The 114,191-nt window shown below is 68.3% G+C and carries 107 protein-coding genes and 1 pseudogene (2 of these 108 cut by a window edge); 64 read left to right on the top strand and 44 right to left on the bottom strand.

What is annotated here, in order from left to right; genetic code table 11:
- Both rffA and AB0B64_RS19160 read right to left on the bottom strand, forming a co-directional pair.
- Positions 1-600, bottom strand: the 5' portion of a protein-coding gene (rffA, locus tag AB0B64_RS19165; protein ID WP_358178690.1) for a dTDP-4-amino-4,6-dideoxygalactose transaminase. It extends 555 nt beyond the left edge of the window; the window shows 600 of its 1,155 coding nt (coding positions 1-600); its start codon is at positions 598-600; its stop codon lies beyond the left edge, outside the window.
- Between the two features lie 87 nt (positions 601-687).
- A complete protein-coding gene (locus AB0B64_RS19160) occupies positions 688-3,018 on the bottom strand; it encodes a hypothetical protein (protein WP_358178688.1) in 2,331 nt (776 codons plus the stop codon).
- Between the two features lie 114 nt (positions 3,019-3,132).
- Here AB0B64_RS19160 and AB0B64_RS19155 point away from each other — a divergent pair, with 114 nt between their 5' ends.
- Positions 3,133-6,411, top strand: a complete 3,279-nt coding sequence (locus AB0B64_RS19155; protein ID WP_358178686.1) for a N,N-dimethylformamidase beta subunit family domain-containing protein — start codon at positions 3,133-3,135, stop codon at positions 6,409-6,411.
- 150 nt (positions 6,412-6,561) lie between these two features.
- Entirely contained in the window at positions 6,562-9,051 is a 2,490-nt protein-coding gene (locus tag AB0B64_RS19150) for a hypothetical protein (protein WP_358178684.1), read from the top strand.
- A gap of 315 nt (positions 9,052-9,366) precedes the next feature.
- Here the strand turns inward: AB0B64_RS19150 and AB0B64_RS19145 are convergent, their stop codons facing one another.
- Positions 9,367-10,197: a class I SAM-dependent methyltransferase gene (locus AB0B64_RS19145; protein WP_357949729.1), complete on the bottom strand. Its 831-nt coding sequence runs from the start codon at positions 10,195-10,197 to the stop codon at positions 9,367-9,369.
- 542 nt (positions 10,198-10,739) lie between these two features.
- Between AB0B64_RS19145 and AB0B64_RS19140 the strand changes: the two genes are divergently transcribed.
- Positions 10,740-12,065, top strand: a complete 1,326-nt coding sequence (locus AB0B64_RS19140) for a UDP-glucose/GDP-mannose dehydrogenase family protein (RefSeq protein WP_357949732.1) — start codon at positions 10,740-10,742, stop codon at positions 12,063-12,065.
- A gap of 252 nt (positions 12,066-12,317) precedes the next feature.
- Positions 12,318-13,457 carry a glycosyltransferase gene (locus AB0B64_RS19135; protein WP_358178682.1) on the top strand — a complete coding sequence of 380 codons (1,140 nt, stop codon included), beginning with the start codon at positions 12,318-12,320 and terminating at the stop codon, positions 13,455-13,457.
- Between the two features lie 73 nt (positions 13,458-13,530).
- Here AB0B64_RS19135 and AB0B64_RS19130 read toward each other — a convergent pair whose 3' ends face one another.
- Complete coding sequence (locus AB0B64_RS19130; protein ID WP_358178680.1) at positions 13,531-15,126, bottom strand: NAD-dependent epimerase/dehydratase family protein; 1,596 nt, start codon at positions 15,124-15,126, stop codon at positions 13,531-13,533.
- Between AB0B64_RS19130 and asnB the strand changes: the two genes are divergently transcribed.
- Genes asnB through AB0B64_RS19115 form a run of 3 tightly spaced genes read left to right on the top strand, consistent with a single transcriptional unit; the run spans position 15,125 to position 19,526 of the window.
- Entirely contained in the window at positions 15,125-16,978 is a 1,854-nt protein-coding gene (gene asnB, locus AB0B64_RS19125) for an asparagine synthase (glutamine-hydrolyzing) (RefSeq protein ID WP_357949741.1), read from the top strand. The two genes, AB0B64_RS19130 and asnB, sit on opposite strands and share 2 nt — an antisense overlap.
- Before the next feature lie 39 nt (positions 16,979-17,017).
- The gene (locus tag AB0B64_RS19120; RefSeq protein WP_358178678.1) at positions 17,018-18,376 is read left to right on the top strand and encodes a polysaccharide biosynthesis C-terminal domain-containing protein; all 1,359 of its coding nucleotides are present in this window, start codon (positions 17,018-17,020) and stop codon (positions 18,374-18,376) included.
- Positions 18,377-18,383: 7 nt separating this feature from the next.
- Positions 18,384-19,526, top strand: a complete 1,143-nt coding sequence (locus AB0B64_RS19115) for a glycosyltransferase (protein ID WP_357949746.1) — start codon at positions 18,384-18,386, stop codon at positions 19,524-19,526.
- Here AB0B64_RS19115 and AB0B64_RS19110 read toward each other — a convergent pair.
- The gene (locus AB0B64_RS19110) at positions 19,483-20,754 is read right to left on the bottom strand and encodes a hypothetical protein (protein WP_358178676.1); all 1,272 of its coding nucleotides are present in this window, start codon (positions 20,752-20,754) and stop codon (positions 19,483-19,485) included. The genes AB0B64_RS19115 and AB0B64_RS19110 overlap by 44 nt on opposite strands.
- Positions 20,755-21,066: 312 nt before the next feature.
- Between AB0B64_RS19110 and AB0B64_RS19105 the strand changes: the two genes are divergently transcribed.
- Genes AB0B64_RS19105 through AB0B64_RS19090 form a run of 4 tightly spaced genes read left to right on the top strand, consistent with a single transcriptional unit; the run spans position 21,067 to position 25,642 of the window.
- The gene (locus tag AB0B64_RS19105; protein ID WP_357949752.1) at positions 21,067-22,218 is read left to right on the top strand and encodes a glycosyltransferase; all 1,152 of its coding nucleotides are present in this window, start codon (positions 21,067-21,069) and stop codon (positions 22,216-22,218) included.
- A gap of 4 nt (positions 22,219-22,222) precedes the next feature.
- Complete coding sequence (locus AB0B64_RS19100) at positions 22,223-23,203, top strand: GDP-mannose 4,6-dehydratase (RefSeq protein WP_357949754.1); 981 nt, start codon at positions 22,223-22,225, stop codon at positions 23,201-23,203.
- Entirely contained in the window at positions 23,200-24,243 is a 1,044-nt protein-coding gene (locus AB0B64_RS19095) for an MraY family glycosyltransferase (RefSeq protein WP_357949757.1), read from the top strand. Before AB0B64_RS19100 ends, AB0B64_RS19095 begins: the two co-directional genes overlap by 4 nt.
- Before the next feature lie 4 nt (positions 24,244-24,247).
- Positions 24,248-25,642 carry a polysaccharide biosynthesis tyrosine autokinase gene (locus AB0B64_RS19090; RefSeq protein WP_357949759.1) on the top strand — a complete coding sequence of 465 codons (1,395 nt, stop codon included), beginning with the start codon at positions 24,248-24,250 and terminating at the stop codon, positions 25,640-25,642.
- Here the strand turns inward: AB0B64_RS19090 and AB0B64_RS19085 are convergent.
- The 3 genes from AB0B64_RS19085 to AB0B64_RS19075 all read right to left on the bottom strand — a co-directional run bounded on the left by AB0B64_RS19085 (position 25,620) and on the right by AB0B64_RS19075 (position 28,185).
- The gene (locus AB0B64_RS19085; RefSeq protein ID WP_358178674.1) at positions 25,620-26,201 is read right to left on the bottom strand and encodes a hypothetical protein; all 582 of its coding nucleotides are present in this window, start codon (positions 26,199-26,201) and stop codon (positions 25,620-25,622) included. The two genes, AB0B64_RS19090 and AB0B64_RS19085, sit on opposite strands and share 23 nt — an antisense overlap.
- A 76-nt stretch (positions 26,202-26,277) precedes the next feature.
- The gene (locus AB0B64_RS19080) at positions 26,278-28,056 is read right to left on the bottom strand and encodes a DUF4012 domain-containing protein (protein WP_358178672.1); all 1,779 of its coding nucleotides are present in this window, start codon (positions 28,054-28,056) and stop codon (positions 26,278-26,280) included.
- A gap of 15 nt (positions 28,057-28,071) precedes the next feature.
- Positions 28,072-28,185 carry an LPXTG cell wall anchor domain-containing protein gene (locus AB0B64_RS19075; RefSeq protein ID WP_358178670.1) on the bottom strand — a complete coding sequence of 38 codons (114 nt, stop codon included), beginning with the start codon at positions 28,183-28,185 and terminating at the stop codon, positions 28,072-28,074.
- Between the two features lie 797 nt (positions 28,186-28,982).
- Here AB0B64_RS19075 and AB0B64_RS19070 point away from each other — a divergent pair.
- Genes AB0B64_RS19070 through AB0B64_RS19045 form a run of 6 tightly spaced genes read left to right on the top strand, consistent with a single transcriptional unit; the run spans position 28,983 to position 35,831 of the window.
- Positions 28,983-30,140, top strand: a complete 1,158-nt coding sequence (locus AB0B64_RS19070; protein WP_358178668.1) for an ROK family transcriptional regulator — start codon at positions 28,983-28,985, stop codon at positions 30,138-30,140.
- 10 nt (positions 30,141-30,150) lie between these two features.
- Entirely contained in the window at positions 30,151-31,638 is a 1,488-nt protein-coding gene (locus AB0B64_RS19065; RefSeq protein ID WP_357949772.1) for a sugar ABC transporter ATP-binding protein, read from the top strand.
- Positions 31,638-32,645, top strand: coding sequence for an ABC transporter permease (locus AB0B64_RS19060; RefSeq protein ID WP_225292217.1), 1,008 nt, complete (start codon positions 31,638-31,640; stop codon positions 32,643-32,645). The genes AB0B64_RS19065 and AB0B64_RS19060 overlap by 1 nt, the downstream gene beginning before the upstream one ends.
- Positions 32,642-33,688, top strand: coding sequence for a substrate-binding domain-containing protein (locus tag AB0B64_RS19055; protein WP_357949776.1), 1,047 nt, complete (start codon positions 32,642-32,644; stop codon positions 33,686-33,688). Before AB0B64_RS19060 ends, AB0B64_RS19055 begins: the two co-directional genes overlap by 4 nt.
- 11 nt (positions 33,689-33,699) lie before the next feature.
- Positions 33,700-34,830: a Gfo/Idh/MocA family oxidoreductase gene (locus AB0B64_RS19050; protein ID WP_358178666.1), complete on the top strand. Its 1,131-nt coding sequence runs from the start codon at positions 33,700-33,702 to the stop codon at positions 34,828-34,830.
- Positions 34,827-35,831, top strand: a complete 1,005-nt coding sequence (locus tag AB0B64_RS19045; RefSeq protein WP_357949783.1) for a sugar phosphate isomerase/epimerase family protein — start codon at positions 34,827-34,829, stop codon at positions 35,829-35,831. The genes AB0B64_RS19050 and AB0B64_RS19045 overlap by 4 nt, the downstream gene beginning before the upstream one ends.
- Positions 35,832-36,069: 238 nt before the next feature.
- Here the strand turns inward: AB0B64_RS19045 and AB0B64_RS19040 are convergent, their stop codons facing one another.
- Positions 36,070-36,561: a DinB family protein gene (locus tag AB0B64_RS19040; RefSeq protein WP_357949786.1), complete on the bottom strand. Its 492-nt coding sequence runs from the start codon at positions 36,559-36,561 to the stop codon at positions 36,070-36,072.
- 440 nt (positions 36,562-37,001) lie between these two features.
- Here AB0B64_RS19040 and AB0B64_RS19035 point away from each other — a divergent pair, with 440 nt between their 5' ends.
- Positions 37,002-37,892, top strand: a complete 891-nt coding sequence (locus AB0B64_RS19035) for an NAD(P)H-binding protein (RefSeq protein ID WP_357949788.1) — start codon at positions 37,002-37,004, stop codon at positions 37,890-37,892.
- A 74-nt stretch (positions 37,893-37,966) separates the two neighbouring features.
- Here the strand turns inward: AB0B64_RS19035 and AB0B64_RS19030 are convergent, their stop codons facing one another.
- Positions 37,967-38,548, bottom strand: coding sequence for an ATP-binding protein (locus tag AB0B64_RS19030; protein ID WP_358178664.1), 582 nt, complete (start codon positions 38,546-38,548; stop codon positions 37,967-37,969).
- Positions 38,549-38,657: 109 nt separating this feature from the next.
- Between AB0B64_RS19030 and AB0B64_RS19025 the strand changes: the two genes are divergently transcribed.
- The 4 genes from AB0B64_RS19025 (at position 38,658) to AB0B64_RS19010 (ending at position 42,171) form a co-directional block, all read left to right on the top strand.
- Positions 38,658-39,491 (top strand): helix-turn-helix transcriptional regulator, encoded by an 834-nt coding sequence (locus AB0B64_RS19025; protein WP_358178662.1) that lies wholly within the window; start codon positions 38,658-38,660, stop codon positions 39,489-39,491.
- Positions 39,476-39,691: a DUF397 domain-containing protein gene (locus AB0B64_RS19020; RefSeq protein WP_358178660.1), complete on the top strand. Its 216-nt coding sequence runs from the start codon at positions 39,476-39,478 to the stop codon at positions 39,689-39,691. Before AB0B64_RS19025 ends, AB0B64_RS19020 begins: the two co-directional genes overlap by 16 nt.
- A gap of 185 nt (positions 39,692-39,876) precedes the next feature.
- Positions 39,877-41,517, top strand: coding sequence for a cytochrome bc complex cytochrome b subunit (locus AB0B64_RS19015; RefSeq protein ID WP_358178659.1), 1,641 nt, complete (start codon positions 39,877-39,879; stop codon positions 41,515-41,517).
- A 99-nt stretch (positions 41,518-41,616) separates the two neighbouring features.
- The gene (locus AB0B64_RS19010) at positions 41,617-42,171 is read left to right on the top strand and encodes a dihydrofolate reductase family protein (RefSeq protein WP_358178657.1); all 555 of its coding nucleotides are present in this window, start codon (positions 41,617-41,619) and stop codon (positions 42,169-42,171) included.
- Between the two features lie 15 nt (positions 42,172-42,186).
- Here AB0B64_RS19010 and AB0B64_RS19005 read toward each other — a convergent pair whose 3' ends face one another.
- From AB0B64_RS19005 to AB0B64_RS18995, 3 genes are all read right to left on the bottom strand, one after another.
- Positions 42,187-42,702 carry a hypothetical protein gene (locus AB0B64_RS19005; RefSeq protein WP_358178655.1) on the bottom strand — a complete coding sequence of 172 codons (516 nt, stop codon included), beginning with the start codon at positions 42,700-42,702 and terminating at the stop codon, positions 42,187-42,189.
- 125 nt (positions 42,703-42,827) lie between these two features.
- The gene (locus AB0B64_RS19000; RefSeq protein WP_358178653.1) at positions 42,828-43,730 is read right to left on the bottom strand and encodes a hypothetical protein; all 903 of its coding nucleotides are present in this window, start codon (positions 43,728-43,730) and stop codon (positions 42,828-42,830) included.
- A complete protein-coding gene (locus tag AB0B64_RS18995) occupies positions 43,727-44,359 on the bottom strand; it encodes a sigma-70 family RNA polymerase sigma factor (RefSeq protein ID WP_357949812.1) in 633 nt (210 codons plus the stop codon). The genes AB0B64_RS19000 and AB0B64_RS18995 overlap by 4 nt, the downstream gene beginning before the upstream one ends.
- Positions 44,360-44,462: 103 nt before the next feature.
- Here AB0B64_RS18995 and AB0B64_RS18990 point away from each other — a divergent pair, with 103 nt between their 5' ends.
- From AB0B64_RS18990 to AB0B64_RS18970, 5 genes are all read left to right on the top strand, one after another.
- Entirely contained in the window at positions 44,463-45,647 is a 1,185-nt protein-coding gene (locus tag AB0B64_RS18990; protein ID WP_357949814.1) for a cytochrome P450, read from the top strand.
- Between the two features lie 78 nt (positions 45,648-45,725).
- Positions 45,726-46,481 (top strand): dolichyl-phosphate beta-glucosyltransferase, encoded by a 756-nt coding sequence (locus AB0B64_RS18985; RefSeq protein ID WP_357949816.1) that lies wholly within the window; start codon positions 45,726-45,728, stop codon positions 46,479-46,481.
- On the top strand, positions 46,454-48,175 hold the full coding sequence (locus AB0B64_RS18980; RefSeq protein WP_358178651.1) for a glycosyl transferase: 1,722 nt from the start codon (positions 46,454-46,456) through the stop codon (positions 48,173-48,175). The genes AB0B64_RS18985 and AB0B64_RS18980 overlap by 28 nt, the downstream gene beginning before the upstream one ends.
- Positions 48,176-48,237: 62 nt before the next feature.
- Positions 48,238-48,774 carry a SigE family RNA polymerase sigma factor gene (locus AB0B64_RS18975; protein ID WP_357949822.1) on the top strand — a complete coding sequence of 179 codons (537 nt, stop codon included), beginning with the start codon at positions 48,238-48,240 and terminating at the stop codon, positions 48,772-48,774.
- Positions 48,761-49,720: a hypothetical protein gene (locus AB0B64_RS18970; RefSeq protein ID WP_357949826.1), complete on the top strand. Its 960-nt coding sequence runs from the start codon at positions 48,761-48,763 to the stop codon at positions 49,718-49,720. The genes AB0B64_RS18975 and AB0B64_RS18970 overlap by 14 nt, the downstream gene beginning before the upstream one ends.
- Here AB0B64_RS18970 and AB0B64_RS18965 read toward each other — a convergent pair.
- From AB0B64_RS18965 to AB0B64_RS18955, 3 genes are read right to left on the bottom strand one after another with little or no spacing between them, the layout of a single operon-like run.
- Entirely contained in the window at positions 49,710-50,795 is a 1,086-nt protein-coding gene (locus AB0B64_RS18965) for a Zn-dependent alcohol dehydrogenase (protein ID WP_357949829.1), read from the bottom strand. The two genes, AB0B64_RS18970 and AB0B64_RS18965, sit on opposite strands and share 11 nt — an antisense overlap.
- Positions 50,796-50,813: 18 nt before the next feature.
- Positions 50,814-51,005 carry a ferredoxin gene (locus AB0B64_RS18960; RefSeq protein WP_357949832.1) on the bottom strand — a complete coding sequence of 64 codons (192 nt, stop codon included), beginning with the start codon at positions 51,003-51,005 and terminating at the stop codon, positions 50,814-50,816.
- A complete protein-coding gene (locus tag AB0B64_RS18955) occupies positions 51,002-51,454 on the bottom strand; it encodes a pyridoxamine 5'-phosphate oxidase family protein (protein ID WP_357949834.1) in 453 nt (150 codons plus the stop codon). Before AB0B64_RS18955 ends, AB0B64_RS18960 begins: the two co-directional genes overlap by 4 nt.
- A gap of 85 nt (positions 51,455-51,539) precedes the next feature.
- Here AB0B64_RS18955 and AB0B64_RS18950 point away from each other — a divergent pair, with 85 nt between their 5' ends.
- Positions 51,540-52,169, top strand: coding sequence for a class I SAM-dependent methyltransferase (locus AB0B64_RS18950; protein WP_357950747.1), 630 nt, complete (start codon positions 51,540-51,542; stop codon positions 52,167-52,169).
- On the opposite strand, the gene AB0B64_RS18945 is transcribed toward AB0B64_RS18950, so the two are convergent.
- The 4 genes from AB0B64_RS18945 to AB0B64_RS18930 all read right to left on the bottom strand — a co-directional run bounded on the left by AB0B64_RS18945 (position 52,166) and on the right by AB0B64_RS18930 (position 56,370).
- Positions 52,166-53,170 (bottom strand): DUF1702 family protein, encoded by a 1,005-nt coding sequence (locus AB0B64_RS18945; protein ID WP_358178649.1) that lies wholly within the window; start codon positions 53,168-53,170, stop codon positions 52,166-52,168. The genes AB0B64_RS18950 and AB0B64_RS18945 overlap by 4 nt on opposite strands.
- A 151-nt stretch (positions 53,171-53,321) precedes the next feature.
- The gene (locus tag AB0B64_RS18940) at positions 53,322-54,362 is read right to left on the bottom strand and encodes a prenyltransferase (protein ID WP_358178647.1); all 1,041 of its coding nucleotides are present in this window, start codon (positions 54,360-54,362) and stop codon (positions 53,322-53,324) included.
- The gene (locus AB0B64_RS18935; protein ID WP_357949841.1) at positions 54,359-55,075 is read right to left on the bottom strand and encodes a methyltransferase domain-containing protein; all 717 of its coding nucleotides are present in this window, start codon (positions 55,073-55,075) and stop codon (positions 54,359-54,361) included. Before AB0B64_RS18935 ends, AB0B64_RS18940 begins: the two co-directional genes overlap by 4 nt.
- A gap of 41 nt (positions 55,076-55,116) precedes the next feature.
- The gene (locus AB0B64_RS18930) at positions 55,117-56,370 is read right to left on the bottom strand and encodes a glycosyltransferase family 4 protein (RefSeq protein WP_357949843.1); all 1,254 of its coding nucleotides are present in this window, start codon (positions 56,368-56,370) and stop codon (positions 55,117-55,119) included.
- Between the two features lie 250 nt (positions 56,371-56,620).
- Here AB0B64_RS18930 and AB0B64_RS18925 point away from each other — a divergent pair, with 250 nt between their 5' ends.
- The 3 genes from AB0B64_RS18925 to AB0B64_RS18915 all read left to right on the top strand — a co-directional run bounded on the left by AB0B64_RS18925 (position 56,621) and on the right by AB0B64_RS18915 (position 59,101).
- Positions 56,621-57,643: a GDP-mannose 4,6-dehydratase gene (locus tag AB0B64_RS18925; RefSeq protein WP_357949844.1), complete on the top strand. Its 1,023-nt coding sequence runs from the start codon at positions 56,621-56,623 to the stop codon at positions 57,641-57,643.
- A 77-nt stretch (positions 57,644-57,720) separates the two neighbouring features.
- On the top strand, positions 57,721-58,278 hold the full coding sequence (locus AB0B64_RS18920; protein ID WP_357949846.1) for a helix-turn-helix domain-containing protein: 558 nt from the start codon (positions 57,721-57,723) through the stop codon (positions 58,276-58,278).
- On the top strand, positions 58,271-59,101 hold the full coding sequence (locus AB0B64_RS18915; protein ID WP_357949849.1) for an SRPBCC family protein: 831 nt from the start codon (positions 58,271-58,273) through the stop codon (positions 59,099-59,101). The genes AB0B64_RS18920 and AB0B64_RS18915 overlap by 8 nt, the downstream gene beginning before the upstream one ends.
- On the opposite strand, the gene AB0B64_RS18910 is transcribed toward AB0B64_RS18915, so the two are convergent.
- Complete coding sequence (locus AB0B64_RS18910) at positions 59,098-59,562, bottom strand: MarR family transcriptional regulator (protein WP_357949852.1); 465 nt, start codon at positions 59,560-59,562, stop codon at positions 59,098-59,100. The genes AB0B64_RS18915 and AB0B64_RS18910 overlap by 4 nt on opposite strands.
- A gap of 76 nt (positions 59,563-59,638) precedes the next feature.
- Between AB0B64_RS18910 and AB0B64_RS18905 the strand changes: the two genes are divergently transcribed.
- The 4 genes from AB0B64_RS18905 to AB0B64_RS18890 all read left to right on the top strand — a co-directional run bounded on the left by AB0B64_RS18905 (position 59,639) and on the right by AB0B64_RS18890 (position 63,089).
- On the top strand, positions 59,639-60,505 hold the full coding sequence (locus AB0B64_RS18905) for an LLM class flavin-dependent oxidoreductase (protein WP_358178645.1): 867 nt from the start codon (positions 59,639-59,641) through the stop codon (positions 60,503-60,505).
- Positions 60,506-60,631: 126 nt separating this feature from the next.
- On the top strand, positions 60,632-61,195 hold the full coding sequence (locus AB0B64_RS18900; protein ID WP_358178643.1) for a hypothetical protein: 564 nt from the start codon (positions 60,632-60,634) through the stop codon (positions 61,193-61,195).
- Positions 61,196-61,563: 368 nt separating this feature from the next.
- Positions 61,564-62,394 (top strand): hypothetical protein, encoded by an 831-nt coding sequence (locus AB0B64_RS18895; RefSeq protein ID WP_358178641.1) that lies wholly within the window; start codon positions 61,564-61,566, stop codon positions 62,392-62,394.
- A gap of 89 nt (positions 62,395-62,483) precedes the next feature.
- The gene (locus AB0B64_RS18890; RefSeq protein ID WP_357949864.1) at positions 62,484-63,089 is read left to right on the top strand and encodes an SMI1/KNR4 family protein; all 606 of its coding nucleotides are present in this window, start codon (positions 62,484-62,486) and stop codon (positions 63,087-63,089) included.
- Positions 63,090-63,174: 85 nt separating this feature from the next.
- Here AB0B64_RS18890 and AB0B64_RS18885 read toward each other — a convergent pair whose 3' ends face one another.
- The 3 genes from AB0B64_RS18885 to AB0B64_RS18875 all read right to left on the bottom strand — a co-directional run bounded on the left by AB0B64_RS18885 (position 63,175) and on the right by AB0B64_RS18875 (position 64,905).
- Entirely contained in the window at positions 63,175-63,468 is a 294-nt protein-coding gene (locus AB0B64_RS18885) for a hypothetical protein (RefSeq protein ID WP_357949867.1), read from the bottom strand.
- Positions 63,461-64,021, bottom strand: coding sequence for an RNA polymerase sigma factor (locus AB0B64_RS18880; protein ID WP_358178639.1), 561 nt, complete (start codon positions 64,019-64,021; stop codon positions 63,461-63,463). Before AB0B64_RS18880 ends, AB0B64_RS18885 begins: the two co-directional genes overlap by 8 nt.
- 221 nt (positions 64,022-64,242) lie before the next feature.
- Complete coding sequence (locus AB0B64_RS18875) at positions 64,243-64,905, bottom strand: NAD(P)-binding domain-containing protein (protein WP_357949873.1); 663 nt, start codon at positions 64,903-64,905, stop codon at positions 64,243-64,245.
- 101 nt (positions 64,906-65,006) lie between these two features.
- Here AB0B64_RS18875 and AB0B64_RS18870 point away from each other — a divergent pair, with 101 nt between their 5' ends.
- The gene (locus AB0B64_RS18870; RefSeq protein ID WP_358178637.1) at positions 65,007-65,393 is read left to right on the top strand and encodes a helix-turn-helix domain-containing protein; all 387 of its coding nucleotides are present in this window, start codon (positions 65,007-65,009) and stop codon (positions 65,391-65,393) included.
- Positions 65,394-65,698: 305 nt separating this feature from the next.
- On the opposite strand, the gene AB0B64_RS18865 is transcribed toward AB0B64_RS18870, so the two are convergent.
- Complete coding sequence (locus tag AB0B64_RS18865; protein WP_357949878.1) at positions 65,699-66,094, bottom strand: hypothetical protein; 396 nt, start codon at positions 66,092-66,094, stop codon at positions 65,699-65,701.
- 366 nt (positions 66,095-66,460) lie between these two features.
- On the opposite strand from AB0B64_RS18865, the gene AB0B64_RS18860 reads away from it, so the two are divergent.
- From AB0B64_RS18860 to AB0B64_RS18850, 3 genes are all read left to right on the top strand, one after another.
- On the top strand, positions 66,461-68,047 hold the full coding sequence (locus AB0B64_RS18860) for an alpha/beta fold hydrolase (RefSeq protein WP_358178635.1): 1,587 nt from the start codon (positions 66,461-66,463) through the stop codon (positions 68,045-68,047).
- Between the two features lie 174 nt (positions 68,048-68,221).
- Complete coding sequence (locus AB0B64_RS18855) at positions 68,222-69,037, top strand: class I SAM-dependent methyltransferase (protein WP_358178633.1); 816 nt, start codon at positions 68,222-68,224, stop codon at positions 69,035-69,037.
- A gap of 162 nt (positions 69,038-69,199) precedes the next feature.
- Positions 69,200-69,352 (top strand): hypothetical protein, encoded by a 153-nt coding sequence (locus AB0B64_RS18850; RefSeq protein ID WP_358178631.1) that lies wholly within the window; start codon positions 69,200-69,202, stop codon positions 69,350-69,352.
- A gap of 243 nt (positions 69,353-69,595) precedes the next feature.
- Here AB0B64_RS18850 and AB0B64_RS18845 read toward each other — a convergent pair whose 3' ends face one another.
- Positions 69,596-70,783 (bottom strand): cytochrome P450, encoded by a 1,188-nt coding sequence (locus AB0B64_RS18845; protein WP_357949889.1) that lies wholly within the window; start codon positions 70,781-70,783, stop codon positions 69,596-69,598.
- Positions 70,784-71,044: 261 nt separating this feature from the next.
- Positions 71,045-71,818 (bottom strand): SDR family oxidoreductase, encoded by a 774-nt coding sequence (locus AB0B64_RS18840; RefSeq protein ID WP_357949892.1) that lies wholly within the window; start codon positions 71,816-71,818, stop codon positions 71,045-71,047.
- Positions 71,819-71,922: 104 nt separating this feature from the next.
- Here AB0B64_RS18840 and AB0B64_RS18835 point away from each other — a divergent pair, with 104 nt between their 5' ends.
- The 9 genes from AB0B64_RS18835 (at position 71,923) to AB0B64_RS18795 (ending at position 80,836) form a co-directional block, all read left to right on the top strand.
- Positions 71,923-72,525, top strand: coding sequence for a TetR/AcrR family transcriptional regulator (locus AB0B64_RS18835; protein WP_357949895.1), 603 nt, complete (start codon positions 71,923-71,925; stop codon positions 72,523-72,525).
- A 599-nt stretch (positions 72,526-73,124) separates the two neighbouring features.
- The gene (locus tag AB0B64_RS18830; RefSeq protein WP_357949897.1) at positions 73,125-73,970 is read left to right on the top strand and encodes a fumarylacetoacetate hydrolase family protein; all 846 of its coding nucleotides are present in this window, start codon (positions 73,125-73,127) and stop codon (positions 73,968-73,970) included.
- Positions 73,967-75,277 carry an L-fuconate dehydratase gene (locus AB0B64_RS18825; RefSeq protein WP_357949899.1) on the top strand — a complete coding sequence of 437 codons (1,311 nt, stop codon included), beginning with the start codon at positions 73,967-73,969 and terminating at the stop codon, positions 75,275-75,277. Before AB0B64_RS18830 ends, AB0B64_RS18825 begins: the two co-directional genes overlap by 4 nt.
- Complete coding sequence (locus AB0B64_RS18820; protein ID WP_357949902.1) at positions 75,274-76,008, top strand: SDR family oxidoreductase; 735 nt, start codon at positions 75,274-75,276, stop codon at positions 76,006-76,008. Before AB0B64_RS18825 ends, AB0B64_RS18820 begins: the two co-directional genes overlap by 4 nt.
- A 74-nt stretch (positions 76,009-76,082) precedes the next feature.
- A complete protein-coding gene (locus AB0B64_RS18815; RefSeq protein WP_357949905.1) occupies positions 76,083-77,108 on the top strand; it encodes a sugar ABC transporter substrate-binding protein in 1,026 nt (341 codons plus the stop codon).
- Between the two features lie 29 nt (positions 77,109-77,137).
- Positions 77,138-78,589 (top strand): sugar ABC transporter ATP-binding protein, encoded by a 1,452-nt coding sequence (locus tag AB0B64_RS18810; protein ID WP_357949908.1) that lies wholly within the window; start codon positions 77,138-77,140, stop codon positions 78,587-78,589.
- The gene (locus AB0B64_RS18805; RefSeq protein WP_357949910.1) at positions 78,586-79,578 is read left to right on the top strand and encodes an ABC transporter permease; all 993 of its coding nucleotides are present in this window, start codon (positions 78,586-78,588) and stop codon (positions 79,576-79,578) included. Before AB0B64_RS18810 ends, AB0B64_RS18805 begins: the two co-directional genes overlap by 4 nt.
- Positions 79,578-79,883 (top strand): L-rhamnose mutarotase, encoded by a 306-nt coding sequence (locus tag AB0B64_RS18800; protein ID WP_357949913.1) that lies wholly within the window; start codon positions 79,578-79,580, stop codon positions 79,881-79,883. Before AB0B64_RS18805 ends, AB0B64_RS18800 begins: the two co-directional genes overlap by 1 nt.
- Positions 79,880-80,836 (top strand): aldo/keto reductase, encoded by a 957-nt coding sequence (locus tag AB0B64_RS18795; RefSeq protein ID WP_357949916.1) that lies wholly within the window; start codon positions 79,880-79,882, stop codon positions 80,834-80,836. The genes AB0B64_RS18800 and AB0B64_RS18795 overlap by 4 nt, the downstream gene beginning before the upstream one ends.
- A gap of 143 nt (positions 80,837-80,979) precedes the next feature.
- Here AB0B64_RS18795 and AB0B64_RS18790 read toward each other — a convergent pair whose 3' ends face one another.
- The 4 genes from AB0B64_RS18790 to AB0B64_RS18775 all read right to left on the bottom strand — a co-directional run bounded on the left by AB0B64_RS18790 (position 80,980) and on the right by AB0B64_RS18775 (position 84,174).
- Entirely contained in the window at positions 80,980-81,399 is a 420-nt protein-coding gene (locus tag AB0B64_RS18790; RefSeq protein ID WP_357949918.1) for a GNAT family N-acetyltransferase, read from the bottom strand.
- A 539-nt stretch (positions 81,400-81,938) separates the two neighbouring features.
- Positions 81,939-82,583, bottom strand: coding sequence for a hypothetical protein (locus AB0B64_RS18785; protein ID WP_358178629.1), 645 nt, complete (start codon positions 82,581-82,583; stop codon positions 81,939-81,941).
- Between the two features lie 237 nt (positions 82,584-82,820).
- The gene (locus AB0B64_RS18780; protein WP_358178627.1) at positions 82,821-83,567 is read right to left on the bottom strand and encodes a hypothetical protein; all 747 of its coding nucleotides are present in this window, start codon (positions 83,565-83,567) and stop codon (positions 82,821-82,823) included.
- Between the two features lie 10 nt (positions 83,568-83,577).
- Positions 83,578-84,174, bottom strand: coding sequence for a hypothetical protein (locus AB0B64_RS18775; RefSeq protein WP_358178625.1), 597 nt, complete (start codon positions 84,172-84,174; stop codon positions 83,578-83,580).
- A 739-nt stretch (positions 84,175-84,913) separates the two neighbouring features.
- Between AB0B64_RS18775 and AB0B64_RS18770 the strand changes: the two genes are divergently transcribed.
- A complete protein-coding gene (locus tag AB0B64_RS18770) occupies positions 84,914-86,089 on the top strand; it encodes a C45 family peptidase (protein WP_358178623.1) in 1,176 nt (391 codons plus the stop codon).
- Here AB0B64_RS18770 and AB0B64_RS18765 read toward each other — a convergent pair.
- The 6 genes from AB0B64_RS18765 to AB0B64_RS18740 all read right to left on the bottom strand — a co-directional run bounded on the left by AB0B64_RS18765 (position 86,076) and on the right by AB0B64_RS18740 (position 92,039).
- Positions 86,076-87,023 (bottom strand): DNA polymerase ligase N-terminal domain-containing protein, encoded by a 948-nt coding sequence (locus AB0B64_RS18765; protein ID WP_357949934.1) that lies wholly within the window; start codon positions 87,021-87,023, stop codon positions 86,076-86,078. The two genes, AB0B64_RS18770 and AB0B64_RS18765, sit on opposite strands and share 14 nt — an antisense overlap.
- A 16-nt stretch (positions 87,024-87,039) precedes the next feature.
- Complete coding sequence (locus AB0B64_RS18760; RefSeq protein ID WP_357949938.1) at positions 87,040-87,714, bottom strand: FadR/GntR family transcriptional regulator; 675 nt, start codon at positions 87,712-87,714, stop codon at positions 87,040-87,042.
- A 25-nt stretch (positions 87,715-87,739) separates the two neighbouring features.
- Positions 87,740-88,765, bottom strand: a complete 1,026-nt coding sequence (locus AB0B64_RS18755; RefSeq protein WP_357949940.1) for an MBL fold metallo-hydrolase — start codon at positions 88,763-88,765, stop codon at positions 87,740-87,742.
- A gap of 139 nt (positions 88,766-88,904) precedes the next feature.
- Complete coding sequence (locus AB0B64_RS18750; protein WP_358178622.1) at positions 88,905-90,023, bottom strand: steroid 3-ketoacyl-CoA thiolase; 1,119 nt, start codon at positions 90,021-90,023, stop codon at positions 88,905-88,907.
- A gap of 43 nt (positions 90,024-90,066) precedes the next feature.
- Positions 90,067-91,059 carry a sigma-70 family RNA polymerase sigma factor gene (locus AB0B64_RS18745; RefSeq protein ID WP_357949946.1) on the bottom strand — a complete coding sequence of 331 codons (993 nt, stop codon included), beginning with the start codon at positions 91,057-91,059 and terminating at the stop codon, positions 90,067-90,069.
- Positions 91,060-91,100: 41 nt separating this feature from the next.
- Entirely contained in the window at positions 91,101-92,039 is a 939-nt protein-coding gene (locus tag AB0B64_RS18740) for an NADP-dependent oxidoreductase (protein WP_357950750.1), read from the bottom strand.
- A gap of 77 nt (positions 92,040-92,116) precedes the next feature.
- On the opposite strand from AB0B64_RS18740, the gene AB0B64_RS18735 reads away from it, so the two are divergent.
- On the top strand, positions 92,117-93,079 hold the full coding sequence (locus AB0B64_RS18735) for a helix-turn-helix domain-containing protein (protein ID WP_357949948.1): 963 nt from the start codon (positions 92,117-92,119) through the stop codon (positions 93,077-93,079).
- A 6-nt stretch (positions 93,080-93,085) separates the two neighbouring features.
- On the opposite strand, the gene AB0B64_RS18730 is transcribed toward AB0B64_RS18735, so the two are convergent.
- Positions 93,086-93,679, bottom strand: a complete 594-nt coding sequence (locus AB0B64_RS18730; RefSeq protein WP_357644750.1) for a TetR family transcriptional regulator — start codon at positions 93,677-93,679, stop codon at positions 93,086-93,088.
- 242 nt (positions 93,680-93,921) lie between these two features.
- Here AB0B64_RS18730 and AB0B64_RS18725 point away from each other — a divergent pair, with 242 nt between their 5' ends.
- The 7 genes and pseudogenes from AB0B64_RS18725 to AB0B64_RS18695 all read left to right on the top strand — a co-directional run.
- Positions 93,922-95,550, top strand: a complete 1,629-nt coding sequence (locus tag AB0B64_RS18725; RefSeq protein WP_358178620.1) for an AMP-binding protein — start codon at positions 93,922-93,924, stop codon at positions 95,548-95,550.
- Positions 95,550-96,590: an acyl-CoA dehydrogenase family protein gene (locus AB0B64_RS18720; protein ID WP_358178618.1), complete on the top strand. Its 1,041-nt coding sequence runs from the start codon at positions 95,550-95,552 to the stop codon at positions 96,588-96,590. Before AB0B64_RS18725 ends, AB0B64_RS18720 begins: the two co-directional genes overlap by 1 nt.
- A complete protein-coding gene (locus AB0B64_RS18715; protein ID WP_358178616.1) occupies positions 96,590-97,744 on the top strand; it encodes an acyl-CoA dehydrogenase family protein in 1,155 nt (384 codons plus the stop codon). The genes AB0B64_RS18720 and AB0B64_RS18715 overlap by 1 nt, the downstream gene beginning before the upstream one ends.
- The gene (locus AB0B64_RS18710; RefSeq protein WP_358178614.1) at positions 97,741-98,796 is read left to right on the top strand and encodes a bifunctional MaoC family dehydratase N-terminal/OB-fold nucleic acid binding domain-containing protein; all 1,056 of its coding nucleotides are present in this window, start codon (positions 97,741-97,743) and stop codon (positions 98,794-98,796) included. The genes AB0B64_RS18715 and AB0B64_RS18710 overlap by 4 nt, the downstream gene beginning before the upstream one ends.
- Positions 98,796-99,209: a MaoC/PaaZ C-terminal domain-containing protein gene (locus tag AB0B64_RS18705; protein ID WP_358178612.1), complete on the top strand. Its 414-nt coding sequence runs from the start codon at positions 98,796-98,798 to the stop codon at positions 99,207-99,209. Before AB0B64_RS18710 ends, AB0B64_RS18705 begins: the two co-directional genes overlap by 1 nt.
- Positions 99,210-99,229: 20 nt before the next feature.
- The gene (locus AB0B64_RS18700; RefSeq protein ID WP_357949964.1) at positions 99,230-100,396 is read left to right on the top strand and encodes a lipid-transfer protein; all 1,167 of its coding nucleotides are present in this window, start codon (positions 99,230-99,232) and stop codon (positions 100,394-100,396) included.
- Between the two features lie 509 nt (positions 100,397-100,905).
- Positions 100,906-101,205: pseudogene (locus AB0B64_RS18695) on the top strand (ISKra4 family transposase); the annotation flags it as partial.
- Between the two features lie 42 nt (positions 101,206-101,247).
- Here the strand turns inward: AB0B64_RS18695 and AB0B64_RS18690 are convergent.
- The 5 genes from AB0B64_RS18690 to AB0B64_RS18670 form a co-directional block, all read right to left on the bottom strand.
- A complete protein-coding gene (locus tag AB0B64_RS18690) occupies positions 101,248-101,634 on the bottom strand; it encodes a VOC family protein (protein ID WP_357949967.1) in 387 nt (128 codons plus the stop codon).
- A gap of 18 nt (positions 101,635-101,652) precedes the next feature.
- Positions 101,653-103,251, bottom strand: a complete 1,599-nt coding sequence (locus AB0B64_RS18685) for an FAD-dependent monooxygenase (protein WP_358178610.1) — start codon at positions 103,249-103,251, stop codon at positions 101,653-101,655.
- A 59-nt stretch (positions 103,252-103,310) separates the two neighbouring features.
- Positions 103,311-104,123: an SDR family NAD(P)-dependent oxidoreductase gene (locus AB0B64_RS18680; protein ID WP_358178608.1), complete on the bottom strand. Its 813-nt coding sequence runs from the start codon at positions 104,121-104,123 to the stop codon at positions 103,311-103,313.
- Between the two features lie 17 nt (positions 104,124-104,140).
- A complete protein-coding gene (locus AB0B64_RS18675) occupies positions 104,141-105,370 on the bottom strand; it encodes a serine hydrolase domain-containing protein (RefSeq protein ID WP_358178606.1) in 1,230 nt (409 codons plus the stop codon).
- 135 nt (positions 105,371-105,505) lie between these two features.
- Entirely contained in the window at positions 105,506-106,654 is a 1,149-nt protein-coding gene (locus AB0B64_RS18670; RefSeq protein ID WP_358178604.1) for an FAD-dependent monooxygenase, read from the bottom strand.
- A 119-nt stretch (positions 106,655-106,773) separates the two neighbouring features.
- Between AB0B64_RS18670 and AB0B64_RS18665 the strand changes: the two genes are divergently transcribed.
- Together AB0B64_RS18665 and AB0B64_RS18660 are read left to right on the top strand one after the other, a co-directional pair.
- On the top strand, positions 106,774-107,673 hold the full coding sequence (locus tag AB0B64_RS18665) for a LysR family transcriptional regulator (RefSeq protein ID WP_358178602.1): 900 nt from the start codon (positions 106,774-106,776) through the stop codon (positions 107,671-107,673).
- 18 nt (positions 107,674-107,691) lie between these two features.
- Positions 107,692-108,465 carry a hypothetical protein gene (locus AB0B64_RS18660; RefSeq protein WP_358178600.1) on the top strand — a complete coding sequence of 258 codons (774 nt, stop codon included), beginning with the start codon at positions 107,692-107,694 and terminating at the stop codon, positions 108,463-108,465.
- Positions 108,466-108,654: 189 nt separating this feature from the next.
- Here AB0B64_RS18660 and AB0B64_RS18655 read toward each other — a convergent pair whose 3' ends face one another.
- Positions 108,655-110,223, bottom strand: a complete 1,569-nt coding sequence (locus AB0B64_RS18655) for a hypothetical protein (protein WP_358178599.1) — start codon at positions 110,221-110,223, stop codon at positions 108,655-108,657.
- A gap of 265 nt (positions 110,224-110,488) precedes the next feature.
- On the opposite strand from AB0B64_RS18655, the gene AB0B64_RS18650 reads away from it, so the two are divergent.
- The 5 genes in view from AB0B64_RS18650 to AB0B64_RS18630 are tightly spaced (at most 40 nt apart) and all read left to right on the top strand, a layout consistent with a single transcriptional unit that may run on beyond the window.
- Positions 110,489-111,547 carry an ATP-binding cassette domain-containing protein gene (locus AB0B64_RS18650; RefSeq protein ID WP_358178597.1) on the top strand — a complete coding sequence of 353 codons (1,059 nt, stop codon included), beginning with the start codon at positions 110,489-110,491 and terminating at the stop codon, positions 111,545-111,547.
- Positions 111,540-112,244 (top strand): ABC transporter permease, encoded by a 705-nt coding sequence (locus AB0B64_RS18645; RefSeq protein ID WP_357949996.1) that lies wholly within the window; start codon positions 111,540-111,542, stop codon positions 112,242-112,244. The genes AB0B64_RS18650 and AB0B64_RS18645 overlap by 8 nt, the downstream gene beginning before the upstream one ends.
- The gene (locus AB0B64_RS18640) at positions 112,241-112,912 is read left to right on the top strand and encodes an ABC transporter permease subunit (RefSeq protein WP_357949999.1); all 672 of its coding nucleotides are present in this window, start codon (positions 112,241-112,243) and stop codon (positions 112,910-112,912) included. Before AB0B64_RS18645 ends, AB0B64_RS18640 begins: the two co-directional genes overlap by 4 nt.
- Before the next feature lie 36 nt (positions 112,913-112,948).
- On the top strand, positions 112,949-113,875 hold the full coding sequence (locus AB0B64_RS18635; protein WP_358178595.1) for an ABC transporter substrate-binding protein: 927 nt from the start codon (positions 112,949-112,951) through the stop codon (positions 113,873-113,875).
- Positions 113,876-113,915: 40 nt separating this feature from the next.
- Positions 113,916-114,191: the 5' portion of a flavin reductase family protein gene (locus AB0B64_RS18630; RefSeq protein WP_357950005.1), read on the top strand. 210 nt of this gene lie beyond the right edge of the window; the window shows 276 of its 486 coding nt (coding positions 1-276); it begins with the start codon at positions 113,916-113,918; the stop codon falls past the right edge of the window.

Genomic DNA, 114,191 nt, shown 5'->3' with positions numbered 1-114,191 from the left:
CAGGAGCAACGCGCCGGCCTCTCCGCACTGCACGTTCTTCGTCTCATGGAAGCTCTGGGTGGCCATGCGGCCGAACGACCCGAGCGGACGGTCCTGGTAGAACCCGCCCAGTCCATGGGCGTTGTCCTCGATGACCGCGAGCCCGTGCCGTTCCGCGAGCTCGCCGATCTCCTTCATCGCGCACCCGACACCCGCGTAGTGGACGACCACGATGGCCCGGGTGCGGTCGGTGATGGCGGCTTCGAGCTGTCGTTCGTCCAGGTTCAGCGTGTCCGGCCGGCAGTCGGCGAACACCGGGACGGCGCCGCGCAGCGCGTAGGCGTTGGCCGTCGACATGAAGGTGAACGACGGCATGATCACCTCGTCGCCGGGCCGCAGATCGAGCAGGAGCGCCGACATCTCCAGCGCGTGCGTGCACGAGGTGGTCAGCAGCACCTGGCGGGCCCCGGTGATCTCCGCGAGGAGACCGGTGGCCCGTTGGGTGAAGGGCCCGTCTCCGCGGGTGAACCGCTGGAGTACGGCCTCCGCCAGATAGTCGAGCTCGTTCTCCGAGATATGCGGCACGTTGAAAGGGATCGCCATCAGGCCGGATGCGTTCACGAACGCAGTGAACAACGGGCCGGACCGGCCGACACGCGTGGCGCCTGGTGGCTGGATGAGGCATTACACAAGCCTTACCTGCCCACCTCACAATGAGTCGTCCGGCAGCTGGTAGACGGCGTAATCGCCGGACCGGAACCGGAACTCCGCGAACTCGCCGATCCGCGGGCTGGGATTCCCCCGAAGCTCGTCGACGAAGAGCCAGCGCACCCCGTAGCGCTCTCGCAGGCCCCGCATGGCGGTCTGGCTCGGCGACTGGAAGGCCGTGTCGTTCAGCTTGATCAGTTCGGTGTCCCAGAACGGCAGACCCTCCGGCAGCAGCCCCGGACGCCAGTGGCTCAGGTTCGTGGCCGTGTAGGCCCAGCCTTCGACCAGCACATGCCGTTCCGACAGCGCGGCCACCCACGGGTAGCGGGTGTCGCACGGGTTCTCGTACCCCAGGCGGCAGTGCGTGTTCGTGGCCACCAGGTCGTCCGGCCCGGAATGGTCGCGCAGCCATCGTCCGGCGGCCAGGGCCCCCTCGGGGATCACCCGGTTCTCCACCGGTCTGACCACCGGGTTGGGATCGTCCCCTGTGACGTTGTCGACGGCGGAAAGGACGCGCGCGTGCCAGTACGCGGGCAGTCCGATGGTCGTGAACGCGACGATCACGAGGGCCAGGGCGCGAGCGCGTCCCCTCAGGATCGCCACGAGCAGGCCCGCCAGCACGGCCAGGGCCACCAGGGTGAGATAGGGCCGGTACAGGATCCCGTCGCCCTGGCCGGCGCGCAACGGAATCGTGACGCCACAGAGGATGGGGATCAGGTAGACGGCGAGGAGTCCCGCGCCTATCGAGCACATGACCGCCTTGGGCGACACCCGTGCCCGCCGCAGGAGGATGAGGATCCCATAGGCCGCGACGGCCGCCAGATAGGGGTAGGCCCCCCAGAAGAAGAAGAGCTGGCTCTGGCCAGGATGCCCGAGGAGCAGCACCGCGCCGAGCCCGGCCGCGCCCATGCCGAGCATGAGGCTCACCCGTGGTCGCAGGAGCAGCCGCGGCCTGCTCAACAGCCCGAGGATGCCGGACCAGGTCATGGCCCAGCAGAGCAGGTACACCAAGGTGAGGCCGAGCAGCGAGCCCGCCGAGGGCGTGGTCAGGCCGGTGAGTTTGCTCCAGGTCATGCGCATGAAGGACAGAGGGTCCGCGACCAGCCCTTGCCGCTCCCGGCCGAACAGGACGAACTGCGCGAACAGGATGCATGCCGTGGTCATGCCCAGCATGATCAGTACGTTCGTGGACGGTCGGCGTCGCCTCAACACCTCGACCGCCGCCACCAGCACCAGCCCGGCGCCGAGCAGGGGTAGATAGGTGGCTTTGGCGCCGGTCAGCACCACCAGGAAGAGCCCGGCCAGCAGCCATTTGCCGGTGTCGGGCCGTCGGCGCTCGAGAAGGTCCAGGAGAACGAGGACGAGGGGAGCGAACAACAGGGCGCCCAGCGTCTGCGTGGGGCTGATCCACGCGGTGTCCGGAACCCCTCCCCAGGTGAACACCCCGTTCGTACCCAGGTACAGGGTCGGGGCGCCCACGAAGACCGTACCCACGACAGTGACGGCCCCGCCGATCCATGAGCCCGTGACGCGGCGCCCGGTCATGCCGGCCAGGACGACGAGCCCGGCCAGCATGGGCAGCATGGCCAGGCGGTACAGCAGGACAAGGGGTTCCACTCCGGACAGCCAGCTCGCCGCCGCCAGATGCGCGTAGACGAACCAGTGGTACGCGAGAGGCTCGCCCACGACCATCGGCACCGAAGGCGGCACATGGTGCTTCAACTCGCCGATCAGCGCCAGATGGAACGGCATGTCGGGATACGACGCTCCGAGACCGGGCCAGGTGATGGCGTGGGTGCCGAAGAACTTCAGTGCGCTCCCGGCGACCAGGACGGCGATGACGAGGGCGAGGCACCACGACCACCACAGGGGAGTCGCCGGGCGGGATCCCGCCCGCCAATGCCCGCGCAGGGACGGGACCACGAGGAAGAGCGCGTAAGTGGTCAACGGCCACACCGCGACGAGCAGCGGCATTCCGATCGCGCGAGCGCCTATGTAGACCAGGATCTCCACGGCGTAACCGAACGCCAGGCCCAGCGCGATCTCCTCTGCCGCCGTGCGCGGGCCGTGGTACAGGGCCCTGATCACCAGGACTCCGGGCAGTACCACTCCCAAGGCGACGTAGACGGCGAACAACGCCATGTCCGTGACGGATACTCCGTAGCGGATCAGTACGGCAGCGGTGAAAGCCGTCACGGAGGCGGCCGCGAGCCGTCCCGACAGTGCGGGCCTCCAACGCGCTGGGCGCCGGGTGGCCCGTGCGGGCCGAGCCGGATGCGCTGTCTCCACAGTGCTCGGCGCCGAACCGTTGACAGGCAAGATCTTGTCCATGGCCGCAAGCTTGATGCGGAGAGCGCTTCGATCGGGCTTGTCCCCCTGCTCACGGTTGTTTCTTGCCGCTTCCTTGTCCGGGCCAAAGGGTGATGGCTCGCGTTCTCCGGAGATATGCCGATCTCTGCGGCGATTGAGTTCTTAGCGGAGAATCAACATCGGCGTCCGTCCTGCTGGGAAATCGCCCTTCCCTCATCCGGTTCACGAGAGAACCGGGCATCGTTGTATTTAGTTGCTCATGACCCCCCACGACCGGCTGAAATCAGAGCGATCGAGGGATGCATCATGGCAGAAAGTGGGAAAAGGACCGGTTTGCGATGGCGGGCCTTTCGCAGCCCGCCCCTTGTTCTGAGCGCAGGAATTGCGGCCGTGCTCGCCATCCTCGGCGCCGCCCAGGCGCCGGCGCGCGAGGACGGCGCGGTCGGCATCACCGCGAACCTCGCAGCCACCCCGGGCCAGGGCGCGACGGTGAGTCTCAAGGGAGGGACGCCGCAGTCCGCACCCGCGGGTGCTCGGACCAGCAAGGCCACGCGCAAGGATTTGAAAGCGATCAAGGCTGCTGCCAACGGCCGTCCGCCGGGCCCGCTCAGGAAGAAGGGCGCTCGGCCGGCGACCTGCCCGCCGACCTCGGTCATCTGCCTGGAGAATTCCCTTCCCGGCAATCCGCCGAGCGAGTGGGACATCGTGGGGGCGGGCAGTCCCAGCATTCAGGGATATGCGGCGGATATGAGCGTCAATAAAGGGACGACCGTCGACTTCAAGATCGATACAGACGCCACCGACTACCGGTTGGACGTCTATCGCATCGGCTACTACAGCGGCATGGGCGCGCGGCTGATCACCACGCTGCAGCCGTCCGCCACGCTGCCTCAGGTTCAGCCCACGTGCGTGAGCGATGATGCCACCGGACTGGTCGACTGCGGGAACTGGGACGTCTCCGCGTCCTGGGCGGTGCCGGACACCGTCGTTTCCGGCGTCTATCTCGCCAAGCTGGTACGCGAAGACGGCACCCCCGGCGAGAGCCAGATCACCTTCGTGATCCGAGATGACACGCGTGGCGCGGACGTCCTGGTCCAGACCTCTGACTCGACGTGGCAGGCGTACAACGACTACGGCGGAAACAGCCTGTATACCGGAAGCCCGGCGGGGCGTGCCTTCAAGGTCAGTTATAACCGGCCGTTCCTCAACCGGAGCGCCGACATCAGCGGTTCGGCGGAGTCTTTCTTCTTCAACTCCGAATACCCCATGGTCAGATGGCTTGAGGCCAATGCCTATGACGTGAGCTATGCCACCAGCGTCGACACCGCCAGGATGGGGGCGGAGCTGCTCGAGCATCGCGCGTTCCTGTCGGTCGGCCACGACGAGTACTGGTCCCTGGAAATGCGGAACAATGTCGAGGCCGCCCGCGCCAGCGCGGTCAACCTCGCCTTCTTCTCGGGAAACGAGATGTTCTGGAAGACCAGGTGGGAGAGCAGCATCGCCGGACCCGTCCTCGCTTTCCGGACCCTCGTCTGTTACAAGGAAACGCTGGCGAACGCCAAGATCGACCCGAGTACACAATGGACCGGTACCTGGCGTGACCCGCGTTTCTCGCCGCCGTCGAACGGCGGGCGACCGGAGAATGCCGTGACGGGCACCATGTTCCAGGTCAACGGGACCGTCTCAGATTCGGTGGCCGTTCCCGCGGCCTACCGGAGCATGCGGCTGTGGCGCAACACATCCGTGGCGAATCTCCTGCCCGGCCAGACGGCGATCTTTCCGGCCGGAACGCTGGGCTATGAATGGGACGCGGCGCCCGACAACCTGACGACTCCCGCCGGCTCGGTGAAATTCTCCAGCGCGACGATAGGCAGGCTGGACAAGATCCTGCTCAACTTCGGTGGCACGTACGGCCCCGGGGTCGCGACCCACAATCTGATCCTGTACCGGCACTCCAGCGGCGCGCGCGTCTTCGGCGCGGGCACCGTGCAGTGGTCGTGGGGGCTCGACGCCGTTCACTACCGCCCTGGGACGCCTACGGACATCCGGATGCAGCAGGCGACCGTCAATCTCTTCGCCGACATGAACCTGCAGCCGGCGAGCCTGCAGGCGGGCCTGGTTCCGGGAGTCCCGTCACCGGACACGGCCCCTCCGACGACGACGATCACGAGTCCGTCCGCCGGCGCCACCGTGCCGAGCGGCACCACGGTCTCCATCCGAGGGACGGCGGTCGACGTCGGGGGCGGTCAGGTGGGAGGTGTCGAAGTCTCTCCGGACGGCGGCACCAGGTGGTTCCAGGCGAAGGGGCTCACGGACTGGCAGTACAGCTGGACGACCGGCTCGGCGGGGCCGGTGACGATATTGGCGCGAGCGGTCGACGACAGCGGGAATCTTCAGACGTCGCCGACCCAGAGGCCCGTCACCATCTCCACACCATGCCCCTGCACCACATGGCCGCCGTCCGCGACTCCCGCCACCGCTTCGCAAGCGGATCCCGCCGCGGCGGAGCTGGGCGTGAAATTCCAGCCCACCAGTCCGGGCCACATATCCGGCATCAGATTTTACAAGGGGACCCTCAACACCGGAACGCACACGGGTGATCTCTGGAGCTCCACAGGTCAGCTTCTGGCCAGAGCGACGTTCACCAATGAATCGGCGAGCGGCTGGCAGCAGGTGAACTTCTCGACGCCCGTCGCGGTGAGCGCCAACACCACCTACGTCGCCGCCTACCACACGACATCCGGGAGGTATTCGGTAACCCGGCCGTATTTCACCCAGCAGTATTCGTCCGGGCTGCTCATCGGGCTGGCGAACAGCGCCGTCACCCCAGGTAACGGCGTTTATTCGTACACCGCGACACCCGCCTTTCCCACCAGTACCTACCAGGCCACGAACTACTGGGTGGACGTGGTGTTCTCCCCGTCGAGCACGCTGTGGGACGAGACCGCGCAGCCGGCGATCGATTCCACCGGCGACAGCAAGGCGGTCGTCGTCGGGGCGAAGTTCCGTCCCACCTCGAACGGGGTCGCCACTGGAGTCCGGTTCTACAAGTCGCCGCAGAACACGGGAACCCACGTCGGGTCTCTGTGGGCGGCCGACGGCACGCTGCTCGCCAGCGCTACCTTCACCGGCGAGACTCCATCCGGATGGCAACAGGTGAATTTCGCGACACCGGTCCCGCTCACCGCGAACACCACGTACGTGACCGCCTATTCCATGAATCCGGGGAACTACTCGATAACCAGGCCGTTCTTCACGACGGGATATGGCCGCGGTCCGCTCTATGCGCCGGCCGGTGAGGAGGTGGCGGGAAGCAACGGGGTGTACAAGTACGGGCCGCCGCTCACGTTCCCGAACAATACCTACCAGCTCACCAATTACTGGGTCGACGTGCTGTTCGACGCCACGAGTTAGCACTGTCGTAGGGAAATCCTCCGGCCCGAGGCCGAAACTCGGGCCGGAACACCCCGCGATCCTTAAGAACCCACCAAGGGTCGGCAAGAACATCGCCGCACTCGGGCGTTCGCCCCTGTCCGAGGCGCCGGTGTGGTCAAGCTTGCGTTCATGGCCGACGCTCCACCCTTTCCGCGCTCCGCGCCGCCTTCCTACGCACCCACGCCGGAGCCGGGCGCGGCCCGGCCACCGTCCGGGAGGAAACGCGCATCGCTGCTGAAGCGCTGTTCGACCTGGCTTCCGGCGACGGCCGTGGTCGCCTGCGTCGGGGTCGCGCTGGGGTTCTATGGCGTCTCCGCCACGGACCTGGCTCTCTTCAGCCTCTACATCGCCCTGGGCGTCGCGCTGCCGGGCCTGTTGTGGGTCCGGGCGCTGTACCGGGGTACGCCCACGCTGATGGAGGGGCTCGCGCTCGGCCTGATACTCGGGTACGCGCTGGAGGTCCTCACGTACATCCCGGCTCGCGCGCTCGGCATGCCGCTGCTGGTGATGGCCTGGCCGATCGGCACCTACGTGCTCTTCCTCGCCGTCCCCCGGCTGCGCGGACACTGGAAGGGCGCCCCCGACGCCGGGAGAACGCCGCTCTGGTGGTCGTGGTGCACCGCGCTGATCATGATCTATCTGATCGTGTGGTCGGCCGTCAACGTCTTCAGAACCCAAGCCCTCACCTGGCCGGCGATGGGCACGTCGTTCATCGACATGCCCTTCCACCTGGCCCTGGTCGGCGAGTTGAAGCACCACATGCCGCCCATGGTGCCGACGGTCACCGGCGAACCCCTCGTCTACCACTGGTTCGTCTACGCGCATCTCGCGGCCGCCAGCTGGGTCACCGGGGTGGAACCACTGGTTCTGCTCTTCCGCCTCGCCATCCTGCCCATGCTCGCCGCCCTCATCGTCGTCCTCGGGATGGTCGGCCGCCGCATAACGCGCTCGTACGGGGGAGCGCTGGCCGGCCTCGTGAGCATCATCTTCATCACGGCGCCGAGCCTGTATCTCGGCGAGACCACCGGGGTGTTCACCTGGAAGACCGTGCAGTCATGGTCGAGCCCGACCCAGACCTTCGGCGCCCTGTTCTTCGCCCCGATCGTCCTGCTCCTCATCGACCTTCTCGGCCAGAAGCCACAGCCTCGGGGCAGGTGGGTCCTCCTGGGGATCCTGCTCGCGGCGGTCATGGGGGCGAAGGCCACCTATCTGCCGCTGCTCGTGGTGGGCCTCGTGGCGGTCGCGCTGGTCGAAACGGTCAAGTTGTTCAGCCTGCCCCGGCGCCCGCTCGCCGCGCTCGGCCTCACCACGGCGTGCCTGCTGTTCGCCCAGTGGGTGCTGTTCGGCGGCGCACGGCAGGGGATCGTGCTCGATCCGTTGTCGATCATGCGCCTGACCCTGCGGGGTATGACCGGCCTGGCGGCCGGGGCCGAGCCACCGGCGGCCGTCACGATCGGCGCCGCCCTGCTGTGCGTGCTCTGCGGGGTCATCACGTGGTGCGGGATCATCGGGCTCGTGGGCCGGCCGAACCTGCTCGCGCGGCCCGTGGTGGTGCTGGTGCTCAGCATGAGCGCGGCCGGTCTCGCGGCGGCGTTGGTGCTCGGCCATCCGCATCAGTCGGAGGGGTACTTCCTCCAGGCGTCCTATCCCTACCTGGCGATGCTCGCGGTCTACGGGCTCATGCTCATCGTACGGAAGGCGCGCGTGCGGCTCAGGGCGATGGTGTGCGCGGCCGGTGTGGGGGTGGTGGCCGTCTACGCCATCCGGACGCTCTGCGGCGTCAGGCTCCCGCTGGCTCCGGGCGCCGACTACACGGTCCTGTTCCTGCCGTACCTCGTTCTGCTGGGCGTGGTCCTGGTGGCCGTTGCCGTGCTGCGTGCCGCACGCCAGAGCAGGCTCCGTACCTGTGCCCTGGTGATCTGCATGGTCACGGCCGCCGGCACGCCCGCCGCCTGGTTCGCCCGCGTCATGCCCGGCACCTTCAGAACCCCCGTAACCACCGCTCAGAACCCGGCCGGGGCGAACTCGCCTGGAGTGGCCGCTGTACCGGCCCCGCCTGGGGCGGCCCCCGTTCAGGTCCCGAACGGGACCGTGCCGCTGCAGGCGATTCCCAAGGGGGCCTTCACCGCTGGGCGGTGGCTGCGCGCCCACTCGGCTGTCGACGATCTCCTCGCGACGAACGTGCACTGCCGTATGGGCTACGAAAACCCCTGTGACAGCCGCGCGTTCTGGGCGACGGCGCTGAGCGAGCGGCGGGTGCTGGTCGAGGGATGGGCCTACACGGTGACCAACATGGACAGCTGGCGCCCGGGCGAGGTAGTGGAGACCCGCCCATTCTGGGATGGCGAACGGCTCCAGGCCAACGAAGCGGTGTTCCAGGCACCCTCAGCGGAGGCGATCCGGCGGCTGCGGGACGACTATGGGGTCCGATGGCTCTTCGTGGACGAGCACCGGCTGAGTCCCGGCACCAACCTCGCCGCCTTCGCCGACCTCCGGTTCCGTGACGGCGACTACGCCGTCTACCGGCTACCCACGGCGGACCAGTCGCCAGGAGCGCTCTCTGACGACGCGAAGCCGACGCCCCCAAGTCCCTCCTCGGGAGCACGCCAGTCGGGGTAGCACGGCGCCCACAAACGTTCGCCGGGCATCGGTTCCTCCGCTCCCCCCGGATCCCCCGCCCGCAGGGACGCCGGCCACGACGGACCGGCCCTTTCTGCTCCCCCCGGGGGGATCCCACCAGGGGACCTCAGCCACGACGGACCGTCACAGGGTTTGAGGCGGTCGTGTGACGAACCCCTCGGGGAACCCTTGGGCCTGATCGCCTCGACATGGCAGAGCGCGGCGACCGTCGCCGGCACCCACCGGCGCAACCCCCGCGCTCAACCCAAGACCACCTTCGCCACCAGTCAGCGGCGGCAGCAGCCGTCCGACCGATCAGCCAACCGGGCCGTCGAGCCCAGCCGCAGTTCGCGCGAACACATACTCATTGCAGCCATGACCCGCGCAAGTCTTCAGGTAACGCAGCTCAAAGCCACGCTTACGCAAGACGTCGAAAATCTCCCCGGGCGAGGCCACTTCAAAGGGGAAACCGCCGATCCAATCGATCAGATCGTGGCGCGTGGACATTCCGCGAGGTCGGACAGCAGCGGGGAGTCCGACGGCACACGCCCGTTTCACCGGCCTGGCCAAGGCCGAACGAAGGCCGAAATATGCTCGGAAGATGAGAATGAGCAGGGCCCGCGAGATTCGACCGCTGTGCACATAGCGCCGTTTAACATACCACCACAGGCGACTTGCCAACCCTTGGTCATTGTAGATCGAGATGTACAGCAGCCCGTTCGGCGCGACAAGCCGGGAAGCCGCCTCGATCGCCCGCCACATGGCACCTGTATGGTGCAGCACGCCCCAGGAATATACGACATCGTGCTGGCCTAGAGACTGTGTGTAAGCTTCGTCGAGAATGGATCCCTGCGCCACACTCCAAGTGCTTTCCGGGGCGAATATGCTGCGCAGTTTCGCCGATGCGGCGACGGAATTCACGTCGTAGTCGAAAGAGTGGACCTTCGCCCCCAGACGGTGCGCGGCCAGCGAGAACAGGCCGCTGCCGCAGCCGATGTCCAGGAAGGTGCGCCCGCTGAGGTCGGCGACCCCGAGGGCGTCCCTCAACGACGTCACGGCCATGGCGATCCGGTGTTCGTCGACCAGTTCGAGGAAGCTCAACCAGTTGTCGCCGAAGGCGAAGCGGTCCTGGGTGGTCTTGTCCACTGAATTTACCGTCATGACTTCACTCCGCTCTGAGAGATGCTCCAAAGAGCGCGTCGCGGGCATCCGCGCAACGCTGGATCCGCACCAAAACGTGGAAATCGCCCGCGGCTGACAAAGGTGCGATCGCTGGCCGGGCAACGCCGTCAACAATACGATCGCCGATCGCGGATATCCACCCGTGGCACACATACCGGCGTGTCTACGTCCCCAGGGGGCGATGCCGGTCGAGGGCCGATCTCCAAAGCTTGTCGCCCGTCGACCGGATACGTCCGTATAGGCCTTCCCGAAGCTCACATGGGGCCTGGCACATTCCACGCTCGGTGCCGACCACATTTGGCGGGATTTTAAGGAAGCTCTGCCATGTCTTTCAGCCGTTGGCCGCCGCGTTATCAGGCGTCTCCGAGTAAGAAAGTAAGGTGATCTGGTTGGTCTCGGGCGACGTGGACGAGGACGACATCGCGGGACCAGCACCTTAATTACCGAGCGAGGGAGAAACTTTGCAGGATCATACGCTGATACGCCAAGATTCGACCCAAGTGAAGATGTCGCAGTCTCTCGAGTCGCCCGACCGCCTCCGAGTAAGCGTGATCGGCGCCGGATATCTGGGCACCGCCCACGCGGTGGGGATGGCGCAGCTCGGCCACGATGTCATCGCCATGGACATCGAGAAGGAGAAGATCGCGAAGCTGTCGGCGTGCGAACTGCCCTTCTTCGAGCCCGGCCTCGGCGAGTTGCTCCGCAAAAGCGTGGAGGCGGGCCGGCTTCGCTTCACCGCCTCGTACGACGATGTCGCCGAAGCGGACGTCCATTTCGTCTGCGTGGGAACACCGCAGCTTCCCGGCTCCTTCAACGCGGATCTGCGATGGGTCGAGACGGCCTTCGCCGAGCTGGCGCGGCGGGTGGCCGGACCGGCGATCATCGTGGGCAAATCCACGGTGCCCGTGGGAACCGCGCGGCGCATGGCCGATGTCGTCCGCCACCAGACCGCCGGCGGCCGAGTGGAGGTGGCGTGGAATCCGGAATTCCTTCGTGAAGGGCACGCGGTTCAGGACACGCTCCAACCTGATCGGCTCATTTTCGGGGTGGAGTCGCAGTGGGCGGAGCAGTTGCTCCGGGCCGTCTACCAGCCGATCATCGAGGACGGCTGCCCCCTCGTGGTGACCGACTACGCCACTGCCGAGCTCGTCAAGGTCTCGGCCAACGCCTTTCTCGCGATGAAGATCTCGTTCATCAACGCCGTGGCGCAGATATGTGAGGCCACCGGCGGTGCCGTGCTGCCGCTCGCCGAGGCACTCGGCTACGACGACAGGATCGGCCGGCGTTTCCTGGGCCCTGGGCTCGGCTTCGGTGGCGGCTGCCTCCCCAAAGACGTACGTGCCCTGTATGCCTGCGCGACGGACCTTGGCCTGGACGAGGTCGCCACGTTCATCAGGCAGATCGACGCCATCAATCTGAGTCGCAGGGACCGCGCCCTCGCGCTCGGCCGGGAACTCCTCGGAGGCACGTACGAGGGAAGGCGGGTCTGCGTCCTCGGTGCCGCGTTCAAACCGAACACCGATGACGTACGGGACTCGCCCGCGCTGGCGGTAGCGGTCGCCGCCCATCGCGAGGGCGCGCGGGTCACCATGCACGATCCCGTCGCGATGAACAGCGCACGGCTTGTCCACCCTGAGATCGAGTACGCCGACACGATCGTCGGGGCCGCGCTGGAGGCCGACCTCGTCATGCTGTTGACCGACTGGACCGAGTTCCAAGACATGGATCCCGCGCTGCTCAGCAACGTCGTGCGCAGCCGGAATGTGCTGGACGGGCGCAACGCGCTGACGCCGGAGCGCTGGCGCGCGGCCGGCTGGACCTACCGCGCTTGAAGCAGAAGGCCGTACGGCCCCGAGGCCGTGCGGTCCCAAGGCGGTGAAGGCCGTACGGTCCCTGAGCCGTGCGGCTCTCATGCTGTCGAGGCTGTGCGGTCGCGAGGCCGTGCGGCTCTCATGCTGTCAAGGCTGTGCGGTCGCGAGGCCGTGCGGTCCCAAAGGGGTGATCACGGTGCGTTCTGGCGGACCTGATCAGTCCGGCAACACCCCGGACACAAGGATCATGCCAAGGGCATCGGAGGTCGCGTCATGAGGAGTCTGCACGTCTGCGAGGTCATCAAGGACCTGGGGGTCGGCGGCGCGGAGATGCTGCTCGTCGAGCGATTGCTGGCAGCGCCCGCCACGGGCGTGCGCTACACCGTCATATGCCAGGGCGCGAAGACCGACGAGCTCATCCAGCGGCTGCGCGCGGCGGGGACAGAGGTGATCAGCCTTGCCGCCTGGCCGCGGCGGCTCCGCCTCGCCCGGCTGGCGGTGGAGGTCAGGCGCTTGCGCCCGGACGTTCTCAATCTCCATTCACCCCTGCCCGCGTCGCTGCTCCGGGTGACGTCGCGGTTGTCCAGGCCGAGGCCCGCGCTGATCTCGACCGTGCACAACGTCCGCTACCGCCTGCCGACGATGCTGCTCGACCGGGCGACAGGATGGCTGGACGCCCGTACCGTGGCCGTCTCGCCGCAGGTCGCACGGGCCGTCGTCAGCCGGGGCGCGCGCAACCTGGTGACCAGGATCCACGGCATCAACGTGACGGAGATGCGCCGCCGGGCGGCGGAGGCCGCGCGGACGAGGCAGGGGTGGAACGTGCCCGAGTCCGCCTTCCTCATCGCGCACGTCGGCAACTTCCGCCCGCAGAAGCAGCACGGCGTGCTCATCGAGGCGGCGGCCAAGGTGGTCGACCGCGATCCGCGCGCCGTCTTTCTGCTGGCCGGCACCGGTCCCCTGTATGAGGAGACGGCTCGCCGGGTGGCCGACCTGGGGTCAGACAACGTGCGGCTCCTCGGACATGTGCCGGACGCCGCCCGCCTGATCGCTTCGGCCGATCTGCTCGTGCTCAGCTCCGCGCACGAAGGGCTGCCTGTCGTCGTCATGGAGGCCCTGGCGGCCGGCGTGCCGGTCGTGTCCACAGCAGTGGGAGGAGTGCCGGACCTGATCGACAACGGTCGCAACGGCCTGCTCACCAGGCCTGGAGACCCCGACGCGCTCGCCGAGGCCATCCTTCGGGCCATGCGGCCGGACACGCACGCCCAGCTTCGCGAAGGGATCCGGAACACCGCTGATCCTGTGGACATCACGCAGACAGCGGAGTGGTTCGAGCGGCTCTACGACGAAGTCGTCACCGATGGAGAGCGGAACGGCCGTGGTCGCGCGCCGCGCCGACGACACGGCTATTGAGGTGAGGGGGGACGGCCGAGCTGCCGGAATAGCCGGATCCCGCTGTTCGTACGCGAAACCCGGCGATCTTCCACTATTCCGGCGCGGGAATGACTTCGTTCTTGAGAGTCCACTCCACCTGCGTCGTCAGCCCGGTTCGCAGATCGATCGTGGGCCGATAGCCGATCACGTCTTTCGCCAGAGAGACGTCGGCATGCGTGTCCCGCACATCACCGGCCTGTCCGCTCCCGAACTCCAGCACGACCGGCCGCCCGACGATGTCGCCGACGAGGTCGGCCACGTCGAGCACCGAGGTGGTGACACCGGTGCCGATGTTCAGCGCCTCCGCTTCGACCTCCGCGTGCATGGCCATCAGATTGGCCTGTACGGCGTCCGCGACGAAAGTGAAGTCCCTTCGCTGCTTGCCGTCGCCCAGAATCGTGACGGTCTTCCCGGACAGCGCTGATTCGATCAACTTGCTGATCAGCATGTCGCGACGTTGCCGCGGACCGTAGACGGTGAAGTAGCGCAGCGCCACGACCGTTGGCCCGGATGGTCCGCGCCGCGCGTGAGCCAGGGCCAACTGCTCCGCGGCGAGCTTCGTCACCCCGTAGGGCGAGAGCGGGGCGGGGAGGTCCGCTTCGGTTACCGGTCCGTTCGGCGCACCGCCGTACACACTCGACGAGGACGACACCACGACACGACGGACCGAGGTACGGGCGGCCGCCTCCATCAGCAGATGAGTGGCGACGATGTTGCTCCTCGCATAGCTGGGGAACTCGGCTCCCCACGAAGGGCGGACGCCGGGCCGGGCCGCGATGTGAAAGACCGTGTCGGCCCCGTCGAACTGGGGTTCGAGGGGGATCTCCGCAAGATCGCCGCGAATCAGCGTGAAGCGGTCGCCGGTCTCGTTGAGCCGAAGGTTTCGCTCGGTGATCTCCGGCGGATGGCCCAGGCAATGGTCGATTCCGATGACCTCGTGACCGTCGTCGAGCAGTGACCTCGCGATGTGGGAGCCGATGAACCCGGCGACTCCCGTCACGACGATACGTTTCCCGGCCGGCCTGTCCACGGTATCCATGGGTTTCATCGATCGGTTCTCCTCACCTGAGTACAGAGAAATTGGCCGGCCCAGCGAGAACTGCTGTGAACCGGAATAGAAGCCCTTTACATCCTGTTGCCTCTTGGTGTCTCGCCGACGGCATCGAGGCATGCGGGTGGGAAATCCGGGATGGTCTCGACCGTCCCGCCGATATGTTCCGCTGGCCATGATACCGAGAATGATCGGGCGGGCACTTGTGGCGGGAAGGCGTGTTGCGTAAACGCGAGCAACCGGCGAATAGTCGTCTTCGATGTGCTTTGCTCCAGTCGCAAAGTCCGCAGACGATGTAAGGCGGGAGAAGCGGACGAAACGGTTGACGGCCTGGAGCCACGCCCACCTCGGTGGGGATGTCGCGGTGCATGGTCCACGGTGATCTAGGATCCGTTTCCAGCGAATCATGTGGGTTTTCAGGTCGTCGCGTTGCTCAATGCCTGGCGGCGCCGTTCCGCGGAATGCGGGAAATCCTGCCGCGCGGTCAATCGCCTGGTCCGGGAATACGGTTTTTGCGTTCACTGATGGAGGACCGATGTGCGGGATAGCCGGGATCGTATCGACGACACGGCCCGACCCGGCGCTGGTGCGCCGCATGTGCGAGGTGATCGTGCACCGTGGCCCTGACGGCGACGGATTCCACAGCGACGAGCACGCGGCGCTCGGCATGCGCCGACTGGCGATCATCGACCTGGCCTCGGGTGACCAGCCCGTTTACAGCGAGGACGGTCAGGTCGTCGCCGTCTTCAACGGTGAGATCTACAACTTCGCCGAGCTGCGACAAGACCTGGCCGCACGAGGGCACCGGCTGCGCGGGACAGGTGATTCCGAGTGCCTGGTCCACCTCTACGAGGAGCATGGCACCGAGATGGTCCACCGGCTCAGGGGGATGTTCGCCTTCGCCATCTGGGATCGCGCGCGAGAACGATTGGTCCTCGCGCGTGACCGCGTAGGGAAGAAGCCCCTTTACTGGCGTTCGGACGGCACCTCGCTGATGTTCGGATCGGAGCTGAAGTCCTTGGCGCAGGATCCGCGCCTGCGCCGTGAGGTCGATCCGGTGGCGTTGGACCACTATTTGACGTACAAGTACGTCCCGGCGCCGTGGTCCATTTACCAGGACGTACACAAACTTCCGCCCGGCCATCTGCTGGTCTGGGAACGCGGAAACGCCTCCGTGGACCGCTACTGGGCGCTGGACAGTTCGCCGCGACCGGTGCTGGATGAGAAAGGGGAAGAGGAGCGGCTACGTGAGCTGCTCTTGGAGGCCACCCGCATCCGAATGGTGAGTGAGCGTCCCATCGGCGCGTTCCTGTCCGGCGGGATCGACTCGTCCGCGGTCGTCGCGGCCATGGCCATGCAGAGCCAGGAACAGGTACGCACATTCTGCATCGGCTTCGAGGACAGTGATTATGACGAGCGGCACAAGGCCCGGATGGTGGCGGAGCGATATGGCACCGACCATCATGAGCTCGTCGTCACCTCCGACTTGCTGGACGTTCTGCCGCGCATTGCCTGGCACTTCGACGAGCCGTTCGCCGACGCCTCGGCCATCCCCAGTTTCTACGTCGCGCAGCTGAGCCGGAAGCACGTCACCGTGGTGCTCAACGGTGACGGCGGCGACGAGAGCTTCGGGGGATATCAGCGTTACGTTCGGATGGGGCAGGCCGAGCGGATACCGGTCATGCCCCGCGCACTGGCGATGGCGACCGGCCGCATCGGCGACATGATCGCGGACCGGACCACCGGCGGATCTCTGCCCCGGCGGCTCGCCCGGCTGATGCAGTTCGCCGCGGAGCGCCCCGCACGCCGCTACGCCCGCCTCATGTCCCAGTACACACACCGGCAGAAGTTCGCCGTCTACAGTGACGAACTTCGCGATCTTCTGGTGGGGGCGGACAGCTACCGGCTGCTCGACGAGGCGTTCGAGCGGTCATCGGCGGCCACCGACCTCGGCCGCATCCTGGACGTGGACGTGGCGAGCTACCTACCGGACGATCTCCTGGTCAAGGTGGATATCTCCGCCATGGCCAACTCTCTGGAGGCCCGCTCTCCGCTCCTGGACCACCACCTCATGGAATGGGCGGCCGGCCTGCCCATCGCACTGAAGGTGCGCAACGGCGAGACGAAGATCCTGCTCAAGCGGGCCGTCGCTCCTTGGCTGCCCAAGGAGATCCTGGGCTTCCCCAAGCAGGGATTCGACGTGCCGCTGGCGACCTGGCTCCGGGGTGAGCTGCGTGAACCGGCCTTCGACCTGCTCACCGACGCAACCGCCCGCGCTCGGGGCCTGTTCCGGCCACAGGTCGTCCGGAACCTCCTCCAGCGGCACGTCGAAGGGGCCGACCACAGTGTCCAGCTGTGGGCTCTCCTGCAGTTCGAACTCTGGTACCGAGCTCACGTGACCTCAGACGACCTGGTGATACCGGAAACCGGCTGTGCCCCTTTGACGTAGTCCCGGTGGCCGCGTGCTCACCACGACAAGGAAGATGTGATGCGTAGCCAGCGTGAGGTAAGAAGGCGGAGCCCCTCACAACCGAGCACCGACGTCGGTAACAGGCTCTCCTCGGGCGTGCTGCGCCTTCGCGCCTGGATCTTCTCGGAAACCTCGAGTACCGCCAGGATGGTGCAGGCGGGGACGAGCCAGTCACTCCGCCTCCTGCTGTCGACAGTCACCAGCATCTTGATCGCCCGCTACCTCCAGCCTGATGGCAGGGGTCAGTACGCGCTGATCGTCAGCCTGGTCTCCGGAGCGGCCATCCTTGGACATTTCACCGTCGTCAACACCCAGATCGCGCTCTGGAAGGACGGCGCTCTCAGCCGCGTGCTGACCGCCAACGGCCTCCTGCTCGGGATAGGGCTGGGCGCGGTGGCCGGCCTGGCCGTCTTCGTCGCGTCACCGTTGGTGTTCCCGAACCGGCCGGCCCTGCTCATGGCGGTGGCTCTGGCGGGGGTGCCCGCCATGGCCGCGATCGTCAACCTGCGGGGCATGCTGACGCTCCAAGCCAGGATGGCCCTCATCAACCGCAGCATCCTCGTTTCCGGCTTGATCAACTGCCTGCCCCTGGTGCTGCTGGCGGTGCTGGGCCACTTCACGATCTCTGCGGTCGTCATCATGTGGACCGTGTCCGCCGTCGTACCGCTCCCGTTGTACCTGCGGACGCTGCGCCCGAATCTCAGCCACGCCAGCTGGGACCTCGCCGTGCGCCAACTCGGCCTGGCCGGGCGCTACCACATCGGCCACATCGCCCAGTATTTCCTGCTGTGGTCGGCGGCGGACATCCTGCTGCTCAACGCGCTGGTGTCCGCGTCCGAGGCCGGTCTCTACAGCGTGGCGGTAGTCGTGATCACGATCGCCCGGGTGCCCGCGGACGCCGTCATTCAGGTCGTCCTGCCACAGCAGGCCAGCGGTGACATGACCACATCCGCCGCGGCTACCGCGCGCGCGCTCCGGCTCGCGTTGCTCTGTTCATCGGGCTGCGCGCTCTTCCTCGCCGCCGCCTCCCCGCTGCTGGTCCCCTTCGTGTTCGGTGCCTCCTATGAGAGAAGCGTCCTGCCGCTGGTCATCCTGGCCCCGGGGATCGCCGCGTACGCCATCGTGCGCCTGACGGGGCAGTACCTTATCCGGCTCGACCGCCCCCTCGGCATCTCCGGGATCACCGTCGTAGCGCTCGCTGTGAACATCGCGCTCGATCTGGTCCTGATCCCCTACATGGGTGCGGCAGGAGCCGCGCTGTCATCCTCGATCGCTTACGGCCTGCTGGCGGTCATCGAGGTGATGTGGTTCTTCCGGGCCCGCGCGGCTCCGGCGGAGCTTGAAGAAAGCGAACTTCAAGGAAGCGGGAAGGAGTAAAGGAGCCATGCGGAAAAGAGACCGATCCACTCTACGCCGTGTCGCATTCCTCATCGGGCACCTGGGGCGCGGGGGAGCCGAGGCTCAGATATCCCTGCTCGCGCAAGGTCTGTCCGGCAGAGGCATCGAGGTGCACATGTTCCTCATCTCGAAAAGCGGACCGCACGAAGCGGTCCTCCGTGACGCCGGAATAGAAGTGCATCACCTCGGCTTCGGCCGCACATCGTCAGGATCAGCTGATCTGCTGCGGTGTCTGCGGGGTTTCGCGCGTCTCATTCGATCGCTGCGGCATATTCGGCCCGAGGTGCTGCACGCCTATCTCTTCGAGGGCCGAATGCTGGGACCACCTGCCGCCTGGCTGGCGGGCGTGCCCGTCATGGTGGCCGGTCGGCGCAACGCGGGCGAGCCGGAACAACGCCACCGGCGGGTGCTCGTTCTCGAACGAACGATGACCCGGCTCACCGATCACGTCGTGACGAACGCGGTCGCCGTGGCTGAGGAAGCCCGCGCGATCACAAAGATCCCGGCACGCAAACTGAGCGTGATCTACAACGGTCTTCGGGCCTCCGCCTTCGAGCGGGCCGAGCCGGCGAGCATCGAAGACACCGAACTCCCTGTTGTGCTGTGCGTGGCCCGCCTGGCGCCGCAGAAGGGGCACGACATCCTGATCGAGGCCGCCTCCCGGCTGCTCCGGCGAGGCCGGCCGTGCACCTTCCTGCTCGCCGGCGAAGGCAGGGAACGGCACCGCCTGGAGGAGCTGGTCCGCGGGTCGCGGGTGGATGTCCGTTTCCTCGGTGACCGCACTGACGTGAAGGCGCTCCTGGCCAGAGCCGATGTGGTGGTCCTTCCCTCCCTTTGGGAGGGCCTGAGCAACGCGGTCATGGAGGCGATGGCCGCAGGACGGCCGATCGTCGCCACCGCGGTAGGCGGCACACCCGAATTGCTGGACGGCCGGGGCGTCCTGATCCCCGCGTCCGACGCGGAGGCTCTGGCCGACGGCATCGTCCGCGTCCTCGACGACCCGGACCTCGCGGCCTGTCTAGGACGCGAGGCGCGCGCCTGGGCGCGCGAGCATCTTGATGTGGACGTGCTGGTCGATCAGCACATCAATCTCTACCAGCGGCTCGCCCTGATCCGGAAGGACTGCTGAGCGCGGTCAGCGGCGGACGTGCGGCTTCTTCGATGTCCGCCGCCGGCCGCCTCCTGCTCCATGCCACCGCGGACAGCAGGCTCGTGAGCATGACGATGGGAATGCGCTGCCGGAAGATCAGGCCGACATTGGCCACTGTCGTCGCGTAGGCGATCGTGCTCGGCACGATGAAGAACAGCAGAATCATGAGCGATCGACGGTCATAACGCCAGAGCAGCCGCGCCCCGCGGATCGCGCTGTAGAGCATGAAGTACCAGACCAGCGTCTCGATCTTCGCCAGCTGCAGCGTCGCGCTGCCATCAGCCCAGGGGAAAGGAGCCAGCAGCGTGTAGAGCAACTTCGGGAGCAGCGAACCCCACGCGCTGCCGCTGTCCTCGAACAGCACGCCTGAACCCTGGCTGGCATATGAGCGGCGAGCCTCTTCTGACTGGCCGAACTCCAACTGTCCCAGTGCCGAATCCACGAACCCGTCGTCGTCGACATAGCCGGCGAAGAACAGGCCCGACACCACCAATCCGGCGGAGACGACCAGAACGCGAGTGAACGCCGCGCCCCGCGAACCCATGAGCCCGAGCAGCCACGGAACCCCACACATGAACACCATGTAGGCACGTACGTTGAGGAGCCCCCACAGCAATGCCAGCGTGGTGAGTGGCTTGCGGATGTCAAACCGTCGAGCGTTCGAAACGGCGAGGTAGAGACAGCTCACGACGAGGAACGCGTTGAATCCATCCTTGAACGTATCCGACGTGCACAGGAGGAACATCGGGGAAAAGGCGGTGATGGCCAGCAGGACGAATGCCGCCCGTTCGTCGGCGCCCACCAACCGCGCGAATCTGTACATGACGATGCACAGCGCGCACGCTATCAACGCCACGACCGCCACGCAGGCGAGCGGAGCCGGGCCGCCGCACAGATACATGAGGATGGCGAAGACATAACACGGTAGCGCTACGGAGTCGAAGCGCTCGGCCGGCACCGAGGTGGCGAACTGAAAGCCTTCGCGCTGCCAGAACGTGGCGGTCTCCAGGGACATGGCTTCGTACCCCAGATAGTCGCCGCCGTATCCGACGGCATCTGGCCGTACTACCGCGAAGTGAATGACGATCCGGGCGGCGAAGGCGGCAAGCAGCACCGGCAACACGTGCCACGCCGCCTGTTTGTCAAAACTTATCGAAACAAGGAAGACCAGTGTGATCACCGCGGCGGCCACGATAAGGTTTTCCACCCAAACTCCTCAACGCTCGTATTGGCGCCATATCGACCTCTATGTCGATGTGATCGGGACGGCACGACGAACAATACGACGAGCGGCTGCCGAGATCGGCATGGCACACCGAACCGCTGTAAGTCAGTAGGAAAGACGTCGGCCGGTCAGCTCATCCGAGCTGATTCCATAACCTGCGGGGACAAGATATGCAAATATTCCGTCGGCACCGCGACTCGGACCATTGAACGAGTCAAGGCCCAAGCTAGCTTCTGCGGCATGAAGACCCATTCCGCAGGAGCTTGTGCGAAGCCGGACGGCCGCATAAGAGTCATGGATGTCATCGCCCGGATGAACATCGGCGGCCCGGCTACTCAGCTGACGGGGTTGTGCGCGCAGCTGAACAACGACACCTTCGATCACCGCCTCTACACGGGTGACGTCAGTGGCGACGAAGGCGACCATTTCCTGCTCCGGGATTCGGCGATGCCGGTTCACCGGGTTCCTGGGCTCGGTCGCTCGATCAAGCCCGCTGATGACGTCCGGGCCGTCGCCCACCTGATCAAGGCGATACGCACGTTCCGGCCGCATATCGTGCACACGCGGACGACGAAGGCCGGATTGCTGGGTCGCGTGGCCGCTCGCCTGTCCGGCATCAACCCGGCCATGGCCCACGTGTTTCACGGGCATCTCCTTTACGGCCATTTCTCGCCGCCCAAGCGATTTGTCTACGTACGGACGGAGCGCCTTCTCGCGTCGATGTCCGATCGTCTGGTGACCGTGGGAGCCCGCGTCCGCGACGAGTTGCTGGAGGCCGGGATCGGCCGTCGCGAGCAGTACATCGTCACCCCGCCGGGCGTCGGGCTCGGCCCGGTCCCCAGCCGCGAGGACGCCCGCCGGTCGCTGGGACTTCCGCCGGACGCGCCCGTGGTCGCCTTCGTGGGCCGGCTCACCCAGGTGAAGCGTCCCGACAGATTCGTCGCCACGGCGAGGGCGGTGCTCCGGCAGGTGCCCGACTGCCACTTCGTCGTCTGCGGAGACGGTGAGCTCCGCGAGCAGATGGAGCAGGCGGTCACTCCCATGCGTGCCTCCTTCCATCTGCTCGGCTGGCGGAACGACGTGGCCACCATCTGCTCGGCCGCCGACATGGTCCTGCTGACCTCCGACAACGAGGGGATGCCCGTCGCGCTCATCGAGGCCGGCATGGTGGGCAGGCCCTGCGTCTCCACCAGGGTGGGCAGCGTCGCCGAGGTCATCAAGCACGAACAGACCGGTCTGGTGAGCAGCGCCGACGTCGGTGAGCTGGCCAAGCACACCGTACGACTGCTGACCGACCCAGACCTCAGGCACCGGATGGGCGAGGCCGCCCGCGACTGGACCACCTCCTCGTTCGGGGTGGAGCGCCTGGTGGCAGACACCGAGGCCATGTATCGATCGCTGTACGAAGAGCGCCGGGCACGCGCTTCAGCCAGAAGGGCGAGGTGACAACATGCGATATCTGCTGACAGGCGGGGCCGGTTTCATCGGATCCCATCTCACCGACGCGCTGCTGGCGCGCGGTGACTCCGTCGTGGTGGTCGACAATCTGTCGACGGGACGGACCGCGAACCTCGCGCTCGCCGCCGGCCACCCCCACCTTCAGTTCGTCCAGGGCTCCGTGCTGGACGAGCTCATGGTGGACGAACTGGTCCACGAGTGCGACGTCGTCGTCCATCTCGCGGCCGCGGTCGGCGTCAAGCTGATCGTCGAGCAGCCGCTCCGGTGCCTGACGACCAACATCCGTGGCTCCGAGGTCGTCATCGAGGCCGCGCATCGCTACCGGAAAAAGATCCTGATCACCAGTACGAGCGAGATCTACGGCAAGAACTCGTCCGGACCGCTGCGGGAGGACGCCGACCGCATCCTCGGCAGCCCGTCCGTGGTGCGCTGGGCCTACAGCACGGCCAAGGCCGTCGACGAGATCCTGGCCAACGCCTATCACCAGGAGCGCGGCCTGCCGACGATCGTCGTGCGGCTGTTCAACACCGTGGGCCCACGGCAGAGCCCGGCGTACGGAATGGTCATCCCCCGTCTGGTCCATCAGGCGGTCAGCGGCGCGCCGCTCACGGTCTTCGGCGACGGAAGCCAGACCCGCTGCTTCGCGCACGTCGCGGATGTCGTCGACGCGTTGCTGCGGCTCCTCGACCTTGAGGCGGCGGTCGGTCAGACCTTCAACATCGGCTCCGCGAACGAGGTGAGCATTCTGGACCTGGCGAAGCTGGTCATCGAGCACACCGGGTCCACCTCCGGGATCGACCTCATCCCGTATCACGAGGCCTACCGGCAGGGCTTCGAGGACATGACCCGCAGGGTCCCCGACACCACCCGGATCCGCGAGCTCACCGGCTGGGCTCCCCGGCACACTCTCGACGAGATCCTGACCGAGGTCGTCAAGCAGGTTCGCGAAGAGCTCACGGCGTCCAACCGGTGAACGCGACGATCGCCCTTGCCACCGGCGTGGCCGCCTTCGTGATCAGCTGTGCGGCGATCGTGCCGTTGAGGCGCCTGGCGCTGCAATGGGAACTGACCGATCGCCCCAGCGAGAAGAAGGCGCACGTCCGCCCGACTCCTTACCTGGGTGGCATCGCGATCACGCTCGGCGCGGTCGTGCCGGTGATCGCGGTGCTCGGCTTCGCCGAACTCCGGATCATGGCGATTCTCCTGGCGGGTACCGCGGTGTCGCTGGTCGGTCTGATCGACGACGTCGGCCCGCTGCGCCCGGTCACCAGGCTGGTCGTGGAGGCCGCGGCGGCCAGTGGGGTCGCGCTCGCCGGTGTCCACATAAGCACGCCGGCCAATGGATGGGTGGACGGCGGCCTCACGGTCGTGTGGATCGTCGTGATGCTCAACTCCTTCAACCTGCTGGACAACATGGACGGCGCGCTGGGAGCCGTCAGCACCGTCACGGCCGCCCTCCTGGGTGGAACGGCCTTCGTGACCGGCCACCCGGCGCTGGGGCTGCTGCTGATCGCGCTCGCGGGCACCAGCCTCGGCTTCCTGCCGCACAACTGGGCGCCCGCGAGGATATTCATGGGTGACTCCGGATCCCTGTTCATCGGATTCGTGGTCACCTGCTCGGCGGTCTTCCTGGTGAGGGGGCAGGGTCCGGGCGAGATGATCGCCGGATTGCTCCTGCCGACCTTCGTCGCCACCGTCGACACCGGCGTCGTGTTCCTCTCGCGGGTGCGGGCGGGCCGCTCGCCGCTGATAGGCGGTACCGACCATGTGACACACCGGCTCCGCCGGCTGGGGCTCAGCACCCGGACGGCCGCCGCGACGCTCGGCGCGCTGGCGGCCGTGGCGGGCGGCTGCTGCCTGCTGATGGCCATGCGCTGGATATCGCCCCTGGTCACGACGATGGTCGCGGGCGGAACCGCCATCGTTCTCATCGCCTTGCTGCAGGGTGTGCACGTCTACGTGCCGATCGAAGACCTCAAGGCTCCTCCAAGAATCCGCGAAAGGCGGCGTTGATCCAGTGGATTTGCTCTACTACATGCGGCTCCTGCGCCGAAACTGGCTGCTTCTCCTCATCTCGCTGGTGATCGGGATCAGCACGGCGGTGGTGGTCACCGCGAACACTCCGCCGCAGTACGTCGCGACGATCTCCATGCTGGTTTCCGGCCAGGACAGGGAAGGCAGCCTCTCCACCGCCTATCAGGCGGGCATGCTGTCGGCGCAGAGGGTGCAGTCCTATGCCACTCTGCTGTCCAGCCGCCGGGTGGTCAGCCAGATCACCACGCCCGAGGACATCCGCCGGATGCAGGCGAACATCTCCGCCGAGGTCGTCCCCGGCACCGTCCTGCTCCGTGCGACCGTCACCGACACCGACCCGGCCCGCGCCGCACAGCTGGCCAACGCCCTGGGCACGCGGTTCACGCAGCTGATCGAGCAGCTCGAGCGGGTCAATTCGGCCACCCGGCCCACGGTCAAGGTCACCGTGGTGGACCAGGCGGAGATCCCTCAGGCGCCGGTCAGCCCCAGGCCGGTGGTCAACCTGGTGGTCGCCGTACTGATCGCGCTGGTCATCGCCATCGGCTCGCTGACGCTCCGTGATCGTCTGGACACCACCATCAAGACCTCCGACGCGCTGCAGCGGGTCTCGAAGAGCTCGACTCTCGGGATCATCGGGTACGAGCGGGACGCGCGGCGTCACCCGCTGATCGTCCGTAGCGGGGGCCGATCGTCCAGGTCGGAGGCGTTCCGCTCACTCCGTACGAACCTGCAGTTCATCGGTGTGGACCGGCAGCCCAAGTCCCTGGTGATCACCAGTTGCCTGCCGAACGAGGGCAAGTCCTCGACCTCCTCCAACCTCGCGATCACCCTGGCCCAGGCGGGCTGGCGGGTGCTCCTGGTCGACGGCGACCTCCGCCGTCCGCGCATCCCGACCTACCTCGGCATCGAGGGCGCGGTCGGCCTGACGGACGTACTGATCGGCAAGGCAAAGCTGGACGAGGTGATCCAGCCCTGGGGCGAGCCGCGCCTGTTCGTGCTGCCGAGCGGCCAGATCCCGCCGAACCCGAGCGAGCTGCTCGGCTCACGAGGGATGCGCCAGGTGATCGACCAGGTCATGGACGACTACGACATCGTGATCGTCGACGCGCCGCCGCTGCTGCCGGTGACCGACGCCGCGACGCTCTCGGCGATCTGCGACGGAGTGCTGCTCGTCGCCCGGTACGGCAAGACCCGGCAGGAGCACATCGTCCGGGGCACGGAGTTGCTGGCGTCGATCAACGCGCGCATCGTGGGCACGGTCATGAACTTCGTCCCTGCCAAGGCCAGCCGATACGACGGCTACGGTTACGGCTACGGGTATGAGACCGACACCGGCGCCGAGGCCAGGGCCGCGGTCAAGGCGCCGACGGCTGTGTGAGGAGCCGGAGCGGGACGTCGAGCGATCTGGCGATCCTCCGTCCCGCCATCCGGTGGTGCCACCGGGTGCCACCGATGGGGTCGAGGATGTCGGGCCGGTCCACCGGCACCAGGCCGCGCAGCCCGCGCACCTCGTCGACCAGCGCGTGCGCCCGCCGTACGGGATCGCGATGACGCGTGACCGCCGCGGGCTCGACCGCGCTGCTCAAGGCGCCGAACTCGGCGATGGTGAAGGTACGCCCGGCGGCCTGGAGCTGCCTGGTCACCACTTCGGCGCGATGCGCGGCGGCGGCCGTCAGCACGAGGTCCGCGGCGGCCACCACCTCGGTGGTCAGCGGGCTGGAGACGAAGCCGCTGGGATCACCACCGAGGCGCAGCAGCGTCTGCCGCGTGTGCTCGGCCATCTCCATGCCCGGCTCGGCGTGGGTGCCCGCGCTGGTCACCCGGAACGCCGGCCCGAGGGCCGACCGGGTCAGCCGCTCCGCCAAGGGAGAGCGGCAGATGTTGCCCGTGCAGACGAACAGGATGTGGAAACCAGACGCGTCCCGCGTACCTTCCATGAGCGCGACGCTAGAACGCCCTGGTCAGACGGCCGTCGGCGGCGCGCCGGTCTTTACCCTTCGCTTCAGGTATCGATTATTTGGTGGGAGTCTCGAAGGTACAGCCCCGATGGTCCTGGGTGATGCTGGTCTGCTGGGGATGGACCAGTGGCTGCACGGGCACCAGCGGCGCCGCGTCCGAGGCGGGTTCGAGCAGGAGGAACTCCAGCGTCTTCGACTGCCGGGGCGCGAGCTCCAGCATGGTGGAGTAGACGGGGTGGGATCGTTCGACCTCTTTGATGATCTTCACCGGCTTGCCGTCGATCCGCACGCCGCCGTTCTTCGCGCCGACCCCCGTGTACAGCGACACCCACAGCAGGTTGGATCCGACGGCATGAGCGCGCTCCGGGGAGTCAAGGCGGCTGGTGACATACCTGGGCAGCTTCCTGTGCGGCACGTCATTGGTGAGACTGACCCGCACCTTCGTGACGCGTTGCCCGTCGGGACGGCAGGGTCCCAGCTCATAGTCGACCGAGCGCTTGAGGTAGTAGTCGAGCTTGTTGCCGCCGGAATTGTTGACCACCAGTCCGGCGAACGGTCCCGGCTCCTGCGGCAGCACACCGCCCAGCGGCGTCGTGGCCAGGCGGCGCTGCTCGACGCCCCTGCGGCTCCACACCTGGATCCGCCGCTCATCCACCATCTGCGCCAAGGTGGACATCAAGGTGCGGGGATCCGGATGGGACCGGGTCATCGCCTCGCTGACGGCGCCGGCGATCGTGATGAGGTACTTCTTACGCTCGTCCGGATCCTGGTAGCGGACATAGGCCACCCGCTCGGTCAGGTCGGTGACGTTCTCGGCGGTCACCGTCTCACCGCCCGGCAGAGTGACCGGGCCGATCAGCCGCAGCAGGTAGGAGAGCCCGACCGGGTCGGTCGCGATGGCGCCATCCAGCCGCCGGCCCGTCTGCCGCTCCCAGAGCGCGGTCCAGGTGGTCGCGGCGTACGGGAAATGCGGGGAAAGATTGGAATTGGAGAGCAGGGAAAGCGCGCTCGGCCCGTAACGCGCGCTGAATGCCGGCCCATTGTCGGCGACCGGCGCCGAACTCGGCGCGAGGCGGGTGTTGGCGGAGAGCCGCTGAATGCCGAGTTTTCCTTGCCCGGCTTTCAGAATGCCGAAGGCGCCCACCAGGCCGCCGGTTCCGCGCGCCTCGGCATTCGTCTGGAATGCCAGGAAATAGCGGCGTGGACCGTCATGGCCCAGCATCGGCGGTAGCAGGGCGGCGGCGTCGGCCGCGGCGCCGAGCCAGCCGTGCAGCCGATCGATCTGCTCCAGGGCCGTGACGCGGGCCTGGTCCAGCTCGCTCACGCCTGTGTCCGCCGGGGTTACGGACAGGCGTGAGCGCGCCAGAGCGACCCGGTCGGCGGCGGCGTCCAGGGCCGGTGCCGCCGACTCCAAATCGGCCAGCAGTTCGCCCATGTCGGTCATGGAAGCGCCCTTGGCGGACCCACCGGCCGTGATCAGCCGCGCGGCGGCCCGGTGCACGTCGGTCAGGGCACCGGTCAGCTTCGCGGCGGCCTCCGCCAGACCGCGGATGGTCGTCGCGCTCTCTCCGACCAGGGGAGTGTGAGCGAGCAACGACCAGTCCGGGCCGGAGGTGAGCCGGCGGGCCTCGGTCGCGTGCCACTGCGCGTCCGCGAGCGTCCCGGCCAGCCGGCCGGGGTCGCTCGCGCGCAGCAGGACCAGCGCGTTCCTGGTCGCCTGCAGGTGGTCCCGCACGCTCAAAGTGAGGTGCGCGGCCCAACCCCCGGCCAGCGTGAGACCCGCGGCGGGAGCCAGCAGGCCGGCGATGACAACTCGGCGTCTCTTACTTCGCACTGTGAGATCGGTGGCTTACTTCGCGCTGTACGAACGGCGACGCCGCATGGCGATCAGCGTGCCGGCGGTGCCCGTCAGGAGCATGCCGGCACCGGCCGCGGCCAGGGCCTTCACGGGCGCTCCCGTCATCGGCAGCTCCCTGTGGTGGCCATGGCACCTATGGCCACAGCACCCATGGCCACAGCCCCGATGGCGACGATGCCACCCACGGAACTCCTCGGGGTCGATGTCGACGTCGATGTTGACGTGCGACGACGACGTCGAGGTGGCCCTCGGCGTGGCGGCGGCACTGGCACTGGCAGTGGGCCTCGGCGGATAGGGTCGCGGGCTCTCGGTGCTCATGGGTGCCATCTGGCTGTCCGTGGAGGCGGACGCCAGTCCTGCGGTCCCGAAGGCGATCCCACCTCCCACGGCCATCGCCACGAAAATAGGTATCGTGATTTTTTCTCTCATTTCGGACTCCCCGTATGGATGGCAGTTCGGGTCGTGGGACATTTCGCCCGGAATTCCAGCGAAGTGTTCGCCACGGAACCCGTTATATGCGCCCTCTTAATGGGTGCTCCGGTCGCCGCACAGTTCTTACCGAATGACCACTAATGGTTCTCCAGATGTTGACGGTCTGTCGGGCGCCGATGCTCCGCGGGGCCGTCCCGGGGCTGTGTCGCTCTCGCGGGGAGGTCGCTCCGAGGCGCTGGGGCGTGTGAAGGCGGGCTGCCAGCGCGGGCGGCGGGGGGTCGTCGAAGCGTGGGGCGGCCGGAGCGTGCGGCAACGGGCCGCCGCAGGGTGGCGCGCGTCGCGACCTCACTGGGGCCGAACTGCCCTTATGTCCGAATTCGGGGATCTTTGTTTGATTATCGGCGGAAGTAGGGATGGTTTGGGCGGCTAACACTCTTGATTTGCCGCTTGTGTGATCTTATTGTCGCCGCATGACCTCCGCTCCGGGCTCGCCCGGTGACGTTCTGACGCTCATCAGCGCCGGTTCCGCTACCACCCGCTCGGACCTCGCCCGGCTGACCGGCCTGGCCAGGTCCACGATCAGCCAGCGCGTCGACGCGCTGATCGAGCGCGGCCTGGTCTCCGAGACCGGAAGCGGCGAGTCCACCGGCGGCCGGCCGCCGCGGCAGTTACGCCTGCACACCGCGGACCACGCCTTCGCGGGCGTCGACCTGGGCGCCACGCACTGCAGGATCGCGCTGATGGACATCTCGGGCGACGCGCTGGCCGAGTGCGAGGACCCGCTGCTGATCGCCGAGGGTCCGGAGACGGTCCTGGCCCACGTCGACGAGCGGCTGGACCGGTTGCTCGCCGAGGCGGGACGGCCCCGCGCCGCGCTCAAGGCGATCGGGATGGGGGTGCCGGGGCCGGTGGAGTTCGCCACGGGCCGGCCCAACAACCCGCCGATCATGCCCGGCTGGAACGACTACCCGATTCCCGAGCACTTCGCGGGCTGCGCCGTACTCGTCGACAACGACGTGAACGTCATGGCGCTCGGCGAGCACCGCAACGCCTACCCCGACGCCGAACACCTGCTGTTCGTCAAGATCGGCACCGGCATCGGCTGCGGCATCGTGGCCGAGGGCAAGCTGCACCGCGGCGCCCAGGGCTCGGCCGGCGACATCGGCCACATCCGGGTCTCCGGCCACGAGGACGCCGGCTGCCGCTGCGGCAACAGCGCCTGCTTGGAGGCCGTCGCCGGCGGCGCGGCCGTCGCCAGGAGGCTGACCGAGCTCGGCACGCCCGCCGAGACGGGGGCCGACGTCGTGGCGCTGGTACAGGCGGGCAACACCCAAGCGCTCCGGCTGGTCAGAGAGGCGGGCCGGTTGATCGGCGAGGTGCTCGCCAGCCTGGTCAACTTCTTCAACCCCGAGGTGATCGTCATCGGCGGCGCCCTGTCCCGGGTCCACGAACACCTGCTCGCCGGCATCAAGGAGACCGTCTACCGCAGATCGCTGCCGCTGGCCACGCATCACCTCTCGATCGTGCCCAGTCGTACCGGGATCAACGCCGCCGCGCTGGGCGCCGGGATCCTGGCGATCGAGAACTACCTGTCACCCGAGAACATCAACCGGATCGTCAACGCCTGAAGGGACCCCAATGCTGGTCATGAGGGGGATCGTCAAGCAGTTCCCCGGCGTGCGCGCGCTCGACGGGGTGGACCTCGACGTGAGCGCCGGCGAAGTGCACTGTCTGCTCGGCCAGAACGGCGCGGGCAAGTCGACGCTCATCAAGGTGCTGGCCGGGGTCCACCAGCCAGACCAGGGCACGATCGAGTTCAACGGAGCGCAGGTCAGGGCGGGCAGCCCGATCGACGCCATCAGGCTCGGCTTCGCCACCATCTACCAGGAACTCGACCTCGTCGACGGGCTCAGCGTCGCGGAGAACATCTTCCTGGGCCACGAGCACGCCCGCGCCGGCTTCGTGAACAGGGGAGCGGCCAACCGGGCCGCCGCCGCGGTGCTGGCCAGGCTCGGCCACCCGGAGATCCGGCCGAAGGCCGAGGTCGGGCGGCTGGCACCGGCCGCCAAGCAGGTCGTCTCGATGGCCCGCGCGCTCTCCCACGAGGCCCGTCTGATCATCATGGACGAGCCGTCGGCCGCGCTGGCCCACGACGAGGTGGCCAACCTGTTCCGCATCATCCGCGAGCTCACCGCCCAGGGCGTCGCCGTCGTCTACATCTCCCACCGCCTGGAGGAGATCCGCGAGATCGGCGACCGGGTCACCGTGCTCAAGGACGGGCGCACGGTCGCCGTCGGCCTGCCCGCCCGCGACACGCCGACCTCCGAGATCGTCTCGCTGATGACCGGCCGCAACGTCGAGTACGTCTTCCCGCCCCGCGCCGCCGAGTCTCCGGGTGAGGAGGTGCTGCGTGTCGAAGGACTCAGCTCGCCGGGCGCGTTCGCCGACGTGTCGTTCTCGGTGCGCGCCGGTGAGATCGTCGGGCTGGCCGGGCTGGTCGGCTCCGGCCGTTCGGAGATCCTGGAGGCGGTCTACGGCGCCCGTCGCGCCTCCGGGCGCGTCCTGCTGTCGGGCAAGGCCGTGCGGCGGGGCGACGTCGTCGGCACCGTACGGCAAGGCATGGGCCTGGCCCCGGAAGAACGCAAGGCCCAGGCGCTCCTGCTCGACCAGAGCGTGACCGCCAACATCACTCTGGGCAGCCTGCCGGAGTTCGCCACGTTCGGCTGGATGAACCGGGTGCGCGAGAAGGCCGAGGCGCGGCGCCTGGTCGAGATGCTCGACATCCGCCCGCCCGACCCCGAACGGCCGATCAAGACGCTGTCCGGCGGCAACCAGCAGAAGGCCGTACTGGCTCGCTGGCTGCTCGGCGGGCGCAAGTTACTCCTGCTCGACGAGCCGACCAGGGGCGTGGACGTCGGGGCCAGGGCCGAACTGTACGCGGTGATCCGCGGGCTGGCCGACCAGGGCATCGGCGTGCTGCTGGTGTCCAGCGAGGTGCCCGAGGTGCTCGGCCTGTCCGACCGCGTGCTGGTGCTGCGCGAGGGGACGGTCATCCACCAGGGCGACGCCCAAGAGCTCGACGAGCATCGCGTGCTCGACATGATCATGGATGGGAGAGCCGCCTGATGAGCAACCCCGCAGAAGCGGGCCCGCAGAACCGCCTGGCCGTGCGGGCGCCCGGTCCGCTGGCCTGGCTCGGAGAGGCACGGCACCTGGGTTTGGTGGTCGCGCTGGTACTGCTCGCGATCGTCGGCCTGGTCACCAAGCCCGAGAACTTCGCCACCACCTCCAACCTGGTCAGCATCCTGTCGCTGGCCGCCACGATCGGCGTCATCACGGTCGGCGCCACGTTCGTCATCATCGGCGGCGGCATCGACCTGTCGGTGGGCGCCACCATGGCCCTGGCCTCCGTCTGGGCCACCACACTGGCCACGCAGGCGTACGGACCGGCCGTCATGGCCGTCTGCGCGATCCTCGTCGGCACCGGCACGGGCCTGGTCAACGGGCTGCTCATCGCGTACGGGCGGCTGGTGCCCTTCATCGCCACCCTGGCGATGCTGGTCGCGGCGCGCGGGCTGGCCCAGCGCATGTCCGACCGCAAGACGCAGATCATCCAGTCCGACAACGGCGCGATCGTGGACCTGTCGACCACGCGGCTGCTCGGCGTGCCGCTGCTGGTCTACATCTTCGCGTTGGTCGTGGTGCTGGGCTGGATCCTGCTCAACCGCACCACGTTCGGCCGCCGCACGTACGCGGTCGGCGGCAACCCCGAAGCGGCCCGGCTGGCCGGCATCAACGTCCGCCGGCACACGATGCTCCTGTACGCCCTGTCCGGGCTGTGCTGCGGCATCGCCGCCATCCTCATCATGGCCCGCACCACCACGGGCTCCTCCACACACGGCGACCTGTACGAGCTCGACGCCATCGCCGCCGTCATCATCGGCGGCACCCTGCTCACGGGCGGCCGCGGCACGATCATCGGCTCGATCCTGGGCCTGCTGATCTTCACCCTCATCACGAACCTGTTCATCCTCAACGGGCTCAACACCAGCGACCAGCTGATCGCCAAGGGCCTGATCATCGTCGTCGCCGTCCTTCTCCAGCGACGGAACCTGAAGGAGAGAGCACCATGAGCAACAACGTCGCGCGCAGGGGTTTCCTGGTCGGTGGAGCCGTGATGTTAGCGGCCGGCTGCACCAGCAACGAGCCCGCCGCCGCGCCCTCGTCGGCGGCGCCCGCTCCCGCGCCCGCGGCCAGCGGCAACGACCAGCCCGGCACCAAAGTGGTCATCGGCTTCTCCGCGCCCGCCGCCGACCACGGCTGGATCGCGGCCATCGCCAAGAACGCCGAGTCCGCGGCCAAGCAGTATTCGGACGTCGACTTCAAGCCCGTCGAGCCCACGAACGACATCAACCAGCAGATCTCCGCCGTCGAGTCGCTGATCGCGGCCAAGGTCAGCGCCCTGGTGATCCTGCCGAACGACGGCCAGCAGCTCAACCAGGTCGCGCTCCAGGCCACCCAGGCCGGCATCCCGGTCGTCAACCTCGACCGGATCTTCCCCGACAAGCTGGCGTACCGCACCTGGATCGGCGGCGACAACTACGGCATGGGCGTCGCGGCCGGCCAGTACATCGGCAAGCAGCTCAAGGACAAGGGCGTCTCGAATCCGGTGATCGTGGAGATCCAGGGCATCGCGACGCTCCCGCTGACCCAGGACCGCAGCAAGGGGTTCGCCGACGCGCTGAAGACGTTCGGCTTCAGCGTCACCGCGAAGCAGGACGCCAAGTTCACCGTGGAGACGGGCAACTCGGTGGCCGCCAGCCTGCTGCAGGCGCACAAGAAGATCGACGCCCTGTGGAACCACGACGACGACCAGGGTGTGGGCGTGCTCGCCGCCATCAAGGAGGCGAACAGGAACGAGTTCTTCATGGTCGGCGGCGCCGGCTCCCTGAACGCCATGAAGGAGATCCAGTCAGGCACCTCCGTGCTGAAGGCCACGGTCACCTACAGTCCTACGATGGCCTCGTCGGCCATCAAGCTGGCCAGGTTGATCGCGCAGCAGAAGGGCATGAGCGACCTGGTGGAGAACCAGGTGCCACAGTCGATCACGCTCGCGTCGGAGACCATTACCAAGGAGAACGTCGAGAAATACCTGCCACTCGGCTTCGAATCCTGATCGGGGGTTGCATGTCAGACCAAACCACCGTCGGCGTGGGCATGATCGGCTACGCGTTCATGGGCCGCGTCCACTCCCAGGCATGGCGCAGCGTCGGCGCCTTCTTCGACCTGCCGCTGGCACCGCGCATGGCGGTGCTGGCCGGTAGGTCCGAGGAGCACACCGCCGCCGCGGCCGCCCGGCTCGGCTGGGCCGACACCGAGACCGACTGGAGGGAACTGGTCAAACGCGACGACGTGCAGATCGTCGACATCTGCACGCCGGGCGACTCCCACGCCGAGATCGCCATCGCCGCCCTGGAGGCCGGCAAACACGTGCTCTGCGAGAAGCCGCTGGCCAACAGCGTGGCCGAGGCGGAGGCCATGGTGCGGGCGGCGGCCTCGTCGACCGGCAAGAGCATGGTGGCCTTCAACTACCGGCGGGTGCCCGCGGTGGCGCTGGCCCGGCGCTACGTCGAGGAGGGCAAGCTCGGCGAGATCAGGCACGTACGAGCCCAATACCTCCAGGACTGGATCGTCGACCCCGCATCTCCGCTGGTGTGGCGGCTGCAGAAGGACAAGGCGGGATCGGGCGCCCTGGGCGACATCGGGGCGCACATCATCGACACCGCCCAGTTCATCACCGGCCAGAACATCGTGGGCGTCTCGGCGCTCACCGAGACGTTCGTCAAGGAACGTCCCGTGTCGGCGGGCTCATCGGAGACCGGGCCCGTCACCGTCGACGACGCCGCGCTCTTCATCGGGCGGCTCACCGGCGGTGCCGTGGCCTCCTTCGAGGCCACCCGGTTCGCCACCGGCCGCAAGAACGCGCTGCGCATCGAGCTCAACGGCTCGAACGGCAGCCTCGCCTTCGACTTCGAGGCCATGAACGAGCTGTGGGTCAGCGAGGGCGACAGCGGCTTCAAACGTATCCTCGTCACCGAGGCCGACCACCCCTACGCCGGGGCGTGGTGGCCACCCGGACACGGACTCGGGTACGAACACACATTCACCCATGAGGTCAAAGACTTCCTGGAGGCGATCGCCCAGGGCAGCGACCCGGCACCGTCGTTCGCGGACGGGCTCCGGGTGCAACGCGTGCTCGCGGCGGTCGAGCGTAGTGCGGCTGACTCCAGCCGTTTCACAGTTGTGGAGGACATATGAGACCGGTCACCTTGTTCACCGGCCAGTGGGCCGACCTGCCGTTCGAGGAGGTGTGCCGGCTCGCCGCCGAATGGGGCTACGACGGCCTCGAGATCGCCTGCTCCGGCGACCACTTCGACGTGGCGCAGGCGATCAGCGACCCGTCGTACGTGTCCGCCAAGCGGGCCCAGCTCGACAAGCACGGCCTCAAGGTCTGGACGATCTCCAATCACCTTGTCGGCCAGGCGGTCTGCGACCATCCGATTGACGAACGCCACAAGGCCATCCTGCCCGCCCGCATCTGGGGCTCGGGCGACCCGGAGTCCGTACGCCAGGCGGCCGCCGAGGACATGAAGAACACGGCGCGAGCCGCGGCCCTGCTGGGCGTCGACACGGTGGTCGGCTTCACCGGCTCGTCGATCTGGCACACGGTGGCCATGTTCCCGCCGGTGCCGGCCTCGATGGTGGAGGCGGGCTACCAGGACTTCGCCGACCGCTGGAACCCCATCCTCGACGTCTTCGACCAGGAGGGCGTCCGCTTCGCCCACGAGATTCACCCCAGCGAGATCGCCTACGACTACGTGACGACCCAGCGCACCCTGGAGGCCATCGGCCACCGCCCCGCGTTCGGCCTCAACTGGGACCCGTCCCATATGGTCTGGCAGGACCTCGACCCGGTGGCGTTCATCCTGGACTTCGCCGACCGCATCTACCACGTGGACTGCAAGGACACCCGCGTCCGCGTGGGCGACGGCCGCCGCGGCCGCCTGTCCTCCCATCTGCCGTGGGCGGACATGAGGCGCGGCTGGGACTTCGTCTCCACCGGCCGCGGCGACGTTGCCTGGGAGGACTGCTTCCGGGCGCTCAACTCGATCGGGTACGCGGGCCCGATCTCGATCGAGTGGGAGGACGCGGGGATGGACCGGCTGGACGGGGCCCGGGAGGCACTGGGCTACATCCGCGGCCTCAACGCCATCACCCCACCGACCACCGCCTTCGACGCGGCCTTCTCCACCACCTGACCTGACTGCCCTGGCGCGCCCGACACGCATGGTCATCGCGTGTCGGGCGCGCTTCGCGCGAGTGGCGCTCAAGCGTGCTTCCCAGGGGGCTCCCGCCCCCTTCGACCCCCGACAAGCGCGGGCTTCGCCGTGGCGCGCTTCGCGCGGACGGCGCTCAGGCGTGTTTCCTTGGGGCTCCGCCCCGGCGAGGGGCTCCCGCCCCTCGCGAACCCCATGCCTTGCCTGGTTGGCGGACCAGCTATCGAGGCCCGAGTCCCGTCTTGCCGTCGAGTAGCTCGCGTGCGGCGTCGAGGTGGCCCGCATGGCGTGCGGTCTCCTCGATCATGTGCAGGACGATTCGCCGCAGGTCGGTGACCTCGTCCCCGAGCGGACCGGGGTGACGTCCTCGCGGGGGAGCCGAGAGCGGAGTCGCGGCGAGGACCGCGTTGGACCGCTCGCACTGGTCCCGGTAGAACGCGAAGACCACGGACGGTGGTCGCGGTGTGGTCAGCGGCATGTGGTCGTCGGGCCAGGCCAGCGGCTCGGCGTGCCCGGTGGCGATCTCCTGGAACCAGTGCCGCTCGGCGTGGCCAAGGTGCTCCACGAGCCCCAGAACCGTCCATCCCGAGGGCAGGACCGCGGTTGACAAGGCTTCGACCTCGAGGCCGTCAACGATCGCCAGCACGCTGGCCCGTTGCGCCTCCAGGAACATCAACAGCGCGTTCTTCTCGCCGTCATCCACCGGGTCCACGCCCTCTCTGATCAGGCAACGAAGAGCTGCCGGAAGAGCTCCTGCAGGATCGTCACCGGCGAATGCCGCAGGTTAGCAAGCGGAACCGACATTTATTGGACACCGCCACGTCAGGCCCGTCGGGCTTCCTCCCGGCTCGGCCTGCCCCAGCCGGTTGGTCTTGCGCACGGAGGATACGCGGGTATGTGGGAGCCATTACCGCAACCGGATCCGCGTGACGATCATGGATATGGCGCGTTGGCATGACGGCGTGCTGATGCGTTGACAGCTGAGCAGGTGGAGTCGTGGTAGCTCGGTTCGGCCACCGTTTTGGCAGGTCGGAGCCTTGTGGGCGGCGCTGGACATGCTTGTGTCGTGCCTTCGCCTGTGATCCACTTCCAGGTACGTAGTCGGCAGCAGGGGCTCCGCGATCCACAGCGACCCCGGATAGAGGGAAACCCATGTCTGAAGCGAACCACGCCACGGTGGCGGTCACCGGGGTGACCGGGGCGCTGGGCAGCCGGATCGCGGCCCGGCTCGCCGAGCATGGCGTCCCCCAACTCCTCGTCGGACGCAGCCCCGACCGCATACCCGAACTGCCAGGCGCCCAGCGACGCGGTCCGGCCGCCTACGCCGACGCCTCGGACATGCGCGAGGCGCTCGAGGGCGCGTCGACCCTCGTCCTGGTCTCCGGACATCGCACGGGACGTCGGTTGGAGGAACACGCCACCGTGGTCGAGGCCGCGATCGCGGTCGGCGTGAACCGGGTCCTGTATGTGTCCCTCGTCGGCGCGTCGCCCATCGCCACCTATGTCAACGCCCGCGACCAGTGGCTGACCGAACAGTTCCTGGCAGGGGCCGGGATCCGCCACACGGTGCTCCGGGCGGGCATCTACGCGTCGACGCCGGCCGCCCTCGCCGACGAGGAATTCGTCGTGAGCGGCCCCGCGAGCACCGGCCGGGCCGCCTTCGTCACCCACGAGGACATCGCCGACGTGATCACGGCCGTCGCGCTCGATGAGGGTCCCCGCTCCGCGTACGACGGCGCGATCCTTGAGATCACCGGGCCCGAGGCCCTGACTCTCGACGAAGCGGTCACCCGGATCGCCGCGGCCACCGGTCGGCCTTACCGCTTCGAATCCGAGACTCTTGAGGAAGCCTTCGCACGGCGATGGCGACTGGGCATCAGCGGAGAGCAGATCGAGACCTGGATCTCGTGGTTCCAGGCGATCGAGAAGGGCGAGGTCTCCGTGGTCACCGACGTCGTCTCCCGGCTCACCGGCTCACCGGCGACCCCGATCGCAGACGCGGCCTGGTGGCCAGCGCCGAAGACGGCGCGTGGTATCCGCTGAGGGCCCTTCTCGGTCGCGCGCTCTTCGGACGGTTCGCCCGGGATCCTGTTCGTCACCTGGACGCGGCGCCGCACTCAGGTCGTGGCTGAATGGTGGGCTTCCAGACATGTGGATTCGGCATTCGGCCTTACCGTCCGAAACTTCACGTTGGCCCACACGATGCGGTGATCAACTGCGGTGACAAAAGTCCCCCAGCATCCGTTGGACAGATCAGCGACAATGCGAATACCGCGCCCCGATTCGGCCTCGGGAGCGGGCTCGGCCATGTGCGGCTCAGCGCCAAATGCGCCGGGATCGGTCACCTCGACGCGAAAGAAGCCGTTCCCGCGTCCCACGCTCACCGTGACCCACTCGCGGTCCGGGCCTCCTTCTACGTGCTCGCAGGCGTTCGTGACCAGCTCAGAGACCACCTGCTGCACATCGGGCACCGTCGGATGGTCGTCCGCGAGCCACCAGGCGACAGCCGCGCGCGCCTGTTTCGGCGCCATACGGCCGCGCCGCAGCCGGGTTGCTCCGATGAGAATTACATCTTCTGCTCGCATTGGCATGGAAATCACCTGACTCGCCCGAATTTCTGTGCCGTTATAACACGCGATCTCGAGAATTCGTGTGTCGCACGGGGAATTGTTGGCCTGAAACACTGGTAAGCGTGCCATCCGGCAGGTAATTTTTGGGATGACCGTAAGGGCTCGTGCCACACGGATATGAGTCCTCCGGTGGGAAATGTTGTGTGATCCTGTGGGATCAGACCAGGAGTAACCCCCGATGCGTCCTGCCAAAGAGTTGAATCCAGACGCCAGTGCGGAGGCCCGTTTCGGGTACGAACTACGTCAGCTTCGTCTCGAAGCGGGACTGACCCAAGGGCAACTCGGCCACAAGATCGGTTTCTCCGCCAACCAGGTCGGTTCCGTCGAACGAGCCGTACGCACACCGACCGAGGTGCTCGCCAAGCGCTGCGAGGAAAGACTGGGGCTGGAGCCGGGCCGCCTGGTCGACTTCCTGCCGGTCGGCAAGCGGGAGTCCGTCTTCAAGACGCTCGCCCCCTGGCTCGGCATCGAGGCGACTGCTCGCGAACTTTGGACCTGGGAGCCAACCATCGTCCCTGGCCTCCTGCAGACGCCCGAATACGCCCGAGCCATCGTGGCGGGAAAACCGGGGGTCACGGGTGACCAGGTGGAGGAGGCGGTCAAGTCCCGGATGGCGCGCAAGGAGATCTTCCAAAGAGACAGCCCACCCACACTCTGGGCGGTCCTCGATGAGTCGATCCTTTACCGTCCGATCGGGGGCGAAAGTATCACCCGCCACCAGCTGTCGCACCTCATCGAGGTGGCTCATAGTCCGTGTATCACGATCCAGATCCTCCCGCTCAGCGCCCGTCTCACGGCTGGACTGCTCGGAGGCTTTGTGATCGCGCATATGACAGGTGGGCCGAGCGCGGCCTTCGTGGACAGCCCTGTATCGGGAAAGGTGTGGGACAAACCGGCTGAGATCGAGACCCTCGGCCTCCGCTATCAGATGTGCCGCGCGGAAGCCCTTCCCCAGAGCCTGTCCATCAAGAAGATCGAGGAGAGGTTGGAGCAGGGATGGACCTGGAACTGAACGAGGAACTCAGGACCGCCGGCTGGCGGAAGTCTTCGTACTCGGGCGACAACGGAAATTGCCTGGAGGTTGCCCCGCTGTCCGCCGGTCGCGTGGGTATCCGCGACACCGAGCAGCCTGGCATGCAGCCCTACGTGGTGAGCGCGTCGGTGTGGGCGGCGTTCATGGACGGCGCCAAGCGGGGAGAGTTCGACTTCTAGCCACCTCAAGAAGGGGCCCGGCAGCGTACCGGGCCCCTTTGTCATGGGTGTGGAGGGTGCTCAGCGCGGGCGGACATGTCACATTTCGGACCTCTGTGGCGTCTATGTAGCGAGGTGTCCACGAGAACGGGGAGCGACATGCCCACAGTGCCTGACATGGCGGTCGGTGTGAGCGGAGATAACGGATGAACGAGCTCAAGACCATCCCGAACGCCGTCTCAAGCCCCTCGAACTGGCTCGATGAGCGCCTCGGCGCGGCCAACTTCATCAAGCGCAACATGCGCAAGATCTTCCCCGACCACTGGACGTTCCTGTTGGGGGAGATCGCGCTGTATGCGTTCGTCTTCCTGCTGCTGACTGGGACGTTCCTGACGTTCTGGTTCAAGCCCAGCATGGCGGAGATCGTCTACGACGGGTCGTACGCCCCGCTCAAAGGCGTCCTGATGTCCCAGGCCTACGCGTCGTCGCTGGAGCTCAGCTTCGACGTCCGGGGTGGCCTCCTGGTCAGGCAGATGCATCACTGGGCGGCGCTGATCTTCGTGGCGAGCACCATCGTGCACGCGCTGCGGGTGTTCTTCACCGGCGCCTACCGCAAGCCGCGCGAGCTCAACCATGTGATCGGCGTGCTGCTGCTGACGCTGGCGCTCCTTGAGGGGCTGACCGGATATTCGCTGCCCGACGACCTGCTGTCCGGCGCCGGTCTGCGGATCACCGAAGGTGTGCTGGTCTCATTGCCGCTGGTCGGTACGTACGCGACGTTCTTCCTGTTCGGCGGGGAGTATCCGGGCGGAGATGTCATCTCCCGGTTCTATTCGCTGCACATCCTGCTCATCCCGGGCATCATCCTGGCGCTGGTCACCGCTCACCTGGTGCTCATGTGGATGCAGAAGCACACCCAGATGGCCGGTAAGACGCAGACGAACCAGAACGTGGTGGGTGCGCCGTTCTATCCGGCGTTCATGGCCAAGGCGGGCGCGTACGTCCTGTTCACGTTCGGGGTGATCGCGGGGCTGGCGACCTTCGCCCAGATCAACCCGATCTGGCTGTTCGGGCCCTACACGCCCGCCGACGTGTCGGCGGGTTCGCAGCCCGACTTTTACATGGGCTTCCTCGAAGGCGCGTTGCGCATCATGCCTCCGTGGGAGATCAACCTGTTCGGTACGTCTCATGCGGGCACAGTGCCGCTCAACGTCATCATCCCGGCACTGGCGCCGCTGGGTATCGTCTTGACGGGTTTGGCGTTGTATCCGTTCCTGGAGCAGTGGGTGACGGGCGACAAGCGCGAGCACAACTTCGCCGACCGCCCGCGCAACAACCCGCACCGCACGGCGATCGGCATGACGGCCATCGTGTTCTATGGCGTGCTCTGGCTCTTCGGTGCCAACGACGAGATCTCCGCCTATTTCCACATCAGCCTCAATGCGACGACGTACGCGGGCCGGGTGCTGATCTTCGTGGCGCCCGTGCTGGCGTATGTGATCACGTACCGGATCTGTCTGGGGCTCCAGCGCTACGACGCGGGCATCATTTCCCATGGCGTCGAATCGGGTGTGATCAAGCGGTTGCCCAGCGGTGAGTTCGTCGAGGCCCACATGCCGGCGGCGGACGACATCGAGGCGCACGTACGGGGCAAGGAGCCGGTCCTGATGTTGGCGGTCGCCGAGCCCGACAGCGCGGGCATCCCGCCGAAGGGCATGCGCGGCCCACTGGGCAGACTGCGCGCTCGGATGTCGAAGGCGTACGGGGGCGAGAAGGTCCCCCTCGACGACGGCCACAGGGCCGGAGAGCTGGATCGCGCGGGCGACGACCGTACGCTGATCCATTAACTGAAGATCGGCCGAGTAGGGCATCTTAAGAGAATCGTCAGCGGGACCTGAGATGTTGTGGGTGTCACCGAGCAGCACCCCGACACTGAGGAGATCCCGATGCGCAAGATCATCAACTCGACCTACATCACCCTCGACGGCGTCATCGAGAACCCGATGTGGACGATGCCCTACTTCGACGACGAGGCTGCCGCATTCGCCGGTGAGCAGACGAATGGCGCCGACGCGCTGCTGATGGGCCGTGCCACGTACGACGGCATGTCCGCCGCCTGGCCGACCCGGGACGAGAGCGACCCGACCACCGGCGCGGCCTATTTCAACAACGTCAAGAAGTACGTCGCCTCGACCACCCTGACCGACCCCACGTGGAAGAACACCGAGGTGCTGCAGGGCGACCTGGTCGAGGAGGTCACCAAGCTCAAGGCCCAGGACGGCAAGGACATCCTGCAGTACGGGTTCGGCTCGGTCACCACTCAGCTCATCAGGGCGGGTCTGCTGGACGAGGTCCGGTTCTGGATCACCCCGGTGCTGGAAGGCGCCGAGAGCGTGACGACGCCGCTCAAGGACTTCAAGGCGTCGTTCGAGCTGGTCGACACCAAGGTCATGAAGAGCGGCGTGATCATCGCCTCCTACCGGCCCAAGGCGGCCGAGTGACGGATGGGCTCGGGATCACGACGGCGGGGTGGTCGCGGCGAGACGGATCTCGCTGAACAGCTTGAGCGTCACCGGACGCAGCCGCAGCCGTGCCTCGCGCGGCCAGCGCAGGCTCAACGACGGAAACACCGTCTCCAGGACGATCTTCAGGTAGGGACGGCCAGAACGGCCGACGGGAATCTTGGCGCACAGAGCGGACACGCTCGTGAAGGTCTCCCGTCGGCCGAGCCGCAGCCGGGTCCGCCCGCTGAACTGGTTCGGGATCCCGGCGGCTTCGAGGCTCACCGACTCCCACAGCAGTTCGGCCGTCTCCTCCTCCCGCAGCCACGCCGGGCGGGTCGGCAGCGGCAGTCGCAGGGTGAATCCCGCCGGCAGTCCGGCCGGAGTCAGCCGGAAGGAACCCTGAAACCACGGCAGCTCGTCGAGGAGTCGAGGACCGTTCAGGGTGTTCATCGACAGGCTCGCCGCACTGGCTTCCATGGCGATCCGCCAGCTGGCGGGGTCGGTGTATGGGACTTCCGGGATGGACACCAACAGGATTCATCTCCCCTGCGCGGACGCCTGGACTAACGGACGCCTGGACTAACGGGCGGCTACCTACGGGCGGCTACCTATAAGACGTTCCAACCGCGGGAAATGTGACAGGGCGCTGTTCCTCAGTCGGTGAGGTCGTCGTACCACTGAGGTGTTCTGACCTTCAGCGGGTCGGGGGCGGGACTGGCGCCGGCACCAGGGAGGACGTAGAGGTCGACGGTGTCGGAGCTGTGGTCGCGGGAACCGCTGACGATCCAGCCGTCCTTGATCCGGTCCGCGGGGACGGGCTGGTCGGAGAAGCCGCCGCCAGGGTAGCTCCACACCAGGCGGTAGCCGATCTTCAATCCACGGCGGCGCGCCTCGGCGCGCACGGCCGCGACCGTTTTGCCATGAGTCGTGTAGCCGTCCATGGCCTCCTCTCCCTCGGGATCGAAAGCGGCGTCCTCGGCATAGGGTTCGCCCGGCTTGGCGGGACGGCCGACCCCGAAGACGACGCGTCCGGGGAAGTCCGAGGGCATCCAGACCTTGCCGCAGAACACCGACGCGCAAGGTGTCACGTCCTGCACCCCAATGCTTCCGTGCCATTTGAAGCCCTCCGGAACGATTGGGCCGAGCAGCTTGCCGACCTCGTCCGGTGCCACCGGGATGACCTTCACCGTGACGTTCAACCCGACCGCCCGGAACGCCTCCTCGAAGCGCCGGCGGTCGGCCGCCGGGTCCGTGATGGTGACGCTGAAAGAGTCCTCGGCCCGCTTGATGGAGACGGCCGCGTTGGCGAACTCGGTCGCCGGCCCCCCGGCCGGCAGGCCGACGCCGATCGCCACGGCCACGGCCGCGGCGGTGACCGCCGATGCCAGGACAGGCCGGCGGAGTCCGAAGGTTCCCCGTTGCGGAAGCCAGGACCGTCGGCGGCCCGGAGCCGGCGTCGCCATGATCGCCGCACGTAGCTCGCGCGCGCCGGGCCCCTGTTCCGGCGCGTGCGGGGTCGGATCGATGGCCCTCATCAGGTTGTCGATGTCACTCATGCTTCCCCCATCGCGATCGTCGAGGACGTCGGCCGCTCCAGCGCCGCCGCCAGCCGCTTGCGCGCCCGGTGCAGCCGGGTCCGGGCGGCGACGGCCGTACATCCCAAAACCTTGGCGATTTGCTCGCTGCTCAGACCCTCCCAGTGGGCCAGTGCCATGACCTCGCGGTCACGCTCGGGCAGCTCGTCGAAGGCGGCGCGTACGTACTCCAGATCGACCGGTCTGACGGGCCGGTCGGCGGCCAGCTCGTCGCGAAGCCGCTCAGCGAGCCCGGCCCTGCGCGACGCGCCGCGTTGCTGGTTGGCCAGTACGCGGCGGGCCACCCCGTATAACCAGAGCAGTGCCCGCTCTCCCTCTGGCACGTCGCCGATGCGCCGCCAGGCGGTGAGGAACGTCTCGGAGATGACGTCGGCGGTGTCGTCGGGGGAGCTGGTACGGCGGGCGGCGTACTGATGTATCGCCGGATAGTACGCGTCATAGACCGCTTCGAAGCGATCTCGGTGTGTCACAGAGTCTCCTTGCCGAAAGGTGCCGGACACCTTGGTTAGTGTCCGGCACCCTTCGGCCTGTTGCAGTTCCCCGTACGCCGCACACGCGTGAGTCACAGCCCCGCCGACCGCCGCCGACATGGCCTGACACAGGTCAACTCCCTGTCCTTCGATGATCTGGACAGCCTGGAGGGTTGGTGAAAGCGTGGGCCAGACTGCTCGTCACCTGGTGAGAGGTGGGGCCATGAGGGACTATCCGCTCGGCATGCCGTACCAACTGGAACTGGACGACACCTACGGCTGGCTGCGCGAGCACGAGCCACTGGCCCGGATTCAGCTGCCGTACGGCGAGCCGGCCTGGCTGGCGACCCGCTACGACGACGTCCGTACGGTCTTCGCCGACCCGCGCTTCAGCAGGGCCGCTGCGGTGGGCCGGGACGCGCCGCGCATGTACCCGGAGCCGGTGCCCGGCGGGCTCTCCGACCTCGACCCGCCGGAGCACACGCGGATGCGGCGGCTGATCGGCAAGGCGTTCACCGCGCGCCGGGTCGAACTGCTGAGGCCCCGCGCCGAGGAGATCGTCGAGGACCTGCTGGATCGGCTGGCGGCTCAAGGGCCACCGGCCGACCTGGTGGAGGGCTACGCCGTGCCGCTGCCCGCGACCATGATCTGCGAGCTGCTGGGTGTGCCGTACGAGGATCGGGCGACCTTCCGGTCCTGGGCCGACGCGTACATGACGACGACCGCGATACCGCTGGAGGAGAAGACGGCGCGGCTGGCCGCGCTCGGTGGCTACCTGGCGCGGCTGGTGGCGCGCCGGCGCGAGTCCCCTACCGACGACCTGATCGGCGCTCTGGTGCGGGCGCGTGACGAGCGGGACAGCCTGTCGGAGGAGGAGCTGATCGGCTTCCTGATGACCCTGCTGGCCGCCGGTTACGAGACCACGGCGTCGCAGATCGCCAACTTCACGTACGCGTTGCTGACCCACCCCGACCAGCTCGCCCTGCTGCGTGAGGGGCAGGTGGACCTGGCGGACGCGGTCGAGGAGTTACTGAGGTACGTCCCGGTGACGGCGACCGCCGCCACGTTCATCCCGAGGTACGCCACCGAGGACGTGGCGCTCGAAGGCGGCACCGTACGCGCGGACGAGCCGGTCTTCCCGGCCTACTACACCGCCAACCGCGATCCCGGGGTGTTCGAGGACCCGGAGCGGCTCGACCTCACCCGCAAGCCGCAGCCGAACTTCGCCTTCGGCCACGGCCCGCACTTCTGTCCCGGGGCGCCACTGGCCCGGATGGAGCTTCAGGTGGCGCTCGCCGCGCTGCTCCGGCGCCTGCCCGGCCTGCGGCTGGCCGTGGCAGGGGAGGAGTTGAGCTGGAAGAGCGGCATGGTCATCCGCGGGCCGGTGTCGCTCCCGGTCGCCTGGTGACCATCGAGCCGGCCGCCGCGCGGCGGCCGGTCTGCCCTTCGCTGCAACCTGGATGACGTCCGGCCCTGTCTCCACGGTATGAGCGAGGCAACACTCGATCGGGCGCCTGTCGTCGCGGCTCAGCCCGTCGCCATCGACCTGTCGGTGGTCATTCCCGCCTACAACGAGGAACGCAGGCTCGGCGCGACGCTCACGGCCGTGCTCGGCTATCTTCGCGGCACATCACTGCGCTGGGAGCTCATCGTCGTCGACGACGGCTCGACGGATGGCACGGCCGCGCTGGCCTTTCGGGTCGCCCGGGACGAGCCGGGCGTCCGTGTCCTTCGCCGGCCCGCGAACCAGGGCAAGGGGTGCGCGGTGCGCCACGGTGTGCTCGCCTCCAGGGGAGGCCAGGTGCTGTTCACCGATGCGGACCTGGCCACGCCGATCGAGGAGTTGGCCGGTCTGCGGGCCACGCTGGCGCTGGGCGCCGATGCCGCGATCGGATCGCGCGCCTGCCCCGGCGCCCGGGTGGAGACGCCTCAGCACGTGGTCAGAAGGCTGCTCGGCACCCTGGGCAACCGGCTGATCCAGGCGAGCGCCGTACCCGGCGTGGCCGATACCCAGTGCGGGTTCAAGCTGTTCGACGGTGAGAAGGCCAGGCTGGCGTTCAGCCGGGCCAGGGTGGACGGCTGGGGATTCGACGTGGAGATTCTGCGTGCCTTCTCCCGGCGGGGCTGGGTGGTCAGGGAGGTTCCGGTCCGCTGGGCGCACCAGCCGGGGTCGAAGCTGCGCCCGCATCACTACCTGCGGATGCTCATCGAGCTGTGCCGAGTGCTCGCCGGGCGTCGGTGATCCCGCACCTCAGGCGGGGGTGCGCCGATCTCGGGTTCGCCGCCGCCTTCCTCGCCTTGGCCGTGCTGGTCTACGCGCATCTCTGGGCCGATCCGGCACGCCGCTACCTGATCGAGGGCGGCCAGGACCAGAACCAGTGGGAGTGGTTCTTCTCCGTCACCGCGCACAACCTGCTCAACGGCGAGTCGCCGCTGTTCACCACGCTGCAGAACCATCCGCTTGGCGTGAACCTCATGGCCAACACGGTCATGCTGGGCCTGTCGATCCCGCTGGCGCCGCTGACGCTGGCCTTCGGGCCGTCGGCCACGTGGGCGGTGGTGCTGACCGGCGGGCTCGCGGGCAGCGCCTTCGCGTGGTACTGGCTCCTGTCCAGGCAACTGGTGGCCACGCGCGCGGCCGCCGCGATCGGGGCCGTGTTCTGCGCGTTCGCACCGCCGATCGTCTCGCATGCCAACGCCCACCCGAACTTCGTCGTGGTGTTCGTGATCCCGCTCGTCATCCACCGGCTCGTGCTGCTGCACCGGCATCGGCGGATCTTGCGTGATGGCGTGATCCTCGGGGTGCTCATCGCGTACCAGATCTTCCTGGGGGAGGAGGTGCTGCTGCTGGCCGCCACCGGACTGGCGGTCTTCGGTCTCGGGTACGCGCTCGCGGTCCGCCCACCGACGCGGCCGGTGGTCGTGGGCGTGGCAGTGGCGGCGACGGTCTGTCTGGCTCTGGCCGGTCCCGCGCTGGTGTTCCAGTTCACCGGGCCGCAGAGCTACGCGAGCCTGATCCACGGGCCGGCGGGCAACGACGTGCGCGCTCTGGTGTCGTTCGCGGGGCGCTCGCTGGCGGGGGACGCCACCGTGGCGGGGTCGCTCTCGCTGAACCCGACCGAGCAGAACGCCTTCTTCGGCTGGCCGCTGGTCATCCTGGTCATCGGCCTCGTGGTGTGGCTGCGGCGCGTCCCCGTCGTGATCCCGCTCGGAGCGGTCGTGGTCGTGGCGGCGGCGTTCTCCCTCGGTCCAGAGATCATCTTTTATGGCGAAAAATTGGGTCTCGCGGGGCCGTGGGAGGTGATGTCGCGGTTGCCGATGTTCGAGTCGGTGTTGGAGTCGCGGTTCGCGATCGTCTGCGTGCCCGCGATGGCCGTACTGCTGGCCGTCGCCGCCGACCGGGTGATCGCCGCCTCGTGGCGCGGCGCCCCCGCGCGGGTGCTGCTCGGCCTGGCCCTGGCCGAGGCGTTGGTGCCGCTCGCGCCCAAGCCGCTGGTCGCGGCTGACCGGCCGGCCACCCCGGAGTTCTTTACCGCCGGTCTCTGGCGGCGGCACGTGCGCGAGGGCCGCGCGTTGGTGCCGGCGCCGCCGCCCGACGCGGCCGATGCCACTGCCCTGCGCTGGCAGATCGACGCCGGTCTGGGCTTCTCCCTGCCCGAGGGCTACTTCGTCGGCCCTTACGGACCTGACCGGCAGGGTGTGTACGGCACCGCGCCCCGTCCCACCGCGTCCCTGCTGCGTGACGTACGCGACAGTGGCCAGGTGCCGTCCATCGGCGCGGCCGAACGCCGCCAGGCCCGCGCGGACCTCGCGTACTGGCGAGCCGATGCCGTGGTCCTCGGCCCGCACCAGCGGCAGGCCGAGCTCCTGCGAACGCTGACCGACCTCCTCGGCCCCGGCCGCCAGGAGGGCGGCGTCTGGATCTGGGACGTATAGGACCGCCAGGGTTGCAACCTTTCGCCCGCCCGGCCGTGTCACACAGAGCGAGGAGGTGATCGATGCAGCCCGCTCAGGAACAGGAGTACGTCGAGTACGTGACCGCGCGACTGGCGTCACTCCGGCGGCTCGCCTTCTACCTGTGCAAGGACACGCACCGGGCCGACGACGTGGTCCAGATGGCCATCACCAGGCTCTACATCCACTGGAAGCGCGCCAAGGCCGCCACCGACCTGAACCGCTACGTGGACGCGATGCTCGTGCGCTGCTTTCTCAACGACCAGCGGCTCGGCTGGTGGACGAGGGTCAGCCTCAGCGGGATGGCACACGAGCTCCCGGGCACGCGGAGCACGAAGCCTCCGGACCTGGAGACTCGATCGGTCGTGCACGCGGCGCTGGCCAAGGTGCCGCCACGCCAGCGGGCGGTGCTCGTGCTGCGCTTCCTGTACGACCTGCCGGTGTCGGAAGTGGCGGAGATCCTCGGTTGCTCCACGGGGACGGTCAAGAGCCAGTCGGCGCGTGGGCTGGCCACGCTGCGCGACCTGCTGGGGGATCGGATGTTCGTCGAGGAGGGGGTGGCGCGTGATGGGCGGCTCTGAGCCGGTTGACAGGCGGCTGCTGGACCCGCTGCGCGAGGCGGAGCCCCCAGGCAGCGGCACGATCGACCTGGCCCGCGCCATGCGCACCGGGCGGCGCCGGGTCAGGGCGCGCCGGGTCATGAGCGCGGCGGCCGGCGTGGGCGCGGTGGTCGCGGTCATCGTCGGAGGCACCGCGCTGGGACGTACGGCACGGCCGCCGGAACCCCAGCCGATCAGCCGCCCGGCCGGGTTCGACGTGCTGACCCGCATGTTCACGGTGGGATCGGCGGGCGGCTTCACTCCCGACTCCTATGAGACGGGGTACGACCACCAGCGGGTGCGCCTGCGCCTGGCGGATCCGGCGAAGGCGGACACGGCGGACGCGCTCGTGGAGATGTATCCACGAGGCCGGAGCCCGTTCGCCGCCCTGTCGCCGTCCGACGGCGAGACGGCGCCGCCCGTCAACGGGCGGCCCGCCTACTGGCCGTCCAGGCCGCTGCTCAGGTCGGGAGCAGCGGAGATGGTCTGGGAGTGGGCGCCGGGCGCGTGGGGCGTCGTGTCCGTCAAGGGAGCCCGGATGGACGAGGACACCGCCCATCGAGTCGCGCAGAGCGTGCTGCCGATCACCGGAGATCGCGTCGAGGTGCCCTTCACCCTGGCGGACGGTGGGCCGGCCGGGCCGCTGTCCGGAACGGTCGCGTCGTACCCGCAACGAGCGGAGCCCGCCCGGGTCGGGCTCCGCTACGGCGACGAGCGCGAGTGGGTGGAGGTCGGCGTCGAGAACGCCGCCGATGCGGCGAAGCCCAACGCGACGGTTGGCGGGGTGCCTGCCGTACGGACGGACACCGAGGTCACGCTGTTGCGGCCGGGTGCCAGATACGCCACATATGTCAGGATGAGCCGGGCCGGTCAGCTTGACGCTCAGCGTCTGGGGGAGCTGGCGGCCGCGGTGCGCGCTAGTCCATGAGGACGATCTGGCGCAGCACCTCGCCGCCCTTGAGCGCGGCCACGGCGTCGTTCAGGTCGGCCAGCCGGATTCGGGCGCTGATCATGGATTCCAGGTCCAGCTGGCCGGCCTTGTAGAGCTTGGCGAAGTACGGGAAGGCGTGCCGCACGTCGGCTTCGCCGTACAGGCTGGACAGCAGGTTCTTGCCCTCGAACAGCAGGCTGAACGCGGAGATCGACACCATGTCGTCCACCGCGCCCGCGCCGACCACGATGACCTCGCCGCCCGCGCGGGTGACCTGCCAGGCGCTCTGGATGGTGGCCGCCTTGCCGACCACCTCGAAGCCGTAGTCGAAGCCGCCGCCCCCGGTCAGCTCGTTGACCGCCTCGGGGACCTGCTCGGGGGTGACGGCGTGGGTGGCGCCGACCTTCTTGGCCAGTTCGTGCTTGGACTCCAGCGGGTCGATCGCCAGGATCGTCCGGGCGCCGGAGACGCGCGCGCCCTGGATGACGGACAGGCCGACGCCGCCGCAGCCGACGACGGCGACGGTCGAGCCGGGGCGTACCTTGGCGGTGTTGAGTGCGGCGCCCACGCCGGTGGTGATGCCGCAGCCGATCAGCGCGGCCGCCTCCCACGAGATGTCCGTGTCGATCTTGATCGCGCCCTGCCAGGGGACGACGATCTCCTCGGCCCAGGTGCCGCATCCGGCCATGCCGTACGCCGTCTGGTCGCCGCCGAAGCGGAAGTTGCCCTTGGTGAAGGACTCGATCACGTACTTCATGCAGAGGTACGGCTGGCCGCCCAGGCACAGCTCGCAGTCCTGGCAGGACGGGCGCCAGTTGATGATCACGTGATCGCCCGGCTGGACCGAGGAAACATGCTCGCCCACCTCGACCACCTCGCCCGCGCCCTCGTGACCCGGGACGAGCGGTACGGGCTGCGGCAGCACGCCGGACATGGCCGACAGGTCCGAATGGCAGACGCCCGTAGCCTTGATCCGCACCCGTACGTCGGTCGGGCCGACGGGGGTGAGGGTGACATCGTCGCGGATGTCCAGCTTGTCGTCGCCTACGGCGTGCAGAAGGGCGGCGCGCATGGGGAGTTCCTCCTCCGGCTATTCCTCTAGGGAAAGAGCGGCTTTGGGGCAGGACCGGACTGCGTGGCGGACGCGGTCCAGGAGTTCGGGGGGTGGTTCCGGGAGCAGGATGTGGAGCTGGTCATCGTCGTCCACGTCGAACACCTCGGGTGCGAGCCCCATGCACACCGCATTGGCCTCGCACACCATCTCATCTACCTTGACCCTCATGTGAGCCTCCTGTGATCCCATGAGACCACTTTGGTGCGCTCGACAAGGTAAGCGACCCGTTTCCGCCCAGTTTGTTCGACATATGGCCGCAAAAGTTCGTCCGGCACGTCCGGGGTCATCCTGCGCGTGACCTTCATGCCGACGGCCAGGACCTGCTCGGGCTCGTCGATACGCTTGGCCTCGCCGTACAGCAGGACGCCGCGCAACTCGTTGTAGTCCTCGCCGGTCTCGATCAGGCAGCTCACCCGTGGGTCGCGCTCCAGGTTGCGGACCTTCTGCGCCTTGGCGTAGCTCCAGAAGACGATCCGCCCCTCGTCGAGGCCGTAGAACATGGTCACCAGATGGGGCGTACCGTCAGGGTTGATGGTCGCGAGCTGGAGCTTGCGGGCCCCTTCGAGGAAGGCGGTGACCTCGTCTCCGGACATCGCGATGCGAGCGCGCTGATTCACGTTGCCAAGTAGAACAGGTTGCAGAATGGCGGGCAAGGGGGCGCTGGAATGTTGTTCGGTTCTACTAGGGTGCATCCCTATGACGATGCCGCCTGAACTGCGATTCGCAGCCAAGCAAGCCAAGGGTTTCATGCCGGAGAAGGAGGGCCTGGCGCTGTTCGAGGCGGCTTGCCAGTACGGCAAGCTCGGGCCGATCTGCGAGATCGGCACCTACTGCGGCAAGTCGGCCGTCTACCTCGGGGCGGCGGCCCGGCTGGCCGGGTCCGTGGTCATCACCGTGGACCACCACCGCGGCTCGGAGGAGATCCAGCCCGGCTGGGCCCACCATGACCCGACGCTGGTCGATCCGCGGTTCGGCAAAATGGACTCGCTGCCGACCTTCCGCCAGACGATCGCCGCCGCCGGGCTGGAGGACGAGGTGATCGCCGTGGTGGGCCACTCCGAGCAGGTGGCCCGGCTCTGGAACACGCCTTTGGGGCTGCTGTTCATCGACGGCGGCCATTCCGAGGAGCCGGTGACGCGCGACTACGAGGGCTGGGCGCCGCACGTCATGGCCGGCGGCGCGCTGGTCTTCCACGACATCTATCCGGATCCGGCCGACGGCGGTCAGGCTCCCTACCAGGTCTATCTGCGGGCGCTGGCCTCGGGCGCGTTCACCGAGACCTCGGTGGAGGGCTCGCTGCGCGTCCTGGAGCGCGTGGCGCCAGGCGTTTAGTGCCGCGTCCGGCGGCGGGTCCATGCTCTGCGGGTGTGGGCCCGCCAGGACTGGAAGTCCTCGTGGGTGTGCGGGTCGTGGCCGAGCGCGATGAGCGCCCCCTCGGTCCACCCGGCGGCCTCGTCGGGCTCCGCCCCCGCCAGGATCGGTACGGCCTGCGCCACGTGGTCCGGCAGCGCCCCCGCCTGGAGCCTGGCCGAGGCGGCGAACGCGCTCCCCTGAGCCAGATGGGCCCGGAACCCGTCGGCCCCCGCGTGGTCGGTCAGCCACCACAGCTCATCGGCGTTCGCGCCACCCGTGTGCGTCGCGGCGAACCCGACACCGCTCCACAGATCGGCCCGGCGGCCTGCGGGGTAGGCGGCGATCCTGGCCGCCACGTCGTCCGGTGAGGCGCACTCGTGGTACCAGAGCAGCCGCCCCAGCCCTTGGTCGAAGATCGCGCAGTGGCTCCGGGTGAGCAGGTCGGGCATGGCCCGCTCGCCCACCATCCGATCGGCCCGCGTCAGGCTCCGCTGGAACCCGAACCCATCCACGGCCAGCCACCGGAACAACGGATGGGCCCGCCGTACGCCCCACATGGGCCGCACGCGCAGCAGCGCGTAGCCGCGCCCGGCACCGAGGTGCACGGCGTACGGGTGGAGCTGGGCGGGGCCGGCCAGTAGCTCGTGAAGGCGCCGGCCCCGAGTCATGGTGAGCAGGTCGAGCACGGTGCACGCGGCACCGGCCCCCTCGTAGGCGAAGCTCCGCTGCTCCGGAGCAACCTCGTCGATCCTGTCGGCTTCATCGGAAAGAGCGGCGTTGTACCCGAAAAGGTATGACCGCTCGGCCCCTTCGACGGCCGCCCGGGAATGTCCCTGCCGTAGCCGGAACCTCCGCCGGGCCAGGTCGGCTTCGGACTGCTCCTTCAGCAGCAGCTTCCGTAGCCCGCGAACCGGCGAAAACGTCGGCTCGGTCCTGTCTTGTGCCAAGAACGCTGTCGGCTCGGTCCTGTCCTGCTCCAAGAACGCTGTTGTGCCCGTGTCGCCCACGCTTCCCCCGAAGACGCCTCGTACGGCCACTCACGAAGCTAGTAACCCCAATGAGGCGTTCGGCGGCGCCGCTCCGCATTTCCCGGCAAAGAACCCGCAAAAGCCCTTGCGTACCGAGACAAGATCACGCGCGAGCGGGCGTGCACCCACACAGATGCGGGTCGGCGGGGGAGACGGAGGGGGCGCTGATGTCGCGGAAGATCCCCGCTCCGGGGGAGAAGGCGGACAACGCGTCCGCCGCGAGCACCGCCGCCGCGGCCGTATATCCGCTCCGCTCGTGCGGGAAGTGCCGCTGGTTGACGAACTGCCAGCCCGTCCAGTACGAGCCGTCCTCATGGCGCAGATGCTGGACGTCGGCGAACAGCCGCGCGGCCCGGTCGCGGTCGCCCAGCGCGTGGAGGGCCAGCGCCAGCTCGCACGTCTCCGCCCCGGTCACCCACGGCTGGTCCGACACGCATCGGATGCCCAGCCCCGGCACCACGAACGTGCCCCACTCCCGCTCCAGCAGCTCCTCCGCCGCCGGGCCCCGGACGGCGCCGCCGAGCACGGGGTAGTACCAGTCCATGGAGAAGCGGCTCTTGTCGGTGAACGCCTCCGGGTGCGCGGCCAGCACATGGGCCAGCCGGTCGGCGGCCAGCTCCCAGTGCGGCTGCGGGTCGCCTAAGTGGTCGGCGAGCAGGACGCCGCAGCGCAGCCCCTGGTGGATCGACGCGCAGCCGGTGAGCAGCGCGTAGGAGGAGGCCCGGCCATGCGCGTCGCGCTCCCAGACGACCTCGCCGCGTTCGGTCTGGAGCCCCACCACGTAGTCGAGCGCCCTCTTGACCATCGGCCACCTGAGCTCGGTGAGCTTCTGATCGCCCGTCACCAGGTGATGGTGCCAGACGCCCACCGCGACATAGGCGGCGTGGTTCGACTCGCCGCCCTGCTCGGTGGCGACGCCGTCGACCAGCTTCATCGCCCACGAGCCGTCGTCGCGCTGGTGCCGGGCCAGCCAGTCATAGCCGCGCGCCACGGGGTCGCGCAGGCCCGCCACGGTCATCGCCATCAGGCACTCGACGTGGTTCCACGCGTCGACGTGGCCTTCCGGCCAGGGCACGCCGCCGTCGTCGCTCTGGATCGCCGAGATGCTCAAGGCCGTCCGTACGGCCTCCTCGCGTGAGATCACGCGGCGGGCTTCCTCACGTAGAGCACCACGCTCTTGCCGATGAGCGGGTTGAGCAGGTTCTCGGCCAGCCGGGTGAGCGGCGGGCGCTTCATGATGTCCCAGACCAGCAGCTCGTGGTAGGCCTTGGCGAGCGGATGGTCGTCGTTGTTGACGCCGACCGCGCACTTGATCCACCAGTACGGGGCGTGCAGGCCGTGGGCGTGGTGGTGGGGGCCGATGTCGAAGCCGGTGGACTTCAGCTTGGCCGACAGCTCAGCCAACGTATAAATCCGGACATGTCCACCGGGGGCCGTGTGATAGTCCTCGTCCAGCGCCCAGCAGATCCGCTCGGGCAGGAAGCTCGGCACGGTGATCGCGGCGGTGCCGCCGGGCTTGAGCACCCGGAAGATCTCCCGCATCGCGGCCATGTCGTCGGGGATGTGCTCCAGCACCTCGGCCGCGATGACCCGGTCGAAGGAGCCCTCCTCGAACGGCATGTCCAGAGCCGTACCCTGAACGGTCTCGCCGCCGGCGCCGGGCGGCACCTCACCCGCCTTGTCCATCGCCACGAACATGGCCGCCACGCTGTCCAGCTCGGACTGGTCCATGTCGAAGGCGACCACGTCCGCGCCCCGGCGCAGCACCTCGAAGGCGTGCCGGCCGCCGCCGCAACCCAGGTCGAGCACGCGTACGCCGGGCCCGACCGGCAGCCGGGCGAAGTCCACCGTCAGCACTTATCGATCTCCTTGAAGTTCGGTCAGCGGGTACGACGAGTTCAGCGGGTAGGACGAGTACGGCGGGCCGCGATGGCCTCGCGGTACGCCTCGACGGTTCTCTGGGCGACGACGCGCCAGGTGTAACGCTCCATGACCCGGTCATATCCGGCCTTGCCCACCCGTTCACGCTCCTCCGGGGAGTCGTGCAGGCGGCGCAGCACCGCGGCCAGCTCCTCGGAGTCGCCGGGCGCGACCTGGATCGCGGCGTCCCCCACCACCTCGGGCAGTGCCCCGGTACGGCTGGCGACCAGCGGGGTGGCGCAGGCCATGTGCTCGACGGCCGGCAGCGAGAACCCCTCGTACAGCGAAGGCACCACGGAGACCTCGGAGGTGGCGATCAGCTCGCCCAGCTCGTCGTCGGAGATGCCGTGCACGAAGCGGACCCGGTCCTGCAGCGACAGCTCCTGTACGAGCTGCTCGGTGGGCCCGCCGGCGGTCGGCTTGCTGACCACCGTGAGGTTGACGTCGCGCTCGGTGGCCAGCTTGGCCACCGCCCGCAGCAGCGTGGCGACGCCCTTCATGGGGGAGTCGGCGCTGGCCACGGCCACGATCGAGCCCTTGCGCCGGGGCTTGTCCGGGCGCGGGTGGAAGTAGCGGGTGTCGACGCCGAGCGGGATCAGGCGCATGTTCGCCTGCGGGACGTTGAAGTCGCGGTGGATGTCGGCCAGCGACGACTCGCTGACGGTCAGGATCGGGCTCAGCCGGGGCGCGACCTTGGCCTGCATCTTCACGAAGGCGTACCAGCGGCGCATGGTCAGCTTCTTGGCGCCGGTGGCGGCCTCCAGCTCGATGCGCCGGTCCACGCTGATCGGGTGGTGGATCGTGCCGACCACCGGGAACAGCTTCTGGATACCGAGCAGGCCGTAGCCGAGCGTCTGGTTGTCCTGGACGACGTCGAAGTCGCCCACCCGCTTCTTCAGCGCGCGGTGCGCCCGCAGCGTGAACGTCAGCGGCTCGGGGAACCCGGCGGTCCACATGGTGCCGACTTCCAGCCAGTCGATCCAGTCGCGGTACTCGTGCAGCTTCGGCGTCCTGAACGGGTCCTCGTCGCGGTAGAGGTCGAGGCTCGGCACCTTCTGCAGGATCACGCCCTCGTCCAGCTCCGGGTACGGCTGGCCGGAGAACACCTCGACGTGATGGCCCAGGGCGACCAGCTCGCGACTCAGGTGGCGGAGGTAGACGCCCTGGCCACCACAGGTCGGCTTGCTGCGGTAGGACAGCAGCGCGATCCGCAGCGTGTCGCTCACGGACACCCCTTTCTAGCCCGGTATGCACCCAGAGATGGGCGTGTACCGTGAAGATGACCTTAGTCCGAGAAGGCTACCATTCGGTAGGTCATCTGGAATTGTTCACAACTGCCGCCAAAGGCCGTGCGAACTGCGATGTTGGCATGACCGAGCGCGGTTCGGTGGAACGTGTTCTAGGAGGCTCTGGTGCTGTATCGAGGCGCTTAGCTGTACATTCCCGTCCAAACGGACGCGGTCGTGATAGTGGGAGGACCCCTTGGCCAGGCGCGCTCTGATCACCGGCATCACCGGCCAGGACGGTTCCTATTTGGCGGAGTACCTGCTCGGTCAGGGGTACGAGGTGTGGGGCCTGGCGCGAGGTCAGGCAAACCCGCGCGTGTCGCGGCTGCGCAAGCTGCTGACCGATGTCCAGGTGGTCCGCGGCGACCTGCTCGACCAGGGATCGCTGATCTCGGCCGTGGAACGGGTTCAGCCCGATGAGGTCTACAACCTGGGCGCCATCTCGTTCGTACCCATGTCGTGGGAGCAGGCGGAGCTCACGGCCGAGGTGACCGGGATGGGCGTGCTGCGGATGCTGGAGGCCATCCGGGTGTGCTCGGGCGTGTCGCGTGGCAGCGCCGCCTCCGGCCAGATCCGCTTTTATCAGGCTTCGTCCTCCGAGATGTTCGGTCAGGTCAGCGAGACGCCGCAGACGGAGCGCACCGCGTTCCACCCGCGCTCTCCATACGGCGTGGCCAAGGCGTACGGGCACTTCCTCACGCAGAACTACCGCGAGTCCTACGGCATGTACGCCGTCTCCGGCATCCTGTTCAACCACGAGTCGCCCCGGCGGGGCGCCGAGTTCGTCACCCGCAAGGTCTCGCTCGGCGTGGCGCGCATCAAGCTCGGCCTCGACACCGAGCTCCGGCTCGGCAACCTGGAGGCACGGCGGGACTGGGGTTTCGCGGGCGACTACGTACGGGCCATGCACCTCATGCTCCAGGCCGGCACCCCCGAGGACTACGTGATCGGCACCGGGCGCATGAAGTCGGTCCGTGAGCTGGTCGAGGCCGCCTTCGCGGCGGCCTCCCTCGACTGGGAGCAGTACGTCGTCACCGACCAGGCCCTGCATCGGCCCGCCGAGGTCGACCTGCTCTGCGCGGACCCGAAGAAGGCCCGGGTGCAGCTCGGCTGGGAGCCGACGATGCCGTTCGACGAGCTGGTGGCGACGATGGTCGAAGCCGACCTGCGCCTGCTGTCGAACGGCGGCGACCCCGACCAGGACAGTTCCTGGCCCTGATCCACCCCCATTGGCAGTGCTCCTTCGAGCGCGCCCCATTGACAAAATTCTGTTTTACGTAAAGGATTGTTTTTGCGATGAGAGATGTCCTGTACCTAGAGCAGATCGAGCAGGCCGAGGCACTGCTCAAGCCGCAGCGCGTCGAGGTGCTGCGGCAGCTGGCCGAGCCGCGCACCTGCACCGAGGTCGCGGCCCGGCTCGGTCAGACGCCACAGCGCGTCTACTACCACGTCAAACGGCTGGTGGACGCCGGCCTGGTCGACCTGGTGTCGGAGCGCAAGGTGCGCGGTGTCCACGAGGGCATCTACCAGGCCAGCGCTCGCGCGTACTGGCTGTCACCCCGACTGGTCGGCCGGATCGGCGTGCGCAGGGTGCAGGACGAGCTGAGCCTGGGCTACCTGCTGGACCTCATGGAGGAGGTCCAGGCCGACATCGCGAGCCTCGACAGGACCGCGACGGAGCTGCCGTCGATCGGGCTGTCGGGGGAGATCCACGTGCGCCCCGAGAACCGTCAGGAGTTCCTGCACGAGCTGCAGGGGATGCTGCAGGACCTGTTCACGAGGTACGGCGGAGCGGAAGGTGACGCCTTCAAGCTCGTCGTCGCCTGTTACCCCAAGGGAGATGAACATGAGTGAGCCGATGACCGTCCGCGCCCGCGTCCAGGCACCGGTGAAGGAGGTGCACCACGCGCTGACCGACGCCGCGACGATGCGGCTCTGGCTGGCCGAGCACGCTGAGGTGCAGCTGCCGGACCGCTACGGGTTCTGGGGCCGCCACACCCCCGAAGGCGACGCGCCGCACCAGCGCCCGCTGCACGTCGACGACCACACGGTGCGCTTCTCCTGGCTGCTGGACGGCGTGGACACCACGGTCGAGTTCGGCCTGGAGGAGGAGAGCCCCGAGACGACCATCGTGTCCGTCTCGCAGACCCACTTCGACTTCCAGGAGGCGCTCGCCGAGTCGACGATCCGCGGCGTGATCCAGACGTACTGGTGCCTCATGCTGGCCAACCTGGCCGAGCACTTCGACGGCCGCCCGCTCACCCCGAAGCCCGACTTCACCTCCTCCGACCTGCGGGCGGAGGTGCTGATCGCCGCTTCGGCGGAGAAGGTCTTCGACTCGCTGATCGACTCGGAGTCGGTGACCCGCTGGTTCGGCTTCCCGATCGAGATCGAGCCGCACGTCGGCGGCCGTTTCGCCATGGGCGGCCTCGCGGACAACCCCGACCCGGCGAAGATCGTCGAGCTCGAGCCGGGGCGCCGGCTGTCGGTCGACTGGGGCGGCGTCGGGGTCGGCACCTGGGAGCTGGCGGAGTCCGGCGGCAAGACGCGGCTGACGATCGTGCAGAGCGGATTCGGCCGCTCGCCGTACGCGGCCTGGAGCGGCATCCTGTCCGGGCTCTCCGAGCTGCGCCGCTTCCATGAGATGGCCGACTGGAGCCCCATCTGGGTGTCCTAGTCGCCCTTCTCCCCAAGGTGGGTCAGCACGGTCTCCGCGACGGCCCCCAGAACGTCGATCTGCTCCGGCGTCAGCAGATCGATGAAGTGGCGGCGGACCGACTCCACATGATCGGGAGCCGCCACCTCGATGGCCCGCATTCCCTCCTCGGTCAGCACGATCACGGCGCCGCGACCGTCGCTCTCGCACTCCTCACGGGTGACCAGGCCGCGCTGCTCCATCCGTGAGATGTGCCGCGACAGCCTGCTCTTCGACCACAGCATCCGCTCGGCCAGCTCGGTGAGCCGCCCCCGACGCCCCTCGGCCGATGACAGGGACGACAGTACGTCGTAGTCGGGCGCCGACAAGCCCGAGTCGCGCAGCAGATCCCGGCTCACCTGGGCGTCCAGGAGCAGCCGCATCCGGCGGTAACCGAGCCAGGCCCGGAACTCCGCTTCGTCCAACCAACGCGGGTCACCCATGCCACCCAGATTAGTTGACGTGTAACCAACTTTGGATTTAGGTTCCATGTAAACCAAATGATGGGAGGCGGACGCGATGTCGAGTGGATTGTCGGGTGCGATGTTCGGCGTGGGCATTTCGGCCTCGGCGGCTCCCGGCGCCGATCCGGTCGGGGACGCGCGGCTGGCCGAGGAGCTGGGGTTCGACTTCGTGTCGATGTCCGACCATCCGTGCGGGACGTCGCCGACGTACGAGATCTGGACACTGCTCACCTGGATCGCCGCCGCCACCTCGCGGATCCGCGTCGCCACGCGGGTCCTCGGGGTGCCGTACCGGCCGCCGGCGATGGTGGCCAAGATGGCGGAGTCGCTGCACCGGCTCTCGGGCGGCCGCCTGATCCTGGGGCTCGGGGGCGGCTATTCGGACGAGGAGTTCCGAGCCTTCGGGCTGGGCGTACCGACGCCGCGGGAGAAGGTGGATGGCATGGTGGAAGCGATTCACATCATGCGCGGGCTGTGGTCGTCTCCGTCGTTCACGTACGAGGGCGCCCGGTATCACACGCTCGACGCCTCGCTGGAGCCCAAGCCGGTCGGCCCGATCCCCATCTGGCTGGGGACGTACGGCAACCGGGCGCTGGCGGCGACCGGGGAACTGGCGGACGGGTGGATCCCTTCACTGGGGTTCGCCCCGCCTTCGGTGGCGGCGGAGATGCGTTCGCGGGTGCTGGAGTCTGCTGGGCGGGTGGGGCGGGAGGTGGAATGCGTGTACAACGTGCCGGTCCTGGTCGGCGGATCCTCGTCCTCTGCGGTGGCGGGCTCGTCAGAGGAGGTGGTGGAGAAGTTGCTGGAGTTCGTCCGGCTGGGGTTCACCTCGTTCAACTTCATGCCTGTGGGGGACTTCCGGGAGCAGATGGAACGACTCGCGACCGACGTCCTTCCGGCATTGCGCGCATTCTCTTCCTAGCGCCTAAGATCCACCCCAAGCCCCGTAATCGCGGACCGGACAAGACGGCACTTTCCGCGCCGAGGGGAATCTTTAGGCAGTCCGTGCCTCGTGTTCTCGGGAGATGGAATGAGCCATGGAAAACGCTTGAACCTGCCAGTCCGCCTCCTACTGGCTTCTCTGATGCTCGTCGCCGCTTCCGGCTGCTCTTTCGCCTCAAAGGCGATGGCACTGGACTGCATCAACAACCCCACGGATCCATGGTCCGAGCTCGCAGGCCAAGACGCTATCCTCCGACAACCGCCGCCTCATACCGAACCGCTGGGAGATCAGTATGTATCGGCGGCGTGCGCGGACGATAACGCTATCGCGGAGGTCGGGCGCCGATACAGATTCAACGGCTCTCCTCTCGAGATCGCCACCTATTACAAAGAGCAAGCTCGCGCGGTCGGCTGGATTCTGTCCAAGGACGGCACCGGAGATCTAAGAAGGCGCCATCAAACAACAGAGGGATGGCCTTCCGAGACGTGCTTCTCAAAGAATTTCGGCGACTTCACGGCAGACCTCCAGCTCGATTTTGACTTCTGGTCATCGGACGTGGAGAAGGACCCTTCCGTGCAGACCTACTGGTTGGAGATATCGTTCTCCCCAGATGGGGGTAACTGTGCGAATTCGGTGAAGGGTGCCACGGGCACTCCCTATCGACCTTGATGTGAAGCTGCGCCGATCGGGGCCAGCGTGGCTAGATACCCTCGGAAAACCACGGTCACCTCCCCCTTTCGGAATACCTCCGCAAGCGTGCGGTGGCACCAGTCGCGCGCCTGCTCGGCGCTGTCGTCCCCGCGTGCGATGGCACTGTCCACGTTGACCTGGCCCAGCACGTAGCGGAGATAGTCGCTGAAGGATCGGCCCAGATCCGCAGCGGGCTCCGATCGCGCGGCCGATCTGGGTGGCGGATCAACCTCCCAACGGGCGATCTCTGATCAACTACTCCGTGGCTGTGGGTGACCTGTTTCAGCTATCCACAGAATCGGATTCGGCGCCTCTTGCCCATCGTCTCTTCCCTCATTCTGAACGGCGTGAACGAACCCTCGCTGCTCGAACGTGCTCAGCGCATTACGCGGCTGATTCCCCAGGCGGTCGCCTGCCGCCGTACGGCCGCCCACATCTGGGGCCTGCACGTGCTGAGCCTCGACACCACCGAAGACGACTGGCCGGTAGAGCTCATAGCCCCCGGCCACCTGGCGATCCCCGGCTGCGTCACCCACGTGACCACTCTGCCCGCCGACGACATCACGGAGCACAAGGGCGTCCGCCTCACCACCCGGGAGCGCACGGCCCTCGACTGTGTCCGCTGGCTTCCCCGCCTGGAGGCCGTGGCCGCTCTGGACCAGTTCCTCCGGCACGGAGTGGACCTGGAGGCACTCTGGCACCAGTCCACTTCATGGCACCTACGCGACACGCTCAGCCTCGCCGACCGGGGCGCCGGTTCGCCCCGGGAGAGCTGGCTGCGCGTGATCCTCGTGGACGGCGGCCTGCCCAGACCCACCACCCAGGTCCGCGTCTCCCTGTCGGATGACCGCTTCGCCTACCTCGACCTCGGCTGGCCGGAGTTCCAGGTGGCGGTCGAGTACGACGGTCAGCGGCACCACACGTCGGCCGCCGACCAACTCCGCGACGAGCAGCGCCGCGCAGAGCTACGCGCACTCGGCTGGCGGGTCATCGTCGTCCGCCGGGACGTCATCCCCGGGCAGACCGCCGACCTGCTCCACCAGGCGGCGGACACCCTCATCCAGCAGGGCTGGCAACCAGGCGCCCGCCAGACGATCCGCATCCTCTCCCGCATCAGATCCGCCCGCCGACGACGACGGTTACCTGATGCGGGCGAGGCCGCCCTTGCACCACATTAGCCAGCAGACTATGCCGAAAGTCGCGTTGTTCGTTGTTTGCGGTCAAAGGGGTGCTGGTCCTCGGACGAGCGAGGCTAGGGTGTGTGGTCATGGTGACGGAAGCGTGGGCGCGGATCGAGGAGTGGCTGGCGCGGCATACCCCCGCCAGCGCGGCCGCGCTGGCTCCACCCGCCGACCCGGCCGACGTCGCCGCCGCCGAAGCCGCGCTGGGACTCGCCTTCCCGCCTGAGCTTGTCGAGTCGCTGAGCCGCCACGACGGCCAACGCATCTGGGCGAACATCCTGCCCGAAGGGCCGCCGCTGTCGACCGCCGGCATCGTCGACCACTGGCGCGCGTGCATGGACGTCGCCGTGAGCGTCGATGGGCTCACCCCGCACCGGCCGGGCGCCGAACCGTGGTGGCACGAGCGATGGGTACCGTTTGCCGGCGCGGACGGCGATGCGCAGGTGATCGACCTGCGGCCCGGGCCCGGGTATGGCCGGGTCGGCTGGACCGCGCACGACGGCCTCGGCGACTTCGATGCTGCCTGGCCCACGCTCGGCGCCTACCTCACCGAGGTGGCCGACGCGCTCGCCGTGGGTGCTGCGGTGCGTTACTGGGTGCCGTACCTGACGGTCGACGGCGAGCTGTGGTGGAGCACCGAAAATCCGGAGGTTGCGCCCCCGGGTATCAGGCGTTTTCTCCCGACTCCCTGACACGGCGCACGTGGCAATCCGGTAGAGGTGCCGGGAACCACCGACACGATTTCCGAGACCGGACAAGTAGATCTGCGGCATCGGTTTACGAGCTGTCGTCGGCGGGGTGCGATCCAGGAGAGGGGGCCAGGGTCAGTTCACACCGGCCATCTACGCAGGAGCGCCGCACCCGGCCCATCGAAATGGTCTTTATCAAACCGATGGCCCAGCAGGTCGGACACCCTCGCAGGGCGAGCAGACCAGCCGGTGCGAGCAGCAAGCCGCCCAATCCAACCGCTGGAATCAGGGCGACCGAACCGACCAGCGCGCCGAATCCCACCAGGCCGCGCACCAGGTGTCGCGGCAGAGAGGCGCTGGCAAAGCTGCGATCGTCAGTCATCGTTGTCTCCCGCGGCTGTGCCAGGTGTGCCCTGCAGCGTGTCGTGCACCGTTGCGCGGGCGCGATGCAGCCGCGACTTCATAGCGGCGGTGCTGAGGCCGAGCGCATCGGCGACAACCCGTCCGCGATAGCCGAGAACATCTCGCATGATCAAAACGTGTCGCTGATCGGTGGGCAGAGAAGCGATCGCCGAAGCCACCCGGTCGGCTTCCAACCGCTGCAATACCTCATCCTCGGCCGACCACACGGTGGCGTCCACGACCGGTTCATGGTGTCGCACCAGCCGCCGCGTCCGCCGCAGGCACTCGTTGCGGACGATGCGAAACATCCATGACGCCAGCGCACCGGACGCCCGCAACGTGCCGATCTTGCGGTACAGAATGATCAACGCCTCCTGCGCGGCGTCTTCAGCATCTTCCGGCGAGGCACACATGGAGTAGGCGAATCGCTGCACATGCGGGTGCGCGCCGGACACCAGCGCGGCGATCGACTCGACGTCGCCATCCCGCGCGGCGACAACCAGCTGCTCAACCGGCCAACTCACCTCAGCCACGCGACCGACCCCGCCGACGCAGCACCACGACGGTGCACGCGCACAAGAGCACAGCCGCGACGACGATACCAAGGAGCATGACAACCTCCTGAACCTGTCCCGACGCTGTTGCCGGGTACAGGTATAAGAGACGCGAACCCCACCAAAGGATTCACCCAGCACCCCAAGACCGGAACTCATCCAAGGGGTGCCCTCTCCTAAAACCCATGAACGGGTCGATGTCAGGCGTCAGAGTGGGCGAAGGCCTCCTGAAGGGGCGGCAGCATCTGGCGAGCGTCGTACCCGGCGAACCACAGGCCGACCACGAACACACTCACGGCTTCCAGGTATCGCGCCCGCCTCAGCCCACCTGCCCGTACCGGCTCGAATCCCAGATCGCTCACCAGACCGGCGACCACCTCCACGGCCCGCTCATCGTCGCCGCACAGCGGCACCCCCAGCCCGCGCCCTGCGTGGGAGGTCCACACCTCCGCGGCGCACATGTTGAACGCCTTGACAACCCCCGCCTCAGGGGCCAGCCTGGCCACCCGCTCGGCCACCGCGTCGTCGGCCAGTAGGAACGAGTTCGGCGCGTCGGTGAACGCGTCAGGCTCGTAGGCGTTGGTGCAGTCGATCAGCGTCCGCCCGGCCAACGCGCCGTCCGCCGCGCCGACCCCGGCGAGAATCCCGTCCACCGACAAGGCCGGTACGGCCAGCAGCAACGCCTCGCCGTGCTCCGCGGCGGCCCGCAGATCACCGCCACAGGCGCCCGCCCCGATCGCCTCGGCCAGCTTGCGCGCCTTCTCCTGCGACCGAGCGCCGACCATCACCTCGTGCCCGGCCCGCGCCCATCCCGATCCCAGCGCCTCGGCCATCTGCCCGGCCCCGAGTATGCCAATACGCATGTCTTTCCCTCTTCCTCGCCTGAACCGCAGCTTCCCGCGAAGACAGTAGGCGTGCCGATAGGCACCTCCAGGTGTCCAACGGATGCGGGAGACTGGCGAATGTGGACCACCACGACGACGCTCCGTTCGAGCCCTACGGCGACTTCGTCGCCGACTGCCCGGCCCGTCTGGCCGTGGACCTGTTCGCCCATGCCTGGCTGCCGGTGGTGGTGTTCGCCCTAAAGGAGGGGCCCATGCGCCCCGGTCGGCTCCGCCGGGAGATCGGCGGCATCAGCCAGAAGGTGCTCACTCAGACCCTGCGTCGCATGGAACGCTGTGGCCTGGTCGAACGCCGACGCTATGCCGAGGCCCCGCCGCGGGTGGAGTACGAGCTGACCCAAGCGGGCAAGGACCTGCTGGTGCCGATCCGTGCTCTGGGCGACTGGGCCTTCCGCCACGCCGACACGGTTTTGACCGCCTACGACGGCTCCGCCCGCACGGCCGGCTGACCCGCACGGCCGGCTGACCCGCACGGCCAGGCGAGCCACGGCCGGATCAGCCGACGAGGCGAGTGCGTCCGCCTCACTACTCGGGAGCGCACGGCCCTCGACTGCGTCCGCTCGGGCCTCACGCCTTGCGAAACGCAGCCGCCCAGCATCGACTGCATATCCCCATTCCCGAGCGGCTTTGGCCATCCATGGCGGGATTTGCCGTCGTTGGTAAGAAAAAGGGCGGCCTGCCAGCGTGTCCGAGGGTACGCTGGCAGGCCGTTTCAGGTTACTAAGGCAACCCATGTGCTATGCAGTCACCGGTATCAGTAAGTGTGGCAAGGGGAGCCGTGAGATTCCCAGTCTGCGGTATTAGGGTTGTAATACCAGAGCTTGGCGCAGAGCCGCTTGCCGGCGACCGACGCATGCGAGCCAAACTTTTGGCCTCTGGTGCCGCCTGAGTATTGGTAGTCACCGGTTCCGCCGTACCGGGCACCGTTGGCGGCGTACCAGATGTCTATGTGATAGGTCCCGCTATTGCCGGAGTTCTGCTGGACGTCGACCCGATTGTCGGCACTTACGCCGATCCACATCCAGCCATCGTTTTCGGCCAGCGCGGGTGACGCGCCGACGGTCGCGATCGTGCCGGCGAACAGCACGCCGAGGGCTGCGCCGGTAATGCGCCGGCGAACGGAGCGGCGGGACTTCGATCGCGTTTCCATAGAAACCTCCATGGGTCGTCCGGTCGGAATTGCGACGGCCTGAGATGACACCCAACCGCCGCTACTCATGACCTTCCAGCATCCGATAATGCGGAGACCAGGACAGCCGCCGGACATTTAGCGGACATCGGAAAATAGGGGTCTCCGGCCGTCCGGGAACATGTTCTCGGACGGCCGCGACGCGTGATCGCCGGTGGCGGCGACCTACTCGCCGAGTTCCTGTTCGTTCAGCCTGGGGGGATTTTGTCAGGGCGGTCGCGGGCTCACGTCCGGAGAGACGAGTCCCCACAGGGCGAGTGCCTGCGGCCCGGCGGCCGTTTTCCTGGAAACAGGAAGGAAACAACCGCTGCGTTACAACTGGTCCGCATGACGTACCGAAGATCACTGACGGCATTGGCATTGGCGCTGGCGGGGCTGGCGGCGCATCCTTCCGCGGCGGGCGCCACCGCTGAGGCCGGCCCGAGCGCGAGCGTCACCGCGAACCCCAGCCCGAGCTCCGGCGTACCGTCCGTTCAATGGAAATCCTGCCCGGACTACTCCGATGAGGTGATCCAGAGTCTGCGCGTGACGCAGGAGCAGGTTCCGGCCTTCCGTACGCTGATGAAGCGCCTGGAGTGCGGGACGGTCGGCGTCCCGCTGGACCACCGCGACCCCGGCGGGCGGAAGATCGACATCGCGGTGACCCGGCTGGCCGCCACCGACAAGGCCCACCGGCTCGGCGCGACCGCCGTCCTGCCAGGAGGGCCGGGCAACAGCGGATACCTGGACCCGATCCTGCGGGCCGCGCTCAGGAACGAGGAGATGGCCAAGCTCAACGAGCGATACGACATCATCGGCTTCGACCCGCGCGGGGTCGGGTACAGCACCAAGGTCGCCTGCCCCACCTTGCCAGGAGGCCCGCAGGAGCCGGGCGCCCTGACCAAGGAGGCGGCCAGGAAGATCTACGACGGCCAGGTCTCCGCCAACCAGAAGTGCGGACGCTCCGACGCCGCCTTCCTCGGTCAGCTCACCACCGGCAACGTGGCCAAGGACCTGGACCTGGTGCGGACCGCACTGGGTGAGCGCAAGCTCAACCTGCTCGGCTTCTCCTGGGGCACCTACCTGGGCATGGTGTACCGCAGCCTGTTCCCCGAGCACACCGGACGGGCCTTCCTGGACAGCGTGGCGCCGCCGTGGACCCGTTTCGACGAGCACGTCAAGGACAGCGCGGAGGCGGCCGAGCGTGACTTCGGGCGCATGGCCACCTGGCTGAGCCGCCGGGATGAGACCTATGGTCTCGGTGCTACCGCCCGGCAGGTGCGCGAGCAGGTGGCCAAGCTGGTCCGCGACTACGACAAGAGCCCCAAGACGTACACCGACCTGCCGCGCCCCATCGACGGCTCGGCCGTCGCCGACCTGGCCAAGCGCAACTCGACCGAGTGGGTACGGGCGGGCAAGGCACTGGCCGAACTGCGGACGGCGACGGGCACCACCGCCCCGCCGACCGTCAAGGAGATGCTCAGCGGCGGTCAGATGATGGGTACGCCCGTGCCCGGCGCGCCCGAAATGCTGAACATGACCATGAACTTGGCGGTCGCCTGCAACGAGGACAGCAGCCGGGCCGGTTTCGACACCGCCTGGCGTACCTACCAGGAGCTCGTGAAGCGTCATCCGGCGACCGGCCGGTCCTGGGGACTGGGTGTCATGTGTGCCGGCTGGCCGCTGCCGGTGCAGCAGGCCACGTTGAAGCGGAGCAGCGGGTCGCTGGTACTGGCGGGGCACCTGTACGAGTTCATGTCCGTCTATGACTGGACGCTGCAGACGCGGCGCGCCATCGGCGGCACCGTCTACACGGTCGCCGACGACGTGCACGTGTCGACCACCCGGGTGCCCGAATGCGCCGCCGAGGTGGTGCGGTACTTCGAGACGGGCCGGATCGGCAGAGGCTGCGAGGGCAGCGCGATCCCGAGCTGACCATCGGTTCCCGGGCGCGGTGTTCCCGCGACCAGGAAAAGGATCTCCATCGTTAATCGTGCGACAGCGTGCGGCCTTGCCGGCTTTTCGCCACGCGGCTGGGTCCCGCTGTCGTTGAATTGAAGCCATTCACAGACTTCACGAAATTCTTGAAATAAGTTTAGTGTTGCTGTCATGAAGGACACCGAACTCATCGGGGTGCAGAAGACCCTCAGCCCTGTCCTGAAGGCCAAAGCACTGGACAACCGACTGCCGGACCCGATCCTCGGCGACGAATATGCCGAGCAGGCGATGCGCCGCCTCGACCCCGGCTACGACAGCCGCAGATTCGGCACCAGCCAGATGGGCCTCGCCGCCGTGGTGCGCACCAAGGCTCACGACGACTGGGCCCGAGGCTTCCTCGCCGATCACCCCGACGCGGTGGTACTGCACCTGGGCTGCGGCCTCGATGCCCGGGTGTACCGGATCGACCCGCCCGCCACCGTCGACTGGTACGACCTGGACTACCCCTCAGTCATCGAGCTGCGGCGACAATTCCTGCCGCCGCGCGAGCACTACACCCTGATCGACTCCAGCGTCACCGACCTGACCTGGCTGGAACGCATCCCCCGGGGGCGGCCGGTGCTGATGATCGCCGAGGGGTTGGTGCCCTACCTGACCGAGACTGACGTCCGGCGGCTGCTGACCAGCGTGGTCGATGCCTTCCCCACCGGCCAGGTACAGTTCGACACGGTGCCGGTCTGGGCGTGGCGCACTTCGAAATGGGATCCCACGCTGCGCAAATACGGCGCTCAGTTCCACTGCGGCTTCAACGACCCGGCAGAGCCGGCCGATTGGCACCCGCGGCTCGAATACGTCGACGAGGCGCCGATGTACGACGCACCGGTGCTGATGGCCAAGGCACCCGCGGGCGTACGCCGCATGTACCGCCTCCTGAACCTGCTGCCGGGCCTGAAGCGGTCCACCCGTATCGTGCGGTTCCGCTTCTGACACGGCCGATGGTCGGTACTGCGGCCGTCGTTCGCCGCGTTCCATCTCCTCATCCAGCCCTTGTTCTTGATCGATGGGCTTAGTAGTGCCGTGGCCTCGAGGCTGTCAGCCGCTGGCGGAAACGCAGGCGATCTCGGTGCGCCCCCTGGGTAGATTCGGGCAGTGCCCGAGCTGAAGCAACTGCATGCTGGTCATGCTCCGGCGGTCCTGGCCTTCGAGCTGGCGAACCGCGCCTACTTCGCCGCCTCGATCTCTGATCGCGGCGACGACTTCTTCGACCAGTTCACCCGACCGGTACAACGCCTTGCTGGCTGAGCAGGAGGCCGGCGTCTGCGCTTTCTACGTACTCATCGCCGAGGACGGCTCGGTGCTCGGCAGGTTCAACCTGGTCGACATCGAGGATCGCACACCCTACGGGCGGCCACCGCCCACAAGAATGCCGCGTCCCAGAAGGTGCTGACCAAAGCCGGGTTCGTCCTGGTCGGCCCAGCTGACCCGGCCGACCTCGGCGGCAAGCCAGGCAGTTGGTACCAGCGCGACTTGGCCGGCTGGTCGCGATCAGTCCATGACGACCGGTAGCTCCTTGATGCCGTTGATGAAGTTCGACCGTAGGCGCCGGGCCTCTCCCGTTTGCCGCAGTCGGGGATACCGCCGGGCCAGTTGCTCGAACAGCACCCGCAACTCCAGCTTCGCCAGGTGATTGCCCAGGCAGAAGTGTGCCCCACCGCCACCGAAACCGATGTGCGGGTTCGGGCTGCGGCCGATGTCGAATACCTCGGCATCGGGGAAAATGGAGGTGTCCCGGTTCGCCGCCGAGTAGAAGACCACGACCTTGTCGTCCTCGCGGATCTGCTGGCCGCCCAGCACCGTGTCCGCCGTGGCCGTGCGCCGGAACAGGTTCACCGGTGACACCCACCGGACGATCTCGTCGGATGCCGTGCCCGCCAGCGTGGGATCTGCGACGAGCCGCTGCCACTGCTCGGGGTGCTCGAAGAGGGCGAGCATTCCGCCGGAGGCCGCGTTGCGGGTGGTCTCGTTGCCGGCGACCACCAGCAGGAGGACGAACAGATCGAATTCATCCTCACCGAGGGTCTCGCCGCTCTTCTCGTCGGGCTGGATGAGCTTGGTGACGATGTCGTCGCGCGGGTTCGCCTTGCGCTGTGCGGCCAGTTGGTTGGCGTACGCGTACACCTCCATAGCCGCATCGCCGCCCTGGTCCTCCGAGGTGGCGTAGTCGGGGTCCTGGGCGCCGATCATGCGGTTCGACCAGTTGAAGATCTTGTCCCGGTCCTCGACCGGGGCGCCGAGCAGTTCGCAGATCACGTAGAGCGGCAGCGGAGCCGCCACCTCGGTGACGAAGTCCGCCTCGCCCGAGCACTTGTCGAGAAGGTCGTCGCAGATATCCCGGATGTGCTGTTCGAGCGCTCCAATCGTGCGCGGCGTGAACCCCCGGTTGACCAGCGACCGCCGCCGCGTGTGCTCCGGTGGGTCCTGGTTGAGCATCATCAACCGCTGGAGCGCCCGCTGGTCCTCGGTGACCTCGTCGAACAGTGCCAGTTTCCTGGACGAGGAGAAGAGGTCCGAGCGCCGAGACACCTGTACGACATCGTCATATCGGGTGACGGCCCAGAAGTCGGGCTCGCCCTCGTGCCGGTGTACGGGATCGTTGTCGCGCAGCCAGCGCAACTGCTCGTGTGGCGGGCCGGAGGTCGCGTAACGGTCCTGGTCGACGAGGTCAATATGCACTCGAGCTCACCTCGGGCCTGTGGAGTGATCAAGCGCTTGGTTAAGCGCCTTATTGAAACGTGTTCTATTACGCCCTGCTGCCTCAGTCAACCGCCCGCCCCGCCATCATCCCGATCCCTGCCATCCTGGCCCGCCGACGCTGCCAAGCCGGCTCTGTCATGCCTGAGGCGGACTCATCTTGTCTGCTCGTCCATGATCATGCCAACCTGTCCGCCCATCCGTCCAGCGGCCCAGCTCTTGCCCTCTCAGCTCTCTCTCAGTTCATAGCCCGGCACCTCCCGTCGCGTCGATGACCCGGCCTGTCACCCAGCGCGCGTCGTTGGAGGCGAGGAAGGCCACGATGTCGGCCACGTCTTCCGGTTGTCCGACCCGGCCGAGGGCGGCCAGGGCTGCCGCATGTGCCTCGGCCTGCGGATTGCCCCGCAGCCAGGCCGCATTGACATCCGTGTCGACGATCCCGGGGGCCACCGAGTTGACCGTGATGCCCCTTGGGCCCAGTTCCTTGGCGAGGTTGAGGGTGAAGGTGTCCAGTGCGCCCTTGGTGGCGCCGTAGGCGATGATCTCCGGCATGGCCAGGCGGGCCGCACCGCTGGAGATGTTGATGATCCGGCCTCCGTCACGCAGGCGCGACAGCCCCTGCTGCACGATGAAGAACGGTGCACGTACGTTCACGGCGAAGATCTCGTCGAAGCCGTCCTCGGTCAACGAGGCGAGCGCCGCGCTGCGCCCTATGCCGGCGTTGTTGACGATGATGTCGAGCTTCCCGTCGGACGCGTGGTCTTTGCCTGCGGCGTCGAAGGCGGCCCAGAGGCGCCTCGCGTCGCCGTGCCGTCCCAGCTCGGCGCGCAGTGCGAAGGCCAGCCCGCCGTTCTTCCGGATTCGCTCGACGGTCTCGCCGGCCGCCGTCTCGTCCCGGGCGTAGGCGACGCCGACGGCGGCACCGTCCCGGGCGAGTCGTTCGGCGATGGCCCGGCCGATGCCTCGGCTGCCGCCCGTGACCAGCGCGACCTTGCCCTCAAGTGCTTCTGCTGCCATGGCTGTTGACCGCCTTCCCATTTCTTGAGCGATGACTCAAGAAATGAACGTAGCACGCTTTCTTGAGTGCTCGCTCTAAAATCAGGGGCATGAATGGACCAGGCGTGAAGCGCGGACGGCCACCGGCGTTCGACCGCACGACGGCCCTGGCAGCCGCAACGCGACTGTTCTGGGAGCACGGTTACGAGGCCACCACCATCGGCGAGCTGACCCGGGCGATGGACATCAAACCCGGCAGCCTGTATGCGGCGTTCGGGGATAAGAAATCCCTGTTCAAAGAGGTTGTCCACGCCTACGGGCGCTCTCCCGTCGGTGCGTTCATCGGCACCGCCCTGGAAGAGGAGCGCACAGCCCGGGGCGCGTTCCGCCGCATCCTTCGCGAGGCGGCCGCCGTCTATCCCGACCCCTCCCACCCGGCCGGCTGCCTGACCATCAGCGCCGCCACCAACGTCACGGTCCAGGACGCCGACATCTCGGCATTCCTGAGCGACCTCCGCAACGCGAACCTGGCCGCCTTCGAAACCCGCCTGACGACCGCGCAGCGGCAGGGCGAGCTATCCGCCGCAGCCAACCCTCGCGCCTTGGCCGCCTACTTTGCCGCGATCATCCAGGGCATGTCACAGCGGGCCCGCGACGGCGCCACGGCCGCAGAGCTCACCGAAACCGCGGAACTGGCCCTGGCCGCCTGGCCCCAAGCGCGAGGCTGATCGCCGCCCGGCAAGAAGCCCCGGCAAGAAAACGAGCTCTAACCGCGCTCGCCGCCTACGCCCTGCCGGGCTGCGGTTCCAACCGTTTGCCGGACAGTCCTCGGTTTTGGGGTTGGTGTGGTTGGTGGCGTCGCTGGGTTGCGAGGGTGAGGGTCGGAGGGGCGGAGGGCTGGTCGTGGGGGATGGGGGATGGTGTCGTACGTGGGGCATTGTGGTGATTCATCGGGTGTTTGAGGGGCTTTGATGGAGGTTTACCCGTTAAGTGGGGCTTGTGGGTGAGGCGGATGGGGAAGGCTGCGAGGTGGGTGAGCCCCGGTTCGCCCGGCAATTTATGCTAGACCTCCGAGGATCCACCCGTTACGCAGGTGAAAGGAGTCCGGTATGGGGAACGGGGGCCATCCGATGTATGTGACGGCCACTCGGTGGACCTTCCCGCGAAGGTCGGGCGAAGCCGGTCACTGCAACCGTTTGTAATGCGACTTCAGCGCCACTCTCGACCCCTATGGATCCGATGTATCGCGCGTGGAGGCTTGACAGGCCCTACCCAGGCCGACCAGCATCATGCTAGATACATCCGATGTATAACTTAAGGATGCGGTGTGAAGCTGCTGCGAGTAGGACCCGTCGGCCAGGAGCGTCCGGTGGTGATGGACGGCGCCGGTAACCTGCGCGACATCGGAGAGCCCGAGATCGATGGGGCTTTCCTCGCTTCCGGGGGAGTGGCGCGCGTCCGCGACGCGCTCGAGCGCGACGCGCTGCCCGTGATCGCGGCCGAGGGGCTGCGCGTGGGCGCTCCGGTCGCGCGACCAGGCAAGATCGTCTGTATCGGGCTGAACTACAGCGACCACGCGGCCGAGTCCGGCGCGGAGGTGCCGGCGGAGCCGGTCGTGTTCATGAAGGCCACCAACACCATGGTGGGCCCCTACGACGAGGTGCTCGTACCGCGCAACAGTCTGAAGACTGACTGGGAGGTGGAGCTGGCCGTCATCATCGGTAAGCGGGCCCGCTACCTGGGCAGCCGGGAAGAGGCGCTCGACGTCATCGCGGGGTACGCGGTGGCCAACGATGTCTCTGAGCGGGAGTTCCAGCTGGAGCGGGGTGGCCAGTGGGACAAGGGCAAGTCGTGCGAGACGTTCAATCCGCTCGGGCCTTGGCTGGTGACCGCCGATGAGGTGGCCGACCCGCAGAACCTGACCATGCGGCTGTCGGTGAACGGCGAGGTGCGCCAGGACGGCGTCACCAAGAACATGATCTTCGATGTGGCGGAGATCGTCCGGTACCTGAGCCAGTTCATGGTGCTCGATCCGGGAGATGTGATCAACACCGGCACTCCGGCCGGCGTCGCCATGGGGATGCCCGGCCAGCCGTACCTGCGCGCGGGTGACGTGATGGAGCTGGAGATCGAGGGACTCGGCCGCCAGCGCCAGACAGTGGGCCAGGCATGACGACTCCCGACGGACAGAAGAGCAGCTACCGGATCGTGGAGTTGGAGACGCACGACATCCGTTTCCCCACCTCCCGGGAGCTGGACGGCTCCGATGCCATGAACCCCGACCCCGACTACTCCGCCGCCTACGTGGTTCTCAAAACCGATGACGGCTACGACGGGCACGGGTTCGCGTTCACCATCGGGCGCGGCAACGACGTACAGACCGCGGCGATCAGCGCCCTCGAGTCGTACGTGATCGGCAGGGACGTCGAGGACCTGGGCGCCCTCTACAAGGAGATGGTCTACGACTCGCAGCTGCGCTGGCTGGGCCCCGAGAAGGGCGTCATGCACATGGCGATCTCCGCCGTGGTCAACGCGCTGTGGGATCTGAAGGCGAAGCGGGCGGGCAAGCCGCTCTGGTTGCTGCTGTCCGAGATGACCCCCGAGGAGATCGTCGATCTCATCGACTTCCGGTACCTGAGCGACGCCCTGACGCCCGAACAAGCCCTAGAAATCCTGAAAAAGGCGGAAAAGGGGAAGGCGCAGCGGGTCGAGGACATCAAGCGCGAGGGGTATCCCGCCTACACCACCTCCCCGGGCTGGCTCGGCTACGACGACGACAAGCTGCGCCGGCTGTGCAAGGAGGCGCTCGACGCGGGCTTCGGCCAGATCAAGCTCAAGGTGGGCGCCGATCTCGACGACGACATCCGACGTTTCCGGGTGGCCCGCGAGGTGTGCGGGGCCGACTTCCCCATCGCGATCGACGCCAACCAGCGCTGGGACGTGGGCGCGGCCATCGACTGGGTGAACGCTCTAAAGCAGTTCAACCCGCACTGGGTGGAGGAGCCGACCAGTCCCGACGACGTGCTCGGCCACGCCGCCATCGCCGCGGGGATCAAGCCCATCCCGGTGGCCACCGGCGAACACGTGCAGAACCGGATCGTGTTCAAGCAGCTCCTGCAAGCGGGCGCGATCTCGTACCTGCAACTGGACTCTGCTCGGGTCGGCGGTGTTAACGAGAACATCGCGATTCTGCTGCTCGCGGCCAGGTTCGGCATCCCCGTCTGTCCGCACGCCGGCGGCGTGGGGCTGTGCGAGCTGGTGCAGCACCTGTCGATGTTCGACTACGTGGCCGTGACCGGCACGATGGAAAACCGGGTGATCGAGTACGTCGACCACCTGCACGAGCATTTCGTCGACCCCGTGGTCATCGAAGGCGGCCGGTACGCCGCCCCCAGCGCGCCGGGCTTCAGCGCGGCGATGCACCCTGAATCGATCGCCGCCCACACTTTCCCCGGCGGCGAGGTCTGGAGGGACGCATGAGTCTTAAAGCGATTGTCACGGGCGGCGGAGCCGGTATCGGCCTCGCCACGGCCACGTTGCTCGCCGAGCGCGGCATGAAGGTCGCCTGTTTCGACATCAACCCGCCCGGTGATCCGTTCATCGGCATCAAGGTGGACGTCACGGACGACGCCGGCGTACGCGCGGCCGTGGCCGAAGCGGCCGAGCGGCTCGGCGGTATCGACATCGTGGTCAACAACGCGGGCATCGGGGCGCAGGGTACGGTCGCCGACAACCCCGACAGCGAGTGGCAGAAGGCGTTCGACGTCAACGTGTTCGGCATGGTCCGGGTGACCCGGGCGGCGTTGCCGTACCTCAGGCAGTCGGAGCACGCGGCGGTGGTCAACACGTGCTCGATCGCGGCCACCGCGGGCCTGCCGAACCGGGCGCTCTACAGCGCGACCAAGGGTGCGGTGCTGTCGCTCACGCTGGCGATGGCGGCGGATCACGTACGGGAGGGCATCAGGGTCAACTGCGTCAACCCCGGCACAGCGGACACCCCGTGGGTCGGCCGGCTGCTCGACGCGGCCGACGACCCGGTGGCGGAGAGGCAGGCGCTGAACGCCAGGCAGCCGATGGGCCGCCTGGTCAGCGCGCAGGAGGTGGCCGCGGCGATCGCCTACCTGGCCGGGCCCGAGGCCGGCGCGACGACCGGCACCTCGCTCGCGGTCGACGGCGGCATGCAGGGACTACGGCTCCGGCCGGTCAACTGAACGAGTCGACGGACAGCCAAGCCCAGTCGAGGGCCGGTCAAGCAGAGGCATTCGAGGAAGGTAACCCCCCCACCATGAAGTTCGGTCCTTTAGCCGCAGGCGCGGCCCTCTTGGCGGTCATCACCGCGTGCGGTTCCGGAGGTCAGACAGCAGCCGGAGGAGGCGGCGGCGGGAAGGTCGGCATCGACCACCCGCGCGCCGACTCCGACTTCTGGAACTCCTACATCAAGTACGTCCCGCAGATGGCCGGCGAGCTCAAGGTCGACCTGATGCCCGCGACGAACTCGCAGAACGACGTGACCAAGCTGGTCAACAACGTTCAGGCGCTGATCGGCCAAGGGGCCAAGGCGATCGTGATGGCGCCCCAGGACACCGGCGCGATCGCCACGACCCTCCAGACGCTGGCGAACAAGAAGATCCCCGTCGTGACCGTCGACACCCGGCCGGACAAGGGTCAGGTCTACATGGTCGTACGCGCCGACAACCGGGCGTACGGCACGAAAGCCTGCGAGTTCTTGGGCGAGAAGCTGGGCGGCAAGGGCAAGGTCGTCCAGCTGATGGGCTCCCTGAGCTCGATCAACGGGCGCGACCGGGCTGAGGCGTTCCGGGAGTGCATGAAGACGAAGTTCCCCGGGATCACGGTCTTCGAGGAGCCGACCGAGTGGGAGGGCAGCAAGGCCGCGTCCATGCTGCAGACCAGGCTGGAGCAGAACCCGGACATCAAGGGCATCTATATGCATGCCGGTGGTGTGCACCTGGCCCCGACGCTGCAGGTGCTGAAGCAGAAGGGCCTGCTCGTCCCGCCGACCGATCCCAAGCACGTATTCGTGGTCTCGAACGACGGCATCCCGCAGGAGTTCGAGGCGATCCGCAAGGGCGACATCGACGCCACGGTGTCGCAGCCCGCTGACCTGTACGCGAAGTACGCCCTCTTCTACGCCAAGGCGGCGATCGACGGCAAGACCTTCAAGCCGGGACCGACCGACCACGACAGCACGATCATCCAGCTGCCGAACGGCCTGGAGGACCAGCTTCCCGCCCCGCTCGTCACCAAGGACAATGTGGACGACAAGAACCTCTGGGGCAACCAGGTCAAGTAATGAAAAATCATGTTGAAGCCCGAAATGTCGTGAAGCGCTTTGGCCCCACCACGGCGCTGAACGGCGCGGGCATCGCGATCGCCGAGGGGGAGACCCACGCGCTCGTCGGCAGGAACGGCGCCGGAAAGTCCACCCTGGTGTCGATTCTCACCGGGCTTCAGCGGCCGGACGAGGGCGAGGTGCGGTTCTCGGGAGAGGCGGCGCCCGCCCTCGCGGACCGCGACGCCTGGCGGCAGCGGGTCGCCTGCGTGTACCAGAAGTCGACGATCATTCCGGCGCTGACCGTCGCCGAGAACCTGTTCCTCAACCGCCAGACCACCGGCGGCATGATCAGCTGGCGGACACTCCGGGCGAAGGCCCGCGAACTGCTCGCCACGTACGAGGTGGAGGTGGACGCGGAGGCACTCGCCGGCGACCTGAACGTCGAACAGCGGCAGCTCGTGGAGATCGCCCGCGCGCTGTCGTTCGGCGCGCGGTTCATCATCCTCGACGAGCCGACGGCCCGGCTGGACGGTCCGGCCATCGAGCGGCTGTTCACCCGCATGCGGGCGCTGCGCGAGCAGGGCGTGACGATGATGTACATCTCCCACCATCTCGATGAGGTGTACGAGATCTGCCAGAGCGTCACCGTCTTCCGCGACGCCCGGCATGTCATGACCAGATCGGTCGCCGAGCTGCCGCACGACGAGCTGGTGGCGGCGATGACGGGCGAGGCCACGGCGGCGTACGAGGCCAGGACCCGCGGCGCCGCGAACGGCGACGTGGTCCTGTCGGCCGAGAGACTGTCGCTGGCCGGCCGCTTCCAGGCCGTCGACCTGGCGGTCAGGAGCGGCGAGGTGGTCGGGCTGGCCGGATCCGGCAGCAGCGGCAAGGTCGGCCTGGCCGAAACCCTGGTCGGCCTGCGCAAACCCGACTCGGGCACCGTCACGGTCAACGGCACCCAGGTCAGGCCGGGCGACGTACCGGCCGCCCTGGGGGCGGGCCTCGGCTTCGTGCCGGAGGACCGCAACCGCGAGGGCTTCGTCCCGCTGCTCTCGGTGGGGGAGAACGGCACGCTTCCGATCGCCCGCAAGCTCGGCAGGTACGGCCTCATCTCACCGACGAGACGCCGGAACAAGGCCTTGCGACTGATCGAGGATCTGGACATCAAGACCGAAGGGCCCGACCAGCCCGTCGGTGATCTGTCTGGAGGAAACGCGCAGAAGGTGGTGTTCGCGCGGGCGCTGGTCGACGACCCGTCCGCGCTGGTGGTGATCAACCCAACCGCGGGCGTCGACGTCAAGGCCAAACAGGCCCTGCTCGGCGCCGTCGAGGACGCGGTCGAGCGGGGAGCGGGAGCCGTACTGGTCTCCGACGAGCTCGACGACCTGCGCATCTGCGACCGGGTGCTGGTGATGTTCCACGGCAGGGTCGTGAAAGACGTGCCGCGTGGGTGGACCGACCATGAGCTCGTAGCCGTGATGGAAGGCATTGAAGAGTGACAACCACACTGTCTGCGCCGGCCCCCCGGGTGCGGCTCGCCAGGTTCCGGGACCTCACGCTGGTGCCGGTGATCCTGATCCTGCTCATCGTGGGCGCGTTCCTGGACCCGATCTTCTTATCGGTCGGCAACCTGACGAACGTACTCCAGCAGCAGGCGTCGATCTCACTGCTGGTGCTGGCCGAGGCGCTGATCCTGATCGCCGGCAAGTTCGACCTGTCGCTGGAGTCGACGGTCGGCATGGCTCCGGCGATCGCGGTGATGCTGGTGATCCCGGCGTCGGCCGGTGGGTTCGGGCTCGGCCTGCCCGGGCCGTTGGTGATCCCGCTCTGCCTGCTGATCGGGGCGGCGATCGGGGTGTTCAACGGGTTCCTGATCATCAAGTTTCAGCTGTCGGCGTTCATCGTCACGCTGGCCATGCTGATCATCGTGCACGGCCTGCAGCTGGGCCCGACCGAGGGCAAGACGCTGTTCGAGCTGCCCGACTCCATCCTCTACCTGGGCAGCGCCATCTGGCTCGGCCTGCCGGCGGCGATCTGGATCGCGGCCGTACTGTTCGCGGCGGGCATCGTCGGGCTCGGCTACTTCCGGCTCGGGCGCTCGCTCTACGCGATCGGCGGCAACGCCGACGCGGCGCGGGCGGCGGGCATCCGGGTGGACCGGGTGCTGTGGGGAGTGTTCATCCTCGGCGGTACGCTCGCGGCACTCGCCGGCGTCCTGGAGACCGGACGGCTCGGCGCCATCGGCTCCAACCAGGGCGTGGGCTGGATCTTCATGGTGTTCGCCGCGGCCGTCATCGGCGGCGTCAGCATGGACGGCGGCAAGGGCACGATCCTCGGTGCGCTCACCGGCGTGCTGGTGATCGGCCTGGTCCAGAACATCCTCACTCTCAAGGGCGTCTCCGGTTTCTGGCAGCCGGTCGTCTATGGGTGCATCATCCTGATCGCACTCATCATCAGCCGGATCGCCGGCGGAAAGGCCCAGGACTGATGGAACGCATCGCACTGCGTACCAGGCTCAAACCCGGTTACGAGGAGACCTACGACCGGGAGCACGCGAGCATCCCCGCCGAACTGGAGGCGGTCATGCGGGCCAACGGCGTGCACTCCTGGCGCATCTTCCGCGACGGACTCGACCTGTTCCACTTCGTCGAGGTCGACGACTACGCCGCGCTGCAGGCGGCGCTCAAGGACGATCCCGCCGACCAGGCGTGGCAGGTCCAGATGAACCGGCTGCTCGACGGCGACTTCGACAAGGGCGCCGGCGGGCTCGCGCTGGTCTGGGAAATGACGTGACGAATGCTGACCTGGAGAACGACATGATCGAACTGCCCCGCCACGGCTTCGGAGCGGCGCCGATCGCCGGCCTCTATGAGGCGGTCAGCGACGAGCAGGCCCGCGCGACCGTGGACGCCGCCTGGTCTCATGGCGTGCGGCTGTTCGACACGGCCCCGCACTACGGGGTCGGCCTGTCCGAACGCCGCCTCGGCGCCGCACTCGCCGGGCGCGAGGGCTACGTGCTCTCGACCAAGGTCGGCCGCCTGCTGGTCCCCTCCACCATGGGCGGTCGTGACGAGCAGGGCTTCGACGTACCGGCCGCTTTCGAGCGCGTCTGGGACTTCTCGGGCGACGGCGTACGGAGATCTCTGGAGGAGTCGCTGGCCCGGCTCGGCCTGGACCGCGTCGACATCGCCCTGATCCACGACCCGGACGCCCACGCCGACCAGGCCATCAGCGAGGCGTACCCGGCGCTGGCCGAGCTCCGCTCGCAGGGCGTGATCGGCGCGATCGGCGTCGGCATGAACCAGTGGCAGGTGCCGCTGCGCTTCGTCCAGGAGACCGACATCGACGTGGTCATGCTGGCCGGCCGCTACACGCTGATCGACCAGTCGGGGCTCCCGCTGCTCGACGCCTGCGCCGACCGGGGCGTGCGCGTGCTCGCGGCGGGCGTCTTCAACAGCGGCCTGCTGGCCACCTCCGCCCCTGGGGGCACCTACAACTACGAGCCCGCTCCCGCCGAGGTGCTCGACCGCGCCAGACGGATCGCCAAGGTCTGCGAGAGGTACGACGTGCCGCTCCCGCAGGCGGCCATGGCCTTTCCGCTCCGGCACTCGGCGGTGGCCTCGATCGTCATCGGGGCCCGGTCGCCGGAGGAGGTGGCGAGCAACGCGGCGCTCTGGGAGCGTCCGGTGCCCGACAACCTGTGGTCGGAACTGGAGGCCGAGGGCCTCCTGTCGCGACCGGCCTAGCTCTCGAGACCGGCTTCGCTCTCGCGACCGGCCTACCGTGGATCGCTGAACGTCCCGGCCACGTCGCTCGCAACTGCGGCAGACGTGGCCGGTTCAGCCATCGGGGACGTAGCTGGCCTAGCGGCCCGTAGGCGGTAGTTGGTTCAGCCGCCGTAGGCGTAGTTGGCGATCCACAGCCCCGGGATCACCTCCACCTCGTCGAGCCCCTCGAACCCCAGCCGCTCGTACAGCTTCCTGGCCGGCGCGTTGGCCCGGCCGGTGGACACCACGATCCTGCGGCCACCCGCCCGGCTCATGACCTCCTCGACGAGCGCCCGTCCCACTCCTCGCCGATGCGCCGCGGGATCGACCACCAACCGGTCGATGTCCACCTCATCTACCGCCTCGCTCCACGCGACGGCACCCACCAACAACTCGTCCTCGTCGAACGCCCCCACCCACCGCAACGGCCGCGCCCGCAGCTCATCGAGCGTCTCACTCAACGGGGGAATCCGGTCATCCTCGATGATCTTCGCCTCGACCGCGTACGCGGCATGCTGAACCGCCAGCAACCGAGGCCCCACCGACTCACTATCAGGCGATATTTCGGAAATCTGCATCCCCCGAGTATCGCCTAGCCGATCTCCCACAACGCGCTCACCGGCATCGCCCGCATCCGGTCGCCGAACGAGTAGGTCTGGTCGCCGGTATAGAGCACGAGACGGTCAAGAGATAGCGGCCCGGCCGCGGATCCCGGTCGACTTGGGACTTGATGGCAAGCAGCAGGTCGGGGACTCGCTGGATCTCGTCGATGACCATCAGGTCCGGGAACGCCACAAATCCAGGTTGCGGAGGCCGACCATGATCCGGGGTGCCGGGTAAGCCGGCACGGGCGCGCGGCGACGTGCTCCAGATGGCGGGCGAGCACGTCGATCGGGGACGATGGCACGCGAATGCGGCCCCTGTTCTTGATCGACTGGTGTAGACAGCCGACGATCATCAGGGGTCGCGTTTGTCATGCGTACCCGGGGGTGCCGCTCAACCGCGTCATGCGAACGCTTCGGCCCTGGTGGCAAGCCCGATACCGGTTGCGAGATACGTAAGACGCTTCACCGCGGCCCTCCTAATAAGTGCCATCGATGTTCTCCCGGTTATTGGAGCCAAGATCGTTGCTCTTGACGGGAGTCGTCATACAGCCGAGGCGGGAATCGGTCTTGTTGAGCATGGGTGTGGAGTAGTCGCCGTGCTGCAGGCCGACAGCGTGTCCGGTCTCATGGCAGACCAGCCCATAGGTGTAATTTCCGTTGCCTCGGATGCGAATGTACTGCTGGTCGCATTTGTAATGCGCTCCGCCGCGCGCATTGCACCACGTCATACCATCTGCACTGTCCGGAACGCTTGTCGAGCCCTCCTGGTAGATGATGTCGGTCTCCGCGCTCCCCTCGAACACCGGCGACGAGTCGTAGTGGAAGGCCAGATCCGTGGGCCGGTACTCTCCGTCAATGGCGGCGTTGACCGTTGACCGGTCCTCCGACTCCAGCTTGTATTCGCCGCTGCTGTCCATGTAGAAATAGACCTCGCGATTGTCGGTCTGGCATGGCGGATGGCCCATGCTGAGCACGCAGCTACTACCGGTGCTTTCGGTCGGGAACATGTTGTCGGTGACAGCGGCCCAGGCCACCCCGACCGCCACCATCAACGGCACGAGAGCCATCGCGATCACGCCGGTAATCCGTCGTCGAGCGGGCCCGCGACTGAATGCTGACATTCTTCTCCTTCGGAAGTCATGAAACACGACGTGTACCGCCCGGCACACGTGCCACATGGCACATGAGTATGGAAGGACGGCGAGGTCACGCATGGGCATGAAACACGTACGGTGCCGCGCAATGGGCGGCACCGTACGACTCAGGGTCAGCCTTTATCGGCCTCGCCGGTAGCCTGTTCCAACTGGTTTGGGGGAGGCCTCTTTCCAGAAGCCCTCGAGCAGAGGGCAACCCGATGCTCAGCCGCAGGTGGCCGTCGGAGGCGGTTCGAACTGCTGTCTTTCCCCAGGCTGGGTCGCCTTCAGCTTGGCGGCGAGGGCGTCCGCGCTGTTGCCTGCCATTTCCTCTTCCAGTCCGGCGTTCGGACCGGCGTCGGCCGCCAGCGTGCGTGCCTCGGCGGCGCTCTGCGCGTGGCCCTCCTCCTCGCCCTGGCCGATGATGTCGCCGTCGAAGGGCAGCTCCGAACCCTCGCCGAGCCCCATCCACTTTGCGGGCTCCGGGGTGTCGCCCTCGGCGCAGTGCTGCCCTTCCCAGGTGATGGCCAGGATGTACTGGTGCCCGGGTTCGATGCGCGGCCGATCGTATATAGCCGTCGCGGTCGGACTGTTCAGGTTCCCCTCGGTGAAGGTCCAACCGGACGCGTTGTACTCCCACTCCTTCGGGGCCGGCTGGGCCGCGTCCTCCCGCGACCACAGCACTTTCTTGACCTCCAGCTTCACCTTCCGCCCGATCAATCCTTCCCCTCGCTCGATCTCGATCTGGGCGGGCGGGATCGTCTCCTCGGAGGCGGCGCTGACGACGACCACATGGTCGGCGTACGTCACCCAGTCCGCGGCCGTGATGCTGGGCAGGCGGTCGTCTCCGTCGGCCATCACGACCCGGCGCGGCGCGGGCGCGACGTCGGCGGCATTCACAGTGGCGACTCCCGCGACGGCGAGAGCCGCGGCGAGCCCGATACCGGTTGCGATATACGTAAGACGCTTCACCGGGGCCCTCCTAATAAGTGGCATTGATGTTCTCCCGGTTATTGGAGCCAAGATCGTTATGGTCGGTGGAAGGGGTCACCAGACAGCCGAGGCGGGAATCGGTCTTGCTGAGCATGGGTGTGGAGTAGTCGCCGTGCTGCAGGCCGACGGCGTGTCCGGTCTCATGGCAAACTCTCGCGTAGGTGTAACGCCCGTTGCCTCGGATGCGAATGTACTGCTGGTCGCATTTGTAATGCGTGCTACTGACCCCATTGCACCACGTCCTACCGGCCGCACTGTCCGGGAGGCCGGTCGAGCCCTCCTGGTAGATGATGTCGGTCTCCGCGCTCCCCTCGAACACCGGCGACGAGTCGTAGTGGAAGGCCAGATCCGTGGGCCGGTACTCTCCGTCAATGGCGGCGTTGACCGTTGACCGGTCCTCCGACTCCAGCTTGTATTCGCCGCTGCTGTCCATGTAGAAATAGACCTCGCGATTGTCGGTCTGGCATGGTGGATGGCTGCCCGTGCTGACCACGCAGCTACTGCCGGTGCTTTCGGTCGGGAACATGTTGTCGGTGACGGCGGCCCAGGCCACCCCGACCGCCACCGTCAACGGCACGAGGGCCATCGCGACCACACCGGTAACCCGTCGTCGAACGGGCCCGCGACTGAATACTGACACTCTTCTCCTTCACGAAGTCATGGGCGCTTGATGTACCGCTTTATACATGGGCATGAAACACGTACAGCGCCGCACTGATATCGTTCGCAAACGCCGACGACCCGATGTTTCACATACTTCAACTCATTGCGCAGAAGACATGGCTACAGCCCCGGACAGAAAGACGCTACGACGCCGTTCTTCCGTTCCTCTTCCATTCCTCTTCCGTTGTAACGGCACCGGTCGCGGCGTGTGATACAGGTAGAAAGCCAGGTCGCGGGGTTGCCGAGCGAGCGGCGGATGAGCAGGCGGTGCGTGGGTCACATGGCCCCAACGGCGTTGTCGAGCGCACAGTCGACCAGCCCTGCCGTCTCGGGCGAAATGGGGTGACGTGCGCGTGCCCAGCAGGTATTGCCGCGCAGCATCAGGCTGCAGGGCGCACGAGCAGAACAGGCGCAGGCGCACGCGACGGCCTGCTCGCCCTGGCTCACCCACAGCCTGGGCGCCCGCATCGGTCGCCCGCGCATTGACCCCGCCAAGATCTCGACGGACGCTGCACAAGGCTCCGCTCCCTTCGGTGCGGTGCCTGTCCCGCTGAGGCGCAAACGGTTGCCGTCCGTATCTCCGGTATGGGCCGACCGGTAATGGGGCCGCTCAACCAGGGCAGCTTCTAGGTGCGCAGCGTTCTTCGACGACTGGAGGAAACATGATCGAATACGGTCAACCCAACCCGGCAGCCGGCCCGCCGCTCGTCGCCGTCGAGGGGACGCCTCGTGAGATGGGGGCCGAGATCGGCCGCAGGACCAGCGAACTCGTCGAGCGGAGCCTGGAGACGTACCTGCGCAGGTTCCGTGACGACGTGGGCCTGTCGGACGCCGACGTGCTGCGCTGGGGTGCCACCTATCTCGCTGTGGCTCAGGGTTACGACCGTACGATCGCGGAGATGCTGGAGGGCCTGGCCGAGGGTGCGGGCCGGCGGGTCGAGCACATCACGGCGCTCAACGCGCGTACCGAGCTGCTCTACGGGACCGGCTACCACGACGAGGGCTGCACCTCGGTGGCGGTGTTGCCGCAGTACACGCGCGACGGCCACACCCTGCTCGCGCAGAACTGGGACTGGAACCCCGAGCAGGGACCCGTCACGTTCCTGCTGGCGACCCGCGACACTGAGGGCTTCTCGGTGCTCACGCTGGCCGAGGCGGGCATGCTGGCCAAGAGCGGCCTGAACTCGGCGGGCCTCGGGGTCTGCGCCAACCTGCTCGTCTCCGACCTGGACACCGGCGGCGAGGGCGTGCCGTACCACTATCTGCTGCGCGGGGTGCTGAACTCGCCGCGGATCAGCACCGCCTTGCGCAGGACGCTCAACGTGCCCCGCGTCTCCTCGGGGAACGTGCTCATCGCCGACGCCGGAGGTGAGGCGATCGACCTTGAGGTGGCGCCCGGGGTGTTCGGGCACCTGCTGCCGGAGGACGGCCTGCTGGCCCACTCCAACCACTTCCAGTGCCCGCTTCCGCTGCATGATGAGAAGGTGGCGGCCTCGGCTCTGACGCTGTTGCGGCCCGCGCGGATGCGGCATCTGCTGGAGGACGCGGCGCGCGTACGGGCGGTGACCGTCGAGGACATCGTGGCGGCGCTGCGCGACCACTTCTCCTTCCCTGACGGCATCTGCCGCCACCGTGATCCGGACGTCGCGGAGGCCGATCTGTCCACGACGGTGTACTCGATCGTGATGGATCTTGATGAGCGTGTGCTGTCCATCGCGAGCGGGCCGCCCTGTGAGCACCGCTACGCGCGCTGGCGCCTGGACGACGTCTTCACCCAGGACGCCGTGCCCGCCCTGCACGCGATACCGGAGGAGTCGGTCGGGGCTAGGCGGGAATGAAGAGCCAGGACTTCGACGCCCCCGGCTCGTAGGGGGAGTCGAGGCGCTTGGCGATCACGCCGGGCAGCCCCTGCTCGCGGGCCGCCTGCCGTACCGGCTTGGCCTGGCCCGGCCACGCGGGGGCGGTCTGCCAGCGGGCGGAGGCCGGCTTGAGCGCTTCCAAGGCCGCGCGGCGGGTCGTGTACGGCAGCGCGACCAGGGAGTGGCCGTCGTCGTAAAGGAGGTCATAGCAGACCAGGACCTCCGTGCCCGCCATCGTGACCACCTCGCCGTCCAGCACCGCCGTGCGGCTGCCGAACGACGCCGCGAGCGGGCGCAGCCAGGGATAGCGCCGCGCCGCCTCCGTACGCCCGCCGTCGATCGCCACCAGCACGCGCTCCCCGCCCCACGCGAACTCGAACGCGTAGTCGGCCACGTCACGTGGCAGCCGGGTCCGTTCGACCGGGAGCATCGGGTCGAGCGGGGGCAGGGGGTCGCGGGAGGGCGGGTCCATGCGGTGGATCATCCAGTTCTTGCCGTTCGTCGGGAACAGCACGAACCGTCCTGCGGCTCGCGAGCCGTGCAGCACGACCTTGACCTCGCGGTCGGACCACTTCTCGGTCTCGTACGTGCCGCGGTCCCAGACCGTCATCGTGCCGCCGCCGTATTCGCCCTTGGGGATCTCGCCGTGGAAGTCGAGGTATTCCATCGGATGGTCCTCGGTCCGTACGGCCAGGTGATTGACGCGTGGGTCGGCCGGCAGGCCCTTGGGGATCGCCCAGGAGGCGAGCACGCCGTCGCGCTCCAGTCGCAGGTCCCAGTGCAGGGCGCGGGCGTGGTGCTCTTGGATCACGAACGCCGCCCCGTCGCCCGACTCGGGGGCCGTGTCGGGGACGGGCTCGGGGGTACGGCTGGCGTCGCGTTTACTGCGATATTTCTCCAGTTTGTCGGCCACGTCGGGGTATCTACCCTCAGTCGAGGGCCTTGCGCAGCCAGGATTCCACTCCCGCGATGTGCACCGTGGCCCACGAGCGGGCCACGTCGGGCTGACGGGTCGCGATGGCCTCGTAGATCGCGGTGTGCTGCTCCCGCGTCTTCTCCATCGCGCCCTCCTGGGTCAGCCCGCGCCAGATCCGCGCCCGGGTCGTCGGCCCGGACAGGCTCTCGATGAACGAGCAGAGCACGCTGTTGCCCGAACCCCGCGCGATCCGGTGGTGGAAGTCCAGGTCGTTGGCCACCAACTCCTCCACCGTGGGCGAGTCGGGCAGCGACTCCAGGATCACCCGGAGCTCGTCGATCTCCCCGTCGGTCATCTGCTCGGTCGCCATCGCCGTCGCCGCGGGCTCCAGGATGCGGCGTACCTCGAAGAACTGGATCACCGTGTCGTCGCGATGCAGGTCGAGCACGAACGACATGGTGTCGAGCAGCAGGCGCGGCTCCAGGCTGGTGACGTAGGTGCCGTCTCCCTGGCGTACGTCGAGGACGTTGATCAGCGCCAGTGCTCGTACGGCCTCGCGGAGCGAGTTGCGCGACAGGCCGAGGCGCTCGGCCAGGTCGGCCTCCTTCGGCAGCCTGTCGCCGGGCGTGAGCTCGCCCGAGAGGATCATCTGCTTGATTTTGTCGATGGCTGCGTCGGTGACCGCCACACTTTTCTCCCTAGACATCGGATGTCTAGGATTCTAGGGCCTGGAAGCGCACCGTATCGACTCCGGAGACGCGGCGAATCACACCACGCGCCTCCAGCGTGCGCAGATGCGCGGCCGCCTCTCCCGCGGCCATGCCGCGCAGGACGGGGGACAGGTCGTCCCAGGGCCGGTTCCAGGTCATCATCGCGGCGGTCTCCCAGATGGTCAGCGGTTGCGCGCGCTCGGCCAGGAGGGCGCCGAGTCGCTGGAGCTTCTCCTCGTGATGGTGGCGGATCTCGGCGGCGCGCGCGGCTACATCCGGAAATATCCATTCATGGGCGGGAAGCGCGTCCAGCGGGCCCAGCTCGCCGACGCGGTCCAGCGACTCCAGAAAATCCCCCAACGGATCAACATCGTCCCGGTCATAGGGATAAATCCCGACGTGGGGGGTGATGTCGGGGAGGACGTGGTCGCCGGTGAACAGGCGGTCGGCGTCCTCCAGGTGCAGGCAGATGTGGCCGGGGGTGTGGCCCGGTGTGTGTACGGCCCGCAGCTTGCGGCCCGGCAGGTCCACCAGGTCGCCGTCGCGCAGCTCGCGGTCGGGCAGCGCGGGCGTGTCCGGGCGGCCGGCGGTCGCGACCGCCACGTCCTCGTGCCCGGCCCCCGCCCGCCTGAGCATGTCGGCCTGGAAGTCGCGGTGTTCGCCTTCGGCGAGGTTGTGCATGAGCCTGACCAGCGCGGCGTCCGATTCGTGCATGGCGATCCAGGCGCCGGACTCCGCCCTGACCTGACCGGCCAGCCCGGCGTGGTCGGGGTGGAAGTGGGTGACGACCACGCCTCTGACCGCGCTCACATCAAGACCGAGCGTCCGCAGGCCGCCGCTGAGGGCCGCCCAGGCGTCCGGGTGGTTCCAGCCGGCGTCCACCAGCACGGGGCCCTTGGGGGAGTCGACGGCGTAGACGAGTGTGTAGCCGAGCGGGTTGCCGGGGATCGGCACGGGCACGCTCCACACCCCGCCGCCGAGGTCCTGCGGGCGCTGCTCGGTGTACGGCCTGCGCCGGGTCGTCTTCATGCTGGGGCCCCCGTTGAGCGTGCTTGTACTTGGTCGAGTGTGCGGGAGGGAAACGTGAGATCGGTACGGGTTTTCCCCGGACACGGCCGCGGATGACTCGCCCGGCGGGTCCACGCGGTGGTGGGACGGCCGTCCCCTGTCACGTGATGCGTTCGATGATCGTGGCCGTCGCCAGCGCCCCGCCCGCGCACATCGTGACCAGCGCGGTCGCCGAGTCCGAGCGCTCCAGCTCGTGCAGCGCCGTCGTGAGCAGCCGCGCCCCCGTGGCACCGACGGGGTGGCCGAGCGCGATCGCGCCGCCGTTGACGTTGACGCGGTCGAAGTCGGGCTCGTGCACGCTCGCCCATGACAGCACGACCGACGCGAACGCCTCGTTCACCTCGAACCTGTCGATGTCGCCGATCGTCATCCCGGCCGTCGCGAGCACCTTCGCCGTCGCGTCCACCGGCCCATCCAGGTGGTAGTACGGCTCCGCGCCGACGAGGGCCTGGGCCAGGATCCGCGCCCGGGGGCGCAAGCCGTGGCGCAGGGCCGTCTCCTCGCTCATCACCAGCACCGCGGCGGCGCCGTCGGAGATCTGCGACGAGGTGCCCGCGGTGTGCCGGCCGCCCTCGCCCATCACCGGCTTGAGGCCGGCCAGCCCGTCGACGGTGGTCTCGCGTAAGCCCTGGTCCCTGCGTACCTGCCCGACGGGCACGATCTCCCGCTCGAACCGCCCGTCGGCCCACGCCTTGGCGGCCAGCTGCTGCGACCGCGCCCCGAACCAGTCGAGCCGCTCGCGGGTCAGCCCGCGCCGGTCCGCGATCCGCTCGGCCGCGGTGAACTGGTCGGGCAGGTCGATGTTCCAGTCGTCAGGCTTCGGCTTGGCCGGCAGGACGTTGCTGCCGAGCGGCGCCCGGCTCATCACCTCGACCCCGCACCCGATGCCCACGTCGATGACGCCGGCCTGGATCATCGCCGCCGCCAGGTGTACGGCCTGCTGCGACGATCCGCACTGCGCGTCGACCGTGGTCACTCCCGTTTGGTACGGCAGCCCCGCGTACAGCCAGGAGTGCCGTCCCACATGCCCGCCCTGCTCGCCCGCCTGGGTCACGCACCCGGCGAAGACCTGGCCGACGATCGCCGGGTCGATCCCGGAGCGCTCGATCAGGCCGTTGAGCGCGGTGGCCAGCACCTGCTGCGGTTTGAGCTCGGCCAGCCAGCCGCCACGCTTGCCGATGGGGGTGCGGACGGCCTCGACGATCACCGGTGTGCCCACAGTAGCCTCCAGAATGATGCTCTGGACGTGACTGTAACGGGTTCTAGTTTCCGGTGGAAGCCCCGCTCAGCGTGCGAGGCAGCCCGAAGGTGTCGAAGAGGCCCAGGTCGAAGAACATCGCGACATGGCTGACCCGCGAGCCGGTGAACGTGAGCACCGGCAGCCCGAACGCGTCATAGACATCCCCGTGCCGCAGATACATCCCGAACGCCGGCTGCCCGTTCGCCTCGACCGGCACCAGCCGCAGGTCGCCGGGCTGCTTCGCCGGGCAGTTGGTCGCGATGAGCCGGCCGATCTCCTCGGCGCCCTGATACCAGCCGGTGAACGGCGGCATCTCCCAGACCGCGTCCTTCGTGAACAGCTCCACGATGCCCGCCACGTCGTAATTCTCGAACGCCGCCACGTAGCGGTCGAGCTGCGCCCGCTGCTCGGCCGTCAGCGGCTCGATGGGGTCGTCGAGGCTCGGCGCCACCTCGTCGAGCTGGGCATGGGCGCGTTGCAGCGCGCTGTTGACCGCGACGGTCGTGGTGTCGAGCACCTCGGCCACCTCGGCGGCCCGCCACTTGAGCACGTCGCGCAGGATCAGCACCGCCCGCTGCCTGGGCGGCAGGTGCTGCAGCGCGGCGATGAGCGCGAGCCGGATGCTGTCGCGCGAGGTGACGATGGCGGCGGGGTCGTCGGCCCCGGCGCCGACCATCCCGGTGGGCACGGGCTCCAGCCACGGCACCTCGTTGCCCTCGACCAGAGGCCCGGTCGCCTCGGACGCGGGCGCGCCGAGCCCGGTCGGCAGCGGACGCCGGCCCCGGCTGTCGAGCGCCGTCAGGCAGGCCGTCGTGGCGATGCGGTAGAGCCAGGTGCGCAGGGACGAACGTCCCTCGAACCCGTCATAGGCGCGCCACGCGCGCAGATAGGTCTCCTGGACGAGATCCTCGGCGTCGTGCACCGACCCCAGCATGCGGTAGCAGTGCGCCAGCAACTCGCGCCGCATCAGGTCGGTCTGCCGCAGGAACTCCTCATTCGACGGCCGCTCAGTCATGCCTCCCTGTATAGCCCCCGCCACCGACAAATCGACGAGTCTCAGGGACGTACAGAGAGGACGATCTTCCCCGTCGTACGGCCGGACTCGCCCAGTTCGTGGGCTTTGGCCGCGTCCGCCAGCGGCAGCACGGCGGCCACCTCGGCCCGTAGTTTCCCGGCCTTCGCCAGTGCGGCCAGCGCCCGCATCGTGGCGTGGTCGGGCTCGACGAGCATCGCCGCCGACCGGATGCCCCGCTCGGCGGCCCGCGCGTGCAGGCTCTCGTCCAGGAGCGAGAGGGCCAGCGAGACGATCGTGCCGCCCTGGCGCAGGGTGCGCAGCGAGCGCGGGCCGTAGTCGCCGCCCATGGTGTCGATCACCACATCGACGTCGCGGACGACCTCGGCGAAGTCCTCGCTCCGGTAGTCGATCAGCTCGTCGGCGCCGAGGTCGCGGAGCCACTCGTGCTTGGCGGCGCTGGCCGTACCGATCACGTACGCGCCGCGCGCCTTGGCGATCTGCACGGCGAAGTGCCCCACACCGCCCGCCGCCGCGTGCACGAGCACCCGCTGACCCTCCGTCAGCCCGGCGGTGTCCACCAGCGCCTGCCAGGCGGTCAGCGCGGCGAGAGGGATCGCGGCCGCCTGGTTGTGGTCGAGGTTCGCGGGCTTGGGGGCGAAATGGCGGGCGGGGGCGCTCACGTACTCGGCGTAGGCGCCGTGGCCGAACGGAAAGCGGAGCATGCCGAAGACCTCGTCACCGGGCTGGTAAAGGGTCGTGCCCAGGCCCACCTGCTCGACGACGCCGGAGACGTCCCAGCCGAGCACGAACGGCGGCGCCCCCAGCTGACCGCCGCTGGTCCGGGTCTTCCAGTCCGCGGGGTTGACCCCGGCCGCGTGCACTCGCACGAGCACCTCAGTCGGTCCCGGCGTGGGCCTGTCCATTTCGATCGTCTTCAGTACTTCTGGTCCGCCCAGGGCGTCCTGGCTGATCGCGCGCATCTTCATACGGTCAAGCCTGCTGTGTCGGGTTGGGGGCTGCGAGTGGCCCGAAGGCCAAGATGTGTAAAGATCGGGCCATGCATCGTGTGGTCGTACTGGCGCTGCCGAACGTCATCCCGTTCGAGCTGAGCGTGCCGTCCAGGATCTTCTGCACGGCACGCGATCCGGGAGGCGAGCCGCTGTACGAGGTGATCACCTGCACACTCGACGGCCGCCCCGTCGCCACGGCCGCCGACTACACGATCGCCGTCGAACACGACGCGGGCGCGCTGGCGAGCGCCGACACCGTCGTCATCCCCGCCGCCGCCGGCTTCGCGGACATCACCGGCCCGGAGTCGCTGCCTCCCGAGCTCCTCGACGCCCTCTCCTCGATACGGCCGGGCACCCGCGTCGTCTCGATCTGCATCGCCACCTTCGTCCTCGCGGCCGCGGGCCTCCTCGACGGCCGCCCGGCCACCACCCACTGGCGGCACGCCGAGCGCTTCGCCCGCCTCTTCCCCGAGGTGCGGATGGACTCGGACGTGCTGTTCGTGGACGACGGGGACGTGCTCACCTCGGCGGGCGCGTCGGCGGGCGTGGACCTCTGCCTGCACCTGGTACGGCGCGACCACGGCAGCGAGATCGCCAACCAGGTGGCCCGCCACTGCATCGTCCCCCCGTGGCGGGACGGCGGCCAAGCCCAGTACGTAGAACGCCCGGTCCCCGAACCATCGGCCTCAGGCACCGCGCCCACCAGGGCGTGGGCCCTCCAGCACCTGTCCACCCCGCTCCAGCTGGCCGACCTGGCCGAACACGCGGGCATGAGCAGACGCACCTTCACCCGGCACTTCCGCCACGAGGTAGGCCAGAGCCCCGGCCAATGGCTGCTCCAGCAACGCGTGGAGCTGGCCAGACACCTCCTGGAGAGCACGGACCTGCCGGTGGACCGGGTGGCGGAGCAGTCGGGCTTCGGCACGGCGGCCTCCCTGAGGCAGCACCTGCACGCGTCACTGGGGGTGTCCCCGCACGCGTATCGCCGCACCTTCAGGGCTGTCGGCTGACGGCAACTAGAGGTCGTTGACCAGCCGTGCGGCGGCGATCTCGATGCGGCGCTGGATCTGCTCATAGGTGCGGCGCCCGCGCAGCATCTCCAGGAGCTCCTGCACCCACACGCTGGACAACGACCCCGCCAGGTCGAGCTGCACCTCGCTGGCCCGATCCCGCGTGAGGTCGGCCGACACGCGCAGCAGCAGCCCCGTCATCCGGTCGCCGAACGGCGTCTCCACCTCGGCCATGATCAGTGACCGGATCAGCGCGTCGGCCAGCTCCGGCTCGCGCATGAGGCCACGCGTGGCGCGCATCAGGACGTCGACCGCGCGGCCCGCCGGGGTGGAGGCGCTCGGCGGACGGCGCTGGATGCTGCTCTCCAGCAGGTCGATCTCCTCGCCGACGACCGCCACGACCAGGTCCATCTTCGACGGGAAGTAGCGGTAGAGGGTGCCGAGCGCGACCCCCGCCCGCTCGGCGACCGTGCGCATCTGCATGGCCTCGACGCCGCCGCGCGAGGCCAGGGCGGCGGCCGCCTGGACGATGCGCTTGCGGCGCTGGTGCTGGCTACGCGTACGGACGCTGTGACCGCCGGACGTGGAATGGCTCTCCATGATCCCCTCGGTGTCGCTGGGGGGCGCGGCGGTGGTCGCCTGCGGGGTACGCATGAGAACACGTTATCTGATTTCTCGATAACTCGGCTTGTTACTCGCGGGTCACAAAGAGCCTGCATAGACGCATGTCTGCGGCGCTACAGGCATATATCCAGACTTGTTGGGATGTGTCGTGGCTGGACAGATATTAGAATCTGTTCTAGTTTGCGGAACTGTTGACCGAGCGCTTGCTGGGAGGGTCGATGGCCGCGGACACACTCGCCGCCCTGCTACTGGCCCGGGCCGATGATGACCGTCCGGGGCTGGTGTTCGAGGATCGCGTGTGGTCGTGGCGCTCGGTCGTGGCCGCCTGCCGTACCGCCGCCGACTGGTTGACCGCTCGCTCCTTCGACGGGCCGCCGCACGTAGGGGTGCTCTGCGACAACGTTCCGGAGATGGTGTTCCTGCTGGGTGGGGCCGCGCTCTCCGGGCGGGTGCTGGTGGCGCTGAACCCGACCCGATCGGTGGCGGAGCTGACCCGCGACGCCCGGGCCACCGACGTCGGCCTCCTGCTGTGGGACGCGCCGTACGAGACGGTGGCGCGGTCCGTCGCCGAAGCCTCGGGTACGGCCTCGACGCCCGTCCCGGCCTGGGGCTCGGGGGACGCGCCTGATCTGCCTCTTCCGGGGCCCGACGCGAGCCCGCCGGATCCGGGCGCGTTGGTCATGCTGATCTTCACTTCCGGAACGTCCGGGCGGCCGCGGGCGGTGCGGATCACGCAGCGGAAGATCGCCGTCCCCGGCGTCTCGCTGGCCGTGATGCTGACCCCCGCCGACGCCGTCTACTGCGCGATGCCGCTCTTCCACTCCGGCGCCGTCATGGCCGCGTACGCCCCCGCCGTGGCGTCAGGGGCCGCGCTGGTGCTGCGTCGGAGGTTCTCCGCGTCGGGCCTGCTGCCGGACATCAGGCGATACGGCTGTACGTACCTCCACTACGTCGGCAAAGTGCTCTCCTACGTCCTGGCCACTCCACGACAGCCCGACGACGCCGACAACCCCCTGAAGCTCGCCTTCGGCAACGAGGGGAGCGCCACGGCGACCAGGCGGTTCGGGGAGCGGTTCGGCTGTCATGTGATCGACGCGTTCGGGTCGACGGAGACGGCCATCTCGCTCACCCCGGACCCCATGGGACCGCCCGGATGCCTCGGCAGGCTGCCGGCGGGCATCGAGATCCGCAGCTGGCTGACCGGTCTGCCGTGCCCGCCGGGCCGCGTCGAGGACGGGCGGCTGCTCAACCCCGACGAGGCGATCGGCGAGCTGGTGAACATCGGTGGCCTCGGCCTGTTCGACGGCTACTACAACGACCCGGAGGCCGACGCCGAGCGGATGCGGGAGGGCGCGTTCTGGTCGGGCGATCTGGCGTACGCGGACGCCGACGGCTACGTGTTCTTCGCCGGGCGGGGCACCGAACGGCTCCGCGTGGACGGCGAGAACCTGGCGGTGGCGCCCATCGAGGCGGTCCTGCGGGAGTTCCCGGGCGTGATCGAGGCGGCCGTTTACCCGGTGCCGGACGCGGCGGCCGGAGACCAGGTCATGGCGGCGCTGGTCCTGGAGGCGGCGTTCGATCCCGTGGCGTTCGCCGGGTTCCTCGCCGGGCGCCGCGATCTGGGTGCCAAGTCGTTCCCCCGGTACGTACGCATCTCTGATGGTCTGCCCCAGACCCCCTCGCACAAGGTCGTCAAGCGTGTCCTGGTGAAGGAGGGCTGGCGGACGGCCGACCCCGTCTGGTGGCGTCCTGCGGGCGCGGAGATCCGATTACTGGGCGGCGCGGACGTCGCGGCGATCGAGCGGGAGTTCGCCCGGCACGGCCGGCAACACCTTTTGGAGAAATAGTGGATTTCAACCTGGATGAGACCCAGCAGGACCTGCGGACCCTGACCGCCGACCTCCTGGCGAAGGAGGCGACCTCGGAGCGGCTGGAGGCGCACGAGAAGAGCGGCCGGCCGTATGACGAACGGCTCTGGCAGGCGCTGTGCCAGGCGGAGCTGATGAGCGTGTGCGTGCCGGAGGACGCGGGCGGCGCCGGGCTCGGGCCCGTCGAGCTGGCCGTGGTGCTCCGCGAGTTCGGCGCGCGGGCCGCACCGGCGCCCGCGCTGGCGACACTGGTGAGCACACTCGCCCTGGCCCGCTACGGCACACCCGCGCAGCAGCGCCCGCCGGGCGACGGCGTCGGCACGGTGGCGCTGCGGGAGCCGGGCTGGGCGCCGGCGGCCCCGCCCGTGACCGCCGCTGAGAGGGATAGCGACGGGTGGGTGCTGACCGGCCGCAAGGTCGGGGTCCCGTACGGGAGCGAGGCGGCGTACATGCTGGTCACGGCCGCCGAGGGGGTGTTCCTGGTCACCGGCGGATGGACGGCGCGCCCGGAGTTCGCCGCCAACGGCGAGCCGCTGGCCACCATCGTGCTCAACCGGACCCCGGCCGAGCGGCTGGCCGGTCCGGAAGCGGTCTCCAGTCTGCGGCAGATCTTCACGGCGGCCGTCGCGGCCCAGGCGAGCGGCGTGTTAGCCGGCGCTCTCAAATTGACCACCGAGTACATCAAGAACAGGAAGCAGTTCGGCCGGGCCCTGGCCGAGTTCCAGGCGGTCACCGTACAGATCGCCGACGTCTACATCGCCACGCGGGCGCTCGACGTGGCCGTGTGGTCGGGCGCCTGGCTGCTCGCCAACGACCTCCCGGCGGAGGAGGACCTGGCCGTGGCCGCCTTCCACGTCAGTGAGGCGTACAAGGCGCTCTTCACCTGCCAGCACCTGCACGGCGGTCTGGGCCTCGACGTGACGTACCCGCTGCACCGCTACTTCGCCCACGCCAAGCACCTGACACACCTGCTCGGCGGCGCCGACGCCCAGCTCGACCTGATCGGAGCGCTCGTCTGATGCTGATCGACCTGACCCCCGACCAGCGCAGGCTCCGCGACGAGCTGCGCGAGTACTTCCAGAACTGCCTCACCGACGAAGACCGCCGCAAGATCTCCCAGGATCCCTTCGGCACCGCCTACATGGAGCACTGCCGCAGGCTCGGCCGCGACCGCAAGCTCGGCCTCGGCTGGCCCAAGGAGTACGGCGGCGCCGGTTACGGCCCGCTCGAACAGCAGATCTTCGCCAACGAGATCGCCCGCGCCGGAGTGCCGTACCCGATCATCACGCTGCAGACGGTCGGGCCCACCCTGATGCAGTACGGGACGCAGGAGCAGAAGGAGATGTTCCTGCCGAGCATCCTGGCCGGCGAGTGCCACTTCGCGATCGGCTACAGCGAGCCCGAGGCCGGTACGGACCTGGCCTCGCTGCGGACCACGGCGGTGCTCGACGGCGACCACTACGTCGTCAACGGCCAGAAGATCTTCACCAGCGGCGCCCACTACGCCCAGTACATCTGGCTCGCCACCCGCACCAACCCCGACGCCAAGAAGCACAAGAGCATCACGATGATGATCGCCTCGACCGACGATCCCGGCTTCTCCTGGACCCCGATCATCACCATGGACGGCCGGCACCACACGAACGCCACCTACTACGCCGACGTCCGCGTCCCGGCGAGCATGGTGGTCGGCGAGGTGGACAAGGGCTGGGACCTGATCGTCAACCAGCTCAACCACGAACGTGTCACGCTCGGTCCCGCCGGGAACCTCGGCCAGACCTACGACCGCTTCCTGGCCTGGGCGCGGCGTACCGGGCTGGTGGAGAATCCGGACGTACGACGGGCGCTCGGCAGGGTGCGGGCGTACTTCCGTACGAATGAGCTGCTCAACTGGCAGGTCGCGGCGAACATGGACCTCGGCTGGCTGGGCGCGCCCGACGCGTCGGCTACCAAGATCTACGCCTCGGAGCGGGTACAGGAGGTCGGCCGGCTCATCGGCGACATCCTGGCCCGCTACGGCGACCCGTCGGACCCGGAGACGGCCGAGCTCCTGGAGCGCACCGATCACGGGGTGAAGGGCGCGGTGGTGCTGACGTTCGGCGGCGGGGTGAACGAGGTGCAGCGCGAACTGATCGCGATGCTCGGCCTGAACCTCCCGAGGCCGCCCCGATGACCGACCCCTCGACTCCCGAGTCTGTGATCCCCGGCCCCGCCACGCCCGACCTCTCCACGCCTGACCCCGCGAGCGTGGACAGGGAGTTGCGGGAGCTGGCGGACAAGCAGGTCGCCCTCGGGGAGATGCGCGGCACCCCCGCGGCAGATCCGGTGAACGTACCCATGATCAGGCACTGGCTGACCGCCCTCGGCGACGCGAACCCGGCCTACCTCGACCAAGGGGTCGCCCCGCCCGCGATGATCCAGGTCTGGACCATGCAGGGCCTCCGCCAGGACGCCAAGGATCGCTCGCCGGTCGACGACATGCTCGCCGCCCTGCAGGCGCACGGCTACACGGGCGTGGTGGCGACGAACTGCGAGCAGACCTATCACCGGTACGTACGGCTCGGCGAGCGCCTGACTCCGTCGACCCGCTTCACGAGCCTCGTGGGCCCGAAGCGGACGGCGCTCGGCGAGGGCTACTTCGCCACCTGGAATGTCACCTGGTACGGCGAGGCGGACGAACCAGTGGCCGAGATGATGTTCCGAATCCTGAAATTTCGCCCACGCACCGGCCAACGCCCCAGCTCCACGAGCGCACCATCCGAGACCGCTCCATCTACGGCCGCAGCGTCCGAGACCGCGAAAGCCCCGGAGACCGGCCGTCGCGAGCCGTACCCCTTGCGTCCCGCCGTCAACGCCGACACGGCCTTCTTCTGGGAAGGCGTCCAGCAGGGCGAGCTGCGCATCCAGCGCTGCGCCGACTGCGGCGAGCTGCGCCATCCACCCGGCCCGATATGTCCCGCTTGCCGCTCCACCAACCGCACCCACACCGTGGCGAGCGGCCACGGCACCGTCTACAGCTACGTCGTCCACCACCACCCCCCGGTGCCGGGACGCGAGACGCCCTTCGTGGTGGCAGTGGTGGAACTGCCAGAAGGGGTGAGGATCGTGGGAAACATCGTGGACTGTCCGACCGACGCCGTCAGTATCGGCATGTCGTTGCGTGTGACGTACCGCGCGCTGGACGACGAACTAGTCCTGCCCATGTGGGCGCCAGGGGAGTCGTGATGGAGACGCTGACCGAAGACCAGGTCGAGATCGGTTCGGTGCTTCCCGAGCTGTCGATCGACCTCACGCCCACGGTGGTCGTCTCCACCGCCCTGGCCACCATGGACTTCACTCCGGTGCACCACGACGTCGAGCGCGCCCGCGCGCAGGGCTCCAAGGACATCTTCCTCAACATCCTGACCACGATGGGACTGGTGGAGAGGTACGTCACGGACTGGGCGGGTCCAGCGGCCATCATCAGGCGCATCAACGTCAAGCTCGGGGTCCCGGCGTACGCGGGCGACCGGCTCAGCTTCACGGGCACGGTCGTCTCGCAGGCGGCGGGAGAGCTCACGGTCGGGGTACGCGGCAAGGTCAGCCTTGGCGACCACGCCACCGGCACGATCACCCTCACCCTCCCCACAGCCCCCTGACCCGAAGGAGTGGCACGTCAGTGCTCAAGTCACGAGCCGCCATCGCCGGCATCGGCGCCACCGAGTTCAGCAAGCGATCCGGCCGGTCGGAGCTGCGGCTGGCGGCCGAGGCCGTGTTCGCGGCGCTCGACGACGCCGGGGTGGCGCCGGGTGACGTGGACGGGATGGTGACCTTCACCCAGGACACCAACCAGGAGATCGCCGTGGCCCGCGAGATCGGCGCCGGTGAGCTCACGTACTTCTCCAGGGTCGAGTACGGGGGCGGCGCGGCGTGCGGCACGGTGGCGCAGGCCGCCATGGCCGTCGCGACCGGCATGGCCACCACCGTCGTCTGCTATCGGGCGTTCAACGAGCGGTCGGGCCGGAGGTTCGGGCAGCCGGACGCCCGCCTGGGCGGCCAGCCGACCTCGCAGGGGTTGGAGATGAGCTGGCACGTGCCGTTCGGGCTGATGACGCCCGCCGGGTGGGTGGCCATGTTCGCCCAGCGGTACATGCACACCTACGGCGCCACCTCAGAGGACTTCGGCCGGGTGGCCGTCGCCATGCGCAGGCACGCCTCCACGAACCCCGCCGCCTGGTTCCACGGCCGCCCCATCACCCTGGCGGAGCACCAGGAGTCCAAGTGGATCGTGGAGCCGCTGCACCTGCTCGACTGCTGTCAGGAGAGCGACGGAGCCGTGGCCCTGGTCGTCACGACCACCGAACGAGCCCGCGACCTGCGCCGCTCCCCGGCCGTGATCACGGCTGCCGCCCAGGGCTCGGGCGCGGGGCAGATGATGATGACCAGCTACTACCGCGATGACATGAGCGGCCTGCCGGAGATGGGAGTCGTCGGCCGACGTTTATGGGAAATGTCCGGCCTGACCCCGCAGGACATCCAGACGGCCATCCTGTACGACCACTTCACCCCGTTCGTCCTGGCCCAACTGGAGGAGCTGGGCTTCTGCGGCCGGGGAGAGGCCCCCGGCTACCTCCAGGACGGCGGCATCGAGCTCGGCGGCCGCCTGCCCGTCAACCCGAACGGCGGCCAGCTGGGGGAGGCCTACATCCACGGCATGAACGGCATCGCCGAGGCCGTACGCCAGCTGAGAGGCACCTCCGCCAACCAGGTGAGCGGCGTCCGCAACGTCCTGGTGACGGCGGGCACCGGGGTCCCGACCAGCGGGCTGATCCTTTCGGCCGGCTGACGGCCTCCTGAGCGGCCCGGCCGTCGGCGGGGGTTCCCGTGGTTCGTCACGCGACCGTCTCGATCTCTGTGACGGTCCCGGGGCCGCCCGGCGGACTTTGACGACGACCCCTGCCACAAAGTGGTGGACGGCACCGCACTCTGCCACAAGCGCGTCAACGCAAGGCTGCGCAATGAGGCACCCGGGGCGCTGTAGCCTTTGCCCGTGAGCACGGCTTGAGATGATGCGCAGGTGTTCTAGGTGTGAGACCGGAATACGAGCGAAGCGTGCCATGGCTCGGTTCCACCGCTGGTGGAGGCCGGTGTATCGAAGCCTGATCGGGATCATTAGGATTCTGTCACTCTGTTGGCCGCGCTGATCGTCGAGGTATCTGTTGACGTCGATCGACCGGCGCTGGAGGAGTTCCTGACCTCCGGGCGGGAGCTGCCCTGCTGGCCGGGCACACCGGCCAGGTCATCACCGCGCTGACCAGCCAGGCCGCCACCACGGCCGCCCACCGCCGCGACGGCCTGGATGCGTGCATCCGCTACCTGACCAACAACATCGAGTACCTGCGCTATGACCAGGCGCTCGAAGCTGGATGGCCGATCGCGACCGGAGTGATCGAGGGAGCGTGCCGTCATCTGATCGCTGACAGGTTCGACCTGGCCGGGGCGCGGCGGGGTCTGGCCGGGGCCGAAGCGGTGTTGAAACTCCGCGCGCTGGTCGCCAACGGTCATCTTGAGCAGTACTGGAGTTTCCATCTCGCCCGGCAGCACGAGCGTGTCCATCAGAGCGACTACCAGGACGGATATGCCCTCACGGCTTGATCATTTCAATCGCTGAGAACGAGCCGCACCCACCGTGGCGCGTCAAGCCAGGGAGCGCAGGACGCAGAACTCGTTGCCCTCGGGGTCGGCCATGACCACCCAGCTTCGGTCTAGGCCTTGGCCCACGTCTCTCTTGGTGGCGCCGAGGCCGAGCAGTCTGGTCACCTCGTCGTCGGTGCTGCCGTCGATCGGGCTGACGTCGAGGTGGAGCCGGTTCTTCACGGTCTTGCCCTCGGGCACCTGGATGAACAGCAGGGTGGGCGGCATCTGGCGGGCCCGGACTTCCTCGACGGTCGGCTCCCAGGAGCCGATCTCGACCTTGCCCTCGTTCCGGTCGATCACCTCGAAGTCCAGGACCTCGCACCAGAAGGCCGCGAGTCTCTCCGGATCGTGGCAGTCGACGGCCAACTCGATGAATCTACTGGTCATGTCTCTATTCCCTCTGTTTCAATGCGTTCCGAACCATGCGGAGAGTGCCTCCCGCAGCGGGGACATGGCGCTGTCCGTGGATTCGTCGAGGCCGGCGGCCCAGGCGACGTGGCCGTCCGGGCGGATCAGCAGCGCGTCAGCCGGCCGATCGTCGGTCTTGGCGGTGTGGACGTCGAGGAGATGCCGCCAGTCCCGGGCGATCTGGCGGAGCTCTGGGCGGTCGGCCAGGTCGAGGAGGATGGGTCGGGCGGTGTGCATGAGGTCGGCGACGCTGGTGACGCCCTGGTCGGTGTGCAGGGTGAGGTCGGGGGCGAAGGTGCCGGTCAGCGGGTGGTGGTGGGAGCCGGGCATCGGGTAGCGGATGTCGGTTCCGGCGACGAGGGCTCCCATCCGGCGTAGCGGCTGCTCGTCGGTGAGCAGTTCGGTGAAGACGTCGCGAAGTGCTTCGGCGGCCGCGTCGTGTCCGCGTCGCAGGGCTACCTGCGCTCGGGTGTGCAGCAGGGTGCGGGCGCCGGCCAGATGGCGCTCGGTGTGGTAGGTGTCCAGCAGGCCGGCCGGGGCCGTGCCGTGGAGGTCGGCGGCCAGCTTCCAGGCCAGGTTAACCCCGTCCAGCATGCCGGCGTTGAGCGCCACTCCGGTGGCGGGGAACAGGTGTGCCGCGTCGCCGGCGAGCAGGATGCGACCGGCACGGTATCGCTCGGCCTGGTGGGCCTTGAAGGTGAACCGGGACAGCCGGGTCGATCCGGCCAGGGGCAGGTGGGCGCCGAGCACGCGGTGGATGCTGTCCTGCAGTTCGGTCAGGGTCATGGGGACGTCGTCGTCGTATTCGGTGTTCTCGTCCTCGATGGTGTAGAGGGAGACGGACTGGGTGCCGGGTGAGGAGCCGACGCCGAGCAGGCCCTGGTCGGTGCGGGTGAATCCGGCGCGGATGGTGCCGAAGCCGGGGACGTCGAGATCGCCATTGCCCAGAACGGTGACCGTGGGGGGCAGGGTGACCTGGGCCAGGCGGTTGACCTCGGGATAGGTGGTGCCAGGGAACGGGATGCCGGCGCAGTCGCGGATGCGGCTGCGCGCGCCGTCGCACCCCACGAGATAGCGGGCGCTCACCTGGTAGGGGCCGTCCGGGCCGCGCACGTCCACGGTGACCGCGTCGTCGTCCTGGCTTACCCCGGTCACCTCGTGTCCGCGGCGGAGGTCGACGCCGAGTTCGCCTGCGCGTTCGCCGAGCAGCCGCTCGAGCAGTTGCTGCGGCAGCGGCAGGGCGTGCATCGGGGGATCCGGCAGCTGGGTGAAATCCAGGTGCACGCCGCCGAACGGGAACCGGGGAGCGGGCATCGGGCCGGTGCAGGCCGCTTCGAAACGTTCCAGCAAGCCCCGGTAGCGCAGCAGCTCCAGGATCTGCCCGCCCAGGCCCCCGGCCTTGGGGGTGTCGCGGGGGCGCGGCTGTCGCTCCAGCACCAGCGGCCGCACTCCGGCCAGGCGCAGCTCGGCGGCCAGCATAAAACCCGTCGGACCGGCCCCCACGACGATCACGTCGGCGTCCCCCGCCGGCCGCTCTTCTCGCAGGTCTTCTTCCGCGGGCCGGGCGGCGTCGTGGTGCTTCATCATCTTCATCATCTATGACCTTTCGATCGTGTCGTTCGTCGCGTCGGAACGCGCGAATCGGGACGGAGCTGTCAGCCGGGTGCCAGGCGGCTGAGGTGTTCCCAGGCGCGGTACTCTTCGGCCCTGGCCTGGTTCATCTGCTGAACCAGATCGAAGGACCGGCTGCCGACGATCAGCCGCAGGGGCGGGTCGGGCAGGTCCACGAGCCGCATGACGACCGGCGCGGCCGTGCTTGGGTCGGGACCCGCTTCGTCGCCCCACATCTCGGTCAGCTTCGCCCGCAGCGGGTCGTACGCCGGGTCGGGCGTGGTGGCCGTCGTGCCGGTCGTGAACAGGCCGGTGTCGTAGCCGCCCGGCTGGACGATGGTGACCTTGACGCCGAAGGGTTCGACCTCCTTGGCCAGCGCCTGGCCAAGGGAGTCGATGGCCGATTTGCCGGCCGCGTACAGGCCGGCCGAGGCCGTCCCGCCGCCCGTGCCCATCGTCGTCACCAGGAGGATGTGGCCCGAGCCCTGGGCGCGCAGGTGGGGCAGCACGGCCTGGGTGACCCAGATCTGCCCGAGGACGTTGACGTCGAAGTGGGCTCGGATCTGGGTCTCCGTGGCCTCTTCGACCATGCCGTACAACATCGCGCCGGCGTTGTTGACCACGATGTCGAGCCTGCCGAACGCGGCCACCGCCCGATCCACACCCTCGTGCACCGCGGCGCGGTTGGAGACATCGAGCGGAACGCACGCCAGGGTGTCGGGATGGCGGGCCCGCAGGCCCTCCAGCGGCGCCATGTCGCGGGCCGCGGCCACGACGCGATCTCCCCTGCTCAGCGCAGCCTCCGCGAACGCCCTGCCCAGCCCCCTGGACGCGCCCGTAATGAACCAGACACGCATGACACTCACTCCTTGCATCAGTCTTCGAGAGCCTGGTAGACGGTGGTCCAGAAGTCGCTCATCAGGTGGGCGGGGTTGGGCACGCTGTAGCCGAGCTGGCAGAGCAGGATGCCGGTGAGCTGGTTGGCTGGGTCGGCGTAGGCGGAGGTGCCGCTGCCGCCGTCCCAGCCGAACTGGCCGATCGGGGCGTAGTCGCCGCGGTAGGTGCGCACCGCCATGCCCAGGCCCCAGCCGCCCTGCTGGCCCTGGCCGAAGGAGATGTGCACGGCGTTGCGGGCCAGCGCAGTACGGGCGGCGTTCTGCTCCGGGGTGAGCCGGTTGGTGGTCATCAGCCCCACCGCCGGCCGCGACAGGATCCGCCGGCCCTCGTGAACCCCACCGTTGAGCAGCATCCGGAAGTAGGCGTGGTAGTCGTCGGCGGTGGAGACCAGGCCGCCACCGCCGCCCTGGAACGCCGGGGGCTTGCTCCACCTGCCGCCCTCGGGTTCGTCCCACGCGAGGAATTCGCCCGTGGCGGGGTCGGGGGCGTACAGGGTGGGCAGCCGGTCGATCTGGTCGGCGGGCACGTGGAAGCCGGTGTCCTTCATGCCCAGGGGCTCGAAGATGCGCTCGCGCAGGAAGTCCTCGAAGCTCTGGCCGGTCACCCGGGACACCAGCACGCCGACCAGGTCGCTGCTGATCTGGTACTGCCACTGCTCGCCGGGCTGGTGCATCAGGGGCAGCTCGCCCAGGCGGCGCATCCACTCGTCCTGCTCCGGAACCTCGGTCGGCAGGTTCGGGGTCAGCCCCCGCTCGAAGATGGCGTTCAGGATCGGGGTGCCCAGCGCGGTCATGTCCATGCCCAGGCCGAAGGTGGAGGTCAGCACGTCGCGGACGGTGACCGGGCGGCGGGCCGGCACGATGGCGTCGAGCTCGGCGTCGATGCTCTTGAGAACCTGCCGGCCGGCCAGCTCGGGCAGCCACGGGTCGACCACGTCGTCCAGCCGCAGCCGGCACTCGTCCAGCAGCACCATCGCCGCCGCGATCGAGACCGGCTTGGAGGTGGAGGCCATCCGGAAGATCGTGTCGCGGCGCATCGGCGCGCCGCCGTCGTGCCGCATCGTGCCCAGCGTCTCCACGTGGGTCTGGCCGCCGCGGCTGACCAGGGCCACCAGGCCGGGGATCTTCCCCGAGTCGACATGCCGTGCCAGCACCTGACGCAGCCTGCGCAGCCCCTGCTCAGAGAAGCCGTTTCCGCCGATTGCCATGATCCTTATCTCCTTGGCGTCATGATTGGTCCGCCGGTTCCGTTGCGATCCGGCGTTCGTGCATTCACCCTCGCGAATGGGCCCGACATCGGGCCGTCGCCGCCCTGACGCCGCCGCTGACACGGCAGCGCCAGGTCAGCGGGCGGCCCGGCCGGGTGAAGGCCGCTCCGCGGCGAAGCCGGGAACGTAGTCCTTGAGCCGTATCAGGTACGGGCGGGCCGCCGTCGTGCGATCGAGCCCCTCCTGCGGAGGCGTGCCCAGGAAGAACTGGTCGGCGCCTTCGCGCCCCAGGTGCTGGTGCTCGGCGACGAAGCCGCGCATCTCCCGCTCGTAGGCGGCGAACGCCCGCGCATGGCCGCCGTCGGCGGCCAGCTCGCCGGCCAGGATGTAGGCGCCGATCAACGCCTGGGAGGCGCCGCGACCCGAGGCCGACGCCGCGCAGTAACCGGCGTCCCCGAGCAGCACCACCCGGCCCGAGAACCAGCGGTGCATCTCCACCTGGGCGTTCGCCTCGAAGAAGAGGTCCTTCGCCCCCCGCATCTCCTCCAGCAGGCGCCGGACCAGCCGGCCTTCGTCGGCGAACCGCCCGGCCACGATGCGCTTGTGCTGCCCGGCGTCATCGCGGTCGTAGGCCAGCGGCCCGGAGGCGAAGTGCAGCGCCGCCCGGGCTCGGGTGCCGTCGCGGGTGCCGAGCACCGCGGCCGCCTTGCCCGGTACGCGGTGGACCCGGCCGCCTTCTTCGGTGCCGAAATGGCCGGGCAGGCCGAAGACCGCCGTGTAGAGGCCCAGGTGCCGGACAAAGAGCTCGGGCGGCCCGAAAACCAGCGAGCGGGTCCGCGAATACAGCCCGTCAGCGCCGGCCACCAGGTCGAAGCGCCGCGGCTGGCCCCGGTCGAAGGTGACCCGCACGTCGCCGACCGTCTGCTCCAGTGTGGCGATCGAGTCGCCGAAGACATACTCGACCTCCCGGCGGGTGGCCTGGTACAGCAGGCCGGCCAGGTCGTCCCTGAGGATCTCCAGGTCGCCCGCACGGACCGCCACGGGCAGCGCGGCGTACTCGTCCGCCATCGCCGTATCACCCAGCCGCAGGTCCAGCGCTTCGGCCCGCTCCAGCAGGGCCATCCGGTCCAGCACGTCCAGCGCCTCGCCGCGCAGGCCCGCCGCATACCCGCCCGCGCGCACCCGCGGGGCGCGCTCCACCACGGTCGGGGTGAACCCGTGGTGGCGCAGCCAGTACGCCAGTGCAGCCCCGGCGACGCCGGCACCGCAAACCAGGACGTCCATCCACGTGCTCCCTCGACTAGGCGAATCGTACGCATCGAGGATCAAGTACGGTGAACACCCGAAACAACGACGAACCCCGAAAGATCACCTTCAGCGGGAGTGAACGGAGCAGGTCAGGCGTGGAACTGCGGGACATCGAGATCTTCCTGATCCTGGCCGAGGAACTGCACTTCGGCCGCACCGCCACCCGGCTGTGCCTGTCACCCGCTCGCGTCACCCAGGCGATCCAGAAGCAGGAACGGCAGGTCGGCGCTCCGCTGTTCGAGCGCAACAACCGCACGGTCCGACTGACACACGTCGGACGGCAGCTCCGGGACGACCTCCGGCCGCTGTATGCCGGGCTGAAGGACAGCATGGAGCGCGCCCAGCTCGCCGGCCAGGGCATCACCGGCATCCTGCGGGTCGGCATGCTCCCGCTCAACGCCCACGACCTGCGCCCCTACTGGGACGTCTTCCGCCTGCGCCACCCGCTGTGGAAGCTGCGCGTCCACAAAGCACAGGTGGGCGAAGCCTTTCCCGCGCTGCGGCGCGGAGACATCGACGTCCTGGTGAGCTGGCTCCCCGTCGACGAACCCGACCTCACCGTGGGGCCGGTCGTGTTCGCCGAGCAGCGCGTGCTGGCCGTCGCCACCGACCACCAGCTCGCCTCGCGCGCGTCGGTCTCGCTGGAGATGGTCTCCGACTTCCAGCACCCGCACGCCGACACCGGGCCCGGCTACTGGTACGACGCCTACGCCCCGCGCCTCACCCGGCGGGGCCGTCAGATCGAGCGCGGTCCCGTGGTGCGGGACGCGGAAGAGGCCATGACCCTCGCCAGCATGGACGGGCTTGTCGTGCTCTTCCCCGCCCACGTCACCCGCTACTGGGTACGGCCGGACATCGCCTACCTGCCGGTCACCGATATGGAGCCGCTGCCGTACGCGCTGGTGTGGCGGAGCGAGGCTGAGAGCGAGCCCATCCAGGCCCTGGCCGGGGTCATCCGCGATCTGGGCCCTCTTCCGTCGGCCCCTGACCCTTGAAGGCCTGGACGCCTGCAGATGGCCGCCGGCCTCGGAGCGCTCGGACCCAGCGAAGCTCTCCGCCAACTCATCGACCTCAGCATCCCCAGCACTCGATCAGCAGCGGACTGGGAACTTGCCTGCGCCGACCATCTGTACGCCCTCCGGCGCCGTCCCCCCACCCAGGTCCAAGCGGACATCCATCTCGACCTCATGGCGGTGGTGCACCAGGTCCAGCAGAGCATCGCCCAGATCGGGCCCGACCACGCGCATACGCGCGACCTGTACCGCGCCTTGGCCGCGCTCGCCACGCTGCACGCCAACGTGCTTACCCGCCTCGCCCAACACGGCGCCGCACTCCGGTGGTGGCGCACCGCGTGCCATGCCGCCGACGCGAGCGGCGACCTGTACCTGCAACTCGGCGTACGCAGCACGGAGGCGGGGCACGGCATCGACGGCGGACAGCGGGACCCGGAAACGGTGCTCCGTCTTCTGTCCAGCGCCGCGCCATTGGTCGAGAAGGTGCCGGGCTCGTACGGCGCCGCGCTGATCGACTACACCCGCTGCAAGGCCCTGGCCATGGTCGGGCGACACGATGAAGCACGCGCGACGTTGGAGCGGATCAGCGAGCGTCTGAGCACCGGTCATCTGCCGGCCAGCATCATGGCTGACTACTGGCGGTTGGGGCAGCTCCCGTACGCTCGGGTATGGGTGTACAGCGCGGCAGGCGACATGGCGAAGGCCAGTGAGGCACGGGTCAGGTCGTCAGAGACAACCCCGATTACCAGTACCCGGCTATCGCGCGCCTGCTGACCGCGCAATGCACGGTGGTCAACGGCGGGATTGACGAGGGCCTGCGGGTGGCTGCTGGGGTAGTGGATAGCCTGCCGGCCATCCACCGGACGACGCTGGTCGAACAGGCCGGGCGGATGGTGTTGTCGGCGGTGCCGGTGGAGCAGCGGGAGCGGCCGGCAGTGAGTGATCTGCGGTCAGTGCTGGCAGCTAGCCGATGATGAGCGGGACCGCGAAGAAGACGATCATCGCGATGGCGACGCAGACCAGGAACCCGACCAGTTCCCACGCCCAGTCGTGGTGTCGGCCCTTGCCGGGACGTACCCGGGCTCGCGGTACGTCTGGGACGTCCGGGAGGTCCTCGGGTAGGTCGTCCACGATGGGCAGATCGTCCACGGTCGGTGGGAACGGCAGCGGGGCCGGCAGCCGGTAGATGGGCTCCCTGGCGGCGGTCCTGGGGACGAAGAAGGAGCCCGGCTCCCTGGCCTCGCCCTTGTGTACGAGGATGTCGCCGATGGCGGGCAGTTCCTGGGTGATCGGCTCGTCGTCCAGCACGTCCGCCGGAATGGACGCCGAGAGAGTGAACGGACGTTTCGGCAGGGGCTCCTCGGTCGGCTGAGCAGGCGCGGGCTTCTCGGAAGCGGGCTGCGGTAAGCGGAACAACCCATCACGCACCGGTCGCGCGCCGGAGAGGGCGTCGTTGGACGGCCGCCTGCCGAAGAGCGCGTCCCCAGATGACCGCGTGTCGGAGAGCAGGTCCCCGGGCAGTCGCGTGCTGGGTGACCGAGGCGTGAAGAAGCGCTGTCCCTCAGGAGCCAGGCCCTCAGGAGTCGGACCCTTGGGAGCCAGACCCGCGGGAGCGGGGCCCTCGAGAGCGGAGCCGGGTCCGAACGGGTCGCGGAGTTTGGGCATCGGTGCCGTGGGTGCCTCGTGCTCCGGCACTCGGGACGGCGACGGCGGGGTCAGCAGTTCCGTCGGGAAGATCCCGGTGCTGGTCGCCGCGTCCGCCACAGCCAACGGCTGCGGCCACGTGGGCGGGCCCGGCCAGAGCGGCTTGACGAACATCGGCGCCGCCGTACGACCGGGCGGGATCTGCGGAGCGAAGTGCGAGTGGAGGGACGCGGGCGGTGGCGGCCAGGGCAGCCGTCCCAGTACGTCGCGCAGTGGCGCCACGCCGAGCGCCCCGTAGACGTCGGCCACCGGCTTGGACACGCGGGTTTCTGTGCAGGCCAGGGTGGTGTCGAGCGCCTGCCGGTAGCGGTGCGTGGCGCTGGTGGCCAGCTCGTCCGCCGTGTCGGGCGCTACGTCGAGCACCCAGGCCAGCTCGGCGCGGTCCAGCCCGCACACCTCGCACAGCACGAGCACCTCGCGCTGGTGCGGGCGCAGCTCCCGCAGGACCCGCTCCACCAGCGCGGACGCCGGGTCGATCAGCGGGTCGACCACCGGCGGCGCGTAGACGACATCGCGGCGCTGGATCTCCCGGCGGGCGAACGCGAACAGGGCGGCGCGGGCAGGCGGCGCCGCCTGCCCGCCGACGCGGGCGGACGCTGAGGCAGTGGCCCCGGAACCGCGGGTGGATGCTGAGGTGTTGGCCCCGGAACCGCGGGCGGACGCCCAGGCGTCGGCGGCGGAGCCGAGGACGGACACCAAGGCGTCGGCTGCGGAACCGTGGTCTCCGAGCTGGTCAGCGCAGTACGCGAACAGCCCGGCGGCGTAACGGTCGTAGAGCTCCGCGATCAGTTCCGCCCGGGAGGGGTGATCGGTGAGCAAGTCTGTCACGGGGCCGGATCCTCTTGCTGAAATACGGACGCTTGAGGTGGGGGGTGCGGCGTCTGAGTGTGTGGTGTTAATCATGCCAACTTACCCAGGTGCAGCGCACTATCAGAACGGCATTTCGCATGAAACTTGCAGCTTGCTGAAGCGTTTCACAGAGGCCCGAGGGGACAGAGTGAGCTGGATCGCCGTAGTCTGGTCGTCCTAAGAGATCATGCGGCGGCCGTAGCAGGGGGGCTGCGGCCCCCGCCACGAACGCGAGAGGTCGCGCGTGATCACATTTGACGACGTCACCAAACGCTATCCGGACGGCACGGTCGCAGTCGATCACCTGAGCCTTGAGGCGCCGACGGGTGAGATCACCGTGTTCGTCGGCCCCTCCGGTTGCGGGAAGACGACGTCCCTCCGAATGATCAACCGGATGATCGACGCCTCAGAGGGGCGGATCCTCCTTGACGGTGAGCCCGTGCAGGGCATCGATCCGCCGACGTTGCGGCGCGGCATCGGCTATGTCATCCAGCAGGCCGGGCTCTTTCCGCACCGGAAGATCGTAGACAACATCGCCACCGTCCCCTATTTGCTCGGCTGGGACCGCAAGAAGGCCCGTGACCGCGCCATGGAGCTGCTCGAACGCGTGGGACTCGACTCGGCCATGGGCGAGCGTTACCCGTTCCAGCTGTCCGGCGGGCAGCAGCAGCGGGTCGGTGTGGCCAGGGCGCTCGCGGCGGACCCGCCGGTGCTGCTCATGGACGAGCCGTTCAGCGCGGTCGACCCGATCGTACGCACCAGCTTGCAGGAAGAGCTGCTCAGGCTGCAGGCGGAGCTGAACAAGACCATCGTCTTCGTCACCCACGACATCGACGAGGCCATCAAGCTCGGCGACCGGGTGGCCGTCCTGCGGGTGGGCGGCAAGCTGGCGCAGCTGGCCGACCCCAAGACGCTGCTGTCGGAGCCCGCCGACGACTTCGTCCGCGAGTTCCTCGGTCATGACCGGGGCATCAGGCGCCTGCAGTTCATCTCGACGGAGGGCCTGCGCCTGCGCGACGACCTGACCGTGTCCGAGGGCTTCGAGGGGCCCACTGACGAGCCGTGGCTGCTCGTCGTCACCGGGGACGACCGGCCGGTCGGCTGGATCTCGCGCGAGCGGCCCACCGAGCTGGAGCCGTACGGGACGTTCGTGCTCGGCCGCGACTCGATGCGCTCGGCCCTCGACGCGGCGCTGCTGTCGCCGTCGGGCTGCGCGGTGGCCGTCGACGGGGACGGCAAGGTCGTCGGCGCCGCCACCCGGGAGGCGCTCGACGAGGCACTGGCGGAGGCGGCCGATGGCTGACGGACCTCCCTCCACGTGGGCGATTGCTGACGGACCGCCCTCCATATGGGAGTGGATCGCGCGCAACTGGGACACCGGCCGGGTCGACAGCATCAAGAACCTGCTCGGCGACCACCTGATCATGTCGCTCGTGCCGATCGTCGTCGCGCTGATCGTGGCGCTGCCGCTGGGGCTGGCCAGCGTGCGCTGGCGCTGGCTCTACCAGCCGACCACGGGCGTGTTCAACGTCATCTACGCGCTGCCGTCGTTGCCGGTCTTCATGCTGCTCATCCAGTTCACCGGCCTGTCGAAGACGACCGTGATCGTGCCGCTGACCTTCTACGCCTGCGCCGTGCTCATCCCGTCGGTCGTCGACGGGCTCGGCGCGGTTCCTGAGCACGTACGGCAGTCGGCCGTCGCGATGGGGTTCACGCCGCTGCGCCGCCTGGTGCAGGTGGAGCTGCCGATCGCCACCCCCGTCGTGATCGCCGGGCTCCGGGTGGTCGCCGTCTCCAGCATCAGCCTTGTGAGCGTCGGCGCGCTGATCGGGCAGGGCGGTCTGGGCATGCTGTTCACCAGGGCCTACCAGAACCCGTTCGTGCCGCCCGCGCTCGTCGGTATCGTGCTGATCGTGCTGCTGGCCCTCATCGCCGACGGCCTTCTGGTGCTCGCCCAACGGCTGCTCACGCCCTGGGTCCGGGCTAGGAGGTCCGCGTGAACTGGCTGCTGGAGTTCTTCGGCAAGGCCGACAACTGGTCGGGCCCGGCGGGCATCCCCGCGCGGCTGCTCGAACACCTGGAGTTCTCGGTCATGGCGCTGGCCCTGGCCGTGCTGATCGCGATCCCGCTCGGCCTGCTCATCGGGCACACCGGCAAGGGCGGAATCGGCGTGGTGGTCACGGCCAACCTGGCCAGGGCGCTGCCGACGCTGGGGCTGCTGGTGCTGTTCGTGCTGCTGCTCGGCACCGCGTCCATCCTGCCGGTGATCATTCCGCTGGTGCTCCTGGCCATACCGCCGATCCTGGTCAACACCTTCGAGGGCATCAGGGGCGTGGACCCGGAGCTGCGTGATGCCGCCTATGGGATGGGCCTGCGGAGCGGGCAGGTGCTCGGGCGGGTGCTGGTGCCCGTGGCGCTGCCGCTGATCCTCCTGGGGCTCCGGCTGTCGGCCATCCAGGTGGTCGCCACCACCACGATCGCGGCCTACACCGGATTGGGCGGGCTGGGGCGATTCGTCATCGATGGCTTCTCGACTCAGGATTACGCCAGCGTCGTCGGGGGTTCAGTACTGATTGTGTTGTTCGCGCTCGTCGTGCAGGTGCTGTTCACCCTCGTTCGGAGGGTGACGGTCTCCCCAGGGGTGAGCCAGCGGGTCAAGGTCCGCTAATCTCTCCAATACCTGCCGCTAAGGAAGGAAATAACGATGAAACGCATGTTCGGCACCGCGGCGGTGCTGCTGACGGCATCGCTCGCGTTGGCCGCTTGTGGGGGTGGCGGCAGTGGTGGAGGCAACCCGCTCAACACCACGAGCGCGGCGCCCAGCGGCTCGGCCGCCGCGAGCGGCGGCAAGGTCATCATCGGCTCCGCCAACTTCGATGAGAACACCCTGCTGGCCTCGATCTACGCCCAGGCGCTCCAGTCCAAGGGCGTGCAGGTGGAGGAGAAGCCCAACATCGGCACCCGCGAGGTCATCTACGACCAGGTCAAGAGCGGCGGCCTGACCGTCGTGCCCGAGTACAACGGCAACTTGCTGGCCTTCGTCGACAAGGAGACCAAGGCGAAGACCACCGACGAGGTCAACGCCGGGCTCAAGGAGAAGCTGCCGCCCGAGCTCGAAGTCCTCGACTCCTCTCCCGCCGAGGACAAGGACACCCTGACGATCAGCAAGGACACGCAGGCCAAGCAGTCGCTCAACACCATGGACGACCTGGCCAAGGTGTCCAAGACCATGGTCATCGGGGCTCCGGCCGAGTTCAAGAAGCGCTGGGAGGCGGAGCTCAAGTCGGTCTACGGGATCGAGTTCAAGGACTGGAAGGCCACGGGCGCCACGACCGCCGACGCCATCAAGGACGGCACGGTCCAGGTAGGCAACGTGTTCAGCACCGACCCGAAGATCGCCGCCAACAACCTCGTCTCGCTCCAGGACACGAAGAACCTCTTCGCCGCCCAGAACGTGACGCCGCTGGTCAACAAGGCGGCCGTGAACGACACGGTCAAGACCACGCTCAACGCGATCTCGGCCAAGCTCACCACGCAGTCGCTGCTCGACATGATGCAGAAGATCGCCGTCAACAAGGACGAGCCCGCCACGGTGGCCAAGGAATGGCTGACCTCCAACGGTCTCGGCTGACCCGCCCGGCGAGGGTCCCCGCACTCCGGGGGCTCTCGTCGTGAGCGAGTTCACCGAGGCGATGGCGCAGCTCGCGGCGGGCGTGGCGGTGGTCACCGTACGCGACGGCCGCGACGACCTGGGCACCACCGTCTCGGCGCTGATGTCGGTCTCGCTGGAGCCACCGCTGATCCTGGTGAGCCTGGGCAGCGGCGGCTACCTCTGCGAGGTGCTGCTGCGCCAGGACCGCTGGGCGGCCTCGCTCCTGTCCGCGGGGCAGGCCGCTATCGCGAGCCGCTTCGCCACCGCCGGGCGGCCCAGCGCCCGCCACCTGGTG

Origin of the sequence: Nonomuraea sp. NPDC049129, assembly GCF_040648495.1 — a bacterium.
Classification (GTDB): Bacteria; Actinomycetota; Actinomycetes; order Streptosporangiales; family Streptosporangiaceae; genus Nonomuraea.
Note: the sequence above shows the minus strand (reverse complement) of the source record. Positions and strands in the feature narration are given on the sequence as shown.

Coding starts and splice junctions, on each gene's coding strand:
- AB0B64_RS18670 (WP_358178604.1), bottom strand. CDS start 106,654: ATGGACGTCCTGGTTTGCGGTGCCGGCGTCGCCGGGGCTGCACTGGCG.
- AB0B64_RS18950 (WP_357950747.1), top strand. CDS start 51,540: ATGCCGCCTGAACTGCGATTCGCAGCCAAGCAAGCCAAGGGTTTCATG.
- AB0B64_RS19160 (WP_358178688.1), bottom strand. CDS start 3,018: ATGGACAAGATCTTGCCTGTCAACGGTTCGGCGCCGAGCACTGTGGAG.
- AB0B64_RS18920 (WP_357949846.1), top strand. CDS start 57,721: ATGAGAGATGTCCTGTACCTAGAGCAGATCGAGCAGGCCGAGGCACTG.
- AB0B64_RS19000 (WP_358178653.1), bottom strand. CDS start 43,730: ATGAGTGACATCGACAACCTGATGAGGGCCATCGATCCGACCCCGCAC.
- AB0B64_RS18855 (WP_358178633.1), top strand. CDS start 68,222: ATGAAGGACACCGAACTCATCGGGGTGCAGAAGACCCTCAGCCCTGTC.
- AB0B64_RS18910 (WP_357949852.1), bottom strand. CDS start 59,562: ATGGGTGACCCGCGTTGGTTGGACGAAGCGGAGTTCCGGGCCTGGCTC.
- AB0B64_RS19085 (WP_358178674.1), bottom strand. CDS start 26,201: ATGGAAGGTACGCGGGACGCGTCTGGTTTCCACATCCTGTTCGTCTGC.
- AB0B64_RS18890 (WP_357949864.1), top strand. CDS start 62,484: ATGGTGACGGAAGCGTGGGCGCGGATCGAGGAGTGGCTGGCGCGGCAT.
- AB0B64_RS19140 (WP_357949732.1), top strand. CDS start 10,740: ATGTCGCAGTCTCTCGAGTCGCCCGACCGCCTCCGAGTAAGCGTGATC.
- AB0B64_RS18775 (WP_358178625.1), bottom strand. CDS start 84,174: ATGGCCCTCGTGCCGTTGACGGTGGCGGTCGGGGTGGCCTGGGCCGCC.
- AB0B64_RS19020 (WP_358178660.1), top strand. CDS start 39,476: ATGGACCTGGAACTGAACGAGGAACTCAGGACCGCCGGCTGGCGGAAG.
- AB0B64_RS18860 (WP_358178635.1), top strand. CDS start 66,461: ATGACGTACCGAAGATCACTGACGGCATTGGCATTGGCGCTGGCGGGG.
- AB0B64_RS18815 (WP_357949905.1), top strand. CDS start 76,083: ATGAAGTTCGGTCCTTTAGCCGCAGGCGCGGCCCTCTTGGCGGTCATC.
- AB0B64_RS18825 (WP_357949899.1), top strand. CDS start 73,967: ATGACGACTCCCGACGGACAGAAGAGCAGCTACCGGATCGTGGAGTTG.
- AB0B64_RS19105 (WP_357949752.1), top strand. CDS start 21,067: ATGGATGTCATCGCCCGGATGAACATCGGCGGCCCGGCTACTCAGCTG.
- AB0B64_RS18725 (WP_358178620.1), top strand. CDS start 93,922: ATGGCCGCGGACACACTCGCCGCCCTGCTACTGGCCCGGGCCGATGAT.
- AB0B64_RS18685 (WP_358178610.1), bottom strand. CDS start 103,251: ATGATGAAGATGATGAAGCACCACGACGCCGCCCGGCCCGCGGAAGAA.
- AB0B64_RS19135 (WP_358178682.1), top strand. CDS start 12,318: ATGAGGAGTCTGCACGTCTGCGAGGTCATCAAGGACCTGGGGGTCGGC.
- AB0B64_RS18995 (WP_357949812.1), bottom strand. CDS start 44,359: ATGTCGGCGGCGGTCGGCGGGGCTGTGACTCACGCGTGTGCGGCGTAC.
- AB0B64_RS18800 (WP_357949913.1), top strand. CDS start 79,578: ATGGAACGCATCGCACTGCGTACCAGGCTCAAACCCGGTTACGAGGAG.
- AB0B64_RS19100 (WP_357949754.1), top strand. CDS start 22,223: ATGCGATATCTGCTGACAGGCGGGGCCGGTTTCATCGGATCCCATCTC.
- AB0B64_RS18735 (WP_357949948.1), top strand. CDS start 92,117: ATGCATCGTGTGGTCGTACTGGCGCTGCCGAACGTCATCCCGTTCGAG.
- AB0B64_RS18975 (WP_357949822.1), top strand. CDS start 48,238: ATGCAGCCCGCTCAGGAACAGGAGTACGTCGAGTACGTGACCGCGCGA.
- AB0B64_RS19035 (WP_357949788.1), top strand. CDS start 37,002: ATGTCTGAAGCGAACCACGCCACGGTGGCGGTCACCGGGGTGACCGGG.
- AB0B64_RS18635 (WP_358178595.1), top strand. CDS start 112,949: ATGAAACGCATGTTCGGCACCGCGGCGGTGCTGCTGACGGCATCGCTC.
- AB0B64_RS18745 (WP_357949946.1), bottom strand. CDS start 91,059: ATGACTGAGCGGCCGTCGAATGAGGAGTTCCTGCGGCAGACCGACCTG.
- AB0B64_RS18785 (WP_358178629.1), bottom strand. CDS start 82,583: ATGTCAGCATTCAGTCGCGGGCCCGCTCGACGACGGATTACCGGCGTG.
- AB0B64_RS18820 (WP_357949902.1), top strand. CDS start 75,274: ATGAGTCTTAAAGCGATTGTCACGGGCGGCGGAGCCGGTATCGGCCTC.
- AB0B64_RS18730 (WP_357644750.1), bottom strand. CDS start 93,679: ATGGAGAGCCATTCCACGTCCGGCGGTCACAGCGTCCGTACGCGTAGC.
- AB0B64_RS19155 (WP_358178686.1), top strand. CDS start 3,133: ATGCCGATCTCTGCGGCGATTGAGTTCTTAGCGGAGAATCAACATCGG.
- AB0B64_RS18875 (WP_357949873.1), bottom strand. CDS start 64,905: ATGCGTATTGGCATACTCGGGGCCGGGCAGATGGCCGAGGCGCTGGGA.
- AB0B64_RS19065 (WP_357949772.1), top strand. CDS start 30,151: ATGCTGGTCATGAGGGGGATCGTCAAGCAGTTCCCCGGCGTGCGCGCG.
- AB0B64_RS18990 (WP_357949814.1), top strand. CDS start 44,463: ATGAGGGACTATCCGCTCGGCATGCCGTACCAACTGGAACTGGACGAC.
- AB0B64_RS18740 (WP_357950750.1), bottom strand. CDS start 92,039: ATGCGCGCGATCAGCCAGGACGCCCTGGGCGGACCAGAAGTACTGAAG.
- AB0B64_RS18965 (WP_357949829.1), bottom strand. CDS start 50,795: ATGCGCGCCGCCCTTCTGCACGCCGTAGGCGACGACAAGCTGGACATC.
- AB0B64_RS18645 (WP_357949996.1), top strand. CDS start 111,540: ATGGCTGACGGACCTCCCTCCACGTGGGCGATTGCTGACGGACCGCCC.
- asnB (WP_357949741.1), top strand. CDS start 15,125: ATGTGCGAGGTGATCGTGCACCGTGGCCCTGACGGCGACGGATTCCAC.
- AB0B64_RS18710 (WP_358178614.1), top strand. CDS start 97,741: ATGACCGACCCCTCGACTCCCGAGTCTGTGATCCCCGGCCCCGCCACG.
- AB0B64_RS18715 (WP_358178616.1), top strand. CDS start 96,590: ATGCTGATCGACCTGACCCCCGACCAGCGCAGGCTCCGCGACGAGCTG.
- AB0B64_RS19060 (WP_225292217.1), top strand. CDS start 31,638: ATGAGCAACCCCGCAGAAGCGGGCCCGCAGAACCGCCTGGCCGTGCGG.
- AB0B64_RS19045 (WP_357949783.1), top strand. CDS start 34,827: ATGAGACCGGTCACCTTGTTCACCGGCCAGTGGGCCGACCTGCCGTTC.
- AB0B64_RS19015 (WP_358178659.1), top strand. CDS start 39,877: ATGAACGAGCTCAAGACCATCCCGAACGCCGTCTCAAGCCCCTCGAAC.
- AB0B64_RS18840 (WP_357949892.1), bottom strand. CDS start 71,818: ATGGCAGCAGAAGCACTTGAGGGCAAGGTCGCGCTGGTCACGGGCGGC.
- AB0B64_RS19030 (WP_358178664.1), bottom strand. CDS start 38,548: ATGGCACGCTTACCAGTGTTTCAGGCCAACAATTCCCCGTGCGACACA.
- AB0B64_RS18675 (WP_358178606.1), bottom strand. CDS start 105,370: ATGGCAATCGGCGGAAACGGCTTCTCTGAGCAGGGGCTGCGCAGGCTG.
- AB0B64_RS18905 (WP_358178645.1), top strand. CDS start 59,639: ATGTCGAGTGGATTGTCGGGTGCGATGTTCGGCGTGGGCATTTCGGCC.
- AB0B64_RS18865 (WP_357949878.1), bottom strand. CDS start 66,094: ATGGAAACGCGATCGAAGTCCCGCCGCTCCGTTCGCCGGCGCATTACC.
- AB0B64_RS18915 (WP_357949849.1), top strand. CDS start 58,271: ATGAGTGAGCCGATGACCGTCCGCGCCCGCGTCCAGGCACCGGTGAAG.
- AB0B64_RS19075 (WP_358178670.1), bottom strand. CDS start 28,185: ATGACGGGAGCGCCCGTGAAGGCCCTGGCCGCGGCCGGTGCCGGCATG.
- AB0B64_RS18985 (WP_357949816.1), top strand. CDS start 45,726: ATGAGCGAGGCAACACTCGATCGGGCGCCTGTCGTCGCGGCTCAGCCC.
- AB0B64_RS18755 (WP_357949940.1), bottom strand. CDS start 88,765: ATGAAGACGACCCGGCGCAGGCCGTACACCGAGCAGCGCCCGCAGGAC.
- AB0B64_RS18705 (WP_358178612.1), top strand. CDS start 98,796: ATGGAGACGCTGACCGAAGACCAGGTCGAGATCGGTTCGGTGCTTCCC.
- AB0B64_RS19055 (WP_357949776.1), top strand. CDS start 32,642: ATGAGCAACAACGTCGCGCGCAGGGGTTTCCTGGTCGGTGGAGCCGTG.
- AB0B64_RS19115 (WP_357949746.1), top strand. CDS start 18,384: ATGCGGAAAAGAGACCGATCCACTCTACGCCGTGTCGCATTCCTCATC.
- AB0B64_RS18970 (WP_357949826.1), top strand. CDS start 48,761: ATGGGCGGCTCTGAGCCGGTTGACAGGCGGCTGCTGGACCCGCTGCGC.
- AB0B64_RS18770 (WP_358178623.1), top strand. CDS start 84,914: ATGATCGAATACGGTCAACCCAACCCGGCAGCCGGCCCGCCGCTCGTC.
- AB0B64_RS18885 (WP_357949867.1), bottom strand. CDS start 63,468: ATGACTGACGATCGCAGCTTTGCCAGCGCCTCTCTGCCGCGACACCTG.
- AB0B64_RS19025 (WP_358178662.1), top strand. CDS start 38,658: ATGCGTCCTGCCAAAGAGTTGAATCCAGACGCCAGTGCGGAGGCCCGT.
- AB0B64_RS19050 (WP_358178666.1), top strand. CDS start 33,700: ATGTCAGACCAAACCACCGTCGGCGTGGGCATGATCGGCTACGCGTTC.
- AB0B64_RS19010 (WP_358178657.1), top strand. CDS start 41,617: ATGCGCAAGATCATCAACTCGACCTACATCACCCTCGACGGCGTCATC.
- AB0B64_RS18680 (WP_358178608.1), bottom strand. CDS start 104,123: ATGCGTGTCTGGTTCATTACGGGCGCGTCCAGGGGGCTGGGCAGGGCG.
- AB0B64_RS19150 (WP_358178684.1), top strand. CDS start 6,562: ATGGCCGACGCTCCACCCTTTCCGCGCTCCGCGCCGCCTTCCTACGCA.
- AB0B64_RS18960 (WP_357949832.1), bottom strand. CDS start 51,005: ATGAGGGTCAAGGTAGATGAGATGGTGTGCGAGGCCAATGCGGTGTGC.
- AB0B64_RS18690 (WP_357949967.1), bottom strand. CDS start 101,634: ATGACCAGTAGATTCATCGAGTTGGCCGTCGACTGCCACGATCCGGAG.
- AB0B64_RS19120 (WP_358178678.1), top strand. CDS start 17,018: ATGCGTAGCCAGCGTGAGGTAAGAAGGCGGAGCCCCTCACAACCGAGC.
- AB0B64_RS19070 (WP_358178668.1), top strand. CDS start 28,983: ATGACCTCCGCTCCGGGCTCGCCCGGTGACGTTCTGACGCTCATCAGC.
- AB0B64_RS18660 (WP_358178600.1), top strand. CDS start 107,692: ATGGCCGCCGGCCTCGGAGCGCTCGGACCCAGCGAAGCTCTCCGCCAA.
- AB0B64_RS19130 (WP_358178680.1), bottom strand. CDS start 15,126: ATGCGGCGCACCAGCGCCGGGTCGGGCCGTGTCGTCGATACGATCCCG.